We start from the raw sequence: 85036 nt of genomic DNA on the forward strand, positions 1-85036 counted from the left end.
CCACACGGGGCGATCGGGCATAAGGTCCCGATCTCGTTGCTCAATCCCGATGGCGCAGCCAGCCCGCCATCGTGAAAACGTCGGGAAACTCTACCTTCCGGCGGTCCAAAGAATGGTATCGGAGCACATCAACCAAGGACTCTCCCCAAAACCGGAGGGAACTTGGGGCTCAGGTCACAGATTGGTTCGCGAAGGAAGACGTTGAGCGTAATTGTTTCTGGCTCTGCCCCTCGCTTCCGGGAGGCAACCTCGTCTCTGTATCGTTTGACCAATTGGCCTAGAGACATCGCGTCCAGGATTTTGGTGCTGATGGGGAGCTCGTTACGATCTGCCTTCACTTCCCAATGCCTGGCCCATTCACAAGCATCGGATTTGTTCAGGAACGTACGAGAGATAGCAGGAAACCCTTGGCGGCGCATTTGCACCTGCCACTTGGTTCCACGTTTCCGAATTGCAGCCATGGATATCGATCCGCTGTGACGTGAGTGTGACAGCAGCCGATTCAGTCAGTTCTCAACGAAGCGCGTCGATGGATTTTCTTCTGCGATATCAGGGAGTTCGGATGGTGGGCGTGACAGGGATTGAACCTGTGACCCCTGCAATGTCAATGCAGTGCTCTCCCGCTGAGCTACACGCCCATCCGATGGGGGCGGATACACCATTTTTGATCCGGCGCGTCAATAGCGTGTTTGGCGGAAAAATGCGCCGGATCATCAATTCCCTTGGCGGCGCCATGAATTCCCTTGGCGACGCTAGGTAACGCCTATGCGGCGTGGAGCATCTTCTCGACCTCGTTGACGAGATCGCGCAGATGGAAGGGCTTCGACAGCACTTTTGCGTCGCGCGGTGCCTTCGAATCAGGGTTGAGCGCGACTGCCGCAAAGCCGGTGATGAACATCACCTTGAGGTCGGGGTCGATCTCGGTGGCGCGGCGCGCCAGTTCGATGCCATCCATCTCCGGCATGACGATGTCGGTCAGGAGCAGCGAAAAAGGTTCCTCGCGCAGCCGCTCGTAAGCGCTCGCGCCATTGTCGAAGTCGCTGACCTGGTAGCCGGCGCGTTCCAGCGCCTTGACCAGGAAGCGACGCATATCGTCGTCGTCTTCTGCCAGAAGAATGCGTGCCATAAGTATCCCGTCCGAATCAGCGGTCGAAGCCGCCCCCCAGCAGGGGCTTCGTTAACCATCTTGTATATGAGTCCGCGACGGTAAACATCAAGTGAATGCCGTGTCAGCAGAGTGACGCAAAGGTACGATAACGGCAGACTTTCCACCGCCCGCACGGCTGGACAGCGACGGCGGCAGGTGGCACTTTCGATGGATGAGTGAGTGCATTTCGCAGGTCCATCAGCAAAGATGACGCCAGCCGAAGATTTCTCGGAGCTGCCGCCGTTCGAAGTCCGGACGAGTGCCGAGCAGCGTGTGCCGTTCGTATTCAATTCGCCACATAGCGGACGCTGCTATCCCGACCGGTTCCTGGCCATGTCCCGGCTCGATGCCATGGCCATCAGGCGCTCGGAGGACTGCTACGTCGACGAGCTGTTCGGCGCGGCGGTTGCCCTTGGCGCGCCGATGCTGACCGCCCATTTTCCGCGTGCCTATCTCGACGTGAACCGTGAGCCGTGGGAACTCGATCCGCGGATGTTCGCCGAGCCGGTGCCGCCCTTTGCCAATGTCCGCTCGGCGCGTGTCGCCGGAGGGCTTGGCACGGTGCCGAAGCTGGTGGGCGAGGGGCTGGACATCTATCCCGGCCGGCTGCCGCTGGCCGAAGCGGTCGGGCGGATCGAATGTGTCTACAAGCCCTATCACGAGACGCTGAAGCGGCTGGTCACGCGGACTCATGCCCGGTTTGGCTATGCGGTACTGGTCGACTGCCATTCGATGCCGGCATCGGTCCGCCTCGGCGATAACGGCGTGCGGCCCGATTTCATCATTGGCGACCGCTTCGGCACCTCTGCTGCATCTGCTCTGTCGGAGCGGGCGATCGGGCTGCTGGCTGCCATGGGGTATGCTGTGGCGCACAATAAACCCTATGCCGGCGGCTTCATCACCGAGCATTATGGCCGCCCGGCGCGCAAGCTTCATGCGCTGCAGATCGAGATCAATCGCGGGCTCTACATGGACGAACGCACGTTCAAGAAATCGGCGGGCTTTTATGCGCTTGCTGACGATCTGGCCCGGTTTTCCGCGGATCTGATGGCGATTCCGGACTATTGTTTCCTCGACCTGCCGATGGCTGCGGAGTAGGCGTGCGGATGCAGGCGGCTAAAAAAAGACCGCTCCGGAGAGCGGTCGAAGTCTAGGGAGGAAACGCCCAAGGAGGGCATGGACAGGAGAACTGTCCGAGGTCAAGATTATTGTGCGCTGCACAAAAGTCAAGGCGCCTTTGGGCTTTTTAATTCACGGTGATGTGGTTATTGCCGAGCGGGGTGGTGGCGTGTCATCCACGCCACAGTTGGAGATGGGGTTAATGATGGTCGACGCCGATTTCATGCGACGGATAGCCAGTGCCGCGGCCGCCGAGACGCTGCCGAGGTTCCGGCGTCTCGCGGCGGTGGAAAACAAGCTTGCCAGCGGCTTCGATCCGGTAACCGAGGCCGACCAGGAGGCCGAGCGTGCCATCCGCGCGCTGATCAATACCGAATTTCCCGATCACGGCATCCTTGGCGAGGAGCATGGCAGCGAAAACCTCGGCAACAGCCATGTCTGGGTCATCGACCCGATCGATGGAACCCGCGCATTCATTTCCGGCCTGCCGGTCTGGGGCACGCTGGTGGGGCTCACCATCAATGGTGACGCGGTCGCCGGCCTGATGTCGCAGCCCTTCACCGGCGAGCTGTTTTATGCCGACGGCAACGGTTCGCACTATGAAGGTCCCGGCGGACCACGCAAGCTTGCCGTGCGCAAGACGACGGCGCTTGCCAATGCGACGATGTTCACCACCACGCCGAGCCTGTTCAAGGGTGAGATGCGCAAGCGCTACGACCATCTGGAAACCCAGGTCCAGCTCGCGCGCTATGGCACTGACTGTTACGCCTTTGCCATGATTGCGGCGGGCCAGGTCGACATCGTCGTCGATCCCGGGCTCAAGCCCTATGACATCGTTGCGCTGATCCCCATCATCGAGCAGGCCGGCGGCATCGTCACAACCTTCGAAGGCGGTTCTGCGGAAAATGGCGGCGACATCATCGCGGCGGCAACGCCTGAACTGCACGCTGCCGCATTGAAGGTCCTGATGGGCTGAGCCGCGCTATTCGACCGCTGCGGGCGTTCCCGGCACGAAAGCGCTGAAGGCCGCGAGCAACTGCTCGCGGTAGATGTCGACTTCCTGCAGGATCTCGTGGCGGGCGCCGTCAATGGTCAGCTGCGAAGCAACGCGGCAACGGTGGACATATTGCTCGACGTCGCGGGTCGACACCACCTGGTCGGCGCCGGCCGTGACGACCAGCATCGGCACCTTGAGCGATGCCATGAAGGCGGGGTCGCGTATGGCTTCCGATGCTGAGGCCGCTGCCCGCAGCCAGGCGATCGTCGGTCCGCCGACAGACAACTCGGGATAGGTCTCGTAGAGCAGCATGTTGCGGCGATAGCGGCGTTCGTCGCTGGTAAGCTTGTTGACGGCGAAGGGCGTTCCTTCGCGCGGCCTGGGGCCCCAAGCTGCATAGAGGCCGCCGAGGCCGAGCCAGCACATCAGGGTGGTGAGACGCCTGATCGCCGTCATCGACAGCGGGGCGCCGACCACCGACATGAACGGCGCCACCAGCACCATGCGCTGGACTCGATTGATCATGGCGGGGGCGGCAAGCAGCGCGATCAGCGCACCGCTCGAGTGGGCAAGAATGAAGAACGGACCACGGCAGTCGGGCAAAACGATCTGCTCGAAGAAGGCTTCGAGATCCCTGACATAGTGGTCGAAACTCTTGACGTGGCCGCGATGGCGATCGCGCAGCAGCCGCTCGGAAGCGCCCTGGCCGCGCCAGTCGAAGGTCGCAACCGCATGACCGCGCACCGACAGGTCGCGAATGGTCTCGAAATACTTTTCGATGCACTCGTTGCGGCCCGGCAGCAGAATCACCGTGCCCTTGAACGGGTGCGAGGTCGCGGGAAACAGCCCATAGCGCAGCTGCTTGCCGTCATGCGCGGCGAAGTGGCCGGCGCTTGCCCGCTCCGGAACCGGATTGCCGGGGATTTCGTGGAACAGGTCCGTCATCAGGCGCTTCGGCTGGGCACTCTGTGCCGTGGGATCTGGCGATGCCAAGGTGATAGAAAGCCGCATCGAGAAAATCAAAGGAAATTCGTGCGAAGCCCAAACGAATGAGGCCGAAGGCAGCTTGCGGGTTGCCTTCGGCCTCTGTCGTTCCGGGAGGAAGGGACGTTGCAACCCGGTCCGGCTTCGTCGGCGGCATTCTGTGGTGCCGCCTGTTCGTTGACTTGGGTGCACTTTAGGCGGGGCGACCTGAACGGATACCGAAGGGGCGGTTCATCTTCGGTTCATCCTGGCGGCCATCAAAAAAGCTGTGGCGACGATGTCTTGAAATGGCTTTGGGCGGCCCCCAAATGTCTTCTGCGGCGCCCAATATCGGGGCCGCTGACCACCGCCGGGACGCCAGAATGGGTTTCGGCACAGGTCATACGCAAACCTTGTTGCTCACTGGAGAACACCCCAATGCGTCACGTTGATTTTTCCTCGCTCCACCGCTCGACCGTCGGCTTTGACCGGCTGTTCAACATGCTTGATGGCCTTGGCCAGCCTGACGGCACCACCACCTATCCGCCCTACAACATCGAGCGTACCGGCGAAGACGCCTACCGCATCAGCATGGCGGTCGCTGGCTTCTCGGAAACCGAGATTTCGATCGAAGCCCATCGCAATGTACTGACGGTCAAGGGCGAGCGCGCCAACGAGGCCGCCGGCGAAGGTTCGGAACTGCTCTATCGCGGCATCGCCTCGCGTGCCTTCGAGCGCCGTTTCCAGCTCGCCGATCATGTCGAAGTCGTAGGCGCCAATCTCAAGAACGGCCTGCTTCACATCGATCTCAAGCGCAACATTCCCGAAGAGCACAAGCCTCGCAAGATCGAGATTTCTGCTGCTCCGTCGAGTGCCAAGCAGATCGAGGCCAACACGGTCAACTAAGACTGCTCCTCCCAAGCAGCAAAGGCGGCGCCACTGGCGCCGCCTTTTTGTTGTCCGGTGCTATCCGAAGCCAGCTTAACGCAGCAGATCGCTGAACCGGCCGATGTCGTCAGATGTCGTGGCGAAGCTGGTGACGAAGCGATAGAGCGCCTCGTCGTCGCCGATCTGGCCAGCCAGCGATGTCGGGGTCGGCCAGGTGTAGAAGGCGGCGCCGGCGGCTTGCGCCTTTTCGGCGACATCCTTCCTGATGATGGCGAAGACTTCGTTGGCCTCGGGCTGCCAGCCGAGGCGCGCCACGGACGAGCTTTCGATCGCCTGGGCCAGCCTGGCCGACATCGCATTGGCGTGACGTGCCGTCTCCAGCCACAGGCCGCCGTCGAAATAGGCGTCGAATTGCGCCGAGATGAAGCGCGCCTTGGAAAAAAGCTGGGCCGAACGCTTGCGCAGGAAGGCCATTTCCCTGGCGCGGTCGAGGTCGAACATGACGATCGCCTCGGCGCACCAGCAGCCGTTCTTGGTGCCGCCGAAGGAGACGATGTCGACGCCGTGCTTCCAGGTCATCTCGGCCGGCGAGACGTCGAGCGACACGAGCGCATTGGCAAAACGCGCGCCATCCATGTGCAGCGGCAGGCCATGGCGTCTTGCAACCGCCGAAATCGTCGAGATATCGTCGAGGCCATAGATGGTCCCGACCTCGGTCGCCTGGGTGATGGAGATTGCCGCCGGGCGGCCGCCATGCACGTTCTCCGAGGCGTAGCGGCCGATGGCGCGCTCGAGATTGCCGATGTTCATGCGCCCGAGCGGGCCATCGACCGGGGAAAGCCGCGAGCCATGTGAAAAATATTCCGGCGCGCCGCACTCGTCTTCGAGGATGTGCGCCTCGCGGTGCGCGAAGGAAATGCCGCCCGGCTTGCCATAGGCGGCAAGCGACAGCGAGTTCGCCGCCGTGCCGGTGGCGACGAAGAACACGGCCACGTCGCGCTCGAAGATCTCGGAGAATTTTGCATAGACCGCTCTGTCGAGCTCGCCGTCGCCATAGGCGCGGCTGAAGCCCGCAGCGTTGGCGTGCAGACGCTCGGAGACTTTGGGGTGAGCGCCGGCCCAGTTGTCTGATGCGAAGAACATTTCGTCCGTCCGTAATATGGCTGCGGTGACTGTGTGGCAGGGTAGGCGCGAGCTAGAACGGATTTGTCGATCTTCGGCAAGTGCGGGGCCGGGAAATCGATTGAGGCAGCGACAGCGTCGATTTGACCGGTTGTTCAAAAATTGCGTCGGACAGAGGTCCGGCGTAATTTTCGGTCTTTGCAGAGGCGGAAAATTCGTGAATCGGTCTTGTGCGTATTCAAGAATTCTGTCATACAAAATTTAGGACAGCAGTGCTGTCTTATTTATCTGCCCAAAGCGAACCGGATTTGGCGTATGATGACGCCGCGTCCGGCTTCCGCCGCGAGCTAGGGTCAGGGGAGAGGCCGGAGCAATCCGTTCACGTCTGTCCCGACTGCGGTTTAGTGCCGGCGAACGGCACTGCGCCGCTGCATATCGAGCATATCTGAAGGTGAATGGATCGGCATATTGCCGTCCCAAAGCAAATTGCCCGGATCGGGCGGGAATGGAGACAGGACGATGACGGAGTTGACGCCATCTGTGACGACGGATTTTGCACCGGCCGCGCAGACGAAAGCGGCCAACAATAAAACCGATCATCTCCGAACCCCCACCGGCTATGCAGCGCATGGCCTTTACGATCCGCGCAACGAACATGACGCCTGCGGCGTCGGCTTCATCGCCCAGATGAAGGGCATCAAGTCGCACCAGATCGTCAAGGACGGGCTGTTCATGCTCGAAAACCTGACGCATCGCGGTGCCGTCGGTGCTGATCCGCTGATGGGCGACGGCGCGGGCGTTTTGGTGCAGATCCCCGACACATTCTTCCGCGAGGAGATGGCCAGGCAGGACATCGAGCTGCCGCCGGTCGGACAGTACGGCGTCGGCCACTGGTTCATGCCGCAGGATCCGGAGCTGCGCCAGCATGTCGACGACATCATCCGCGAATCGGCGCAGTCCGAGGGCTTGCCGCTGATCGGCTTCCGCGACGTGCCGGTCGACAACGCCTCGCTGTCGAAGGCGCCCGACATTGCCGCCTCCGAGCCGTTCCACCGCCAGGTGTTCGTCGGCCGCCCCGCCGAGATCGACGATGACGAGGAATACGAGGCCCGGCTTTATCTGCTGCGCAAGGTCATCTCCGGCCGCATCTATGCCGAGCACAACAACAAGGACATTGGCGCCTATTGCGTGTCGCTGTCGGCGCGCACCATTGTCTATAAGGGCATGTTCCTGGCCTTCCAGGTCGGCGCCTATTACAAGGACCTTTCCGATCCGCGCTTCGAGACGGCGCTGATCCTGGTCCACCAGCGCTTCTCGACCAACACGTTCCCGTCGTGGAAGCTGGCGCATCCGTATCGCATGGTCGCCCACAACGGCGAGATCAACACGGTGCGCGGCAACAACAACTGGATGGCGGCGCGCCAGGCCTCTGTCGACTCCGAGCTGTTCGGCAACAACATCTCCAAGCTCTGGCCGATCTCTTATGAGGGCCAGTCGGATACGGCGTGCTTCGACAACGCACTCGAGTTCCTGTTCCAGGGTGGCTACACGCTGGCGCATGCCATGATGATGCTGATCCCGGAAGCCTGGGCCGGCAACAAGTCGATGGATGCCGACCGCAAGGCCTTTTACGAATACCACGCAGCGCTGATGGAGCCGTGGGACGGCCCGGCTGCGGTGTGCTTCACCGACGGCCGACAGATCGGCGCCACGCTCGACCGCAACGGCCTGCGTCCCGCCCGCTACATGGTCACCGACGACGACCGGGTCATCCTGGCGTCCGAGGCCGGCGTTTTGCCTGTCGACGAGAAGAGCATCATCAAGAAGTGGCGCCTGCAGCCCGGCAAGATGCTGCTGATCGACCTGGTCAAGGGCCGCATCATCTCGGACGAGGAAATCAAGTCCGAGATCGCGACCAAGCACCCCTACAAGAAGTGGCTGTCCAACACCCAGTTGATCCTCGAGGAGCTGAAGCCGGTCGAGCCGCGCGCGCTGCGCAAGGACGTCTCGCTGCTCGATCGCCAGCAGGCCTTCGGCTACACCCAGGAAGACACCAAGCTCCTGATGTCGCCGATGGCGACGACGGGCCAGGAAGCAGTCGGCTCGATGGGCACGGATACGCCGATCTCGGCGATGTCGGACAAGTCAAAGCTGCTCTACACCTACTTCAAGCAGAACTTCGCCCAGGTCACCAACCCGCCGATCGACCCGATCCGCGAGGAGCTGGTGATGAGCCTGGTGTCGTTCATCGGCCCGCGCCCGAACATCCTCGACCTCGTCGGCACCTCGCGCCGCAAGCGTCTGGAAGTGCGCCAGCCGATCCTCACCAATGCCGACCTGGAGAAGATCCGCTCCATCGGCCACACCGAGGAGAGCTTCGACACCAAGACAATCGACGTCACCTATGCGGCCACTGAAGGTGCAGCTGGCATGCAGGGTGCCATCGAGCGCCTGTGCGAGCGCGCCGAGGCTGCGGTCGCCGGCCGCTACAACATCATCATCCTGTCCGATCGGCAGCTTGGCCCGGACCGCATCGCCATCCCGTCGCTGCTGGCGACGGCCGCCGTGCACCATCACCTTGTCCGCAAGGGCCTGCGCACCTCGGTCGGCCTTGTGGTCGAATCGGGCGAGCCGCGCGAAGTGCACCATTTCTGCTGCCTCGCCGGTTACGGCGCCGAGGCGATCAATCCGTATCTGGCCTTCGACACGCTGACCGACATGCACAAGCGGGGCGAGTTTCCGCCTGAAGTGGACGGCTCGGAAGTCGTCGGCCGCTTCATCAAGTCGATCGGCAAGGGCATCCTCAAGGTCATGTCCAAGATGGGCATCTCGACCTACCAGTCCTATTGCGGCGCCCAGATCTTCGACGCCATCGGCCTGAAGACCGACTTCGTCGAGAAGTACTTCACCGGTACCGCGACCAACATCGAAGGCGTCGGACTGGACGAGGTGGCGAGCGAAACCGTCAGCCGTCACGAATCGGCATTCGGCGAAGACCCGGTGCTGCGCACGGCACTCGAAGTCGGTGGCGAGTACATGTACCGGATGCGCGGCGAAGCCCATATGTGGACGCCGGATGCGGTTGCCTCGCTGCAGCACGCCGTTCGTTCGGGCTCGTGGTCGACCTTCAAGGAGTTCTCGGCCCAGATCGACAGCGAAACGGCGCGTGCCCAGTCCATTCGTGGCCTGTTCCACGTCAAGCTGGCCGGGGAGAACGGCCGCAAGAAGGTCGCGGTCGACGACGTCATGCCCGCCGCCGAGATCGTCAAGCGTTTCTCGACGGGTGCCATGTCGTTCGGCTCGATCAGCCGCGAGGCGCACACCACGCTTGCGGTTGCCATGAACCGGATCGGCGGCAAGTCGAACACCGGCGAGGGCGGCGAGGAGCCGGATCGTTACCTGCCGCTGCCAGGCGGTGGCGCGAACCCCGAGCGTTCGGCGATCAAGCAGGTGGCCTCAGGCCGCTTCGGCGTGACGACGGAGTATCTCGTCAACTCCGACATGATGCAGATCAAGGTCGCCCAGGGTGCCAAGCCCGGCGAGGGCGGCCAGCTGCCCGGCCACAAGGTCGACGCGACGATCGCCAAGACCCGGCATTCGACCCAGGGCGTCGGCCTGATTTCGCCGCCGCCGCACCATGATATCTATTCGATCGAAGATCTGGCGCAGCTGATCTACGACCTGAAGAACGTCAACCCGACGGCCGACGTGTCGGTCAAGCTGGTGTCGGAAGTGGGTGTCGGCACGGTCGCGGCGGGTGTCGCCAAGGCGCGCGCCGACCACATCACGATCTCGGGCTATGACGGCGGCACCGGTGCGTCGCCGCTGACCTCGCTCAAGCATGCCGGCAGCCCGTGGGAAATGGGTCTTGCCGAGACGCACCAGACGCTGGTGCTGAACGGCCTGCGTTCGCGTGTCGCGCTGCAGGTGGACGGCGGTCTCAGGACCGGCCGCGACGTCGTCATCGGCGCGCTTCTGGGCGCCGACGAGTTCGGCTTCTCGACCGCGCCGCTGATCGCGGCGGGCTGCATCATGATGCGCAAGTGCCATCTCAACACCTGCCCGGTTGGCGTCGCCACCCAGGACCCGGTGCTGCGCAAGCGCTTCAAGGGCACGCCCGAGCACGTCATCAACTACTTCTTCTATGTCGCCGAAGAGGTGCGCGAGCTGCTGGCCGAAATGGGCTACACCCATCTCGACCAGATCATCGGCGACGCCGACCTTCTGGAAAAGCGCGAACTGATCAACCACTGGAAGTCGCGCGGTCTCGATTTCTCCAAGGTGTTCTACAAGCCCGATGCACCGCGTGAAGCGATGCACTGGACCGAGCGCCAGAAGCATCCGATCGACGACGTTCTCGACCGCAAGCTGATCGCCGAGGCCAAGGTTGCGCTCGAAACGCGCCAGCCGGTAAAGATCGAGACGACGATCCGCAACGTCGACCGTTCCACCGGTGCGATGCTGTCGGGCGAGGTCGCCAAGCGCTTCAGGCACAAGGGCCTGCGCGAGGACACCATTTCGGTGAAGCTGACCGGTACTGCCGGACAGTCCTTCGGTGCCTTTTTGGCACGCGGCATCTCGTTCGAGCTGGTCGGCGACGGCAACGACTATGTCGGCAAGGGCCTGTCGGGCGGCCGCATCGTCATCCGCCCGTCGGATGACGCCAGGATCGTCGCCGAGGACTCGATCATCGTCGGCAACACCGTGCTCTACGGCGCGACCGAGGGCGAATGCTACTTCCGCGGCGTCGCCGGCGAGCGTTTCGCCGTCCGTAATTCGGGCGCCGTCACTGTCGTTGAAGGGGTGGGCGACCACGGCTGCGAGTACATGACGGGCGGTGTGGTGGTGGTCATCGGCAAAACCGGCCGCAACTTCGCGGCAGGTATGTCGGGCGGCGTCGCCTATGTGCTCGACGAGGAAGGTGATTTCGCCGAGCGCTGCAACATGGCGATGGTCGAGCTCGAGCCGGTCCCCGAAGAAGACGACATGCTGGAGAAGCTGCACCATCACGGTGGCGACATCGCCCACAAGGGCCGCGTCGACGTGTCGGGCGACATGACCCGCCACGACGAGGAGCGCCTGGTTCAGCTGATCTCGAACCACATGCACTACACCGGTTCGACCCGTGCCAAGCAGATTCTGGACGACTGGGCGAGCTACCGACCCAAATTCCGCAAGGTTATGCCGGTGGAGTACCGCCGCGCGTTGATCGAGATGGAGCGCATGAGGATGGGCGTCGCGGCGGAGTAGCCGCGACCGTTCTTCCGGCGGCGCCCGAACCGGGCGCACGCCATCGCATGCTTCATTTGAAGTGGTGGAATTCTACGCCCGCGCCGAGTTGCTGGGCATGACCGACGAGAGTTACGATGGGCAAGGTTACAGGTTTTCTTGAAATCGACAGGCAGGTGCACAAGTACCAGCCAGCTTCCGACCGCATCCGGCATTTCCGCGAATTCACGCTGCCGATGTCGAACAAGGAAGTCGAAAAGCAGGCCGCGCGCTGCATGGATTGCGGCATCCCGTTCTGCCACGGCCCGACCGGCTGTCCGGTGCACAACCAGATTCCGGACTGGAACGATCTCGTCTACAATGGCGATTGGGACAATGCGATCCGCAACCTGCATTCGACCAACAACTTCCCCGAATTCACCGGCCGCATCTGCCCCGCACCATGCGAGGAAGCCTGCACGTTGAATCTCGAGGACATTCCGGTCGCCATCAAGACCGTCGAGCAGGCGATCGCCGACAAGGCCTATGAGACCGGCTTCATCAGGCCGTATCCGCCGGAGAAGAAGACCGGCAAGAAGGTTGCTGTCATCGGCTCCGGCCCTGCCGGCATGGCAGCGGCGCAGCAGCTCGGCCGCGCCGGCCACGACGTGCATGTCTATGAGCGCGAAAGCCGCCCAGGCGGGCTGCTGCGCTTCGGCATCCCCGACTTCAAGATGGAAAAGCACTATATCGACCGCCGCATCGAGCAGATGACGGGCGAGGGCGTGACCTTCCATTGCGGCGTCAATGTCGGCGTCGACAGGCCGGTCACCGAGCTTCTGGCCGAACATGATGCGGTGCTCTATTGCGGCGGCTCCGAGACGCCGCGTCCAGCGGGAATTCCGGGCGACGACCTGGAAGGCGTGCATGACGCGATGCCTTACCTGGTCCAGCAGAACAAGCGTGTCGGCGGCGAGGACATCCAGTCGGTGGCCTGGCAGTCGGAACCGATCGTTGCCGGTGGTCTGCATGTCGTGGTCGTGGGTGGCGGCGACACCGCTTCCGACTGCGTCGGCACCGCTTTCCGCCAGGGAGCCGTGCGCGTCACCCAGCTCGACATCCGGCCGCAGCCGCCGGAGCGGGAAAACAAGCTCGCCGTGTGGCCCTATTGGGCGACCAAGATGCGCACCTCGTCCTCGCAGGCCGAAGGCGCGCAGCGCGAGTTCCAGGTGGCGACGCTGGAGTTCATCGGCGAAGAGGGCCAGCTGACCGGCGTGAAGTGCTGCGAAGTCGATGACAAGCGCAAGCCGATCCCCGGCACCGAGTTCGTCATCCGTGCCGATCTCGCTTTCATTGCCATCGGTTTTGCCGGCCCGCTCGCCGACGGCATGGTCAAGGAACTCGACGGCAAGCTCGAGATCACGACCGACAGCCGCCGTTCGACCAATGTTGCGGCCAACGATCGCGACTACAAGACCACCGTCGACAAGCTCTATGTCGCCGGCGACGTGCGCCGCGGCCAGTCTCTAGTGGTCTGGGCGATCCGCGAAGGCCGCCAGGCCGCGCATTCGATCGACACCGACCTGATGGGGGCGAGCGTCCTGCCGCGTTGAGCGCCGGCTTATCGCCAAAAACGAAAAGGCGCCGCGAGGCGCCTTTTCGTTTTTTGGCCGATGGAGCTAGCGCCTGATGATGGCGGTCGTCGTTTCGGTGGCCTGGGCCGCAGGCACGGGCTTCGGCGGCCAGGAGAAATCGTCGATGCGCCCTGCAGGCGCTTTGGGCGCGATCCCTTGCACGGCAAGCTTTTCGCCGGGTGAACGTGGGTCGGTCTTGGCGGCCGTCTGCCCGCCGAGAAGCTCGGTGCCGCCATCGAGCTCAGGATCCGAGAGCGAAACCGGCACCGTGCGGTCGATGTTCACAGGCACGTTGAGCTCGCCCGGCGTCGCCTGCGGCAAGCTTGCCGGCACAACCGTCTCGGTGCCTTGCGGGGTGATGCCGAGCAGCTTGTTCAGTGGCTTTTCGGCAAAGAAGGCGAGCTTGCGCTTGCCGGCGCGGGTGACGTTGATGCCGTCGTCGGAACGTAGCCGTACCGGCTGGCCGTTGATGTCGGGGCCGCTGGTGACGAAGGCGCCGGCCTCGTCGACAAAGCCGTCCCAGACATCGACGAACTCGCTTCCGGCGGCTTCGGTGGCCGCACGGTAGATGTCGTTGAAGGCGAGCATGTCGGTGTTCATCTTCGACGACTTGAAGGCGGGCATGCCAACCCACAGGAAGGGAACCTTGGTCTCGGCGATGGCCTTGGCCAGCTTCTCCGCGCGCCCCGCATATTCCCTGGTCCAGGCCGTGCTCATCGGCGGCTCGCGGTTGTCGGCGACCCGCATCTGCTGGCGGTCGTTGGAGCCCATCATGATGATGACGGCGGCCGGCTTTTCCTGTTCGATCAGCGCCTTGGCCTTCTCGGGCCAGTTGTAATAGTCCTCGCGGACGAGACCCGACGAGCCGTTGGTCTTGTCGAGGACCCGGATCTTGGCGTTCTCGGCGAAGACCGTGCCGAGGCCTTCGGCAATGCCGCCGCCGAGGAAGTCGCCGATGACCAGGACGACGCGCGCGTCCGGCAGCTTTTCAACCACCGGCACGGCGGGATCGGCTGCCCTGCCGACATTGCCGGCGGAAACCTTGGGCTTGCGCGGCGTCTTGCGGATCTTCTTGCGCGGCTGCGGCTCGTCCAGGATGAAGGGATCGACGCGCGGTTCGCGGCGCGGCATGAACAGGTCGCGCAGCGACCATTTGCGCAAGATGCCTTCCTGCGCCACGGCCGGTGTTGGCATCGCCAACGAAATGGCGGTCACGGCGACCGCCACCACAACCAGTGGCGTCGTCAGCCGCAACAGCGAAAACCGTGGACGACGCGTCAATGCCAATACAGCCTCCGGTTGTTAGTTGCGCCGCAGGAACTTCAGCACTTCCATGCTCGGATGACCGTCCGGCGTCAAGCCCAGCTGTGCCTGGAATGCCTTGATTGCCGAGCGCGAACCCTCGCCGATCTTGCCGTCGTTCTTGCCGTCATAATAGCCATGCGCCGACAGCCGCTTCTGCAACTCCTGCTTTTCCTCGAAGCTGAGCTTGGTGAACGGCCGTTTCCAGTCCTGCACAAGGCCACCGTAGCCGGCGATCTCGTCGGCAAGAAGACCGACGGCAAGCGCGTACTTGTCGGCATTGTTGTAGCGCTTGATGACCGAAAAGTTCTTGGTCATCAGGAAGGCAGGTCCGCCGCGGCCGTCCGGCACCTTGAGCGTGGCGACGTCGGAACCGCGCTTGAAGGCCTTGCCATTGGCGCGTTCGATGCCCAGCGATGCCCATTTGTCGAGCGTCAGCGATCCCGTGGGGAACTTCTGGCCCTGGGGCAACACCACCTCGTAGCCCCAGGTCTTGCCTGCCTGCCAGCCGTTCTTCTTCAAAAGATTGGCAGCGGTGGCGAGCGCGTCGGGTATGGAGTTCCAGATGTCGCGCTTGCCATTGCCGTCGGCGTCGACGGCATAGGCCTGGTAGCTGGTCGGGATGAACTGGGTGTGGCCCATGGCACCGGCCCAGGAGCCGACGAGATGGCTTTCGTCGATGTCGCCACGCTGCAGGATCTTGAGGGCTGCGATCAGCTGGGTACGGGCAAATTTCGCCCGGCGCTGGTCGCCATAGGCGAGCGTTGCCAGCGAGCGCACGACATTGCGCATCACCTTGTCGTTCTTGAGAATCTCGCCGTAGTTCGATTCCATCGACCAGATGGCGAGCAGGATGTAGCGGTCGACGCCGAACTTGGCCTCGATGCGGTCGAGCCAGGGCTTCCACTTGCGCGCCATTTCGCGGCCGACCGTGATCGACTGGTCGTGGACGCGGTTGTCGAAATAATCCCAGACGGGCGCGGTGAATTCGGGCTGGAAGCGGGCCTTTTCAAGCACTTCGGGGTCGGCGGAAGTTACGCCGCGAAAGGCACGGTCGTAGGTCGAACCGGAAATCCCGTTGTCTGCGGCGACCGAGCGGAAGCTCGACACCCAGCGCTGGAAGCCGGCTTCGGCAGCCGCCGGGCCAGCCGGCAGCATCAATACCAGCGACAGGCCGGCGATTGCAGCGGCGCTTGCGAGGCCTTTGGCGGTCTTGCGAAGGGGCATTCTTTCCTCCTTGGAGAGATCAGAAAATCGATTCATCGCCGATGCCGGTTATCAATCAGTTTACCATAGACCCCTTGGGGAACGAAAAGCGGGTTGAAGGATTGTCCACCTAGCTGTTCGGACAATCAAGATCGCGTGATCAATGGTCTTGCCCGCTGTCGCCGAATATGTGAACGCATTCAGTATTCATCAATTCGGGCGTGGCAAAGTCTGCGGCCGATACATCCCTCCATCGGACGACCAGCAATGAAAAGAGTTCGCAAGGCAGTTTTTCCGGTCGCGGGCCTCGGCACGCGTTTTCTGCCTGCCACCAAGTCTATCCCGAAGGAAATGCTGACGGTCGTCGATCGCCCTGTCATCCAGTACGTGGTCGATGAGGCGCGCGAAGCGGGCATCGAGCATTTCATCTTCGTCACCGGTCGCAACAAGGCGGTCATCGAAGACCATTTCGACGTCCAGTTCGAGCTCTATGACACGCTCGCCCAGCGCGGCAAGACCGAGCAGTTGGAGCGCCTGCAGCGGCTGCAGCCGGGACCGGGGCAGACCTCGTTCACGCGCCAGCAGGTGCCGCTCGGGCTTGGCCATGCGGTGTGGTGCGCGCGTGAGCTGGTCGGCGACGAGCCGTTTGCGCTGCTTTTGCCCGACATGATCATGCAGTCGGAAAAGAGCTGCATGCGCGAGATGGTCGAGCTCTATGCCGAGACCGGCAACAACATCATCGCCGTCCAGGAATGCGATCCGGCCGAGGCGCACAAATACGGCATCGTCGGCAAGGGCAAGTCCGTCCACACTGGCTTCGCCATCGAAGGCATGGTGGAAAAGCCGAAGCAGGGCACGGCACCGTCGAACCTGTTCATCAACGGCCGCTATATCCTGCAGCCGGAGATCTTCGATATCCTGGCAAACCAGGAGCGTGGTGCCGGCGACGAAATCCAGCTCACCGACGCGATGCTCAAGCTTGAAAAGATGCAGTCCTTTTACGGTTACCACTATCGCGGCCGTACCTTCGACTGCGGCTCGCCGGAAGGTTTCGTCGAGGCCAATGTCGCCTTTGCCCTATCGCGCTCCGATCTCAGCAAGAGCATGGCCAGCGTCATCGAAGGCCTTCTCGGCGAGATGAAATCGGGCAAGTAGCTCGATGTCGCCCGTGCGTCGGGATTGGACGCACGGTGCGATGGCTTTCGGCTGCCACTGCCGCTAGAAATATCCTGCCAGGTGCCCGCAGCGATGCGGGAGAATCGGGAACACGGTGCAAATCCGTGGCGTGCCCAACGCTGTAAGAGGGACCGTATCGGCAAAAGCCACTGTTCATGTCGAACGGGAAGGCGCCGACGACGGGTTGAACTCGAGCCAGAAGACCGGCCCGGCAGACATCGACCTCCGCATGGTCAGGCGGAGGCAACCGATATGCTCGCCAGGGGACATGCGATGCTTGCTGACCAGATCAATGCCATTTCAGGCTGTTTCGACCTTGCCGCCCAGGATGCCGTCTACCGCGCCATCTTCACGCGCCGCGACGTGCGCAGTCATTTCCTGCCCGATCCGGTCGGCGACGACGTGCTGGCGCGGCTTTTGCTCGCGGCCCATCACGCGCCGTCGGTCGGCTTCATGCAGCCATGGAACTTCATCGTCATCCGAGACCGCGACCGACGAGAGCGGGTCCGCGACCTGTTCTTCGCCGCGCGTGAGCAGGAACTGCCTGAGATCGCCGAGGAGCGGCGGGAGCTTTACCGCAAGCTCAAGCTCGAAGGCATCTGCGAAAGCCCGCTCAATCTGGTTGTCACCTGCGACCGCAGCCGTTCGGAAAGCTCCCCACTCGGGCGATGGCACAATCCTGAGATGGACCTGTTCAGTACCGTCTGCGCGGTGCAGAATTTCTGGCTCGCCGCACGGGCCGAAGGCGTGGGTGTCGGCTGGGTCAGCATCCTCGAGCGCGACGCGCTGAAGCAGTTGCTCGGCATTCCTGATCACGTCGTGCCGGTGGCCTATCTCTGCGTCGGCCATGTCAGCGAGTTCGCGGAAAAGCCGGATCTGGAGCGGCATGGCTGGGCCCGCCGGCTGCCGCTTGCCGATCTGATCATGAGCGAGGTGTATTCGGGGCAGGGGGAGGCGGCCTTGAAGGTGGCCGCATCCGGTATCAGCGGCTTGCCTGCAACAGGTTAGCGCTGGATTTTCAGCCCGACAAACACGCTGTTGGTCTTGGCATCGCGGTTGGACAGGGTGCTGTCGAAGGTCTCGTGGCGCAGCTTGCCGGTGAGGCCGGCATAGCGGTTCAGCCACCAGGTCAGGCCTGCTTCGGCACTCAGCCTGAGTTCGTGGTCGTTGGAACTGGCATAGTCGCGATAGCCGACGCCGCCGGCCAGGAAGGCGGTCAGGTTGGAACGGATCTGCCGCTCGACGCTGAGGCGGCCGTTGTAAAGCACCGAGCCGCTGTCGCCGGCGGTGGTCGATCCTTCGACCAGGGTTTCGCCGGTCAGGCCGACGATCGTGCCGCGCATCGGCGACCATTTGAGGTCGGCGGCAATCGTTGCGGCGGAAACCGTCTTCAGCCGGTCGTCGTCGAAGTCCTCCGAGATCCAGCCGGCCGAGATTTCGCCGCCGAACTTCTCGCCCAAGTCGATCTCGACACCGGCGCGGGCACCGGTGCGCTTGGATGAGCGCTCGAAACCGGCGGTGTCGAAGCGCAGATCATAGACTCTGCGCCCGAATTCGACCTCGCCGAAAGGCGTGAACGCTGGCGAGACCTCGTAACCGACCCTGACCTTGCCGGTATAGAGTCTGGAGTCGCGGTCCTTTTGCGACAGCGTGGTGCCGTCAGTGAGTTCGGCGTCGCTGTAGCTTTCGTCGACCACTTCGCCGGTGATGCCGAAGCGGAGCTTGCCGACATCCTTTTCGACACCGAGCGCGCCGCTGAGTGTATGCAGGGTCGGCCGTTCGGCGGTGCCGGAGATGACCACGGGCGACGACGTCGATTCCGGGCGCATGCTGTAGCCGAGCCGCGCCAGGGCGCGCAGGTCGTCGGCGAAGTCGAGCTGCAAGCGTCCGTCGATGCCGCCGCTGAGATCCTTGACCTCCTGGCCGGAGATGGATTTGCGGTAGTTGCCGTATGCGTCGATCGTTGCCGAATGGTTTTCCCAGTCGGATGCGGCATTCAGCCTGAGTGTCGTCTCGGACAGGACCGCCGATTTTCCGCCGGAGCTCGAATCGGCGTTCGATGTGGCGGTAATGCCTTGTTCGAGGCTCGGCTTGAGCACGAAGGTGCCGAAGCGGATGCCGGTCGGCTCGAACGGGTCTGCGTCCGGCTGCGGGCGGCGGCCTTCGATGGCGCGCTGGCGCTCGGATTCGGGGCCGTTTTCGATCTCCGTCTCGGAATCGACGGTGCCCTGGCGCACGGTGCCGGTGGTCAGCTCTTCGTCGGTCACCGGCGTGGCCGGTGTCTCGGCGGCCGAGGGCGTGGTGGTGCCGGCCTGCCGCGCGCGTAACTCGCGGGCACGCTGGCGCGCGGTGGTCGGCGGACGGGCGGATGACGAGGAGGAGCCTGTCGCGTTTTCGGCGTTGGGCGGCTCGCTGAACAGATCGGTGGCTTCGGCGTCGGCCTGAGTCGGGATCGCGCCGGGGCTGACCGGTTGGTAGGTCGGTGCCTGGGCCTGTTCCGGCTCGGCGGTGGGGCGCCTTTTGTGGAGCAGCAGGGTGTTGTTGAGGTCGTCTTCGCCAACCGGTCCGCGCAATCCGATTTCCTGCGCATGGAGCGGAGCGCACAGCAGCGTCGCCACGCTTGCTGTCGCCAGCAAGACGCGAAGTGCAGTATTCCGTTTCCGATGCTCCGGCCTGATCTGCGCCATCTTTCCCACTGCTTCGCCGACGCAAGGGCGTCGCACTTACCAACTGGTAAATCGCCATGGTTAACGGAGCGTTTCCTGCACGCCCTCAGACGCCCCGTTTTGGGCGGATAATCATGGACAGCCGCACGCCGACGCGCTAACGCATCGCCATGCACGCTGGATCGCTGAAAAAAGAGCCGGACGGGCAGGCGTCGATCGCCTCCGCGCTCCGCACCGTCACCATCGAGCAGGCCGGTATCGCTGCGCTTGTCGCAGCGCTGGAAGGCCCGCTCGCCGAGCCCTTCGCCAAGGCTGTCTCGATCCTGGGCCAACTCAGCGGTCGGGCGATCATCACCGGCGTCGGCAAGAGTGGACATATCGGCTCCAAGCTTGCGGCCACCTTCGCCTCGACCGGAACGCCCGCCTATTTCGTCCACCCCTCGGAAGCCATCCACGGCGACCTCGGCATGATCACCAAGGAAGATGCGATCGTCGCCCTCTCCTGGTCGGGCGAAACAGCCGAGCTCAAGGGCATCGTTGCCTATTCCCGACGCTTTTCGATTCCGCTGATTGCGCTGACCGCCGGCGATTCTTCGGCGCTGGCGCGCCAGGCCGACGTCGTGCTGTCATTGCCGCGCGCGCCCGAAGCCTGTCCGCACGGTCTTGCGCCAACGACCTCGACGCTGCTCCAGCTTGTCGTCGGCGACGCCTTGGCGGTGGCTCTGCTCGAAGCGCGCGGCTTCACCGCCGATCACTTCCGCACCTTCCATCCCGGCGGCCAACTCGGCGCGAGCCTGATGCCGGTCGGCGACCTGATGCACAAGGGCGACGAAATGCCGATCGTTGCAATCGGCACCAAGATGCCGGAAGCGGTGAAGACGCTGTCCAAGAAGCGTTTCGGCTGCGTCGTTGTCGTCGACGAACAGGGCAGGCTTGCAGGCATCGTCACCGACGGCGACCTGGCGCGCAATCTCGACCGCAATCTCGCCGAGACCAATGTCGAGGACATCATGACCAGGCAGCCCAAGACGGTGCCGCCGCAGATGCTGGCGGGCACGGCGACGGCGATGCTCAACGAACACAACATCAGCGCCATCCCGGTGGTCGAAGGCGACAAGCCTGTCGGCATCATCCACTTCCACGACCTGCTCAGGGTCGGCGCTGCCTGACCCGCGCCTGACGGCATCGCCTATTCGTCCGAAGTGCCGCCCGCTTCGTCGCGCCCCAGCGCGAGCGCGGCAATGACTGCGCAGGCCGCAAGCACTGCGGCGCAGGAGATGAGCACGGCCGTTGCGCCAAACAGGTCGAGGGTTGTGCCGACGACAAGGACGGAGACCGGTGCCGCGACCAGGATCAGGCTTATCGACGCGCCGATCACATGGGCGCGCAGGCTTTTTGGCGCGCTGGTCTGCAGCAGTGTGGTGAAAATGGGCGAAAGCGGGCCCGCGGCCACGCCCAGCACCGCACCTGATGCAATGAGCATCGGCATAGAGCGATCGATGGCAAGGATGACGACGCCGACGGCAAGGCCGATGAACGCTGCGACAAAGACGTTGCGCAGGCTGGGGCTGCGGCCGAGTGCTGCCAAGGCAAGATTGATCGTAATCGCACCTGCTGCAGCGGCGGTGAGATAGATCCCAAGTGCTGAAGCCGGTTGGCCCTCGCTGCGCAGGATCGCGGGCAGGGCCACTGCTTCGATCGCCACGAAGGTGCCGGTGCCGACGCTCGCCAGAAGCAGGGCCGTTCGCAACCGGACCGATCCGAAGATGATGCGCAGGGCCGCCCTGAACTCGGCGGTCGCCGCCGATGACGCCTGCCGCAGGCGGAACTGCGGCAGGCTCAGCATCACCAGCATGGCTGCTGCTGCATTGATTGCCGCGATGATCCAGAGCAGCGCCTGCGTGTCGACGACAGCCACCAAAACGGCGGCGATCGCCGGCCCGACGATGGCAGCACCGCTGTCTATGAGATCGTCGATGGCGTTGGCACGCAGCAACGGCATCCGGGCCAGCCGCGCGATTTCGGGAACACGGGCCTCGATCGCCACGCCGCCGGGGCCGTCCAGGATGGCGCCGCACAAGGCGAGCGTCACCAGCAGGCCGATCGTCAGTGTGTCCAGGCTGTGGAGCAGGGCGGCCGCAACGGCGGCGGCAGTACCGAAACAGGCGGCGAGTATGGCCGTCCGGCGTATGCCAAGACGCTCGGCAACAAGCCCGCCAAAGGCGCTGCCGACGATTGCCGGGGTCAGCGTCATGAAGGCGATGACACCCATCCAACTGGCGCTGCCGGTCAGGTCATAGACCAGCCAGGGGTAGACGATCGCGGTGATCGCATTGCCGAGATTGAAGACGATGCTGGCCAGTTGCAGCCCGGCAAAGGGCCCACGCGTTCTGGCAAGGCGCAAGGTTGTCATGAATGCTCAACTGCTGATCGCAGCTTCCTTCGGTTTCGCTTTTCGGGATTGCTGCTTCAGGCTTTGACGGTCTGTTCCCGATCTGCCTTGCCGGACACTTTTGCCCCCGGCCGGAGAAAGCGGGTCAGAAGCAGGTGCAGATTTGTCCGTTGTTCGAGCGGGTGGAAGCCGGGGTCGACAGCGATGCGGCCGAATATGCCGTCAATCAGCGCACCGACCCAGCGGGCGGCTTCGACAGGATCGAGCGTGGCATCGATCTGCCCGCGCGAAGCGGCGTCGCGCAACATCACGCTGAGCGACGCCTGCATTTCGGCATCGTGGGCGGAAACCAGCGCGGCGATCTGCCTGTCGCGCATCGCTTCGGCGGCGATTTCGAGGGCTAGGCTCGAATAGGCGGGATCGGCAGCCAGTTCGAGCACGATGTCCATGAATTTGAGGATCGCGTCGAACAGGTCCTGGCTCTGGTCGATCTGTGCGAAATAGGCGGCCGTCTCCCTGCGGTCCTGCTCGACGATCGCAGCGATAATCGCCTGCTTGGTCGGAAAATAGTGGAACAGGTTGCCGGGGCTCATGCCCGCTTCGGCGCAGATTTCCGCTGTCGAGGTGCCGTGGAAGCCCTTCCTGGTGAAACAGCTGATGGCCGCATCCAGGATCTGCTGCTTGCGCGCCTCGAATTTTTCTGGGTCGACCTTGCGCATCCGCGCTCTCTTTTATTATTAGATTGTTCAGTCTAATAATTGGGCGCAGCTGTCTGGTCAAGTCTGCGGCCTTGCAAGGCAGCCGGGTGCAGGTGGCGGACCAGCCTCAGACCGGCTCGACCACCAGTTCCAAGTCGGTGTCTGCGGCACCAATGACACGCACCTGCGCGCCTGCCGGCAAATCAGGGCCGGAAACCCGCCATGTCGTATCGCCGAGCTTGATGCGGCCACGGCCTTCCTTGATCGGCTCGGACAGCGTCGCCGTGCGCCCGATCATCTGGGCGCCACGACGGTTCAGCAGCGGCTGGTCGGATGCCGTCTCGCGGTCGCGGACGATTTTCTTGCCGACATAGGCTGCGGCGAGCGCCAGCACGAGGAAGACCAGGACCTGCACCTGCCAGGTCCAGAACGCAGCGTCCCAGAGCAGCAGCGACGCCGCGCCGACGATCAGCGCGGCGATGCCGATCCACAGCAGGAAGACGCCTGGCGCGAAGATCTCGAGGCACAACAGGATGAAGCCGAGCAGCATCCAGTTCCAGGGACCGAGTTCGGCAACGATGCGTGCGATCATGTGCGGTTCCTCAATTCACCCCAAGTCCGGATCGAGGAGGTTCAGCCCTGCTCGGGTGGGATCCTTGGCGTGCGCGCGGCCTGGCGCTGCCCGCCTGCGGTGCCGCCGTCGCGGAACACTTCCTTGGCGATCTCGCCGATACCGCCGAGCGTGCCGATCAGCGACGATGCCTCCATCGGCATCAGGACAAGCTTGCTGTTGTTGGCCGTCCCGACCTTGGCAAGCGCTTCGGTGTACTTCAGTGCGACGAAGTAGTTGATCGCCTGGACGTCGCCCTTGGCGATGGCTTCCGACACCACCTGGGTGGCGCGGGCTTCGGCTTCGGCGGAGCGCTCGCGGGCCTCGGCGTCGCGGAAGGCTGCTTCCTTTCGGCCCTCGGCTTCCAGCACCTGCGCCTGCTTCATGCCTTCGGCCTCGAGGATCTGGGCGCGCTTGTTGCGCTCAGCCATCATCTGGCGGCCCATCGACTCGATGAGGTTGGCCGGTGGGTTGATGTCCTTGATCTCGACGCGGGTGATCTTGATGCCCCATGGGTGCGCCGCTTCGTCGACGACACGCAGCAGCCGCTCGTTGATGGCGTCGCGGTTGGACAGCAGCTCGTCGAGATCCATCGAGCCCATGACGGTGCGGATGTTGGTCATGGTCAGATTGAGGATGGCATTCTGCAGGCCTGCGACCTGGTAGGCGGCCTGTGGCGCGTTCAGCACCTGATAGAAGGCGACGCCGTCGACGGCGACCATCGCGTTGTCCTTGGTGATGATCTCTTGCGTCGGCACATCAAGCACCTGCTCCATCATGTTCATCTTGGCGCCGATGCGGTCGATGAAGGGGATGATCAGGTTGAGGCCGGGCGTCAGCGTCCTGGTGTAGCGGCCGAAACGCTCGACAGTGTAGTTGTAGCCTTGCGGGATGGTCTTGATGCCGGCGAACAGCACCAGGAGCACGAGAACGACAAGTACCGGGATGACGATATCGAAGCCGCTGAAGCCCATGCGAAAATCCCCCGCAAGTTGAGTGCGCGATTCACAAGTCGCGCCATATGCGCTGAAGACTTACGGGCGTTTCGGCGGCGACACAACACAGCAACCCAGAAATGTCGTCTGGCTCAACGCTGGACGGCGAACAGCTCGGCGTCGGTATCCTTGCGGCCGGAAATGGTGGCGGCAACGATCTCTGCAGCGATGCGTGAATAGGTGATGCCGTTGCCGCCATAACCCATGGCCGCGTGGATGCGCGGGTGGCCAGGAATGGTACCGACATAGGGCAGGCCGGTCGGCGTCGTGCCGAACGAGCCGGCCCAGGCGAATGCCGGCTTGGTATCGAGCCCAGGCAAAAGCCGCTTCAACTTTTTCGAAATGCGATCCGTCTTCTCTGCGATCAGGGCGTCGCGGCGCGCTTCGTCGGTGAAATTTTCGTCCTCGCCGCCACAGATCACCCGTCCGTCCGCTGTCGCGCGCAGATAGAGATAGGGGTCGGACGCTTCCCAGATCAGATGCCTGCCGGGCCAAAGCGCCTGCTTCTGCGCCCTTGTCGCGATCGCCCAGGTCGAGATGATCTTGTGGTCGGTGGCAGGCAGCAGGTCGGCGACGAGTTCGTAGCCTGTCGCCAGCACGACATGGCTGGCCGTGATGGTCGGGCCTCCAGCCGTCGTCACGACGACCTCATCGCGGCTGGCCTTGACGGAGACGGCCTCGACGGGGGCGTGAAAGCGGCCCTTGCGCTCCAGCACCTTGCGCCACAGCCCGGCGGTCAGCTTTCTCGGGTCGAGTGCGAGGTTGTCGTGGCTGAGAATGGCGCCCCTGCGCCGGATGCCGGACCGCTCGTGCAGCTCAGGCATCGTAAGATAAGTGGCGTGGATGCCGGCAAGGCGCCGCGCTTCGGCCTCATCGCGCAGTGCCTCGGCATCCAGCACATCGCCAGCGAGGTAGAGCGAGGTCCTGGACTCCATGTTGCAGCGGATGCCGAGTTCGTCGATGCGCGCCTTGAGATTCATGACGGCGAGCCGCGAACGTCGCCATGCGCGTTCGGCGCGCTCGCGGCCGATGTGGTGGACAAGCTTCGACAGCGGTTGGTCGATTTCGAACTGGACAAGGGCGGTGGTCGCCGCGGTCGAGCCGAGCAACGGCCCGCGCCGGTCGATGCAGACCACCGACTGACCGGCATCGGTCAATGCTTCGGCGATCATCGCGCCGCTGATGCCCATGCCGATGATGGCGACGTCGGTCTTGATGTCACGGGTGAGTTTGCCCGCCGGGACGGAGGGTGCGCGATAGGCGTACCAGACGGGCCGTCCGGTCCTGAGGTCGAGCTTGCGGGTCATGAAAGGGCGGTCTCCCTGGCCCGCGTTCAACGCCGCGCGCCGATGGAGGTTCCGCCCGCGGCGGCTAGACCCAGCCCATCAGTTCGCGGCGCGTGATGGTCTCGATCACCGCCATGCCCTCCGGACTGTCGTTGAGGCAGGGGATGTGGGAGAAGTTGGTGCCGCCGGCATGGTGGAAGATCTCGGCGTTTTCGCCGGCGATTTCCTCCAGCGTCTCGATGCAGTCGGCGGAAAAGCCTGGATTGACGATGGCGATCGACTTGACGCCCTCCTTGGCCAGCCGTTCCACCGTCTTGTCGGTATAGGGCTGCAGCCATTCCTGCGCGCCGAAGCGCGACTGGAAAGTGCTCATCAGCTTCTTGTCGCTCATCCCAAGCCGCTCGCGCAAAAGCCGCGTCGTCTTCACGCAATGGCAATGATAGGGGTCGCCCTTTTCGAAATAGGGTTTTGGGATGCCGTGATAGGAGGCGAGAATCACCTCGGGCTCGAATTCGAGCTTGGCCAGATGCTGCTCGATCGAGCGCGCCAGCGCCTCGATGTAGACCGGCTCGTCGTAATAGGCGGGTACCGAGCGGATGCTCGGCTGGGCGCGCAGCTTCATCAGCGCGCGGAACAACTGGTCGTTGGCGGTTGCCGTCGTCGTTGCCGAATATTGCGGATAGAGCGGGAACAAAACGATGCGGTCGCAGCCCTGGGCGATCAGCTTCTTGGTCACGCTTTCGGTCGAGGGATTGCCATAACGCATGGCCCAGTCGACGACGACATCGGGCAGGTCGCGCAGCGCTTCGGCGAGCTTTTCACCCTGGGCACGCGTGTAGGTGCGCAGCGGCGACTCATCGCGCTCGGTGTTCCAGATCTTTTTGTAGTTCTCGCCCGACTTCTTCGGCCGCGTGTTGAGCACGATGCCGTAGAGGATCGGATACCACAGCAGCTTCGGCATCTCGATGACGCGCGGGTCGGACAGGAATTCGCGGAGATAGCGCCACATCGACTTCTGGTCGGTGCCGTCGGGCGTGCCGAGATTGACCAGGAGAACGCCGACCTTGCCCTTGCGCACGGCAGGGTGAGGGTTGGGGAATGGGCCGAGCGCCTTGGCCGATTTCTCGTCGATTGTGGTCGTCAGGTTCATTCGGTGTCTCCGTTACGCGGGATACCTAATTGAAAGGCGCCGGTGTTCAATGTCGCGTCTGGCCGCACCCAAAAACAAAACCCGCCCGGTTGGCCGGGCGGGCTTGCTTAGGCCGGAAAGCCCTATCAGTTTGCCGACGGGATCGAAAGCGTTCCGCCGATGGTGAGGTCCTCGGCCTTGGCGTCCGGATTGGCCGCAGCGATGGCCTGCCACTTGGTCGCGTCACCGAGATAGGTCCTGGCGAGATCCCAGAAGGTGTCGCCGCGCGCGATGGTGTGCGACTTGCCGCCGGCGGCCGGCGCAGCCGCCGGTTCAGCTGCCGCAGGTGCTGCCGCTTCGGCTGGCTTGGCCGGCTCGATGGCCGGTGGCGTGTTGGCGATCTCGCCCGAAGCGCTCGGCAGGGCCGGCGTTGCCGGTGCGGCTTCGGCGGTTGCTGCCGGTGCTGCTTCGGCGGGTTTTGCCGGCTCGGCCGGGGCAGGTGCCGCAGCAACCGTCGCGGCGATCTCGGTGATGCGGCCGTCAAGCTTGGGCGTGAACGGACGGTTCTTGGCGAGATAGTCGGCGACCACCTGCTCGAGGCTCGGACCGTAGTCGTAGGCGTTGGTGGCATTCGAAGCGAACAGCTTGTAGCCGTCGCCGCCCTGGCGGACGTAGTTGTTGGTCGCAACCGTGTAGACTTTGGCTTCGTCGATCGGCTTCCAGGCGCCGCCATCCATCACCTCGACCGACTTGACGCGGCCGGCATTGGCCGCGACCGACTTGTCGAACGCGTACTTCAGGCCGGAGACCTGTGGGAACTTGCCTTTGCCTTCCTCGATCTCGCTGACGCCTGCTTCAAGCGAGGCAACGATGTCCTTGCCGGAAAGCTGGAAGGTGGCGAGCGTGTTCTGGAACGGCAGCACGGTGAGCACTTCGCCCATGGTGACCACGCCCTGGTCGATCGAAGCACGAATGCCGCCGCCGTTCTGGAAGACGATGGTGACGCCCTGGTCCTTGACCCGGTCGAGAATGGCGTCGGAGATCAGGTTGCCCATCTCGCATTCACGGGCGCGGCAGCTTTCGCGGCTGCCGTCGATGATCGCTGTGGTCTCGGCGACCTCCTTGTTCTTCAGCTCCTCGATCGGCGCGCCGAGTTCCTTGATGCGGGCGAGCACGGCTTCGTCTGGCTTGACCGAGTTGTCGAGATAGATCGGGTCGCCCTTGGCTTCCTTGACGACGCCGTTGTCGTCGAAGGTGACGGTGAATTCGCCGAGATACTTGGAGTAGGACGCAGCCTGGGTGACCGGGACCTTGTAGCCGTCGGGGTTGTCGATCATCGTCGGGTAGGGCCCTTCGGCCTTGGCGTCGGTGTTCGACAGCAGCGAATGCGAGTGGCCGCCGACGACCACGTCAACGCCGGGGATCTTGGCGATCAGTTCCTTGTCGCGGGGGTAGCCGACATGGGTCAGCGCGATGATCTTGTTGACGCCTTCGGCCTTCAGCTTTTCGACTTCAGCCGTGATCGTCTTGATGTCGTCTTCGATGGCGATGTTGGGGCCGGGCGAGGCGACTTCGGGCGTATCGGTGGTGACGGCGCCAATGATGCCGACCTTCTGGCCGCCGACCTCGAGCACCAGCGACGGCTTGATGCGGTCGCCGACCTTGGACTGGGCATTGGGGTGGACGTTGGCGGAGAGGACCGGGAACTGGATCTTCTCCAGGAAGGGCACCAGTGCTTCTTCGCCGTCATCGAACTCGTGGTTGCCCACGGTCATGGCGTCGAACTTCATCTGGTTGAGGAACTCGGCTTCAACCGCGCCCTTGTAGGTGGTGTAAAACAGCGAACCCTGGAAGTTGTCGCCGCCGTTGAGCAGCAGAACGTTCTGGCCTTCGAGCTTCTTGCGCTGTTCGGCGATGGCAGTGACCAGGCGCGCGGCACCGCCGATGCATTCGCCCTTGCCTTCTTCTTCAGCGGAACAGGTCGATTCAAACTTGTTGTTGCTCTCAATGCGGCTGTGCCAGTCATTGATATGCATGATGGTCAACGTGTAGTCGGCGAATGACGGCACGGCGGAATAGCCGAATGCCGAAGCCGACAAAGCCGCAATGGCAGCCAATCTCTTCATGATGAAATCTCCCGAATGACCCCCGCGAGACGTTTAGCGTCTTCGCTTGACCGGAATGTTACACATTCCTTGGGGCCATGTTCACATTCCGAATTTTCGGATGCAAGGGAGAATCGGCAGTTCGTAGCCGTCTTACCTGTCGGCTGGCAGCGGCTTGGCCGGTACTGAAACCGGCGACCGCACCGGTTAGGTCAGCAAGCCGATGCGCCCGCCGTAGCGGGCGCCGATTTAGCTCAGGCGGTGCGCCTGGTGAGGGTGAATTGCTGGCCAGCGGAGCTGGTGCAGTTCAACTGGTTGGCCGAGATCAGCAGGCAGTTGAAGCTGATCGGCGACTGGCGGATCAGCGAGGTGCCGTTGATCTGCACCGAGTTGGCGCCGGTCAGGATGTAGGTGCCGTCCGACAGCTTCTGGCCGGTGTCGGTTGCAACCGTCTGGAACGAGCCGGCGGCAAAGGTGGAGAGCCCGGTGCCCTTGGCGTCGAGCCATGCACCTTCCACGCCTGACGGTGCAGGCCTCATGCCACCACCGCCCGAAGATCCGCCGCCGCTGGTCGAGCAGCCGGCAATGGCGGCCGCAAGCAAGGCAAGCACTCCGGCCGAAGCAATTTTGCGCGAAGTCGTCATGAAAGAATCCTCTCCTCAGTCCGCAGCCTTCAATCGCCCGATTTTGCTTTCAAGGCAAGGCTTTGCCGGCCGTCATCGTCGGTCAGGCAACTGCGAATTGGCCCCAACTGTGGCCGAATTGCCCGCCCGTTGGACCACCGGGACAGCATGGACAGATTGACAGTTTTTGCAAACGATGCAACTTTCGTATATCGTCAAACACAAATGTTCTAGGCTAGGGATGCGCCTGGAGCAGCTTAGACGCCTTGGGGAGGCAAAATGGATTCGTTTCTGACCGGCCTGAAAGCGGCCGTGGACACGCTTGGAGCAACGGTTCTGTTGCCCATCGTCATCTTCATCATCGCTGTGGTTCTTGGTGCCAAGGTGGGCAAGGCGTTCCGCGCCGCCATCACCATCGGCGTCGCCTTCATCGGCATCAACCTGGTGCTCGGGCTGATGCTCGGATCGATCGGCGACGTCGCCAAGGCGATCGTCACCAACACCGGCATCCAGCGCGACATCGTCGATGTCGGCTGGCCTTCGGCTGCGGCCATCGCCTTCGGTTCGTCCGTCGGCCTGTGGGTCATTCCGATCGGCATCGCCGTCAACATCGCGCTGCTCCTGCTGCGCTGGACGCGCACGCTCAACGTCGACGTCTGGAACTTCTGGCACTTCGCCTTCGTCGGTTCGCTGGCCACCGCTGCCACCGGCAGCCTGGGCTACGGCCTGGCAGTTGCCGCACTGGTCGCAGCCCTGGCGCTGCTGTTCGCCGACTGGTCTGCACGCGCCGTGCAGCAGTTCTACGGTATCCCCGGCGTTTCGGTGCCGCATCTGGCGTCCGCGCAGATCCTGCCGATCGCCATCGTGCTGAACTGGGTCATGGACCGCATTCCCGGCATCAACAAGATCAACATCTCGACCGAAACCATCGAAAAGCGCTTCGGCGTCTTCGGTGAACCTGTGGTGCTTGGCCTGATCATCGGCCTCGTGCTCGGCCTGATCGCCTATTACAACGCCGGCGACTTCGGCACGGTGCTGTCCAAGGTGCTGACCACAGGCATGACCTTGGCCGCCGTGATGCTTTTGCTGCCGCGCATGGTCAAGGTCCTGATGGAAGGCCTGCTGCCGGTCTCTGATGCGGCGCAGGAGTTCGTGCGCAAGCGCACCGGCGACCGTGAACTGCTGGTCGGCCTCGACTCGGCGATCCTGATCGGTCATCCGGCCGCGATCTCGTCGTCGCTGATCCTGGTGCCGATCGCCATCGTGCTGTCGATCATCCTGCCAGGCAACCGCGTCATCCTGTTCGCTGACCTTGCGGTCATTCCGTTCATCGTGGCGATGACGGCACCGCTGCTCAAGGGCAACGTCTTCCGCATGGTCATCGTCGGCACCGTCACGCTGGCGCTCGGCTTCTATGTCGCCAACGCGCTGGCGCCGCTGTTCACCAGCGCTGCCGTCTCGTCCGGCTTCGAGATGCCGGCCAATGCTGTGCAGATCACCTCTGTCGTCGACGGCTTCCTGTGGATCCCTTACGTGATCATCGAAGCGATCCAGGGCCTTGCCATCGCCGGCCTGGTGCTGATCGCTGCGGTGATCGCCCTGCTGTTTGTCCTCTACCGCCGCAACAGCGCGGCCTGGGAGCGTGCTGCAGGTGCCGAGGACGAAGCCGAAGAGGCAGCTCCTGCCATCCGCGCGAAGGCTACGGTCAACGCCTGATATCGACAACCCGAACCGGCGGCGCGTGCCGCCGGTCTCGGATACTGGAGTGTTTGAATGGCGCGAGCCCTGATGAATTTCCTCGACCCCCAAGCCATCGCCCTGGGGGTCGAGGCGCAAGACAACGAAGCTGTCATCCGCCTGCTGGCCGGCAAGCTCGAAACGCTCGGCTATGTCAAGGCAACCTACGCGGACGCTGTGGTGAAGCGCGAAACGACGATGCCGACGGGCCTGCCGCTCGGCTATGCCCTCAACGTTGCCATCCCGCACACCGACCCCGAACATGTGCTGAAGCCGGGCATCGCGCTGGCGGTGCTGCACAAGCCGGTCGACTTCGCCAACATGGAAGACCCCGACGAGGCGGTCCCGGTTGGCTTCGTGTTTCTCCTTGCGATCAATGACAAGGACAAGCAGATAGACATGCTTCAGGAAATCATGGACACGATCCAGAGCGAGGCAGCACTTGTTAGCCTCAGCAACGCCAAGACGTTCGAAGACATCGCCGCGGTGATCGGCTAGCCACAGCAAGGGATATATCAGATGGCCAAACAGAAGACCGTTCTCTTTGCCTGCGGCACCGGCGTCGCCACGTCGACGGCGGTCAACGCCGCCGTCACCGAAGCCATGAAGTCGCGCGGGCTGACCTTCAACGCCATGCAATGCAAGGCAACCGAAGTGCCGAGCCTCGCCGACAATGTCGATCTCATCGTTTCGACGACGCCGATCTCGGCGTCGGTGACGGTTCCAGTGATCAAGGGGCTCGCTTTCCTGACCGGCATCGGCAAGGACAAAGCGCTCGACGATATCGAGGCCGAACTGCGCAAGTAGCCTCAGCTTCCAATCGATCAAACAAAAAGGGCGCCGTTTGGCGCCCTTTTCGTTTTCAAGTCCTGGCGCTCAGCGCACCAGGATGTTGCGGAACTGCCATGGATCTTCCTTGTCGAGATCCTCCTCGAACAGGCCGGGGCGGCCTTCGAGCGGCGTCCAGTCGGTGTAGTAGCCGTTGACCGGCCCGAGATACTGCTTTTGCACTTCAAGGCAGCGCTTGTAGTCGACCTCGTCGGCTTCGACGATGCCGGCCTCAGGATTCTCAAGAGCCCAGACCATGCCGGCGAGCACGGCGGAAGACACCTGCAGGCCGGTGGCGTTCTGGTAAGGCGCAAGCTTGCGCGCCTGTTCGAGTGTCAGCTGCGAGCCAAACCAGTATGCGTTCTTGTCGTGGCCATAGAGCAGCACGCCGAGCTCGTCCGACCCGTCGACGAGTTCGTTCTCGTCAAGCACGTGATGGACGGGCTGTGCCTTGCCGGCGGCGCCGAACATCTCGTGCAGCGACAGCACAGCGTCGTTGCAGGGATGGTAGGCGTAGTGGCAGGTCGGGCGGTAGGTCACCTTGCCCTTCTTCGAGCGTACGGTGAAGAAGTCGGAGATCGAGATCGCCTCGTTGTGGGTGACTAGGAAACCGTATTGCGGGCCAGGTGTCGGGCACCAGCTGCGAACGCGCGTGTTGGCGCCCGGCTGCTCGAGATAGATCGCCGCCTTGTTGCCCTTCTTGAACTTCTTGGCGTTCTTGGGCTTCCAGGTTTCGTGCGTGCCCCAGCCGAGTTCGGCCGGCTGCAGGCCTTCAGAGATGAAGCCCTCGACCGACCAGGTGTTCCAGAACACGTTCATCGGCTTGGGGTTCTTGGTACGCTGGGTGTCGCGCTCGGCGATGTGAATACCCTTGACGCCGGCCTTCTTCATCAGCGCGGCCCAGCCCTCGCGGTCGTTGGTCGCGGGGATCTCGAACTCAAGGCCCAGATCCTTGGACAGGTTGACCAGCGCCTGCTTGACGAACCACGAGACCATGCCCGGATTGGCGCCGCAGGTCGAAACGGCAGTGGTGCCGCCCGGGTGCTTGCGCCGTTCTTCCAGAAGCGTCTCACGCAGCGCGTAGTTGGTGCGCTCGCCATTGTCGGCGCTGTTGTTGAAGTAGAAGCCGAGCCACGGCTCGATGACGGTGTCGACGTAGAGCGTGCCGAGCTTGCGGCACAGATGCATGAGCTCCACGGAACCGGTGTCGACCGAGAGGTTGACGCAGAAGCCCTGGCCGCCGCCGTTGGTCAGCAGGGGCGTCAGAAGCTCCTTGAAATTGTCCTTGGTTACCGCCTCCTGGATGAATTTGATGCCACGCTCATCCGCGAGTTTTCGGTTCTCGTCGCTGGGATCGATAATCACCATGCGCGACTTGTCGAACTTGAAATGGCGTTCAATGAGGGGGAGCGTTCCGCGACCAATCGAGCCGAAGCCGATCATCACAACAGGACCAGTAATCTCACCGTACACAGGCCATTTTTCATTCGCCATTTTTTATGGCACTCCTTCTCACACTAAAAGAGCCGGGCCCCAATTGACCCGGCTTCAACGGCTAAACCATACATGCTTGTCACAATAAAGCGAATCCGGCTTCCCATATGCAGTAGGAAGCGGACGTTATGCCGCTATTGTTAGCCGGCAGAGGCGATGCCGTTGAGGAAACCGACCAGCCTGTCGCGGTCGGCCGTGAGGCCCTTGTAGTCGAGCTGCTCGTGGTCGAGCGCCATCAATTGTTCGGCGAAAGAGGTGGCCAGTTGCGCCCTGTCAGGGGTGCGCGCAAGCACTGCCAGCGGATCGAGATAGATGCGGATCGTAAACAGGATGTCGCCTGAGACGGGCAGCTTTCTCAGCGTCTGACGCTCGACGCGAATGAAGGCGTGGGCCGCAGCATCAGCGCCGGGAAAGGTTGAATCCGTTTCGGGCGAGCGGGCCAGACGCTGGCGATCGGAGAGCGGGTGGTAGAGTGCGCCGTCGGCTTGGATCGACCAGTTGAAACGTTCGACCAGCACCGCGAGCTTGTCGAACATGCGCGCGATCAGCTCGGCCATGCGGGTGCCGGGGCCGAAGCCGGGCACCGGGCCGTGGATGTCGTGGATCGCCTTGCCGAACTTCTCGGTGAGCCGCCATGACGAGGGGAAGCACAGCGAACCGGCAGCCAGCCGCCAGCCATTTTCGCCCTGGCGCATCAGGATAAGGTCTTCCTGGACGAGCTTCGAGGCCGCGATCAAAGGGTTGTTTCCGGTATTGGCGACGTCGATGGAGCGGCCGGAGCTTGCGATGACGCAGCGCCCGCCTTCGAGGCAATAGGTCTCAGGATAGCGCTCGACCAGATGTGCGAGCATAAGGTCGAGCACCTCCTGCTGGGCCGCGCGCGTCTCAGGCTCGGCGACGAAAACCTTGTCGGGAATAGTCGTGTAGAGCTTGTCCTTTTCCGCGAGATAGGCTTCGAGATGCTCGTCGAGCTCGATCCAGTCGCGCGGCTGCGCCTGCTTCAGTCCGATGGCGAAAGGTTTCGAGGTGCCGTCATAGGGCGTATGCGTGGGCAGGCTTGTGTTTACGTTCACGACAGCTCGAGACTGGGGTTCGTGCGCGAGGTGCACTGTTTGAGATGTTGCCCGTTCGGACCGAATCCGTAGCCGAGATGGATGAAGTGCGCTTCGTTGGACTTGTCGACAAAGGCGATCATAGCTTCGGATTCTTCGACTTGGGACAACCGAAAATCCATGTCTCCAAGCTCGCTCAGTCGCGCTCTATTTGCCGAGCTGACAGTCGCGCCTCGGGCAATCATCTCGCTCAGAGGGTTGTTGTAGCCTCCATAGACGCAGGCGGTGGTCCAGTTTCCGTCATTCAACAGGGTTAAGTCGATGATGTTGCGACCGTAGTCGCCATTGGACCATCGCTCGGCGATTTCCTCGATTTGCTGGGTGAGAAATCGGTATTTCGGATTTGAGTCGTCGTAGGGCGGGTTCCATGTCGTTGCATAAATGAGGGCTGCGAATGCCAGTACAATGCCCCATGCCCCAAGAAGCGCGACGACCGCGAATTTGGCGACCTCACCCAAGGCCTTCAGTCCAATGGCGAAAGGTTTCGAGGTGCCGTCATAGGGCGTATGGGTGGGGATCACAGGGTGGTCGGCCACTGCGGCGGGCGGTTGCGCCGCGTATGATAGACGCGAAGCACCTCGATGTTGCCGTCCTTGACGCGGTAGGGAATGAAATAGGGCAGGTCGGGCACAGCACATTCGCGAACCGACTCGCGGCCGGCCGTGGGACGGCCGATGTCAGGCCGTTCCTCGATCAGCCTGAGCGCCTTGATGATGCGTTCGCCGACCTTCTGCGCCATTTCGGGATCATCAGCGGCAATAGTGGTACGGAGCTCGGCGAGATAGCGGACGGCGCGGGGAAGGATGCGTAGCGTCATGTCTCGGCGGCACCTGCTTGGGGAGCTGGCAGTTCACTGTCCGAACCCCATGACGCGAGCCAATCCGCCACGGTTTCGCCCAGCACGAAGGTGCCTTCATCTGCCTCGCGTTCGGCCTCGCGGACGCTGGCGAGATAGGCCTGCTGGTCGCCGACATAGGCGGCCACAGCTTCCTTGATGATGAAGGCGCGCGAGCGTCTCGTCAGCGTCGCATAATCGTCTACTTCGCTGCGCAGATCGTCGGGCAGGCTGATAGAGAATTTGGATTCGCTGGCCATGTTCAGGCTCTACAAATGCACCTGGAGACAATGTAGTCGACTATGGCGGTGAGTCAAACCTAACCTCGCACCAGCTTTGCCGCGATCAACCCGCGTAGCGAATTTCCGACCCACAGTCTTGATGCCCCGTTGAGGTCATCTAAGCTCAAGGTTGTCTCGACCGCGTCGCCTCGCGCAAGCATTTCGCCACGAAAAACCCCGGCAAGCAGCCCGCAGGCAAGTGCAGGCGTCCTGAGCGGCCCACCGTCACCAGGGTCGACAAAGAGGTTCGTTATCGTGCCTTCGCAGACGTTTTTCGCCTGATTAAGCAGGATCACTTCGTCCGCTTTTTCGCGGGAAAACTCGGCGCGGGCGCGGTCATAGGCTTCGCGACGCGTCGTCTTGTGGCGTAGCAGCTCGTTCGAGCTGTCGAGGCGCGTTTCGGCGATGCAAATCGTCCACACGGCATCGGGTCCAAGCGGGGCAAATGGCTGGGTGGTGACGTCGGCGCTGCCATCCGCTGACAGGGCGAGGCGGACTCGTAAGGCCGTGTCGCCAGCAGTTGCACGCTTCAGGCCCAGTTCGACGATTTCGCCGGCGAAGTCGAAGCCCAGCGCCGCCGCGGAAGCTTCGAGCCGGGCGAGGTGGAGATCACCGCGCAAAAAGCCGCCAACCGGCTCCCAGCGCAGCGTCTCGATCAGTTCGAAGCCGGCACCGTGCCCGTGGCGAAGCGTGCTTTCAAAAGACATTCCGCATACTCCGCTTCAGCCGTCGAATCGAACACCACGCCGCCGCCGACATTGTAGACGGCCTCGCCATCGTCATGCAGCGTGATGGTGCGGATCGCCACCGAAAACCGCATCGTGCCGCCGGGCGCGATCCAGCCGATGGCGCCGCAATAGACGTCGCGCGGCGTGCTCTCCAGCTCGCGCAGGATCTCCATCGCCCGGATCTTCGGAGCGCCGGTGATGGAGCCGCAGGGAAACAGGGCTGCGAAGACCTGTTCGATGCTAAGGCCTGGCAGCAGTTTCGCCCGCACAGTGCTGACCATCTGGTGCACCGTCGGATAGCTTTCGATGCGGAACAACTCGGGCACGTCGAGCGTGCCGACTTCGCTGATCAGCGAGATGTCGTTGCGCAGCAGGTCGACGATCATGCGGTTTTCCGCCTGGTTCTTCTCGTCGTTGCGCAGGAACTTCTTGAGGGCGGCATCCTCCTCAGGTGTCTTGCCGCGTGGGGCGGTGCCCTTCATCGGATGAGTCTCGATCCAGCCAGCACTGTCGATCTCGAAAAACAGCTCCGGCGAACGCGACAGCACCACCGGTCCCCCGAGCGAGACCAGCGAGCCGTATTTCACCGGCTGGCGGGCGATCAGCGCGTCGAAGGCGTCGAGTGGGGTGCCCGACCATTGCGCGTGGACCGGAAAAGTCAGGTTCGCCTGGTAGCAGTCGCCCTGGCGCAGGTGCTGGTGCAGACGCTTGAAGCGACGCTCGTAGTCGGCCTCCGACCATGTCGCGCGCGCGTCGAAGATCGGCCCGTTGGTGACGGTCGCGCGCGATGCCGGGCGGTCGTTGTCAGATGGCTGGTCGAACACGCCGAGGCAGACGAGCGGTGTGCGCCGGCCCGCGGGCAAAAGCGGCCGCAGCTTCGGTTCGAGCAGATAGCCTGCCTCGTAGGAGAAGTAGCCGGCGAGCCACTTGCCCTGTTCATGCGCCTTCTGAGCCGCTTGGAGCGCCGGGAAAAAATCCGCCGCGTCATGCGCAATGATGATCTCGCGCGGTGCTTCAAACAGCACCTCGCGCCCGGCGGGGTCGTCCCTGAACAGGACGAAAGGGGATTGGGGACCGGTCATGACTTCAGTTGCCTGGGAAAGGGCTGGAACTCAGTCCAGCGCTTCCAGTTCGTCGATGAGGCTGCTGATCACGGCGAGCCCCTTCTGCCAGAAGGCGGGATCGGTGGCGTCGAGCCCGAACGGCTTCAGCAGCTCCGAATGATGCTTGGTGCCGCCGGCGCGCAGCATCTCGAAATACTTGTCCTGAAAGCCGCGCTCGGCGTTCTGGTAGACCGCGTAGAGCGAGTTCACCAGGCAGTCGCCGAAGGCGTAGGCATAGACGTAGAAGGGCGAGTGGATGAAGTGCGGGATATAGGACCAGAACACTTCGTAGCCTTCGCGCAGCTTGATCGCGGGCCCCAGGCTCTCTGCCTGCACCTCGAGCCAGAACTGGCCGAGCTGGTCTGAGGTCAGTTCGCCGTTCTTGCGCTCGGAATGGACCTTGCGCTCGAACTCGTAGAAGGCGATCTGGCGCACGACCGTGTTGATCATGTCCTCGACCTTTTGCGCCAGCATCGCCTTGCGCTCGCGCTTGTCGGTGGTGCGGTCGAGCAGCGAGCGGAAGGTCAGCATTTCGCCGAACACGCTTGCCGTCTCGGCCAGCGTCAGCGGCGTCGATGCCATCAGCGCGCCCTGGCCGGCGGCCAGTACCTGGTGCACGCCGTGGCCGAGTTCGTGGGCCAGGGTCATGACGTCGCGCGGTTTGCCCATGTAGTTGAGCAGCACGTAAGGATGGGCAGATGGCACCGTCGGGTGGGCGAAGGCGCCGGGTGCCTTGCCCGGGCGCACCGGCGCGTCGATCCAGCGGCGGTCGAAGAAATCGCGCGCGATCTCGGCCATCTCCGGCGAGAAGCGCTGGTAGGCGGTCAGCACCGTATCCTTGGCCTCGTCCCAGCCGATCATCGCCTGCGGCGTCTCGGGCAGCGGCGCGTTGCGGTCCCAATGGTTCATCACCTCCATGCCGAGCCACTTGGCCTTCATCTTGTAGTAGCGATGCGACAGGCGCGGATAGGCCTCGCGCACGGCGGCGGCGAGCGCGTCGACGACCTCGCGCTCGACACGGTTGGCGAGGTGGCGCGAGTCGGCGATGTCTTCGAAGCCGCGCCAGCGGTCTGAGATTTCCTTGTCCTTGGACAAGGTGTTGGTGATCAGCGTGAAGACGCGCTGGTTCTTGCGGAAGGTCACTGCGAGCGCGTCGGACGCTGCCTTGCGGACCTCGCCGTTGGGGTCCTGCAGCATGTTCAGCGCCGGCTCCAGCGCCAGTTCCTCGCCGCCGATGTCGAAGCGCAGGTCGGTCATGGTCTCGTCGAACAGCCGGTTCCAGGCGCCGCGCCCGGTGATCGACTTTTCGTGGAATAGCTGCTCGACCCGGTCCTCGAGCTGGTAGGGCTTGTCCTTCCTGAGATCGAGGACCCAGGGGCGGTAATGGCCGAAGGCAGGGTCCGCGTCGAGCGCACCGAGGATCAGCGCGTCATCAACGAGGTTCAGTTCGAGCGCGAAGAACAGCAGATGCGCGCTGGCATCGGTCATCTTTTCCTGCACGTCGCCGTAAAGCTTCGAGCGCTTGGGATCGGAGGTGTCACCGGCGTAGACGAGCCCGGCGTAGGAAACGACGCGGCCGACCAACTCCTCAAGCGCTTCATAGGTACGCATGGCCTCGCCGAGCTTGCCGGCGGAACCGCGCCCGGCCTCGATGGCGAGCGTGCCTTTCCAGCGTGCCTCAAAGGCAACCGCATCGGCGGACGCCTTTTCCAGGTCGCGGACAAGCTCCGGCGCGTCCATGCCGGAATAAAGGTCGGCAAGGTTCCATTCGGGCAGTTCGCCCAGCCCTGCCGCGCTCCCGGTGGAGGCGGTGGCCGACATCTGTTGCCCGGAATTCCAACGCATTGCGTCTTCCTTTTCACTCTCATTCGCCGGTTAGATTCAATCCTAAGGGATTCGTTCACCGGCTTTCTTGAAACCTTATTTAGAACCCTGTGCCAGGATGATCCACATCCAATCAGCAGCTGCGGGCATATTGCGGACATTCATGGCAGGTTCGATTCTCATAGTCGATGACGATCCCGTGCAACGTCGCCTCGTCGACGCCGCGGTGACGAAATTTGGCCACACCGCCATAGCCGTCGATGGCGGCGAAGCAGCGCTTCGCATGCTCGACGGGCCGCGCGCCGGCGAGATCGGCGTCATCATTCTCGACCTGTCGATGCCCGGGCTCGACGGCATCGGCGTGCTCAAGGCAATGCGCGAACGCGGTATTGCACTTCCCGTCATCGTCCAGACCGCGCAAGGCGGCATCGAGACGGTCGTGTCGGCGATGCGCAACGGCGCCTTCGACTTCGTCGTCAAGCCGGCGTCGCCGGATCGGCTGGCGACCGCGATCGACAATGCGCTGAAGGTCGAGGCCGTCGAGGATCAGGTGCGGCGCACCGCGCGCCGCGGCAGCGGCTTGCTCACCTTCCGCGACATGGTCACCCGCAGTCCCGCCATGGACCGCGTCATCAGGCTCGGCCAGAAGGCAGCGGCATCGAACATTCCGATCCTGATCGAAGGCGAATCGGGCGTCGGCAAGGAACTCGTCGCCCGTGCCATCCAGGGGTCGGGCGACCGCCGTTCAAAACCGTTCGTCACCGTCAATTGCGGCGCCATTCCCGACAATCTTGTCGAGAGCATCCTGTTCGGCCACGAGAAGGGCTCTTTCACCGGCGCCACCGACAAGCACCCGGGCAAGTTCGTCGAGGCCAACCACGGCACGCTGTTCCTCGACGAGATCGGCGACCTGCCGCTCGACGTACAGGTCAAGCTGTTGCGCGCGGTACAGGAAGGCGAGGTCGACCCTGTCGGCGGTCGCTCGACGGTCAAGGTTGACATCAGGCTGATCTCGGCGACGCATCGCAACCTTCTGCAGCAGGTCAAGGACAGCAAGTTCCGAGAGGACCTGTTTTACCGGCTCAACGTCTATCCGATCTTCGTGCCGCCGCTGCGCGACCGTCGCGACGACATTCCGCTTTTGGTCAGCCACTTCATCTCCCGTGTCGCACCTGCCAGCCCGCATGGTCGCATTCCGATGATCTCGGAAAACGCGTTGGCGCTGCTTCAGGCCTATGACTGGCCGGGCAACATCCGGCAGCTCGAAAACGCGGTGTTTCGCGCCTGCGTGCTGTCCGAGGGCGATGTGCTCAGCGAAGACGAGTTCCCGCAGATCCGCGCCCAGGTCGAAGGCGTCGTCGATCTCGGCGGCGATGCTACGCCTGTGGTTGCAAACAGCGGTGCCGACAGGTTCGTGCCAACGCCGGTGCTGTCGCCGGCGCCGGAGCGCGCTCGGCCAGGAACGCTGCGCGCGCTCGACGAGCGCGGCAATGTCCGCCCCCTTGCCGATGTCGAGTTCGAGATGATCCGGCTCGCCATCGATCATTACAACGGCCAGATGAGCGAGGTCGCCCGGCGGCTGGGAATCGGCCGCTCGACGCTGTATCGTAAGCTCAAGGAATACGGCATCGATCCGGAGACCGGTCGCAGCGAGCGACTCGCCTCTTGATATTTTGTTGCCGCTGATTTTGATTTAAAGCTTGCGTGTCGCTTGCGGGACGCAGCGCTGTGCAGTTTCTTGCGTATTTGTTCAGTGGTGTTTTTGTGGTTTAAACCAGTGGTTTACCATGAAAAGGCGCGATTCCTTTTTGCTGGGATATCGCCATGGTGTTACCGCATTTCGCCTTCAATAAGCAGTGATTAACCATTAGGATCGATATTCGGACGCGAATCCGTAAGCGTGTCCGGGCTTCAAATCCGGGGACAGATGGCAGCCTAACAGGGCCTTTTGATTTGAATAGGATCGAGAACACCGAAGGGCGTCGTTCGAAATCGAATGGTTGGCAAAAGTGGCTTACAGCCGCGATGCTAACGTTTGGTTTCCTGACAGCCTCGCAGGCGACAGCCTCCGCAGAAACGCGGACGCTCAAGCTGTATTACACCCACACGGGTGAGCGGGCTGAGATCACGTTCAAGCGCAACGGCAGATACGACGCTGCCGGCCTCAAGAAACTCAATCAGTTCCTGCGCGACTGGCGCCGCAACGAGCCGACCAAGATGGACCCGCGTCTGTTCGACGTGGTCTGGGAGGCCTATCGCTCTGCTGGCGCTCGCGACTACATTCATGTTGTTTCGGCCTATCGCTCGCCGGCCACCAATTCGCTGCTGCGCAGCCGCTCCAGCGGCGTTGCGGAAAAAAGCCAGCACATGCTCGGCAAGGCGATGGACTTCTTCGTCCCCGGCGTGCCGTTGAAGAAGCTGCGCGACGCGGGTCTGCGCGTGCAGGCCGGCGGCGTCGGCTATTATCCGCGCTCCGGCTCGCCGTTCATCCATATGGACGTCGGCAATGTGCGCCATTGGCCGCGCATGAGCCGCAAGGAACTCGTTGCCGTGTTCCCGTCGGGCAAGACCCTGCATGTGCCAAGCGACGGCAAGCCGCTGCCCGGTTTCGAGCAGGCATTGGCATCCTATCAGTCGCGCAAGGCGAGCGGTGACTTCGTGCTCGCCAGTGCAGCACCCGCCAAGCGCAGCGGCGGGCTGTTTGCCGCGCTGTTCGGCGGCGGTGCCGACGAGGAAGAAGACACCGGCGAAATCGCCGTGGCAGCCGCTGCGCCCAAGCGCGCTCCGACCAAGGCCATCGCCGAGGCGCCGGCTGCCAAGTCGCTGCCGGGCATCCAGATCGTGGCGCCTGAGAATGCGCAGCGCGCCGAGCTGCCACAGGTCGCCGACGAGGCACCCGACCAGCAGGCGCCCGAAACCATCATTGCAGCCTTGCCGGCGCGCAGCGTGCCGCTGCCTGGCGTAGCGCCGCGGCCGCAGGCCGAGGTTGGCATGGCGACCGCCGAGAACGTGCCGTTTGGTGCTGCGTCGGTGCCGCTGGCCGAAGGCGAGCAGCCCACCGCAGTCGAGCAGCAGATCGCAGCCAACGTGCCGCTGCCGACCTGGCGCCCGAACCACACCCCGCCTGCCGAGCTCAAGCCGGAAAGCCAGAACGTGCTGATGGCGCTGGCCTCGACGGACGACGCGACTGCGAGCGACCTCACCGCTCCGCTGCCGTCGGCCCGTCCGCAGGACATGACCGTCGAAGCAGCGCTGGCTGCGGCGAACGATATTCCCGCCGAAGATGAGTCCGGCCAGGACGAGCTCGAAATCGCCTCGCTTGCGCCTCAGCCGGAGCAGCGTTCGGTTTTCGACCAGCCTGAGACGGTTGCATCTGCCACGCCCAAGAACGCGATCGCCACGGCCTCGGCCGGCACCGATCCGGCCGCGGCCGTCGGTGGCAGTGTCAAGACGACGCGCAAGTCGGCCCGGCCGATGGCACAGGAAGCCAAGCCCGAGCCCAAGCCGGTGGTTGTCGCCGCAGCGCCCGATTCCGCGCGCTGGGCACTGCGCAGCGGCACGCAGGTCACGACTGTCACGACCAACACCAAGGCGCCGGGCTTTGCCTACAACATGGTCCGCACCGCACCGACCGAGGTTTATACGTCGGGCTTCCAGCAGGGCGATCAGGCGGCGAATGCCCATAAGTTCTCCGGCAGTGCCGTGAAGTTCCTCTCGGTGGCGCGGTTCTCGACGAACTGATCGACTTCAAGACAATGAAAAAAGCCGCGCTGGGCAACCCGCGCGGCTTTTTGCTTTTGGAATGACCTTCCCACAAGGTGGAGAAGGTAAAATCGTGCCTCAGCTCTTGCGCAGCTTGTTTGCCTCGGCGGCGAGTGCCTCGATGCCGGCCCAGTCGCCTGCCTTGACCATGTCGTCGGGCGCGACCCATGAGCCACCGACGCAGACGACGTTCGGCAGGCTGAGATAATCCATCGCTTTCTTTGCCGAGACGCCGCCGGTCGGGCAGAACTTCACACCGGCGATGGGCGAAGCCAGCGCCTTGAGGAAGGGCGCGCCGCCGGCCTGTTCGGCCGGGAAGAACTTCAGGAAGTCGAGGCCGGCTTCAAGCGCCGCCATGATCTCGCCCGGCGTGATGGTGCCCGGCAGCAGCGGCACGTCGCTTTTGGCAGCGTGGGCGGCCAGCTCGCGCGTCAGGCCGGGGCTGACGATGAATTTCGAACCGGCGGCGACGGCCTCGTCGAACTGGCGCGCATTCAAGATGGTGCCGGCGCCGACGATGCAATCCTCGACTTCGGCGGCGACGCGGCGGATGCATTCCAGCGCTTCGTCGGTCCTGAGCGTGATCTCGATCGCCCGGAGGCCGCCACGGGCCAGCGCGCGGGCCAAAGGCACGGCGTCGGTTGCGCGCTCGATCTTCAGCACCGGAATGACTGGCTGGCCATCGAGCAGCGCAAGCAGTTTCTGGGTTTTGCTGGTCATGGCAATTCGCTCCGCTGTCATTTTTCAACCGATTTAACAGACCCGCTATTGCGAGTCCACGAAGCCTGTAGCGACACGGTGTTGCGCCCGCATGGCCGACAGGTCGGGGCCTGTGCCTTCCGCCTGCTTCGCGGCTTTTGCGGCAGTCTACGCCTTGCCGAAAATCCCGGCGAGCCAACCTTTGAGTTTCGACCACACGTCACTGCCGCCAAGAGGCAGGGCCTTGGCGATGGCTGCATGGGTGCGCTCGCCGGCGATGCCGTCGGCGGCAAGGCCATGATCGGCCTGGAACCTCTTGACCATGGCTGCCGTGCCTTGGCCGTAGATGCCGTCCGTATCGACGGGATATCCCAGGGCGACCAGCGCTTCCTGCAACTCGGTGACAAGTTCACCGCGCGAGCCGACCGTCATCGTGCTGTCACCGGGGGCGGGGCCGTCGATCTGTCTGGTGTAGGCCTCGGCCAGCTTGAGGTGGTAGCTGTTCTTACGGAAGCCGGGCCCGTTGTAGCCGTGGCCGACCGCTTCCCAGTCGTGCCCGTTCAACGCACTGGTGAGCCCTGCCTTGTCGAGATAGCGCGCCATCAGCCGCGCCTGTCCAGCAGCGCCGGAACGCGCCTCGGTCACAAGAGCATCGACATTGTCGAAGCCCAGCCATTGCCAGTGCGCGCCCATCACCTGGCCGAGACCCCAGGACGTCGATTCATAAGCGGCCTGGTGATCGATATCAGCTGCCTTTTCGAGCATCTGCCAGCGCGCCGCCTGAGCGCGCGGGTTGGCAACAGTGCCTGGGGTCGGCGCAGCGAGGCCTTCAGCGCGGGCGCGGTCCTGCGCGGCACCGGAAAGCCTGCGATCGAAATAATGGCCTTCGAAGCGGATCAGCGGCTCGTTGCGGCCGTCGACCTTGGCGAAGACCTGGCCGGCGCTCTCGATCTCGGCAATGGCGAGCAGTGCTGCCGGTTCGAGCCCGAATTCCCTGGCCGCCTTTTCGATTTCCGTTGCCGTTAGCCTGCTGAACATGCGCGACATTCTCCATATCGCGGCTGCCTTTGTCGCCTGGTTTCGGCAGGCGTGAAAAAGCGGACGGCGAAACAATCCGGTACGAGATAGCAGCCGAATCACGAACAGCCTGTAATCATTCTACTTTCAGCTGCACGTTGAAAAAAACGAGCCAAGGCGCTAGTGGCTCACGCCATGAAACTGTCGACACCCCAGCCACTTTTCCGCGTTGCCGCCCTCTACCGCTTCTGCCGTCTCGACGGTTACGAGGCGCTGCGTGCGCCGCTCGCCGCCTTCTGCTGCGGCCGCGGCATCAAGGGAACGCTGCTTTTGGCCCGCGAAGGTATCAACGGCACGGTGGCCGGCACCGGGGAAGCGATCGCCGAACTGATCGCCCATCTCGAAGCCATGCCGGAATTGTCAGGGCTTGAGGTCAAGTACAGCACCGCCCAGGAGATGCCGTTCCACCGCATGAAGGTGCGGCTCAAGGCAGAAATCGTCACCATGGGCGTCGAGGGCATCGATCCGCTCGCCAGCGTCGGCGCCTATGTCGAGGCCAATGACTGGAACGCGCTGATCTCCGATCCCGACACCATCGTCGTCGACACCCGCAACGATTACGAAGTGTCGATCGGCACGTTTTCGGGCGCTGTCGACCCGCATACCAAGAGCTTTCGCGAGTTCCCGGCCTGGGTCGAAAACCACCGCGGCGAGCTCGAAGGCAAGAAGGTGGCGATGTTCTGCACCGGTGGCATTCGCTGCGAGAAAGCCACGGCCTATGTGAAGTCGATCGGCATCGACGAAGTCTTCCACCTCAAGGGCGGCATCCTCAAATATCTCGAAGAGGTGCCCGCGGAGCAGAGCCTGTGGCAAGGCGAGTGCTTCGTCTTCGACGAGCGCGTGTCGGTGTCGCACGGACTTGCCGTGGGCGAGGCCGAGTTGTGCCGTGCCTGCCGGCACCCGCTGATGCCCGAAGAGCTTTTGTCGCCGAAGTTCGAGGCCGGCGTATCCTGCCCGCATTGCCATGACGCCCGCAGCGAACAGGACCGCGCCCGTTATGCCGAGCGCCACCGCCAAGTAGAGCTGGCAGAACAACGCGGCGACGCCCCGCATATCGGCAGTTGAACGGCTGTATCCGGATTGCCTCGCCAAATTGGCCGGCGTCATTGTAATGTCTTGATCGTCCGCCTACCTCTCGGCGACCGACATTTCCAACCGGAGGCATCCATGTTCGACCCCAAGAAGCTGCTCGACGATCTCCTCGGCTCCAAGATCCCGGGTACCGGCTCCACCGTGCGCGACAAGGCCGGGCAGGCGACCCAGCTTGCCAAGGACAATCCGCTTGCCGCTGGCGCTCTGGTTGCCGTGCTGCTCGGCACCGGTGCCGGCCGTCAGGTCACGGGCACGGCGCTGAAGGTCGGCGGCCTCGCAGCGATTGGCGGCCTCGCCTACAAAGCCTACCAGAACTACAAGGCCGGCAATGCGCCGGAGCAGACAACCGCTGCGCCCAATGCCGAGCCGCAGCTCCTGCCGCCGCCGGCCGACAATTCCTTCCACCCCTCGCAGGCCCCCCAGGGCGAGACCGAATTCGTGCTGACGCTGATCCGCGCCATGATCTCCGCCGCCAAGGCCGATGGCCATATCGACGAAGACGAGCGCAAGAAGATTGGTGACAAGCTCAGCCTGTCGGGCATCGGCTCGGATGCCGAGCAGTTCCTGATGGAGGAACTCAATTCGCCGCTGGATCTCGACTCCATCGTCGCCGCCGCCCAGACCGAAGCGCAGAAGGTCGAGCTCTATACCGCCTCGCGCCTGGCGATCGATCCCGACACCCGCGCCGAACGCGGCTATCTCGACCTGCTCGCGGGCCGGCTGCAACTGCCGGACGCGCTTGTCGACCATATCGAGGCGACGGTCTCGAGCGTCAAGGTGCCGGCTCAACCGACCTCCGTGCCGTCGGTCAATCCGCGCTGGTAAAAGCTTGCGGGGAGGTGGGCTGGAAGCCCCTAAAAGGCGACTTTTCGCGTTAAGGATTTGTTAACCGCCCAGGCGCATCATTTTCTTACTCGGATCGGCTCTCCTCCTCCCAAGCACGGTTCGATCAAAGACTGGGCGGTCGCCAATGACCGCCCTTTTTGTGTGACCGCACCCTCTTCATTGTCAGAGACTGGCGGCGAAGGCGCTCGGCCGCGAGCCAGTAAGGCGCCGTCCTATTTCGATTTTTGGGACCGTGCACTAGACTGCTCAAGCTACCGATGATCTGCCGCCGGCGATCGGTCACGCGCAGGGAGGAGGAGCTTCATCATGGCAAGCAACAGGGTCGCGGTGGTCACCGGTGCTGGCAAGGGCATCGGCAAGGCAGTGGCGACAGCTCTGCTCAAGGACGGTTGGAACACCGTCTTTTGCGGTCGCAGCAAAAATGCGCTCGATGAAGCCATTCGCGATGCCGGCAAGACCGATGCCAGCGCGCTGGCCATCGTCTGCGACGTGACCAAGCCCGACCAAGTCGACGACATGTTCGAGACCATCACCGAGGCGTTCGGCCGGGTCGACCTGCTCTTCAACAATGCCGGCATGGGCTACAAGGCCTCGACAATCGACGAGATCCCCGTCGAGGCCTGGAACGCCGTCGTCTCCGTCAATCTCACCGGCACGTTCCTGTGCTCGCGCGCGGCCTTCGCCGCGATGCGCAGGCAGGAACCGATGGGTGGCCGCATCATCAACAACGGCTCGGTCTCGGCGCACGCGCCGCGTCCCGGTTCGGTACCCTATACCGCGACCAAGCACGCCATCACCGGCCTCACCAAGACGCTGGCGCTCGATGGCCGCCCGTTCGACATCGCCTGCGGCCAGATCGACATTGGCAATGCGCTGACCGAGATGGCGGTGCCGATGACCGTCGGCGTCCAGCAGGCCGACGGCTCGATCGCTGCGGAAGCGGTGATGGACGTCGCCCGCGTCGCCGAGGCGGTGGTCTACATGGCCGGCCTGCCGCTCGACGCCAACGTGCTGTTCATGACCGTGATGGCAACCAAGATGCCTTACGTCGGGCGCGGTTGAGGCGGCCGGCAAGATCCGGCAAATCTCACTATCCGTGGCAAACAGCCGTTAACCCAGAAGTAGTACACAACGTGCTTACGCGTCGAAGTGGCTTCTGGGAGGCGGGTTTTGGCATGCAACTGAGCGATCTGGTGGATCTGAAGGCGCTCCTGATCGTCGCGCTCATCTTCATCCCCCTCGAGCAACTGATCCCGCATCACCATGAGCAGAAGACGCTGCGCCGCCATTGGCTCAACGACGTCTTCTACCTCCTGTTCAACGGCATCGTCATCAAGATCGGGTTGCTGGCCGTGGTTGCCGTGATGATGGTCGGCCTTGGCATGGTCGTGCCACAGAGCGTTGGCGCTGCCGTCCGCAGCCAGCCGATCTGGCTCCAGACGATCGAGGTGATCGTGCTGGCGGATATCGGCTTCTATCTCGCCCACCGCACCTTTCACGCTGTGCCGTTCCTGTGGCGGTTCCATGCGGTCCATCACAGTATCGAGGAAATGGACTGGCTCGCCGGGCACCGGGTCCATCCCGTCGACCAGATCCTGACCAAGTCGGCGTCCTATCTGCCGCTGTTCGCGCTCGGTTTCTCGCCTGCGGCCATCGTCATCTATGCCCTGATCTACCAGTGGCAGTCGGTGCTGGTGCATTCCAACACCCGTATCGGCTTCGGCCCGCTGAAGTGGATTCTCGCGTCACCCAAGTTCCACCATTGGCACCATGCCAACGAGCGCCAAGCTTACGACAAGAACTTTGCCGGCCAGTTGCCGTTCCTCGATGTGATCGGCGGTACGCTCTACATGCCGGACCGCATGCCATCGAAATACGGCACCGATGATCCAGTACCTCATCTCTATCACGAGCAACTGGCCTACCCGTTCACGGCGGCCAAGTCGCTCGACGACGTCAATCTGCCTTCCGTAATCGGAGAGACCCAGAAATGAACAGCCGCCTGGAAGATGTGGCCGGCAAGGGCCTGATGATCTCGATCTTTCTGTACCTGGCCATCATGCAGGCGGTGTCCATCATCGTGACCGTCCAGATGCGGGAGCAGATCGACCTGTGGGGCTTCGTGCTCGCGTCGCGTGTCGCTGGCCTGATCTTCCTTGCCCTGGTCGTGCTCCTCACCGTCATCCGGCATGCGCCGAAGAACGTGTCATCAGGCATCGAGCCGCGGCTGACGGCAATCGCCGGCACGTTCTGCCTGATGTTCCTCGTCGTCCTGCCGACGGGAAGCCCAGGGCTGGGCCTGCGCATCCTTGCTTCCTGCCTGATGGTTGTCGGCACGGTGCTGTCGATCTGGTGCGTGATCTATCTCGGCCGTTCGTTCTCGATCATGGCTGCTGCCCGCCGGTTGGTCGTCCAGGGGCCGTATGCGATCGTCAGACACCCGCTTTACGCTGCCGAAGCCGTCACCACGCTTGGAGCGGTGATTGCCGGCTGGTCGATCTGGTCTGCCCTGCTCTTCGTCCTGTGGTGGGCATTGCAGTACCGTCGCATGCTCAATGAGGAGCAAGTCCTTCGCGCGACATTCCCCGAATACGAAGACTATGCCAGCCACGTCCCGATGGTCATCCCGACACTTACGCCATACCGGCCCGGGATTGCGGCAGCGACTGGTACGCTGCCGGCCGAGTAGAGATCTTGGATCGCAGGCGTCCGGCTATTTCGCCAGGAACGCCTGGATCCTTTCCAGCGCACGCAGGATGTTTTCTTCCGAGTTGGCGTAAGACAGCCTGATGTAGCCTTCGCCCAATATGCCGAAGTCCGGCCCGCCGATCAGGGCGACGCCGGCGTCCTCGAGCAGGGCCGAGGCCAGCTTCTTGGCCTTCCAGCCGGTCTGGCTGATGTTGGGGAATGCGTAGAAGGCGCCTTTTGGCGTGACGCAGGAAATGCCAGGGATGGCGTTCAGCCCCTCGACGACGATCCTGCGCCTGTTGTCGAAGGCGCGCATCATGCGCTCGATGTCGTCCTGTGGGCCGTCGATGGCGGCGATGCCGGCAAACTGGCTGGGCGCGTTGACGCAGGACCAGCAATTGACCGCGAGCTTGCGCACCTTGTCGTAGAGGCGGCCGCCTTCGGGTGCATTTGGCCAGATCGACCAGCCCATGCGCCAGCCGGTCATCGCCCAGGTCTTGGACCAGCCGTTCAGCACAATCAGCCGGTCGCGGATCTCCGGGAAGGTCAGCAGCGAGACGTGGCTTTCGCCGTCATAGGTCATGACGTCGTAGATCTCGTCCGACATGATGGCGACATGGGGATGGGCCTCGAGCCCCTTGACCAGCTTGATGATCTCGACGCGCGGGGTCACGCCACCGGTCGGGTTGGCCGGCGAATTGAGGATCAAAAGCCGCGTCTTCGGCGTGATCAGCGCAAGCGTCTCCTCGGCCGAGAAGGCAAAGCCGTTGGCCTCGCGCATCGGCACCGGCACCGGTGTCGCACCGGTGAATTCGATCATCGAGCGATAGATCGGAAAACCCGGGTCGGGATAGAGGATCTCGGCACCCGGTTCGCCGAACATCAGGATCGCGGCGAACATCGTCGGCTTGCCGCCGGGCATGATCATCACGTTCTCCGGCGACACCTCGACGCCTGTCGCGGCAAGCGTGCGCCGCACCACCGCTTCGCGCGTCGCCAACAAGCCATTGGCCGGGGTGTAGCCGTGATGGCCGTCGCGCAGCGCCTTGATGGCGGCGTCGACGATATGCTCGGGCGTGCGGAAGTCGGGCTGGCCGATGCCCAGATTGACGATATCGCGGCCCTCATGGAGCAGGGCGGTGGCGCGGGCCAATACGGCGAAGGCATTTTCTTCGCCGAGGCGGTCGAAGGCGGCAATCGTGTGGAGCATTCCGGCTATCCGTCTGGTTCTGTTGGGGGCATCCAATTTTTGCGAGAGTTGGGGTGACCATGTCAAACGAATTGGAGACGTCCTTGTCCGAGAACCTGCAGGACTGGAAGCCGCGGCCGCGGCCCGAGCGCATCGACCTCGAGGGGCGCTATGTCCGCCTGGAGCCCCTCGATACGGAAAAACACGGCGAACGCCTGTACGAGATGGCAACCGCCGAAGACGCCGAAGGCCGGTTCCGCTGGCTCTTCGACACCAAGCCGCAGACCCGCGCCGACTTCCAGCCCTGGCTCGAAAAATCGGCGGCGAGCGAGGATCCGCTGTTTTTCGTCGTCATCGACAAGGCGAGCGGCAAGATGGCCGGGCGCCAGACGCTGATGCGCATCGACCCGAATTTCGGCGTCATCGAGATCGGGAACATCTACTGGAGCGACATCGTTTCGCGCAAACCAGCGGCGACCGAGGCGCAGTTCCTGTTTGCGCGCTACATCTTCGAGCTCGGCTACCGCCGCTACGAGTGGAAATGCAACAACCGCAACGAGCCGTCGAAGCGGGCGGCCGAACGGTTCGGCTTCAAGTTCGAGGGCATCTTCCGCCAGCACATGGTGACCAAGGGCGAAAACCGCGACACCGCGTGGTACTCGATCATCGACAAGGAGTGGCCGGCCTTGCTCAAGGCCTACGACGCCTGGCTCGATCCGGCCAATTTCGATGCGGCCGGCCAGCAAAAGCGCAAGCTTGAGGATTTCCGATCTGAATTTGGCGCTTAGGGCAACGGCTGGTGGCTGCTGGCACCGGTTGGGTCGCGCATGCGACAAAGGAACCGGCGCTGGCGCGTTGGCTGAAACGCCAACGGGCGCTATGTAGCTGAACCTTTGCCGGGCGCGGTCCGGACGCAACGAGATGTTAGGGCCACGCCGATGGACACCAAGACACGCCACGCCGCCGTCGCCGCCGCATGGATCATGATCCTCTTCGGCGTCGCGGCGTTCTTCCTGCCCAAGGTGATGCTGGCCGTCGGCAACTATTCGACCGTCGCCGCCGGCGTCATCGCGGTGTTCTTCGTGCTTGCCTTCTTCGGCGTGTTCTGGCTGCGCGGACGTAGCCAGCGTAAGAATGGCAACTGAAACAAGCTGATCTTATCCGGCCGCTGGCGCCTTGGCCGTGTCGGCCAGCGGGATCTTAAGTTCGGCGCGCAAGCCCCCGCCGCCGCGGTTCCTGAGCGTCACGTCGCCGCCAAAGCGGCGGGCAATGTTGCGGGGCAGCCGCAGCTCCAGGGCGCATTTCTCGTGTGCGCGGACTATACGGCAGAGGGTAAGGACTCTTCGGCGACTGCAAACCTTTGGTGACGTGTGCCGTCACCAAAAGTCCTTGTGGTCTCTTACGATCTGTTCTTCGAGTTCGGGGTACGGGCCACGGACCGCTACAGGGCGCCGTCCGGCGGCAAACACCTGGTGACAGCTCAGGTCGAGGGTCAGGTTCTCCGGATTGTCTCCGGTCAGCTCGGCCAGCCGCTTTTCGCTGAGACCGTAGACCACAGTGCCAATGCCGGCCCAATAACTGGCCCCGGCGCACATGCAGCATGGCTCGACCGAGGTCACCAGCGTGCATCGCTCGAGAAAAGTCGGGTCGTATTGCCGTGCTGCCGCGCGGGCGACGTTTGCCTCCGCGTGGCCAACGCCGCGATCCAGCGCGTAGGTATTGCCCGACGACAGGAGCACGTCGCCCTCCGGCCCGACCAGCAGCGCCCCGAAGGGATGATTGCCGCTGGCCCGGCTCTCGGTGGCAAGCTGCACGGCGAGACGTAGATAGTCGGTATCGTTCCGCATGGCCGCCTCCTTGGGATGCCCATTCGCAACTATACCCGTAAAGGCCCTGGATTCCATGTTTCTGGATTGCACGACAAGATCATCGCGCTGCAAGCCGGGCGGTAACAGGTGTCGGTTGCAATCCGCTAGGCGTTCAGGCTTGCCGCAAGCAACACCAGGCCCAGCAGCATGACGAGCGCCGCGCCGCCGATCTCGATGACATTGTGGACGCGGTTGCCGGCGCGGCCGTCTCCGGCTATGGCCACGGCCCAGTTCTTGGCCGTGACGGCAAGTACCGCGAGCGCCGACACAGTGATGGCGGTTCCCAGCGCCATGGCGAAGACCGACAGGATGCCGCCGGCCCACAGGCCGTTGAGGAAGGCGAAGCTGAGCACGATCAGCGCGCCCGAGCAGGGGCGGATGCCGACGGCGGCAACCGCCGACCAGGCGGTGCGCCAGTCGAAGTGCTTGCCTTCAAGCATTTTGGGGTCGGGCGCATGCGAGTGGCCGCAGGTCGAGCAGACTTCGCCCGCAGCGTGAGCGTGGTGGGCGTGACCATGATCGTGAGCGTGGGGATCGTGATGCGTGTGGTTGTGAGCTTGATGCGCATGGCCGTGGTCGTGCGCATGGTAGTGGTGATCGTGCGAGTGGTCATGGCCGCAGGTGGCGTGGTCATGGTCGTGGCTGTGCGTATGCACGCGCGCGGCCGACAGGCTGTGCACCGGGGCGGCACCGGCCAGGCCGAACGCCATCGGCTTGAGCTTTTTCCACAGCAGCCAGGCACCGAAGGCGGCGATCAGCGCGTAGCTCACCGTCTCCAGGAACCACGTCGCATTGGTCATCGACACCGAGGTGCCGCGCAGCACCAGAAACACCAGTGTCATCAGCACGACCGCCGTCGCGCCCTGGAGGAAGGCCGAGACGAAGGACAGCATCACGCCGCGGCGCAACGCCACCTCGTTGGCGAGCATGTAGGACGAGATCACCGCCTTGCCGTGACCGGGGCCGGCGGCGTGGAAGATGCCATAGGCAAAGGACAGACCGACGAGCAGCCAGATACCGCCGCTTTCACCGTCGCGCATCGCCTTCAGCGAACCGGTCAGCGAGCGGTAGAACTGCTGCTGGTGGACGTTGATCCAGTTGAGCAGTTCGGAGAACAGCCCGGTCGATGGAACCATCGCTTCGTTGGTGCCGATGCCGAGCGAACTCTGGGCGTGCGCCCGGACCGCGAAATGGCTGAGCACGTAGCTGAGCGCAAGGAGCGCGAAGATCACGCGGATGGTCGTCTTCTTCACTGCATCACCCCTTGGCTTGGCAGTTCAATTCCAGGCGCGTGGCAAAGATCTTGCTCATGTCCGTGCCCGACGGATCGTTGAAGAACGCGTCGGTCAGCTTCGACTGGTTCTGCGCGATCGCCTCGTCCGGATCTGGACGGATGACGCTCTGTTTGCAGCTCGAAGGCAGGCCGGCGACGTTCAGGTTGGAGTCCTCGGTGAAGTCGATCGCGGTATAGAAGGTCGGGTCGTAGACGCCGAAATCGATCTTGCCGGCAAGCTTCAGCGGTTCCTTCGGCTCGGTCTCAAACAGGATGATGAGCTGCTGGTCCTCGAAATTGGCAACCAGGCTCGCCGGCGGCTTCATGGCGATGTCCTTGCCGTCCAAGGTCACGACCTGGAAATAATTGTACTCGCCGATCGACTCGAAAACGGTCTTGGAGACCTCGGCCAGCTCGCTGTCGTCGAGCTTGAGGTCGGAGTTCTTGTCGAACTCCATCAGCACCGTGCTGGAAAACAGGTCGTCGAACCGCCACAGGTGCCTGAGCGATTTCACCGTCTTGTCGGGATTGAGCATGACGTCGAGCCGCGCTTCGGCGAAGACGTGCGGGTGGACGCTCGCCTGTACCGTCATGGCCAGCAAGGCTACTGCCGCCGTGGCCAGCATCGTCGTGGGTGTTTTCAGAATCATAGCTCCGGCAGGCCGACCTGTTGGGTGATGCCGACAATTATCAGAAACCGGGCGAAAGTGGGACAGCCGCCGTTCAACTAAACGGCATGGTCGCAAGGATTGGTCTTGAACCACTGTACCAGGAAGTCGACGAAGACCCGGATCTTCGCTGGCAGATAGCGCCGGTGCGGGTAGACCGCGAAGATGCCGCCGCCGCCGAGGCGACGGTCGTCGAGCACCGGCACCAGCTTGCCTGAATCGAGATCGGGGGCGGCAATGAAATCGGGCAGGATGGCAAATCCGAGACCGGCAACTGCCGCGGCACGTGCTGCCATCGGGCTGTTGACCTCCATCGGGCCTGATACCGACACGGTCATGATGTCGCCGGTCTCGCCCGAAAATGGCCAGTTCGACATGTAGCGGCCGTTGGTGTCGATGATGCAGGGAACATTGGCGAGATCGGCCGGCTTTTTCGGCATGCCAAATTTTTCGATCAGCTCGGGTGAGGCGCAGACCCGGATGCCGAACGGCGCCAGGCGGCGGGCGATCAGCGACGAGTTCTCGAGCCGGGAGATACGAATGGCGAGGTCGAAACCTTCCTCGACGAGATCGACGAAGCGATCGTCGAGATGGATTTCGAGCACGATGTCGGGGTGTGCCTTGGCGAAGTCGATGAGCGAGCGGCCGATCGGCGCATCGGCAAAGGTACGCGGCGCCGACAGCTTGACCCGGCCGCGCACGTCGCCGGAGGATTCGCGCACCGCATCCGCCAGGCTGTCGACCTCGCGGATGATCTCCGAGGCGCGGCGATAATAGGTATGGCCGGCTTCGGTCAGCGAAAACTGCCTCGTCGTGCGGTTGAGCAGCAGTGCGCCGAGCTCGTCCTCGAGCTCGCGCACATATTTGGACAGCAGAGCCTTGGAGCGGCCGATCTTGCGCGCGGCGGCCGAAAAGCCTTCGGCCTCGACCACGTCGATGAAGGCGCGCATGCGGGTGAGTGTGTCCATGCGATCAATCCTTTGTGTGGGCGGCGTCAAGCACGCGGCGTCCCAACTGGATCAGCGCCAGGTCGCTGCCGGCGGGCCCGAGCAGCGAGAGCCCGAATGGCGCGCTGCCGGCTGTGCCGATGGGCAGCGTGATCTGGGGGAAACCCGACAGGCCGGACAGGCACAGCAGCATCAGCGCGCGCTCGCGATAGGCGAGAAGCTCGTCATGCGTTCCATTGGCCAGGGGTGCTGCTCCCGGCACTGTCGGCAGGACCAGAATGCCGTCCGCCCCGAGCAGTGCGCCAAGCTCCTGGCGAAACGCGTCACGCTTGTCGATCTCTGCGGCGTAGTCCGTCGCCGAAATGGCGGCGCCGAATTCGAAGCGTTCCTTGACGCCCGGCCCGAGGCCGCGATCTCCCGAGGAGATCCAGGCGCCATGTTCTTGCCAGGCTTCGAACGCCTGGACCTTGCGGAAGCACCAGTAGAGTTCATCGGGCGAAAAGGCGAGGGGGCGAGCTGTGGCGACCGGACCAAGCGCCGCCTCGGCATGCCGGCGCATGCGCTGGTATTCGGCGATCTCATCCGGACCGGTCGACAGCCCGTCGAGCCAGTCGAGCGCCACGGGCCTTGTCAGTTGGCCGCGATGGGCGTCCTCGCCGATCAAAAGCTTCGCCACATTCTCATAAGCGTCGATGTCGCGCGCGAACCAGCCAAAGGTGTCGAGGCTCGGCGCCAGCTTCATCGCGCCGTCGAGCGAAATCAGTCCATGGGTGGTGCGCAGGCCGACAAGCCCGCAGAAGCTCGCCGGTGCCCGGATCGAGCCGCCGGTGTCGGAGCCTATGGCGATGTCGGCAAGTTGGCCGGCGACCGCCGCGGCCGAGCCAGACGACGAACCGCCGGTGACGCGGTTCGGTGCTGCCGGGTTGATCGGGTGCGGGAAATGCGCGTTCTGGCCCATCAGCGAAAAGGCGAGTTCGTCGGTCTGGGTCTTGCCGGCGAATCGCGCGCCGGCATCGAGCAGGATTTGTACCGCAGGAGCGGTTCTGGTGGCCGGAATGGCGCTGGCAGCCTTATCGGGGTTGCCGCAGCCGGTTGTGTAGCCGGCGACATCGTAGATGTCCTTTACGGCCAGTCGCAGTCCTGCCAAGGGGCCGGTTTCCGCATTGAAAACAGGCGTTTGCGGCAGATCTAGAAACGCGTTGAAGGATCCGGGTGCAGCAGTCATCGTTCGAAACCTGTTTACGACATTGCCAGCATTGTTCAACGTTTGAATTTTTTCAACCCGGCATGAGATTTTAATTGATTGTGACGGTCGCGAGCCATATATCCGCGCTTGCCCAAAGTCGCACGTGCCTGTGGGTGTCCGCCGATCCCTCGAATGGCGAGGAAATCGGTAAGGTAACTGGAGCTAACCCCTCCAGTCGATTTAGCGGCCAACCGCAAAATCGAGGACACCTTGAAGCAACGACGGTGCGGGCCTTTCTGGTTCTCTTCCGGCTGTCCAAAAGCCGGGGTTACTGAAGAGGCACACCTTCATTGCCGGCAGTGCGGAACGGGTCTTCCCATTTCCAAGCCAAGGCAGACAAAGCGAACCGAAGCCGGGCTGGCTTAGGTTCACCGCCGCGTGAAGCGCATTTATGGTTCCAGGGTCTCCACAGGCTGGATCCATCAAATAGCGGTCATGTCTTTGTCCACCGCGGGATTCCGTGGCCGGGAACGGCCGTCCCGCAGCTTGTTGATTTTTTGCGCGGCAGGACCGCGCGATGGAGAGACCTATGGCCACTCAGCGCATCCTCGACTTCCTCGCCACCCGACGCCCGTCCGGCCCGTGCCTGGTCGTCGACCTCGATGTCGTGCGCGACAATTTCCGCGCCTTCGAGAAGGCCATGCCGGAGTCCAAGGTCTACTACGCCGTGAAGGCAAATCCGGCACCTGAGATCCTGCGCCTGCTCGCCGGCATGGGCTCGTCCTTCGACACCGCTTCGGTTGCCGAAATCGAGATGGCCATGGATGCCGGCGCTCCAGCCGAGCGCATCTCCTTCGGCAACACCATCAAGAAAGAGCGCGACATCGCGCGCGCCTTCGAACTCGGCATCCGCCTGTTCGCCGTCGACAGCGTCGAAGAGGTCGAGAAGGTCGCGCGCGCCGCTCCCGGCTCGCGTGTGTTCTGCCGCGTGCTGACCGATGGCGAAGGCGCTGAGTGGCCGCTGTCGCGCAAGTTCGGCTGCGTGCCTGACATGGCCGTCGACGTGCTGCGCGTTGCCAAGGCGCTTGGCCTCGACTCCTATGGCGTGTCGTTCCATGTCGGCTCGCAGCAGACCGACCTGACCGCCTGGGATCGTGCGCTGGCCGACGCCAAGAAGGTGTTCGCCAAGCTTGCCGAAGAAGGCATCATGCTCGGCATGGTCAACATGGGCGGCGGCTTCCCGACGCGTTACCTGCGTGACGTGCCGGCGGCCCAGGCCTATGGCCAGGCCATCTTCGAGGCGCTGTCCAAGCACTTTGGCAACAGCATCCCGGAGACCATCATCGAGCCGGGTCGCGGCATGGTCGGCAATGCCGGCGTCATCAAGTCGGAAGTCGTGCTGATCTCCAAGAAGGCCGACAACGACAATGTGCGCTGGGTGTTCCTCGACATCGGCAAGTTCGGCGGTCTCGCCGAGACGATGGACGAGGCGATCCGCTATCCGATCGTGACCGCGCGTGACGCAGACGAGAAGTCGCCTTGCGTGCTCGCCGGCCCGACCTGTGACTCGGCCGACGTCATGTATGAAAAGACGCCGTACCCGTTGCCCCTGTCACTGACCATCGGCGACGAGGTGCTGATCGAGGGCACGGGCGCCTACACGACGACCTATTCGTCGGTCGCCTTCAACGGCTTCGAGCCTCTCCGATCCTACGTGATCTGACGGCGCTCACTTCGGCGCATTTTCGAACGGCGAACCGCTTCCACTTCGCCTGAAAATGCGCTGAGAGCCGATCAGATCACCCCGGCGCGGGCGCAATCGGCGCCCGCACGGGTTCGCTTGTGGACCTGTTCTCCGCTCGTGAAGGATCACGGACATGCATACCGAAAAAGAAGCCATCGAGACCTCGCCCGACATCGTGATCGTGGCTGAAAACCTTGCCGACGTCGCTGCGCGCGAAGCGCTGCTCGACCGGGCCATGGGCCCGAAGCGGCGCAAGAAGTCGTCGGAGAAGCTGCGGCGTGGCCGCCGCCCATCCGAGGGCCTGGCGCTGATCGCGCGCAATGCCGAGGGGTCGGCCATCGGCACCGTGCGACTGTGGGACGTGCGCCTGGGCGAGGGCGGCCCGGCAGCGCTGCTGCTCGGCCCACTCGCTGTCGATCCGTCGACCAAGGGTGCCGGCATCGGCTCGGCGCTGATGCGCCAGGCGATCGCCGAGGCTGCACGGCTTGGCCACCGCGCCATCCTGCTGGTCGGCGACGCGCCTTATTACGCGCGCTTCGGTTTCACCACTGAGAAGACCGGGCAGCTCTCGATGCCCGGACCCTACGAACGCGACCGCTTCCTGGCGCTGGAACTCGTGCCCGGTACGCTGGACGGCGCCAGGGGCGTGCTCAAGGCGGCCGGTCGCAAGCTCGGCGCTTCGGTTCGCAAGTCGCCTGCGGCATTTGCCAAGAGCGACGTGTCGTCTGACAGCCCGAGCGGGTCCTTTACGCGTCCCGCAGGACGCTTGGCGCGCTGAGCGGAGCGTGCCGTCCAGTGGCCTGAAGCAATCTGGGCAAAGTCAGCTCCAAGCCGCCATGCGGCTTGGAGCTGCCGGAAAACAGGTCGGCGACGGCGTCCTGTCCTTGACGCAGGCGATCGATGGTTGTGGCGACAGCGGCAACCTTGAAGGCCGCTCCGCCTGCACGGCGTGCCCGTCGTCCAGGCCGATCGCCGAGCCAAGGTATCCGCAGCCCGACAGCGGCATCGCGCAAGCCACTACCACTGCCATTGCTGCAAGGCGGTTTCGTCTCACCTTCGGCTCCACGTCGGTTCCACGATTGCTTTGGAGACGCGGTGCCCCGGATGGGCACCGCGCCATCGGTCACTGTTCGTAGGTGTAGTAGCGGTCGCCGCCATGGCGTGGCCGCCGCCTGCCATCGCAACCCGGATGCCGTGGCCGGCCATAGTCCTGGGTGCAGAAGACCGGTTCCGAAAATGGCGGGCGTGGTGCACGAGGCGGGCGCGGTGGCATTGGCGGCACCGGCGGACGCGGATGATAGCGCGGGTGGTCCCCATGGCGCGGTGGGTAGCGCGTGTCGTCCCAGCGCGGCGGGCCGTAGCGATCATCCACGCAGCCTGCAAGGGTTGCTGCACATAGGGTCGCAGCCAGGGCAATCAGTCGATTTCGATTCACATAACACTCCGGGTGAACTTGACCGGGGCGATGTGGGCTCCAATTGTTGTGGGGACATTACCGGTCGGACTGGCCATGCCATTGTCCTTCACGAGACGAAAAAGGCCGGGTGAACCCGGCCTTTGTTGTCAGTCGTTGGAAAAGCGGCGTGGTCTCGGACGGTCGATGCAATCGGGCGACGGCGTCGTTGCCGGTCCGCCTCGGCAGTCGAGCGGTTCGCCGCGCGGACGCGGCGGCGGGCCATGACGGGGGTATTCGCGCGGGCCATCCCAGTTGCGAGGCCTGCGTGGACCGTCCCAATTGCCGGGGCCGCTTCTGGGGCCATCCCAGCTGCGCGGACCATGCCTGGGGCCATCCCATTCGCGAGGTCCGTATCGGTCATCCACGCAGCCGGCGAGGACTGCGACGCACAGGGTCGCGGCCAAAGCGGCCAATCGGTTTCGGTTCATATGAATCTCCACATCGCGAAACGTCCCTGCGAGGGGATGTGGACCCTGACCATTGCCGCTGCATTGCGCCTTCAACCAAGGCGAGCATAAATCGCATGCAAAAAGGCCCGGTTGTGACGCCGGGCCTTTCTTTTGGATGATTCCGCGTCGTGGGCTTAGAGCAGCTGGCTCAGGCTCATCGCCACCGACATGTCGCCCTCGACCTTGATCTTGCCGGTCATGAACGCCATCGTCGGGTTGAGGTCGCCAGCGATCAGCGACTCGAGATCGTCGAGCGACAGCTTGATGGTGCAGTCGGCCGGCCCGTCGGTCGTTGTAAGGGTGTTGCCGTCGATGACGATGACACCATCGCCGCCGGTGTCGAACTTGATCGAGCGGTCAAATCCGGCGCTCTCCACCTTCGCCTTGATCTTGTCTGCGACTGCCTGAATGCTCATGGCTCTCTCCTGGTCTTTTCCTGAAAGGCGCTTTGCGCCCGGCCTCCCCGGACCAATCCGGACGAGCCGGCCATGTCACAGGACTGGATTGCCTATAGCTGGCATCTTACGTTTACGTCAACGTAGAATTGGCTGGCGATGGTCATGTGAACCGAGGACATGAGGCAGCCATGCTGGCTGCCTGCCTGTATCAATGCGCCTTGGCCGGGGTCGCTTCCGCAGGCTTTGCGGCTTCGACCGCTGCGGCGGCAGCCGATTCACGCTGGCGCACCGCGTTGTCACGGACGTCGTCAGGGGTGAGGAAGTCGATCTGCTCGACCATCACCTCGTGGATCAGCTTCGAGCCGACACGCGTGTTGATGGCGTCGCGGATGCCGTTGCGAAAGCCATCGAGATCGAGCTTTTCGTATTCGGTGAAGTCGATCTGCGGATTGCCGTAGAGATACGAATAGACCTGGTCGATGAGCAGGGAGTCCATCGGCACCGACATCTTTGATACTTCCTTGGGCTCGACCGTATAGACGAGGCGCGTGAGGAAATAGCCATGCACGCGCTCGTCTTTGAGCAGCGGCACGGAGATGACGTCGGTCTTGACGTAATCGAGACCACCGAGCAGCGGCTTCTGCTCCTCGGTCGCCGGCAGGTTGGCTGCGGCCTGGAACGAATAGAAGACCGCGCCGAGGGTCACGGCGACAATCCACAGCGCCGCCGCGATGAACTTGATCACCGCGCCCACCCGAATTCGTTGGCCGAATAGGTGCCGTCCGCTTCGGAGCGCTGGATCGCGTCCCTGAGCAGCGAGGCGACTTCGCTGACGGCGCTGAGATGGGCAAGGATCGCGCGCTCATTGGCAACGAGCTTGTCGCGCAGGCGTTCGACACCGACCTTGAGCTCGTTCGGGAAATCGCCTTCGACTAGGCCCTTGGTGGCGCGGGTCAGTTCGTAGAGATAACGGCTCTTGCGCGCGTTCGACGCCTTGATGTCGAAATGGATGTCGGTGCGGATGGCGGCGGTCTCTTCTTCGACCGCATCTTCGATGCGGCTGATGATGGCCGCGACGTTGCCCGGACGGGCGACGTCGATGAGATCGGCCGTCGCCGGGAGGTTCGTCCTGTATTCGGAGAGATCCGACATATCCTATCCTCTACGATTTGGTGTCAGTGACGGAGGCGGCATCGTCGCTTCCCAGCGAGCGCACCATCTTCCGCTGCAATTCCTGGATGAGCGCAGTGGCCTGGCTCATTTGTTCGTCGAGCGCAGCCTTTTCGGGGCCGCCGGAGACGCCGCTTACCGGCACCGCCTTTTCGTCCTTGATATAGTGGTCGCGCATCACCGTCCTGGCGATGCCGATGCCACCGGCTTCGGCGGTCTGCTTGGCGAGATGCTCGGCCATCATGGACTTCCACATGTCGCCGGCCATGCCCTTGCCGTACACGCTTTCGGTGTTCTTCGGCATCATGTTGCCGATGAAGGTCTGCAGCACCATCGCCTCGAACTTCTTCATCGAGGCGTCGGCCGAGGTCTTGTCTGGCTGGCGCCCGACGCCGCCGGTAACTTCCGCCTCGGTGAGCGAGAAGGCGCCTGACGTGCCTGCGTTAGCCGTCCGGTTGGCGAGTGCCGCGCGCGCAGCCTGGATGCCGGCCGGCTCGACGGCCTTGGCAACGTCCAGAATGATGTCGCTGGGTGGGGAGATGGCCAAATCTGGCTCGCCTTTCCGGGTTTGCGTTACTGCTGATTGTGGAGGGTCAAGCTTGCGGCAACCTTACTTGTCTTCAGCCGACTTTCTTTCAATGATTTCGAGACGTTCGCGGTCGGCACTGTCACGCTCGTCCTGGCGGCGGACGTCGCGGTAGGCACGCTCGACCATATTGGTGCGGGCGGTGGCTGTGGCGATCTTGCCGACCTCGACATTGGCGAGGCCGAGATTGAGCTGCTTCTTGTCGATCGCCTCCTTGATGCGGCGATGGTAAAGCTCGGGGAACAGCTGCGAGATGCCGTCGGCGCTGTCGAAGCTGTCCGACAGCGATTGCGCCTCGGCTTCAGCGGCAATGGCATTGGCGACAAAGCCGGCATGGCGGGTCTCGTGCAGCGCCTTGAGCTGCTCCTGCACGACGATCAGCTTCTTCAGACGATCCCGGCGTGACATTGCCATGCCTATCTCCCCACGGTGATGTCGACGAAGCCGTCGGCGAACAGGCTGAGCATGGTGGCGATGCCGAAATACACCAGCATCAGGCCACCGGCGACGACGAAGGGCAGCGAGATGAAGTAGACCGGGATCTGCGGCGTCAGCTTGTTGACGAAGCCGATCGTCAGGTTGATCAGGATGGCATAGGCGACGAACGGGCTGCCGAGCCTGAGCACCACCATGAAGCTCTCCGACAGCGTGTCGGTGACGTCGACCAGGGCGGCCTGCGGATTGAAGAACATGTTGACCGGCGCGACCTGATAGGAGGCGACGAGCGCGCGGATGATCTCGTGATGGAAATTGAAGGTGAACAGCAAGATCAGCGCTGCGATCGAGATGATCGAGGCAAGGGCTGCCTGCGGTTCGTTTTCTTCGATGGCATGGCCGCCGACGCCGCCGAAGCCGATCAGCATGGCGATTGCCGAGCCCATGAACATCAGCGCCAGAATGTAGAGCCTGGCCATCAGTCCAATCAGGCCGCCGATCAGAAGTTCAGACGCGATCATCGGCATCAGCACGCCGGGGCGGGCATCGACGAAGGGAAAGATCTGGTCCCAGAGGTGGATCAGAAGCCCGCCGGTGGCGGCAACCGCGACGAACAGCCTGACATGCATGGGCACACGCACGCTCGATATTCCGGGCATCAGCATGAAGCAGCCGCCAATGCGACAGAAGGCGAGAAACGCCGCAAGGACCATGCCTTGCGCGGCGGCATTCATGAGACGGTACCGAGCACGCGCAGTTCGACGCCCTTGGCGATCTCGACATGGCTGAGCACCGGCAGGGTCGGAAACAGCCGTTCGATGATCATGCGAACGTAAGGACGCGCGTCTGGTGCGGTGACGATGACGAAGCGCTCGCCGGTTTCGAGATGGGTCCGGATTGCCTTGGAGGCATCCTGGCCGAACTCCTCGAGCTGGCGCGGGTCGATGTCGAACTCGCGCACTTCGCCCTTGGCGTCGCGCTTGAGGCTCTGGTGGAAGGCGAGGTCCCAGCGGTTGCCGAGACGCAGCACCTTGAGCACGCCGCCTTCGCTCAAATCGCCGCAGATCTGCTGCGCCATGCGGATGCGGACATGCTCGACGATCTGCTCGGTGCGGCGCACATGCGGTGAGATCTCGGCGATGGCCTCGATGATGAGGTGGAGATTGCGGATCGACACGCGCTCGGCGAGCAACAGCTTGAGCACCGCCTGCAGGCCCGGATAGGTGATGTGCGAGGTGCAGATTTCGTCGGCAAGCTTGCGGTATTCGGGATCCTGGCGCTCCAGCAACGCCTTCATGTCCTTGTAGGACAGAAGCTGCGGCAGGTTGTTTCTGATCACCTCGGAGAGATGGGTGAGCAGCACCGACATGTTGTCGGCGAAGGTGAACTGCTCGCGTTTCAGATCCTCAGCGAAGGAATCGAGCACCGAAAAGGCGCGCATGCCGAAGGCCGGCTCGCGCACTTCCTCGCCCGGAATGTCGGGCAGCTCGCGCGAACCGAGCAGCACCATGATTTCGCCGACGCGCATCTGGTATTCGGCGACGACGGTACCGTGGACCTTGATCTGGTAGCTCTTGGGCGGGATCGAGAAGTCGTCGGTCATGCGCACTTCCGGCACGACGAAGCCGTACTGGGTAGCGAACTTCTTGCGCATCTTCGACATGCGGAAGGCGAGTTCCTGATGCGTGGCGAGCAGGCGCGTGGACAGCTGCTTGCCGATCAGCAGTTCGATCTCGGCGGTGGCGAGCGATGCCTTGACCGAGTTCTTCTCTTCTTCGACCTTGTCGGCTTCAGCCTGTTCCTTTTCGGCGTCGGCCTCGGCCACACGGCGCTGGTGCTGCATCGGAATGACGTAGCCAAGTGCTGCCATGGCCACGGCGAGCGAGAGGAACGGCAACATCGGCAGGCCCGGCAGCAGCGCGAGCAGCAAAAGCAGGCCAGCGGCGACGTAGAGTGCGCGCGGATAAGCACCGAGCTGGCCAAACACCGCCTGGTTGGCCGAGCCGCGGGTGCCGCCCTTGGAGACCAGCAGGCCGGCGGCGAGCGAGACGATCAGTGCCGGAATCTGGGTGACGAGGCCGTCGCCGACCGACAGCTTGATGAACACGTCGGCGGCTTCGCCCATGCCCATGTCGTGGCGGAAATAGCCGATGGCGATGCCGCCGATGATGTTGATGGCGGTGATGATGAGGCCGGCGATGGCGTCGCCGCGGACAAATTTCGAGGCACCGTCCATCGAACCGAAGAACGAGCTTTCCTCTTCCAGTTCACGGCGGCGCAACTGGGCGGTCTTGTCGTCGATCATGCCGGCAGAGAGATCAGCGTCGATCGACATCTGCTTGCCGGGAATGGCGTCGAGGGCAAAACGTGCGCCGACTTCGGCGATACGCGTCGCACCCTTGGTGATGACGATGAAGTTCACCACGATCAGGATCAAAAACACGATCAGGCCGATGACGAAGTCGCCGGACATGACGAGATTCGAGAAGCCGGAAATAACGTAGCCGGCGGCATGGGTGCCTTCGTTGCCGTGCGACAGGATCATGCGCGTGGTGGCGATGTTGAGCGACAGGCGCAGCATGGTGGCGATCAGAAGGATCGTCGGGAATGACGAAAAGTCGAGCGGGCGCTGGATCCACAGTGCGACCATCAGGATCAGCACCGAAATGGCGATCGAAAAGGCGAGGCCGACGTCGATCAGAAAGGCCGGGATCGGCAGGAACAGCACGGCCAGGATGATGACGATGCCGACGGCGAAGAAGACGTCGCGCCCACTCTTGTTCGCTGTGCCTTCGCCCGAAATGGTTTCGCTGACCGCCATTGATACTTCCGATCGAATCCCGCCGCGAGCCAATGTCACGGCTGCTTGACCCTATTGCGCCAAGCTTGCGCGAGGGTGGGAGGGATTACCCTCGTCCGTTTACCAGGAGAGTTGCGGGATGCTGACAGGGGTGACAGAGGAGCTCTGTCCGACGGATGTCGGCGCAGCGGCCCCATGCTCAATGCAGCTCGATATGCCCCTTGTGGCTGCCGAGGGCGGCGGCGAGGCTGGTGGGGCGTTCGATAAGGCGGTGGACGCGGGGTGGTTGGGCGCCGCTATGCAGGGCGCGCAGCTTGTCGCCGATGACGGCGTCGGCGTGGGTGGCGCGCTGGTTGTGGCGGATGTATTCGAGCCAGGTCGGGGTGTGGTAGGTCTCGACCCATATCTCCGGGTTTTCGAGGTCGCGCGCCAGTACCCAGTTGCGAGCACCGTCGCGGCGGCGGACGCGGCGGCGTTCGGTCATGGCATCGAGGAATGCCGGTACGTCCTCCTCGCGGATGATGAACTCGATCGAAATGACGATGGGTCCCGAGCGCGGCCGGACGTCGAGCGCCAGATGCGGTTCGCGAAAACGGTTGAGCGGGTCGAGGTTGAGCGCCGTGTGCTCGGGCAGCGGCAACAGGAAGCCGATGGCAGCGCCGACCAGCATGACCACGCCGGCGGCGATCAGGGCGGTTGCTGGGCCGTTGCTTTCGGCGACGAGACCCCAGACCCAGCTGCCGAGCGCCATGCCGCCGAAGGTCGCCATCTGGTAGATCGACAGCGCCCTGCCGACGACCCAGCGCGGGGTCGACATCTGCACCGTGATGTTGAAGTGCGACAGCGCCAGCACCCAGCAGGCACCGCCGATGAGCAGGCCTGCGCTGGTGAGCCAGGCGTTGGAGCTGAAGGCGGCTATCCAGCTGCACAAAGCGAAGCCAAGAAAGGCCGAGCGCACGATGGATTCGCTCGACATGCTGCTGCGGATGCGGCCGCTGATCAGCGCACCGCCGACGGCGCCGACGCCGAAGGCGCCGAGCATGATGCCGTAGGTGAGCGGGCCGCCGGCGACGAGGTCGCGGGCAACCAGCGGCAAAAGCGCCTGGATGACGACGGCGGTGAAGCCGAAGGCGAAACTGCGCAGCAGCACCTTGCCGATGTTGGGCGACATGGCGACATAGCGCAGGCCCGCACCCATGGCCTGGCCGAGCGTTTCGCGCGGCAGCGGGTTTGCCGGATATTCAGGGCGCCAGCGGAACAGGACGAAAATGATCGCGAAGTAGCTCAGCGTGTTGACGGCGAAGGCGGCCGCGGCTCCGGCTGCGGCGACGATGATGCCGCCGATCGCCGGGCCGACGCTGCGCGTCATGTTGAAGCCCATCGAGTTGAGGGCGACAGCCGCCGGCATCACGGTGCGCGGCACCATGTCGCCGACCGACGCCTGCCAGGATGGGTTGTTGAGGGCGGTGCCGCAGCCGATGAGGAAGGTGAAGGCGAGCAGCAGCCAGGGCGTGATCAGGCCGAGATAGGCAAACAGCGTCAGGGCTGCCGAGACGGCGAACATGAAGCACTGGGCGGTCAGCATGACGCGGCGGCGGTCGTAGCTGTCGGCCAGCGCGCCGGAGGCGAGCGAAAACAGCATGATCGGCAGTGAGATGGAGGCCTGGACCAGCGCCACCATGTCCGACGAGGTGGCGATCGAGGTCATCAGCCAGGCCGCGCCGACAGACTGGATCAGGCTGCCGAAATTCGAGGCCAGACTGGCGAACCAGACCGAACGGAAGATGCCGTGCTTGAAGGGCGCGAGTGCCGAACCTTGCTCGTACTGGTGGTCGTCGTCCATGCGCCAAGCCGGCCGAGCCGGGTGCCCTCGTGTGATTTGCCGCTACAGCGCCACGCATCCCTTGGGAGGCGCAAAGGACACCGTGGCCCTCCTGTCGATGCACGATCTTTTCCGGGAATCGATTTCGATCATGCGCAAACGACTAGACCATGATCGGCGGGCGGGGTGAACCCATTTGTATGAAGCCGGGATGGGCCAGCGGCGGCGCGGCTACGGGCCACAGAGGACGCGTCGGACTTATGTAGACGGACCAGGCCGCCAGGCAACGTCAGAAGCCGTTTTCGATGCGCTGGAAGATGACGTTGGTGAAGCTGGAAATCTGGGCGCCGATGAACGGGGCGGTCAGAGCCACCACCAGGAAGATGGCGACGATCTTGGGAACGAAGGTAAGCGTGATTTCCTGGATCTGGGTCAGGGCCTGGATCAGGGCGATAACGACGCCTACCAGCATGGCCGCCGCGACCGCGGGTGCGGAGGCGGTCAGCACTGTCCAGATGGCGTACTGGACAAGGTCCAGGGCATCGGCTTCGTTCACGCAGCAGCCTTGACCTTGACGCCTGCAACGACCGCGACCGTCTTGCCGTCGGCCAGCACGGCGGTGACGCCGTCCTTGGCGAGGCGGACCTCGGTAACGGTGCCCGAGGTCTTTCCGTCGGCCGAGGTGATGTTGCGGCCGATCAGCGCGTCGGCCTGGGCGAGCGCCGAGGACTGCAGGATCTGGTCGAGGCGCGCGTTCATCTGCACCGACTGCTCGACCTGCGAGAAGGTGGCGAGCTGCGCCACATACTCGGTCGATTCCATCGGCTTTGTCGGGTCCTGGTTCTTCATCTGCGCCATGAGCAGCTTGAGGAAGGACTGGTAGTCGACCTGGGTCTTGGAGCCGGTCTTGTTGGCATTGGCGTTGGTGTTGGCGTTGACCGGTGCGGTGAAATCAATGGCCATCAGTATTTTCCTCCGGCTGCGATGGCGCGTTCGACGGGCTGGGAATCGTTGCCGGCGATGATGCGCTGCTCGAGTGGGTAAAGAGAACGGATCGTCTTCAATGCTTCGTAGACATGGTCTTCGGCAACGAGCCGGTCGACATGCTTGAGGCTCGACAGGATCTCGGCATTGTCGAACGTAGCGAGCAGCAGCGGCAGCGAGCGGCGGAACATGTCGCGCGCCTGGACCGCGCCTATCGGGTCGACCAGCATCACCTGCAGGATAAAGTAGAGCTGGCGCAGCGGCGTCGAGGCCTGTTCGGGCTGCAGCACGTGGCTCTCGAGCAGGAACTGCACATCGTTGAGCAGTTCGAGCGAGACCTTGCGATCGGCACGCACCACGGCTCCGTTGATGTAGATCTTCTCGTTGGCCTTCAGCGAGATCTTCAGGGTGTTTTTCATTGGATGCCGTCGCGGATGATCTGCGAGACCTCGATCAGGCCTTCGAAGCTGTCGGCGCGCCCCTGGCGCAGGTCCTCGCCCTCGCGCAGGATCCACAAGCCGATCGAGATGAGGTTGGCGCGCAGTTCCTTGGGAAGCGCGTTCTCAGGATTGCCGAGGTCGTCGAGCAGCGAGGTCCAGACCCGGTTGGTGAAGTTCAGTGCCGCGATTGCTTCAGTGGAATTGGTTCCGGCTTCGCCGGCCTTGATCAGCATGTCGATCGAGCGGCTGAGAAGCTGACGTTCGCGATCCCGCGCATCGGCGACGGAGTCGGTCTGAATGTCGGCATAGGAAAATTGATACATATGCGTCCCGTTTGTTGCCGTTCACGTCAGAGGTAGTTCATCAGGCTGAGCTTCTGGATGCGTGCCGTCAGTGCGTATGACTTCTCGATCAGGGAAATGAGATCGGTGACGCGCGTCGCCGCCTTCTCTGGGTTGACGCCCTCGGTGTTGATGATGTGGCGCTCGAACAGGTCCATCTGCATCTTGATGCGGTCGGTGGCGTTTGTAACGCGCTGCTCGATGATGCCGGTCTGTGCTTCCAATTGACCGATGTCGCTGATCGCGGCGCCGATCACTGAAACCGCGCGGGTGACCAGTGCGCCGCGAGCCGCCTGGCCGACATTCGAGTCGAGCAGGTCGCTGATCATGGCGGCAGCCATCGCAACCTTGCGGATGCCGATATTGTTGGCGCTGACCGAGGACTCGGTCGTCTCGTTGAGCGTGATCCGGCTGGTGATGCCCTTGTCGGTGGCGTTGGAGAAATTGGCCTGCCAGCCGGCGCCGAGGAACATCGGCTCGACGACGGTGGTCATGAAGCCGTCCATCTGGGCGGCGGTGATGGTCTGCGCGCCCGGATCGTTTTGGGTGAAGCCGAAATGCGCCTGGAAAGCCGCGTCGAACGCCGCCTTGGCGGGCGAGCCGGGCTTGAAGTCATTGATCGGCTTGACGTCGGTGTTGGTGCCGGCGAACAGATACTCGCCGTTGAGGCTGGTGTTGATCACAGAGGTCAACGTGTCGAGCGTGCCGCGTGCGCTTTTTTGCGTGAGTGCGTAGCCGGCGTCTCCGGAGGCACTGCTTGTCAGGCTGGCCAGGAAGCTCTGTGCCGCCTTGCCAATTTCGTTGAGCGACTTCTGCGTCGCTGCCAGACGTGAAGATACCAAGCCGTTGGAATCGACGATGCCGTCGAGACGATCGTAGTCCCGGTGGAGTGTGACCGATTGCGCGGTACGAGCGCCAAGTGCCAGGCCAGTGTCGGCGACGAAGCCCGAGGTGGCTTCCTTCTGTGCCTTGATGAGCTCCGATTGCTGGCGTAGCATCGAGTAGCGCAGAGCGTTGGTAACCGCGGAGGAGGAGACGAATGTTGCCTTCATCGTGCTATCTCACGGCTGCCAAAAGTGCGGCCAGCATGTCGTCGACGGCCTTCATCAGCCGCGCCGAGGCTTGGTAGGCGTGCTCGAGATCGAGCATCAGCGACATCTCGACATCGACATTGACTGCCGTTTCGTTGGACAGCGCTTCGGCGGTCCGGACGGCCAGCGCTTCCTTTGTCTCGGCTGCGGCGGAGGCCTGCTTGCGCATGCCCTCGAACCAGCCGATCGAGTTGGTGCTGAAGGTGCTGAGGCTCGAATTGGTGGCAATGCCGGCAGCCGGATCGAAGGTCATCGTCTGGTCGATGCGGTTGCCATAGGAGATCAACAGGTCGGCATAGGAGGCGTTGCCGGCGGGGTTCTTGACGTAGGCGACACCATTGATGCCACCGTCGCGCAGCAGCTTGGGATTGCCGCCGACATCGGGGTCGACCGCGGGATTGATCTTGATCGAGCGGGCCAGACCGTCGACCAGTACGCCGGCCGGCGGGACCGTCAAACCACCTGACCAGGTGAACAGTCCTGCCTGGTCGGCGAGTGCGGGTGCCGTTTCGGAGAAGGCGGTGATCAGGCCGCGTGCCATCTCGTCGAGCTGCGCCTGCATCGTGGTGGTGACGCTGTCGCGGACCTGGATCATGGCAGCGAGCTTGCCGCCGGCGTCGGTGTTGGCGCCGATGCCGGGCTGGAGCGGCACGCCATCGATGAGGACCTTGTTGCCGGTGACGCCGGCGGAGTAGCCGGCCAGGGGTGTGAAGCTGACGGTGCGCGGGATGGTCTCGAACAAGGTCGTGCCACTACCCGTGGTAATGACCATGTCGTTGTCGCCGCGCTTGAAGGTCGAGATCGGCACGATCTCGGAGATCTTCTTCAGGATGGCATCGCGCTGGTCGAGGGAGTCGTTGACGTCGCGCCCGGCGCGGGTGCCCTGGATGATCAGCTTGTTGGCCTGCTCGAAATCGGCGAGCAGCCTGTTGAGGTCGTCGACGGTCGTGGCGATCTCGCCATCGGTTTCGGTGCGGATACGCTGGATGGCATCGCTGCCGTCGTTGAGCGAGCGCACCACCTGGCGGGCGGCGTCGATCGCTGCCGTGCCGAGGTTCTGGTTGGAAGGGGCTGCCGCATAAAGCTGCAGCGCCTGCTGGAACTTGCCGAGCACGGTCGCGACCGAGCCCTTGTTTTCCGAACCGTTGACGTCGAGCGACAGCTTCTGCAGGCCCTCAAGGAGGGTGTTCTGGCCGGTGAAATCGGCCAGAGCGGAGAGGTTCTGGCGAAACAGCAGTTCGTTGGTTGCACGCTGGATTTCGACCACGCGCGCCCCGGGGCCGGTGCTGGCAAGCACCGCCGTGCGGCGCACGTAGTCAGGGTTTGATGCATCCGCGACGTTGCGGGAAACAGTGCTTGTCTGGCGCGACGTGTTGCGAAGCGCAGATTGGGCTATGCTGATGGCAGACGACAGCGACATGCTATGTTTTTCCAGCGGGCGATAAGCCCGTCAGTCCTATCTCTTCAGGTTGACGAGGATATCCATCAGGTCCGCTCCGGTTTGGAAGACCTTGGAATTGGCAGTGTAGTTACGCTGGGACTCGATCATCGCGGTGAGTTCTTCGGCGATGTCGACGTTGGAGTTTTCGAGCGCGCCCGAGATCATCTTGCCGAGGCCGCCCGAGTCGGCGAAGCCGATCTGGACCGGGCCGGAGTCAGCACTTTCACGGAACACGTTGCCCGAAAGGCTGTTCAGGCGATCGGGGCTTGCCACGTCGGCCAGCGGAATCTTGAACAGCGGCTTCATCGAGCCGTCCGCGTACTGGGCGTACATGGTGCCGTCGGTGTCGATCTCGACACGCTCGATGGTGCTCGGCCCGTTGCCGTCGGCGACAGCCTTGGTCACGGTGTAGGGCGAGGCGAGCTGCGTCATCTTGGAGATGTCGAGGGTCACCGGCGCACCGTTCGGCACGGTGAAGCTGAGGCTGCCCGCGCTGGTCAGCTTGCCGGTGGTGCCGTCGAAGGTCATCGTGCTGCTGGTGAGGAGACCGCCAGCGGCATAGGGGAACGATGTTCCGGCCGTCGCCTTGGACTGGTCGTACACGGCGACGTCCCAGGTGTTGGCGCCGGTCTTGGTGTAATAGATGTCGACGATCTTCTTGGCGCCGAGGTTGTCATACATGACCATCGACGATTTCGACGTATAGGTCGCGCCGGCGGCGTTCGTGCTCGGGAGCGGGCCGGTCGATATGGCAGCGTCGCTCTGCAGGTTGGCCGTGAAGGTGGCGTTCTTGGTCGGCAGCGCGGTGAGCTCGGAGCTCGAGATCTGCACCGGCACCAGGCCGTCGAAGCCGTTGGCGGTGGCGGCGGGCACGCCGTTGGCGTAGCTGTAGCCCATCAGCTGGTAGCCGGCGGCATTGATGAGGCGACCCTGGCCGTCGGGCACGAACGAGCCGGCGCGGGTGAGGTAGGGCGAGCCGGAAGCATCCTGGACGACGAAGAAGCCGTTGCCCTGGACCGCGAGATCGGTGCCCGATGTCGTGTACTGCAGCGTGCCGTCCTTGGCGATGGCGTTCAGCACCTTGGTGGTGACGCCGCCGGAATTGTAGGCGCCGGGCGTGCTGGGCAGGACCAGCGACGAGAATTCGGTATAGGCGCGCTTGTAGCCGGTCGTGCTCGAGTTAGCGATGTTGTCGGCGACCGTCGACAGCCGGTTCGCCTGGGCGTTCATGCCCGAAACGCCGGTTCGCATCATTCCGTAAAGGCTCATCGGTGGTCTCCTCAAATCTCATGCCACGCTAGTGAAGTTACGTGGCATGTCTTGCGCGAGGCTGGTCAGACGATCAGCCGGTAGCCGAGGAAACGCTTCGAATCGATCGGGTCGTGGCCAAGACGCTCGCGCAGCTTCTTGCGCAGCTTTGAGATGTGGCTTTCCACGACATTTTCTTCGACTTCTTCATCGAAGACACCGTAGATCGCGTTGAAGACCTGCGTCTTGGTAACCCGGCGGCCGCTGTTGCTTGCCAAATACTCGAGGATTCGGCGTTCGCGCCGTGGCAGCGGCATCGGCTGGCCGTCAATTTCGGGATCGCGGCCATCCATGAAGATGCGCATGGCGCCGATCTGGGTGAAGCCGGTGTCTTCCTGGGCGCGGCGGCGGATCGCCGAGATGCGGGCGAGGATTTCGCGGATATGCACGGGCTTGCGGATGACGTCGTCGACGCCCGACTCGAAAAGCTTGAGCGTGTTTTCGAGGTTGTTCTGTTCGCTGAGTGCGATGACAGGTGCCTTGGAGCGGTCACGCAGCTGACGCGGCGAGATCGAACCCTCGTTGCAGTCACCGATGAGGAAAGCGCGAACCGAGCGCAGATCCTCGTCGGGAGCGCTGGTGACCCATTCGCCGAATTCGGTCGAACGGAAGCCTGCGCACGCCACACCTTCCCTGTCAAAGAGTGAATTATATCCGTTGGTGACGAGCTCTCGCTCGTCCACGATTACAATCATGATTCCGCCCCCGAATCAGTAAAAATGCCCTGTTAACCAATCGGTAATGGGTCGGGACCAAGGCGACCAATCGTGAATTCTTGCCGCTATTTTTTAGGGAGTCTGGAATCGCATGGGTTGAGCAGGTTGCACGATATACGTGCACCCTTGCCCAAGCCTGTCGTGAGGGGCGGGATAGCGGCCCGTGTCCGATTCGTTTCGGCGCAAGACGCCTATGGGTTGCAGAAGGTCCGGGCGTTTTCGGTCCAGCGGCCGAAGCCGGTGGCGACCATGTTGGCGATGACGCGACAGACGTAGCGCTTCTGGGCGGGGTCATTGTTGGGGCCGGCATGGTAGCGGGCAACCGCCATCGACCAGGACTCGTGGCGCGCGTGCAGGCTGACGAGGAAGCGCGCGGCATAGTCGACATTGAGGCGGGGGTTGAGCATGTCGCGGACGGAACGGAACTCGGCAGCGTGATAGCGGTGATTGATCTGCATGCAGCCGAGATCGATCAGCGTCTTACCTTCGCCGCGGGCTGCCTCGAAGGCCGCGACGGCTTCCGTCTCGCTTCGAGCGAAGACAGCTTTTCCTTCTATATTCAATGCGTTAGGCTGCAAGCTGCCCTTCTTCCCGGTTTCCGTCAGGCCGACGGCATAGAGAATGCCGACCGGCACGCCATAGCGGTCGGCGGCGCGCAGGATCTCCGGTTCGCACGGATTGGCCGCAGCCGCTGCCATGCCAGTGGCGATACTAGATGTAGCGGCTGCTGCCAGGGCGATCAGCGCCAGACGACGAGATGTTGCGCGAACTGCCTTCGTCATTTGCCGCTCTCCCACTCTGACGTCCATTGCCCGAATTTGCCCCTTCACCACCCGCTCCGCCCGACTGGGCCGACGCCTGGTCTCGGTTTGCGAAGCCCGAGGATGTGCCGCCGTCAGCGCGTGCGTTCGTTGACTGGGGCTGCAGGATGGTGACCCGATCGACATCGAAGCCAAGACCGCGCAGGGCGCTGTTGATTGCCTCCCGGTCAGATGAAAGCCTGTTATAGGCCTCGGCGTTCTCAACTTCGATTTCAACCGAAAGTTGCTCTCCGGCGAGATGAAGATTGGCCGTAACCATGCCAAGCTCGACGGGGCGCAGCTGGATCTTGAGAACCTGTGCGCCAGGCGTGTTTGAGGCGCTGTTCTGGAGCTGTTGGACGGACGTTGCGGCAGCGACGTGGCGTGGCGCGGCGGAGGCGATGTCCAAAGCGAGCGCGCCCGCGGTGCTGTTTGCGCCATTGCTCGCCGGGGCCGGGATCGACTGCTCCGACATGACGGTGACCGGGTTGCCGGTGGAGGGTTGTTCGGCCTGTCTGGCAAGCGTCGGCCGGGCCGGCTTGTCGGTGCCCGCGGCGATGTCGTTGGCAGCGTCCGATTCCGGCACTCCAGGCTGTGACGCTTGCTGTGCCTCGGGCGCCGAGGCCGTCGCTGGCGTGGTGACAGCTGCCGCAGCTTGTGGTGCCGAGCCAGTGGCTGCCGAGCGCGCGGACTTGCCGTTGGTGACGAGGGCTGCGAGATCGGTCTCGGACACCTCGCCCGACGCGTCTGGCTGTGGGCCTGCATCGGTGGTGTCGGCGTTGGTTGCGTCGGTGGAGCCGGGTTTCGTCGGCTGAGCGCCCGCCTTGCGCAGTTCGCTCAGGGTCAGCACCAGCGGCAATGCAGGCTCGTCGGTCCTCTCCGCCTTGACTTCCTTCGCCGTTGCATCGGGTTGCTCCGGCTCGGATGCTTCAAGCGTCTCGCCCTCGACGGCTTCCCCGGCCTTGGGCATCTCGCCGTCGGCTTCGGCGAGCGCGTTGCGCGCGGCAAGCCGCTCGGCGAGCTTGTTCAGGCCCTTGGGACGCGTGGCATCATGATCGGCGGCATGTCCCTTCGATTTCGGCTCGTCCTTTTGGGGCGAAGCCAATGCCTGGCCAAAATCAGGCTGGTCGTCGTTGCCGACAAGGGCGCTGCGTTCCGAAGCGGATGGGTGGCGGGCGAGTGGGCTCACCAGCGCCGAAAGGGCGTTGGTCATTTGGGGGAGCCTCCTAGAAGTTCGTCAATGGATTCAAGCGTGCGGCGCGCTTCGGTGATCTTGGGGTCTTCCGGTTCCGCCGGCTCGGGCTGCTGCTGGGTCAGCGGCACGACGCGCGGTGCAGCGGCGACCGCCGGTTGCTCAGGCGCAGCCGCTACGGGCGCCGTTGGCTGGGCCTCAGGGGACGAAGCAGGGCTCGGCGCCTCGGCGGCGTCAGGGATCATCGGGTCTGCTGGCGGCGGCGCGATGTCTATCGGCGCCGGCGGAAGGGCCTCGATGTCGAGCGGCTTCGGCGTGCTTGCGGGAGCTGCCGGGACGGCCGAGGTGAGTTCGGAGGCGACCGCCTCGACGGCGTCCAGCAAGGCACGGTCGCCTTTGGACAGCTTGTCGCGATCGATGCCGCCAAGCTTGCCAAGCATGTCGGCGGCGGTGCCGGAGGTGACCGACGACAGGCCGGAATAGAGCTGGGCGCGCGGGTCGGCGTTGCCAGATGATCCATCGCGGCCGTTCTCGGCTTTGGCGGAGGCAAAGGCGGAGAGCTCGCTCAGGCCGTCGATGGCCGCGCGGCGGGCAATACGCAGGTAGACGACCTTTTCCTGCTCGGCATCCATCATCGCGGTTATGTCGGCGAGCGTGTCGAGATTGATCGAGCTGTGCAGGGCAACGACACCGGCAACGAAGGCGTCGGCGAACTGGCTGGCATAAGGCGAACGCAGGTAGTTGCGGACATATTGCGTCGAGTTGCGCAGGAAACGACCGCCGTCCTCGACCCTGCTGGCAAGCGCCACCGAGCGGCGCAGGGCGGCTTCCTCGACGAGGGTGCCGGGGCTGAGCAGCCGGGCCTGATCGAACAGCTTCATCGCCTGCTCGGGCTGATCGGCGATGCTGACCGAACCCTTGACCAAGGCCAGGAAGGCGCCCAGCTCCGAGATCTGCGCCAGCGGCTCGATCGAGGCGAGCGCCTCGACGGTGCCCTTGGGCTTGCCCCTGAGATAATCGATGATGCCTTGCGCCAGCTTCTGGTCGGCCTCTTCAAGCTCAAGCCGCGAGACCACCTGCTCGATGGTCAAGGGGTTGCCGCCGCTCATCGCGTAGATCAGCAGGGCGCGAAAATTCTTGGGTTCCTTGAATGTGGCAGGATCGGCGGTGCGCATGCGCTCGTCGGTCATTTCAAGCAGGCGGCGCTGCAACGGCAGCGAAGCCTGGTCGCCGGAGGCGATGCGGTCCTGCAGCAACTGGAGGCAGCGCACCAGTTGGTAGGGCTCGAGCGCGGGTGCTTCGCTGGCCGCGGCACGGCCGGGCACGCCCGCAACCAGCAAGGCGATGAGCGCGGCACCAGACAGGGTCGCTGCGAGCCTCATTCAGAGCGCTCCAACAGGATTTCGATGCGCCGGTTGGTGGCCGAGAAGGGCTCCGCCTTGTCCCTCAGCTTGCGGTCGGCAAAACCGGCGACCTCGACGATGCGCTTTTCGTCGAGCCCGGCGCGAGCCAGCATGTAATAGGCGGAATGGGCGCGCGCGGTCGATAGGCGCCAGTTGTCGTAGCCACCACTACGGAACGGACGCGCGTCGGTGTGGCCGTTGATCGAGACGTTGCCCTCGTGGGCGGCGATGGTCTTGGCGATCTTTTCCATGGCGAGCACGAGCTGCTTGCGCGGCACGGCAGAGCCGATCTCGAACATGCCGAAATCGAACTGCTCGGTGACGGAGATGACAACGCCCTTGTCGGTGGCGACGACCGACAGACCGTCGGGCAGGGCGCCGCCCGACTTGATCGCCTCGGCGAGCTCGCGCCGGATGGCGTCGGCGTCGTTGATGGTTTCGCGGGTTGGCGCCTCGTCCCTGGGCTTTGGCGTTTCGGCCGTCGCCTCGGCTTCCGCGGCATCGCTCTTGGGCGCGTCGCCCGGCTTGGCGGCGGTTTCGCGCGCCGACGGGGCGGGCTTGGGCTGAGCCGGAGGGGTCCGCTCGGCGAGTCTTGCCTGGGGTTCCGGGGCCTGCTGTTCCTGCGCCTTGACCGGGTCGGACTTGGCGGAGCGCTCGGTCTTGTCGCCGGGCTTTGCCGGTTCGCCTTCGATCGCGGCGCGCTCGGCAGAGGCCTCGGCGGCGGGCGTTGCGACCTGTTCGGTCCAGAAATCGGGCGCGAACGGATCGCGGTAGGCTTCGCCGCCGGAGGCGCCATTGGCCGGGCCGGCGTTCTGCGCGCCGCCTTCGCCACGTTCCGAGACGTTGGCCTTAGCGCCGGTGTCCTGGGCGATTTCGGCGAGCACGGCATAGGGGTCGGCAAACAGGTGCGCGTCGGAGCGGTTGACAGCTTCGGCCGCCTCGGCGGAATTCTTCTCAGTCGCCGGGCCGGCATTGCCGCGGCCGTCGGAGCCTGCCTTGGCGCTGGCTTCCTGTGGGTTCTCGGCGGTCAAGCCGACTGAATTGGGACCGTCGCCGAGCTCTTCGAGGCCCTTGCGGCTGGCGTTGCGGTCGACCAGCTTGACCGGGTTGAAATAGCTAGCGACAGCCGCCTTGGTCTGTTCGTTGGCGGCACTGATCAGCCACATGACCAGGAAGAAGCACATCATCGCCGTCATGAAGTCGGCGAAGGCGATCTTCCAGGCGCCGCCATGGTGGCCGTCGTCATGGTCGGAATGGGCCCGCCTGACAATGACGATCTCGCGGTGCGGCTCGGCGCCATCAGGACCGTTCATGGCAATGTCTCGGAAAGTGCCGAAGACCATTCGCCGAGGCGGGTCTCGAACAGGTTGTCGTCGATCGAGACGCTGAGATCGAAGCCGACAGCTTCGACAAAGTCGACATTGTCGATGCGCGTGCCGATGGCGGCTGCCAGCGCGTCGAACAGGAACTGCGGGCCGCTGACCTTGATGCGCACCGCTTCGCGATCGGCGCAAGCTGCGAGGATCGCCGTCGACAGCGCATCGATGGAGCGCTGGCGGATGTCGTCGCTGACGAGTGTCGCGACGACACGGGCGGCGGCGTCAGTGGTTAGGTGGACGAGGCGGGTCTCCATCTCGGCAATGCGCGTGGCGATGACCTCGCCGGCCTCAGTGCCGAAGCGGGCACCAAGGGCGGCGACTTCTTCGGCGTGGCGCTGGCGCTCGGCCTCGAGCACCAGCTCGTACTCCTGGCTGAGGCGCGTGGTCAGGTCTGCTTCAGCCCTGGCGACGGCTTCAGCGACGATCGCCGGGACATCCAGGTCCGGAACGGCCTTGGGATATTCCGCGACCGGGGTTCCGGGCTCGGCACTATGAGGGGCGAGCGGCGCGAAGTCGGTCAGCCGTTCGAAAAGCGCTGCGATCGACATCAGGCGGCGACCTCGTTGCCGGCCCATTTGCGCAGGATCAGCGCGGTGCGCTCTTCATTGATGTCGACCATGCGGGCGAGGCGGTCCTGCGGGGCAGGGCGCAGCTTGTTGCGCAGATCGTCCATGGCATGCGGCCTATGGTCGGAAAGGGCGGCAGGCTCCTCCTCGAAGGAGGCCATGCCGTCAGCGTTAGGCAAGGCGCGCTGCATCTCTTCGAAGCTCGGGCCGGCGAAAGTGGGAAGGGCTGGTGCCGCAGATGAACCCGAAAGCGCTGCCGCCATCGGCCTCAGGCCGAAGAAGGCGACAAGGAAGACAACGACGATGAAGGCGGCGGCGTTGATCAGCGTGCCGGCGTGCTGGCCGACCGAGGCGAGCATGCCGGGGCTCTCGATGATTTCGCCGTCGAGGCCGTCGATGAACTCGACCGCCGAGACGTTGATCAGGTCGCCACGCTTTTCATCGAAGCCGGTGGCCGAGGTCACCATCTTCTGGATATCGGCGACGCGGGCGGTGATGGCCTCGGGCGTTGCGTCCTTGCCCAGGATGGCGGCAAGGCGCTGCTGGTTGACGACGACGGCGATCGACATCTTGGTCACCGAATAGCCATTCGAGACGGTGGCGATGCGCTTGGAGTTCATCTCGTAGTTGGTGATCTCTTCCTTGCGGTCGCTTTCCGAGGTCGACTGCGGGCCGTCAGTGGCGCCACCGGCTTCGGCGTCGGGCAGGTTCTGCTCGACGGTAGCAGGTGTGGACGACTGCTTCTGGTTGGAATTCTCGTTGGCGCGCACGACCTGTACGGAACGTTCGACGCGCGATTCCGGATCGAAGATGGTCTCTTCGGTCTGGCGCGAGTCGGTGTTGACGTCGGCCTTGACGCTGGCACGGAAGTTGTCCGGGCCGAGATAGGCGGACAGTGCGCGGCGGATGTTGTCTTCGATCTGGGTTTCGACAGTGCGCTCGACACCGATGGAGCGGGCGGCGCTCGAATTGCTGGGGTCGTCGCCCGATGCGAGCAGGTTGCCGCTCGAATCAAGCACGGTCACGCGCTCGGCATCGAGGCCGGGCACGGCGGCGGCGACCAGATGGCGGATCGACATGGCGCTCTTGTCGGCATCCATGCTGGCGGCGCGGATGACCACCGAGGCCGAAGGCTTCTGCTCGTCGCGGCGGAAGTTGGCGCGCTCGGACATGACGATGTGGACGCGTGCGGCCTTGATGCCTGTTATAGACTGGATGGTGCGGGCGATCTCGCCTTCCAATGCGCGGACGCGGGTGACCTGCTGCATGAAGGAGGTGAGGCCGAGCGAACCGACATTGTCGAACAGCTCGTAGCCGGCGTTCGCACTGGTGGGCAGGCCCTTTTCGGCGAGCAGCATGCGGGCTTGCGCCGTGCTGCCCGCCGGGACCAGCACGGTGGTGCCGTCGGAGGCGACGTCGAAGCCGATGCCGGCTTCGCCGAGCACCATGCCGATCTGGTTCACGTCCGAGCGTTCGAGGCCGACATATAGCGTCTCGTAGGCTGGACGGTTCAGATAGACGGAGGCCACGCCGACGATGGCGATCACCAGCGCTGCGATACCGCCCAGCATGGCGAGACGGCGTGGGCCGAAACTCCTGAGATTGGCGACGATGCTCTGTAGCTGTTCGGGCACGTGCGTAAGTTCCCCGCAATACTTTCCGGGGAGACCCTAGCCCGCGAAGCTTGTGCGAAAATGTTATGGGCCGCGCAAGATGCGCGGCCCATGGCATTTCGTCGGAATTGTTGCTGGTGAAGTGCCGCCTGGCGTCAGGCGGCGTGGCTTGCGCAAGTCGAAACCGGCTTTCAGGGCCGAAGCGTCAGCTCTTGAACAGTGCCAGGATCGACTGCGAATTCGAGTTGGCGATCGACAGTGCCTGGATGCCGAGCTGCTGCTGGACCTGAAGGGCCTGCAGACGCGTCGATTCCTTGTTCATGTCGGCATCGACGAGCTGGCCGACGCCGCGGTCGATGGAGTCCATGAGCTTCGAGACGAAGTCTTTCTGCAGGTCGATGTGCGACTTGGCAGCGCCGAGTTCGGAAGCAGCCAGCGTGAAGCCGGTCAGTGCCGCTTCGATGTCGGTCAGGAAGCCATCGATATCGGCGTCGGTTCCATTGGTCTCGACATTGATCGCCATGATATCGGCGGTGATCGGCTTGGCAGTGCCGTTGGCGGCAAACAAGGTGACGTTAGCCAGGTCGATCGAGATCTTGCCCAGGGTCACGGTGCCGTTGGCGGCGCGATTGTAGGAGGAAACGATCTCGACTGGGCCCGGGTCGTCGGTGGCCAGCATGTTGGAACCGGCATAGCTGGCGCCAATGGCAGCGCTTCTGAGGTGGACCTGCAAAGTGGCAATTTCACCCTGGATCTGCTTGCGGGTGTCGAGGCCCTGACCGCGTGCGGTGATCAGCTTCTGCTTGATGTCGTCGACGACGCCGATGACGTCCTTGAGAGCCGTGTAGGCGGTGTCGACCTTGCCGGCGCCAAGGCCAAGCGCATCCTGCACCGAGGAGTTCGCGCCATTGTCGGAACGCATGGTCGTCGCGATCGACCAGTAGGCGGCATTGTCCGAGGCTTCAGCGACACGGTAGCCGGTCGAGATTCGCCCCTGTGCTACCTGGAGTGCCTTGTTTGTAGCGCTCAGGCTCTGCAGCGCCGTCAAAGCCGCGGCGTTGGTCATGATGCTGGACATCGGATAAGCCCCCTACTGTAATTCGCGTGACCCTGCATCGCGCGTGAACTGCGTCAGTCGCTGGTTAACCACTGCTAAACAAGTATGGTTAATGGCAGATTAACATTGCCCGGACGGGATGAGCGGGCAGGGTCAGCAACGCCACAGCATGATCTGTGGCCAAGCTTGTGCGAGGCTATCCACCTAACCGCCGCGGAGCCGCCTGGTGCCGGAATAATGCCAAATTATTCAGCCGATTAGGTAGTTCGACCCGCCTGGGTAGAAGGTCGAGACCATACCATCTTGCGCTTGCATTAGACGAAACGAAACTGGGCCGTACCTTGCGGTACGGCCCAGTCTGCAATCTTGGTGCCTGAGACGGCTCGGATCGGTGCTAGTTGCGGAACAACGTCAAGAGCGACTGCGAGCTCGAGTTGGCGATCGAAAGCGCCTGGATGCCGAGCTGTTGCTGGGTCTGCAGGGCGGCGAGACGAGCCGACTCCTTGTTCATGTCGGCGTCGACCAGCTGGCCGATACCGCGGTCGATCGAATCGATCAGCTTGGAGGTGAACGCCTTTTGCGAGTCGACGCGAGTCTTGGCCGCACCGATGGTGGCTGCATTGGACTTCATCGCAGTGAGAGCGGTGTTGATCGTGATGGTGTCGGTTGCAGCGCCCAGGGCAGCTTCGAGGTCGTAAGCGGCAACCGTCATCGTCGTCGGAGCGGCGCCCGGCTGGTAGCCGGTCACGATGTTGGCGGCCGTACCGCCGGTCTTGAGCATGTTGACGCCCTGGAAGTCGGCGTTCTGGGCGATCGACACGACCTGTGCCTTCAGCTGGGTGATTTCAGCGTCGATGGCGGCGGTGTCGGTGCCGGGCGTTGCACGGGCAACGTACTTCTTGACGATTTCTTCGGTCTTCTTGATTGCCTCTTCCAGCGCCGAAGACGCGGTGTCGAGAATGGCGGCGCCAAGGCCGAGAGCGTCCTGAACAGCACTGAGGGCGCCCGTCTGGGTGCGCATCGAGGTGGCGATCGACCAGTAAGCAGCGTTGTCCGAGGCGGTCGAAACGCGCTCGCCGGTGGCGATGCGGTTCTGCGTGACAGCCAGATTCTTGTTGGTGCTCGACAGCGTCTGCAGAGCGGTCATTGCGGACGCGTTGGTGAGAAGGCTGGTCATAAGCCCTGTTCCTTGTATTCGAATTTTTTGAGGAACATGCCGGCGAAAGGCCGACGCAGGCGAAGCGGCATCATGCCTATGGCCGACTGTTCCGGGCCAACTCGCGCTGTATTGCGATCTAACCGTGTAGCCCCTGCGAAATGGCTAATTTTCATGGTTAATGAAATATAAATGTGTAAAATTTTATAAATTTTACTTGGTGTGTATTGGTATTTTCTGATTTTGACCGCGAGTCAGTTGTATATCTCGATTTGAAACGCGGCCCTTGAAGTGTTCAAAACGAAACCGGGCCGTACCTTGCGGTACGACCCGGCTTTCGATCCTCGTGCCTGAGACGGCTCGGATCGGGATAGCCGACGCGGCGAACCGCGCCAGCCGATATTAGCCGCGGAACAGCGACAGGAGCGACTGCGAGCTCGAGTTGGCGATCGACAGCGCCTGGATGCCGAGCTGCTGCTGGGTCTGCAGGGCGGCCAGACGAGCCGACTCCTTGTTCATGTCGGCGTCGACCAGCTGGCCGATACCGCGGTCGATCGAGTCGATCAGCTTGGAGGTGAACGCCTTTTGCGAGTCGACGCGGGTCTTGGCAGCACCGATGGTGGCAGCTGCCGTCTGCATCGCCTTGAGCGCGGTGTCCACGGCAACAGTCGTGGTAGCGCCAGTCAGGGCAGCTTCCAGGTCATAAGCGGCGACCGTCATCGTCGTCGGAGCAGCGCCCGGCTGGTAGCCGGTCACGATGTTGGCCGCCGAACCACCCGTGCTCTTGAGCATGTTGACGCCCTGGAAGTCGGCGTTCTGGGCGATCGACACGACCTGTGCCTTCAGCTGGGTGATTTCAGCGTCGATGGCGGCGGTATCGGTGCCGGGCGTTGCACGGGCAACGTACTTGTTGACGATTTCCTTGGTCTTGTTGATGGCCTCTTCCAGCGCCGAAGACGCGGTGTCGAGGATGGCGGCGCCGAGACCGAGAGCATCCTGAACTGCACCGAGGGCGCCCGTCTGGGTGCGCATCGAGGTCGCGATCGACCAGTAAGCGGCGTTGTCGGAAGCCGTCGAGACGCGCTCGCCGGTGGCGATGCGGTTCTGCGTGACGCCGAGGTTCTTGTTGGTGCTCGACAGGGTCTGCAGAGCGGTCATTGCGGACGCGTTGGTGAGAAGGCTGGTCATAAGCCCTGTTCCTTATATTCGAATTTTTTGAGGAACATGCCGGCGAAACATTCCGGCTCAGGCGAAGCGGCATCATGCCTATGGCCAACTGTTCCGGGCCAACTCGCGCTGTATCGCGATCTAACCGGGAACACCCTGCCAAACGGCTAAGTAACGTGGTTAAGTATTTCTAAATAGCTGATTTTTATACGAATTTCACTATCGACTGTGCCGCTAGGGCTGGCTGCCAAGAGGTGCTTGGTTCAGGTGTAGCAGCAACCTTCAAAAACGAAACCGGGCCGTACCTTGCGGTACGACCCGGCTTTCGATCCTCGTGCCTGAGACGGCTCGGATCGGGATAGCCAACGCGGCGAACCGCGCCAGCCGATATTAGCCGCGGAACAGCGACAGGAGCGACTGCGAGCTCGAGTTGGCGATCGACAGCGCCTGGATGCCGAGCTGCTGCTGGGTCTGCAGGGCGGCCAGACGAGCCGACTCCTTGTTCATGTCGGCGTCGACCAGCTGGCCGATACCGCGGTCGATCGAGTCGATCAGCTTGGAGGTGAACGCCTTCTGCGAGTCGACGCGGGTCTTGGCAGCACCGATGGTGGCAGCTGCCGTCTGCATCGCCTTGAGCGCGGTGTCGACCGCCGTTGCGTCGGTTGCAGCTCCGAGTGCAGCCTCGAGATCGTAGGCTGCGACCGACATCGTCGTCGGAGCAGCGCCCGGCTGGTAGCCGGTCACGATGGCGGCGGCCGTACCGCCGGTCTTGAGCATGTTGACGCCCTGGAAGTCGGCGTTCGTTGCGATCGACACGACCTGTGCCTTCAGCTGGGTGATTTCAGCGTCGATGGCGGCGGTATCGGTGCCGGGCGTTGCACGGGCAACGTATTTGTTGACGATTTCCTTGGTCTTGTTGATGGCCTCTTCCAGCGCCGAAGACGCGGTGTCGAGGATGGCGGCGCCGAGACCGAGAGCATCCTGAACTGCACCGAGGGCGCCCGTCTGGGTGCGCATCG

Annotated in this window: 78 protein-coding genes, 1 tRNA gene and 1 riboswitch; of the genes, 22 read left to right on the plus strand and 57 right to left on the minus strand. The window is 63.3% G+C overall.

Annotated features, from left to right (window positions below; all coding sequences use genetic code 11):
* Positions 1-563: 563 nt before the first annotated feature.
* Positions 564-638: transfer RNA gene (locus tag IHE39_RS27300), tRNA-Val, on the minus strand.
* A 125-nt stretch (positions 639-763) separates the two neighbouring features.
* On the minus strand, positions 764-1126 hold the full coding sequence (gene cpdR / locus IHE39_RS27305; protein WP_018429348.1) for a cell cycle two-component system response regulator CpdR: 363 nt from the start codon (positions 1124-1126) through the stop codon (positions 764-766).
* Positions 1127-1354: 228 nt separating this feature from the next.
* Here cpdR and IHE39_RS27310 point away from each other — a divergent pair, with 228 nt between their 5' ends.
* Complete coding sequence (locus tag IHE39_RS27310; protein ID WP_184769609.1) at positions 1355-2245, plus strand: N-formylglutamate amidohydrolase; 891 nt, start codon at positions 1355-1357, stop codon at positions 2243-2245.
* A gap of 223 nt (positions 2246-2468) precedes the next feature.
* Positions 2469-3242: a histidinol-phosphatase gene (gene hisN / locus IHE39_RS27315; protein WP_192568706.1), complete on the plus strand. Its 774-nt coding sequence runs from the start codon at positions 2469-2471 to the stop codon at positions 3240-3242.
* A 6-nt stretch (positions 3243-3248) separates the two neighbouring features.
* Here hisN and IHE39_RS27320 read toward each other — a convergent pair whose 3' ends face one another.
* The gene (locus IHE39_RS27320; protein WP_192568707.1) at positions 3249-4208 is read right to left on the minus strand and encodes an alpha/beta fold hydrolase; all 960 of its coding nucleotides are present in this window, start codon (positions 4206-4208) and stop codon (positions 3249-3251) included.
* Positions 4209-4664: 456 nt separating this feature from the next.
* Between IHE39_RS27320 and IHE39_RS27325 the strand changes: the two genes are divergently transcribed.
* Positions 4665-5132, plus strand: coding sequence for an Hsp20 family protein (locus IHE39_RS27325; RefSeq protein ID WP_192568708.1), 468 nt, complete (start codon positions 4665-4667; stop codon positions 5130-5132).
* Positions 5133-5207: 75 nt separating this feature from the next.
* Here IHE39_RS27325 and IHE39_RS27330 read toward each other — a convergent pair whose 3' ends face one another.
* Positions 5208-6257 (minus strand): threonine aldolase family protein, encoded by a 1050-nt coding sequence (locus IHE39_RS27330; RefSeq protein ID WP_192568709.1) that lies wholly within the window; start codon positions 6255-6257, stop codon positions 5208-5210.
* A gap of 498 nt (positions 6258-6755) precedes the next feature.
* Here IHE39_RS27330 and gltB point away from each other — a divergent pair, with 498 nt between their 5' ends.
* Together gltB and IHE39_RS27340 are read left to right on the plus strand one after the other, a co-directional pair.
* On the plus strand, positions 6756-11486 hold the full coding sequence (gene gltB / locus IHE39_RS27335; protein ID WP_192568710.1) for a glutamate synthase large subunit: 4731 nt from the start codon (positions 6756-6758) through the stop codon (positions 11484-11486).
* Positions 11487-11602: 116 nt separating this feature from the next.
* Positions 11603-13057, plus strand: coding sequence for a glutamate synthase subunit beta (locus IHE39_RS27340; protein WP_192568711.1), 1455 nt, complete (start codon positions 11603-11605; stop codon positions 13055-13057).
* Positions 13058-13123: 66 nt separating this feature from the next.
* Here IHE39_RS27340 and IHE39_RS27345 read toward each other — a convergent pair whose 3' ends face one another.
* Both IHE39_RS27345 and IHE39_RS27350 read right to left on the minus strand, forming a co-directional pair.
* Positions 13124-14365 (minus strand): SGNH/GDSL hydrolase family protein, encoded by a 1242-nt coding sequence (locus tag IHE39_RS27345; RefSeq protein ID WP_246485656.1) that lies wholly within the window; start codon positions 14363-14365, stop codon positions 13124-13126.
* A gap of 15 nt (positions 14366-14380) precedes the next feature.
* A complete protein-coding gene (locus IHE39_RS27350; RefSeq protein ID WP_192568712.1) occupies positions 14381-15607 on the minus strand; it encodes a lytic murein transglycosylase in 1227 nt (408 codons plus the stop codon).
* 246 nt (positions 15608-15853) lie between these two features.
* On the opposite strand from IHE39_RS27350, the gene galU reads away from it, so the two are divergent.
* Both galU and bluB read left to right on the plus strand, forming a co-directional pair.
* Positions 15854-16741, plus strand: coding sequence for a UTP--glucose-1-phosphate uridylyltransferase GalU (gene galU, locus IHE39_RS27355; RefSeq protein WP_184769617.1), 888 nt, complete (start codon positions 15854-15856; stop codon positions 16739-16741).
* A 62-nt stretch (positions 16742-16803) separates the two neighbouring features.
* Positions 16804-16988: riboswitch (cobalamin riboswitch) on the plus strand.
* A 47-nt stretch (positions 16989-17035) separates the two neighbouring features.
* Entirely contained in the window at positions 17036-17770 is a 735-nt protein-coding gene (gene bluB, locus IHE39_RS27360) for a 5,6-dimethylbenzimidazole synthase (protein WP_192568713.1), read from the plus strand.
* On the opposite strand, the gene IHE39_RS27365 is transcribed toward bluB, so the two are convergent.
* The gene (locus tag IHE39_RS27365; RefSeq protein ID WP_343070136.1) at positions 17767-19335 is read right to left on the minus strand and encodes an outer membrane beta-barrel protein; all 1569 of its coding nucleotides are present in this window, start codon (positions 19333-19335) and stop codon (positions 17767-17769) included. The two genes, bluB and IHE39_RS27365, sit on opposite strands and share 4 nt — an antisense overlap.
* A gap of 263 nt (positions 19336-19598) precedes the next feature.
* Here IHE39_RS27365 and IHE39_RS27370 point away from each other — a divergent pair, with 263 nt between their 5' ends.
* A complete protein-coding gene (locus IHE39_RS27370) occupies positions 19599-20597 on the plus strand; it encodes a KpsF/GutQ family sugar-phosphate isomerase (protein WP_192568715.1) in 999 nt (332 codons plus the stop codon).
* 20 nt (positions 20598-20617) lie between these two features.
* Here the strand turns inward: IHE39_RS27370 and IHE39_RS27375 are convergent, their stop codons facing one another.
* The 8 genes from IHE39_RS27375 to omp10 form a co-directional block, all read right to left on the minus strand.
* Positions 20618-21841, minus strand: a complete 1224-nt coding sequence (locus IHE39_RS27375) for an MFS transporter (RefSeq protein ID WP_192568716.1) — start codon at positions 21839-21841, stop codon at positions 20618-20620.
* Between the two features lie 56 nt (positions 21842-21897).
* Positions 21898-22539, minus strand: coding sequence for a TetR/AcrR family transcriptional regulator (locus IHE39_RS27380; protein WP_192568717.1), 642 nt, complete (start codon positions 22537-22539; stop codon positions 21898-21900).
* A 106-nt stretch (positions 22540-22645) separates the two neighbouring features.
* The gene (locus tag IHE39_RS27385) at positions 22646-23110 is read right to left on the minus strand and encodes an NfeD family protein (RefSeq protein WP_192568718.1); all 465 of its coding nucleotides are present in this window, start codon (positions 23108-23110) and stop codon (positions 22646-22648) included.
* Between the two features lie 41 nt (positions 23111-23151).
* Entirely contained in the window at positions 23152-24102 is a 951-nt protein-coding gene (locus IHE39_RS27390; RefSeq protein ID WP_184769624.1) for an SPFH domain-containing protein, read from the minus strand.
* Between the two features lie 113 nt (positions 24103-24215).
* A complete protein-coding gene (locus IHE39_RS27395; protein ID WP_192568719.1) occupies positions 24216-25430 on the minus strand; it encodes an NAD(P)/FAD-dependent oxidoreductase in 1215 nt (404 codons plus the stop codon).
* Positions 25431-25494: 64 nt separating this feature from the next.
* Entirely contained in the window at positions 25495-26559 is a 1065-nt protein-coding gene (hemH, locus tag IHE39_RS27400) for a ferrochelatase (protein ID WP_192568720.1), read from the minus strand.
* Between the two features lie 125 nt (positions 26560-26684).
* Positions 26685-28664, minus strand: coding sequence for a 5'-nucleotidase C-terminal domain-containing protein (locus tag IHE39_RS27405; RefSeq protein ID WP_192568721.1), 1980 nt, complete (start codon positions 28662-28664; stop codon positions 26685-26687).
* Positions 28665-28897: 233 nt separating this feature from the next.
* Complete coding sequence (omp10, locus tag IHE39_RS27410; RefSeq protein WP_184769628.1) at positions 28898-29287, minus strand: outer membrane lipoprotein Omp10; 390 nt, start codon at positions 29285-29287, stop codon at positions 28898-28900.
* A 258-nt stretch (positions 29288-29545) separates the two neighbouring features.
* On the opposite strand from omp10, the gene IHE39_RS27415 reads away from it, so the two are divergent.
* The 3 genes from IHE39_RS27415 to IHE39_RS27425 are packed head-to-tail and all read left to right on the plus strand — an operon-like array spanning position 29546 to position 31810.
* Positions 29546-30982: a PTS galactitol transporter subunit IIC gene (locus IHE39_RS27415; protein ID WP_192568722.1), complete on the plus strand. Its 1437-nt coding sequence runs from the start codon at positions 29546-29548 to the stop codon at positions 30980-30982.
* Positions 30983-31039: 57 nt separating this feature from the next.
* Positions 31040-31501 (plus strand): PTS sugar transporter subunit IIA, encoded by a 462-nt coding sequence (locus IHE39_RS27420; protein ID WP_192568723.1) that lies wholly within the window; start codon positions 31040-31042, stop codon positions 31499-31501.
* Positions 31502-31522: 21 nt separating this feature from the next.
* Entirely contained in the window at positions 31523-31810 is a 288-nt protein-coding gene (locus tag IHE39_RS27425; RefSeq protein ID WP_115730919.1) for a PTS sugar transporter subunit IIB, read from the plus strand.
* Between the two features lie 69 nt (positions 31811-31879).
* On the opposite strand, the gene IHE39_RS27430 is transcribed toward IHE39_RS27425, so the two are convergent.
* The 8 genes from IHE39_RS27430 to IHE39_RS27465 all read right to left on the minus strand — a co-directional run bounded on the left by IHE39_RS27430 (position 31880) and on the right by IHE39_RS27465 (position 39229).
* Positions 31880-33325 carry a homospermidine synthase gene (locus IHE39_RS27430; protein WP_184769631.1) on the minus strand — a complete coding sequence of 482 codons (1446 nt, stop codon included), beginning with the start codon at positions 33323-33325 and terminating at the stop codon, positions 31880-31882.
* Positions 33326-33465: 140 nt separating this feature from the next.
* Complete coding sequence (locus IHE39_RS27435) at positions 33466-34398, minus strand: heme-dependent oxidative N-demethylase subunit alpha family protein (protein WP_192568724.1); 933 nt, start codon at positions 34396-34398, stop codon at positions 33466-33468.
* The gene (locus IHE39_RS27440; protein WP_192568725.1) at positions 34395-34973 is read right to left on the minus strand and encodes a hypothetical protein; all 579 of its coding nucleotides are present in this window, start codon (positions 34971-34973) and stop codon (positions 34395-34397) included. Before IHE39_RS27440 ends, IHE39_RS27435 begins: the two co-directional genes overlap by 4 nt.
* Positions 34955-35254, minus strand: a complete 300-nt coding sequence (locus tag IHE39_RS27445) for a type II toxin-antitoxin system RelE/ParE family toxin (protein WP_067958394.1) — start codon at positions 35252-35254, stop codon at positions 34955-34957. Before IHE39_RS27445 ends, IHE39_RS27440 begins: the two co-directional genes overlap by 19 nt.
* Entirely contained in the window at positions 35251-35532 is a 282-nt protein-coding gene (locus IHE39_RS27450) for a CopG family ribbon-helix-helix protein (protein WP_192568726.1), read from the minus strand. The genes IHE39_RS27445 and IHE39_RS27450 overlap by 4 nt, the downstream gene beginning before the upstream one ends.
* 59 nt (positions 35533-35591) lie before the next feature.
* Positions 35592-36260, minus strand: coding sequence for an aminotransferase class IV family protein (locus tag IHE39_RS27455; RefSeq protein ID WP_192568727.1), 669 nt, complete (start codon positions 36258-36260; stop codon positions 35592-35594).
* A complete protein-coding gene (locus tag IHE39_RS27460) occupies positions 36209-37363 on the minus strand; it encodes an aminodeoxychorismate synthase component I (protein ID WP_192568728.1) in 1155 nt (384 codons plus the stop codon). Before IHE39_RS27460 ends, IHE39_RS27455 begins: the two co-directional genes overlap by 52 nt.
* Before the next feature lie 30 nt (positions 37364-37393).
* The gene (locus tag IHE39_RS27465; RefSeq protein ID WP_192568729.1) at positions 37394-39229 is read right to left on the minus strand and encodes a M3 family oligoendopeptidase; all 1836 of its coding nucleotides are present in this window, start codon (positions 39227-39229) and stop codon (positions 37394-37396) included.
* 142 nt (positions 39230-39371) lie between these two features.
* Between IHE39_RS27465 and IHE39_RS27470 the strand changes: the two genes are divergently transcribed.
* On the plus strand, positions 39372-40877 hold the full coding sequence (locus tag IHE39_RS27470) for a sigma-54-dependent transcriptional regulator (RefSeq protein WP_192568730.1): 1506 nt from the start codon (positions 39372-39374) through the stop codon (positions 40875-40877).
* Positions 40878-41233: 356 nt separating this feature from the next.
* Positions 41234-42949 carry a peptidoglycan L,D-endopeptidase MepK gene (locus IHE39_RS27475; protein WP_184769639.1) on the plus strand — a complete coding sequence of 572 codons (1716 nt, stop codon included), beginning with the start codon at positions 41234-41236 and terminating at the stop codon, positions 42947-42949.
* 99 nt (positions 42950-43048) lie between these two features.
* Here the strand turns inward: IHE39_RS27475 and IHE39_RS27480 are convergent, their stop codons facing one another.
* A complete protein-coding gene (locus IHE39_RS27480) occupies positions 43049-43690 on the minus strand; it encodes a 2-dehydro-3-deoxy-phosphogluconate aldolase (RefSeq protein ID WP_192568731.1) in 642 nt (213 codons plus the stop codon).
* A 147-nt stretch (positions 43691-43837) separates the two neighbouring features.
* Positions 43838-44707 (minus strand): N-acetylmuramidase domain-containing protein, encoded by an 870-nt coding sequence (locus IHE39_RS27485; RefSeq protein WP_192568732.1) that lies wholly within the window; start codon positions 44705-44707, stop codon positions 43838-43840.
* A 174-nt stretch (positions 44708-44881) separates the two neighbouring features.
* Here IHE39_RS27485 and trhO point away from each other — a divergent pair, with 174 nt between their 5' ends.
* From trhO to IHE39_RS27510, 5 genes are all read left to right on the plus strand, one after another.
* Positions 44882-45811 (plus strand): oxygen-dependent tRNA uridine(34) hydroxylase TrhO, encoded by a 930-nt coding sequence (gene trhO / locus IHE39_RS27490; protein ID WP_192568733.1) that lies wholly within the window; start codon positions 44882-44884, stop codon positions 45809-45811.
* A 102-nt stretch (positions 45812-45913) separates the two neighbouring features.
* A complete protein-coding gene (locus IHE39_RS27495; RefSeq protein ID WP_184769643.1) occupies positions 45914-46663 on the plus strand; it encodes a tellurite resistance TerB family protein in 750 nt (249 codons plus the stop codon).
* Between the two features lie 327 nt (positions 46664-46990).
* Positions 46991-47746: an SDR family oxidoreductase gene (locus IHE39_RS27500; protein WP_192568734.1), complete on the plus strand. Its 756-nt coding sequence runs from the start codon at positions 46991-46993 to the stop codon at positions 47744-47746.
* Positions 47747-47859: 113 nt separating this feature from the next.
* Entirely contained in the window at positions 47860-48678 is an 819-nt protein-coding gene (locus IHE39_RS27505; protein ID WP_246485657.1) for a sterol desaturase family protein, read from the plus strand.
* Entirely contained in the window at positions 48675-49373 is a 699-nt protein-coding gene (locus IHE39_RS27510) for a methyltransferase family protein (protein ID WP_192568735.1), read from the plus strand. The genes IHE39_RS27505 and IHE39_RS27510 overlap by 4 nt, the downstream gene beginning before the upstream one ends.
* A gap of 24 nt (positions 49374-49397) precedes the next feature.
* Here the strand turns inward: IHE39_RS27510 and IHE39_RS27515 are convergent, their stop codons facing one another.
* Entirely contained in the window at positions 49398-50582 is a 1185-nt protein-coding gene (locus IHE39_RS27515; protein ID WP_192568736.1) for a pyridoxal phosphate-dependent aminotransferase, read from the minus strand.
* Between the two features lie 83 nt (positions 50583-50665).
* On the opposite strand from IHE39_RS27515, the gene IHE39_RS27520 reads away from it, so the two are divergent.
* Positions 50666-51349, plus strand: coding sequence for a GNAT family N-acetyltransferase (locus IHE39_RS27520; protein ID WP_192568737.1), 684 nt, complete (start codon positions 50666-50668; stop codon positions 51347-51349).
* Between the two features lie 150 nt (positions 51350-51499).
* Complete coding sequence (locus tag IHE39_RS27525; RefSeq protein WP_184769646.1) at positions 51500-51706, plus strand: hypothetical protein; 207 nt, start codon at positions 51500-51502, stop codon at positions 51704-51706.
* A gap of 231 nt (positions 51707-51937) precedes the next feature.
* On the opposite strand, the gene IHE39_RS27530 is transcribed toward IHE39_RS27525, so the two are convergent.
* The 5 genes from IHE39_RS27530 to IHE39_RS27550 all read right to left on the minus strand — a co-directional run bounded on the left by IHE39_RS27530 (position 51938) and on the right by IHE39_RS27550 (position 56542).
* Complete coding sequence (locus tag IHE39_RS27530) at positions 51938-52408, minus strand: nucleoside deaminase (RefSeq protein ID WP_184769647.1); 471 nt, start codon at positions 52406-52408, stop codon at positions 51938-51940.
* Between the two features lie 125 nt (positions 52409-52533).
* Complete coding sequence (locus IHE39_RS27535) at positions 52534-53682, minus strand: HoxN/HupN/NixA family nickel/cobalt transporter (RefSeq protein WP_192568738.1); 1149 nt, start codon at positions 53680-53682, stop codon at positions 52534-52536.
* Positions 53683-53686: 4 nt separating this feature from the next.
* Entirely contained in the window at positions 53687-54352 is a 666-nt protein-coding gene (locus IHE39_RS27540) for a DUF1007 family protein (RefSeq protein ID WP_192568739.1), read from the minus strand.
* A gap of 77 nt (positions 54353-54429) precedes the next feature.
* The gene (locus IHE39_RS27545; protein WP_184769650.1) at positions 54430-55338 is read right to left on the minus strand and encodes a LysR family transcriptional regulator; all 909 of its coding nucleotides are present in this window, start codon (positions 55336-55338) and stop codon (positions 54430-54432) included.
* A gap of 4 nt (positions 55339-55342) precedes the next feature.
* The gene (locus IHE39_RS27550; RefSeq protein ID WP_192568740.1) at positions 55343-56542 is read right to left on the minus strand and encodes an amidase; all 1200 of its coding nucleotides are present in this window, start codon (positions 56540-56542) and stop codon (positions 55343-55345) included.
* Positions 56543-57092: 550 nt separating this feature from the next.
* Here IHE39_RS27550 and odc2 point away from each other — a divergent pair.
* On the plus strand, positions 57093-58226 hold the full coding sequence (gene odc2 / locus IHE39_RS27555) for an ornithine/lysine decarboxylase (protein ID WP_184769652.1): 1134 nt from the start codon (positions 57093-57095) through the stop codon (positions 58224-58226).
* 154 nt (positions 58227-58380) lie between these two features.
* A complete protein-coding gene (locus tag IHE39_RS27560) occupies positions 58381-59025 on the plus strand; it encodes a GNAT family N-acetyltransferase (protein ID WP_192568741.1) in 645 nt (214 codons plus the stop codon).
* A gap of 1261 nt (positions 59026-60286) precedes the next feature.
* Here IHE39_RS27560 and IHE39_RS27565 read toward each other — a convergent pair.
* The 26 genes from IHE39_RS27565 to IHE39_RS27690 all read right to left on the minus strand — a co-directional run.
* Entirely contained in the window at positions 60287-60625 is a 339-nt protein-coding gene (locus IHE39_RS27565) for an SCP2 sterol-binding domain-containing protein (RefSeq protein WP_312880831.1), read from the minus strand.
* Positions 60626-60758: 133 nt separating this feature from the next.
* Positions 60759-61295, minus strand: coding sequence for a hypothetical protein (locus IHE39_RS27570; protein ID WP_192568742.1), 537 nt, complete (start codon positions 61293-61295; stop codon positions 60759-60761).
* A complete protein-coding gene (locus IHE39_RS27575) occupies positions 61292-61702 on the minus strand; it encodes a hypothetical protein (protein WP_184769656.1) in 411 nt (136 codons plus the stop codon). The genes IHE39_RS27570 and IHE39_RS27575 overlap by 4 nt, the downstream gene beginning before the upstream one ends.
* A 10-nt stretch (positions 61703-61712) precedes the next feature.
* The gene (locus tag IHE39_RS27580; protein WP_192568743.1) at positions 61713-62267 is read right to left on the minus strand and encodes a rod-binding protein; all 555 of its coding nucleotides are present in this window, start codon (positions 62265-62267) and stop codon (positions 61713-61715) included.
* A gap of 63 nt (positions 62268-62330) precedes the next feature.
* The gene (locus IHE39_RS27585) at positions 62331-62720 is read right to left on the minus strand and encodes a hypothetical protein (protein WP_246485658.1); all 390 of its coding nucleotides are present in this window, start codon (positions 62718-62720) and stop codon (positions 62331-62333) included.
* 2 nt (positions 62721-62722) lie between these two features.
* Positions 62723-63475, minus strand: coding sequence for a flagellar biosynthetic protein FliR (gene fliR / locus IHE39_RS27590; RefSeq protein ID WP_192568744.1), 753 nt, complete (start codon positions 63473-63475; stop codon positions 62723-62725).
* Positions 63472-65562 (minus strand): flagellar biosynthesis protein FlhA, encoded by a 2091-nt coding sequence (gene flhA, locus IHE39_RS27595; RefSeq protein WP_184769659.1) that lies wholly within the window; start codon positions 65560-65562, stop codon positions 63472-63474. Before flhA ends, fliR begins: the two co-directional genes overlap by 4 nt.
* 178 nt (positions 65563-65740) lie before the next feature.
* On the minus strand, positions 65741-67384 hold the full coding sequence (locus IHE39_RS27600) for an MFS transporter (protein WP_192568745.1): 1644 nt from the start codon (positions 67382-67384) through the stop codon (positions 65741-65743).
* Between the two features lie 268 nt (positions 67385-67652).
* Positions 67653-67919 (minus strand): flagellar biosynthesis protein FliQ, encoded by a 267-nt coding sequence (gene fliQ / locus IHE39_RS27605; protein WP_184769661.1) that lies wholly within the window; start codon positions 67917-67919, stop codon positions 67653-67655.
* Positions 67916-68326, minus strand: a complete 411-nt coding sequence (gene flgD, locus IHE39_RS27610; protein ID WP_192568746.1) for a flagellar hook assembly protein FlgD — start codon at positions 68324-68326, stop codon at positions 67916-67918. The genes fliQ and flgD overlap by 4 nt, the downstream gene beginning before the upstream one ends.
* Positions 68326-68766: a flagellar biosynthesis repressor FlbT gene (gene flbT / locus IHE39_RS27615; RefSeq protein WP_184769663.1), complete on the minus strand. Its 441-nt coding sequence runs from the start codon at positions 68764-68766 to the stop codon at positions 68326-68328. Before flbT ends, flgD begins: the two co-directional genes overlap by 1 nt.
* Positions 68763-69110 carry a flagellar biosynthesis regulator FlaF gene (gene flaF, locus IHE39_RS27620; protein WP_184769664.1) on the minus strand — a complete coding sequence of 116 codons (348 nt, stop codon included), beginning with the start codon at positions 69108-69110 and terminating at the stop codon, positions 68763-68765. The genes flbT and flaF overlap by 4 nt, the downstream gene beginning before the upstream one ends.
* Before the next feature lie 26 nt (positions 69111-69136).
* On the minus strand, positions 69137-70180 hold the full coding sequence (locus IHE39_RS27625) for a flagellar hook-associated family protein (RefSeq protein ID WP_192568747.1): 1044 nt from the start codon (positions 70178-70180) through the stop codon (positions 69137-69139).
* A gap of 4 nt (positions 70181-70184) precedes the next feature.
* Positions 70185-71639 (minus strand): flagellar hook-associated protein FlgK, encoded by a 1455-nt coding sequence (gene flgK / locus IHE39_RS27630; RefSeq protein ID WP_192568748.1) that lies wholly within the window; start codon positions 71637-71639, stop codon positions 70185-70187.
* Positions 71640-71675: 36 nt separating this feature from the next.
* Positions 71676-72929: a flagellar hook protein FlgE gene (locus IHE39_RS27635; RefSeq protein WP_184769667.1), complete on the minus strand. Its 1254-nt coding sequence runs from the start codon at positions 72927-72929 to the stop codon at positions 71676-71678.
* 65 nt (positions 72930-72994) lie between these two features.
* Positions 72995-73663, minus strand: a complete 669-nt coding sequence (locus IHE39_RS27640) for a response regulator transcription factor (RefSeq protein ID WP_115730958.1) — start codon at positions 73661-73663, stop codon at positions 72995-72997.
* Positions 73664-73875: 212 nt separating this feature from the next.
* Positions 73876-74466: a transglycosylase SLT domain-containing protein gene (locus IHE39_RS27645; RefSeq protein ID WP_192568749.1), complete on the minus strand. Its 591-nt coding sequence runs from the start codon at positions 74464-74466 to the stop codon at positions 73876-73878.
* Positions 74396-75697 carry a flagellar hook-length control protein FliK gene (fliK, locus tag IHE39_RS27650; protein WP_192568750.1) on the minus strand — a complete coding sequence of 434 codons (1302 nt, stop codon included), beginning with the start codon at positions 75695-75697 and terminating at the stop codon, positions 74396-74398. Before fliK ends, IHE39_RS27645 begins: the two co-directional genes overlap by 71 nt.
* On the minus strand, positions 75694-77058 hold the full coding sequence (locus IHE39_RS27655) for a chemotaxis protein MotC (protein WP_192568751.1): 1365 nt from the start codon (positions 77056-77058) through the stop codon (positions 75694-75696). Before IHE39_RS27655 ends, fliK begins: the two co-directional genes overlap by 4 nt.
* Entirely contained in the window at positions 77055-78392 is a 1338-nt protein-coding gene (locus IHE39_RS27660; RefSeq protein WP_246485659.1) for a MotB family protein, read from the minus strand. Before IHE39_RS27660 ends, IHE39_RS27655 begins: the two co-directional genes overlap by 4 nt.
* Complete coding sequence (locus tag IHE39_RS27665; protein WP_192568753.1) at positions 78389-79006, minus strand: FliH/SctL family protein; 618 nt, start codon at positions 79004-79006, stop codon at positions 78389-78391. The genes IHE39_RS27660 and IHE39_RS27665 overlap by 4 nt, the downstream gene beginning before the upstream one ends.
* Complete coding sequence (fliF, locus tag IHE39_RS27670; RefSeq protein WP_192568754.1) at positions 79006-80658, minus strand: flagellar basal-body MS-ring/collar protein FliF; 1653 nt, start codon at positions 80656-80658, stop codon at positions 79006-79008. The genes IHE39_RS27665 and fliF overlap by 1 nt, the downstream gene beginning before the upstream one ends.
* Before the next feature lie 184 nt (positions 80659-80842).
* On the minus strand, positions 80843-81715 hold the full coding sequence (locus IHE39_RS27675; protein WP_184769674.1) for a flagellin N-terminal helical domain-containing protein: 873 nt from the start codon (positions 81713-81715) through the stop codon (positions 80843-80845).
* Between the two features lie 373 nt (positions 81716-82088).
* On the minus strand, positions 82089-82871 hold the full coding sequence (locus tag IHE39_RS27680; RefSeq protein ID WP_184769675.1) for a flagellin N-terminal helical domain-containing protein: 783 nt from the start codon (positions 82869-82871) through the stop codon (positions 82089-82091).
* A 381-nt stretch (positions 82872-83252) separates the two neighbouring features.
* The gene (locus IHE39_RS27685; protein WP_192568755.1) at positions 83253-84038 is read right to left on the minus strand and encodes a flagellin N-terminal helical domain-containing protein; all 786 of its coding nucleotides are present in this window, start codon (positions 84036-84038) and stop codon (positions 83253-83255) included.
* Between the two features lie 369 nt (positions 84039-84407).
* Positions 84408-85036: flagellin (locus IHE39_RS27690; RefSeq protein WP_192568756.1), on the minus strand; the 629-nt coding region annotated here is incomplete at its 5' end.

This window comes from Aminobacter carboxidus, from assembly GCF_014863355.1.
Lineage (GTDB): Bacteria > Pseudomonadota > Alphaproteobacteria > Rhizobiales > Rhizobiaceae > Aminobacter > Aminobacter carboxidus.

Coding starts and splice junctions, on each gene's coding strand:
- IHE39_RS27665 (WP_192568753.1), bottom strand. CDS start 79,006: ATGTCGATCGCAGCGCTTTTCGAACGGCTGACCGACTTCGCGCCGCTC.
- IHE39_RS27415 (WP_192568722.1), top strand. CDS start 29,546: ATGGATTCGTTTCTGACCGGCCTGAAAGCGGCCGTGGACACGCTTGGA.
- IHE39_RS27350 (WP_192568712.1), bottom strand. CDS start 15,607: ATGCCCCTTCGCAAGACCGCCAAAGGCCTCGCAAGCGCCGCTGCAATC.
- IHE39_RS27680 (WP_184769675.1), bottom strand. CDS start 82,871: ATGACCAGCCTTCTCACCAACGCGTCCGCAATGACCGCTCTGCAGACG.
- flgK (WP_192568748.1), bottom strand. CDS start 71,639: ATGTCGCTGTCGTCTGCCATCAGCATAGCCCAATCTGCGCTTCGCAAC.
- flaF (WP_184769664.1), bottom strand. CDS start 69,110: ATGTATCAATTTTCCTATGCCGACATTCAGACCGACTCCGTCGCCGAT.
- IHE39_RS27635 (WP_184769667.1), bottom strand. CDS start 72,929: ATGAGCCTTTACGGAATGATGCGAACCGGCGTTTCGGGCATGAACGCC.
- IHE39_RS27495 (WP_184769643.1), top strand. CDS start 45,914: ATGTTCGACCCCAAGAAGCTGCTCGACGATCTCCTCGGCTCCAAGATC.
- IHE39_RS27370 (WP_192568715.1), top strand. CDS start 19,599: ATGCACGCTGGATCGCTGAAAAAAGAGCCGGACGGGCAGGCGTCGATC.
- IHE39_RS27380 (WP_192568717.1), bottom strand. CDS start 22,539: ATGCGCAAGGTCGACCCAGAAAAATTCGAGGCGCGCAAGCAGCAGATC.
- IHE39_RS27545 (WP_184769650.1), bottom strand. CDS start 55,338: ATGGACACACTCACCCGCATGCGCGCCTTCATCGACGTGGTCGAGGCC.
- IHE39_RS27675 (WP_184769674.1), bottom strand. CDS start 81,715: ATGTCCAGCATCATGACCAACGCCGCGGCTTTGACGGCGCTGCAGAGC.
- IHE39_RS27325 (WP_192568708.1), top strand. CDS start 4,665: ATGCGTCACGTTGATTTTTCCTCGCTCCACCGCTCGACCGTCGGCTTT.
- IHE39_RS27560 (WP_192568741.1), top strand. CDS start 58,381: ATGCATACCGAAAAAGAAGCCATCGAGACCTCGCCCGACATCGTGATC.
- IHE39_RS27685 (WP_192568755.1), bottom strand. CDS start 84,038: ATGACCAGCCTTCTCACCAACGCGTCCGCAATGACCGCTCTGCAGACC.
- IHE39_RS27540 (WP_192568739.1), bottom strand. CDS start 54,352: ATGATTCTGAAAACACCCACGACGATGCTGGCCACGGCGGCAGTAGCC.
- IHE39_RS27640 (WP_115730958.1), bottom strand. CDS start 73,663: ATGATTGTAATCGTGGACGAGCGAGAGCTCGTCACCAACGGATATAAT.
- fliK (WP_192568750.1), bottom strand. CDS start 75,697: ATGACCAACGCCCTTTCGGCGCTGGTGAGCCCACTCGCCCGCCACCCA.
- IHE39_RS27395 (WP_192568719.1), bottom strand. CDS start 25,430: ATGACCCGCAAGCTCGACCTCAGGACCGGACGGCCCGTCTGGTACGCC.
- IHE39_RS27320 (WP_192568707.1), bottom strand. CDS start 4,208: ATGACGGACCTGTTCCACGAAATCCCCGGCAATCCGGTTCCGGAGCGG.
- gltB (WP_192568710.1), top strand. CDS start 6,756: ATGACGGAGTTGACGCCATCTGTGACGACGGATTTTGCACCGGCCGCG.
- IHE39_RS27425 (WP_115730919.1), top strand. CDS start 31,523: ATGGCCAAACAGAAGACCGTTCTCTTTGCCTGCGGCACCGGCGTCGCC.
- IHE39_RS27420 (WP_192568723.1), top strand. CDS start 31,040: ATGGCGCGAGCCCTGATGAATTTCCTCGACCCCCAAGCCATCGCCCTG.
- IHE39_RS27445 (WP_067958394.1), bottom strand. CDS start 35,254: ATGACGCTACGCATCCTTCCCCGCGCCGTCCGCTATCTCGCCGAGCTC.
- IHE39_RS27480 (WP_192568731.1), bottom strand. CDS start 43,690: ATGACCAGCAAAACCCAGAAACTGCTTGCGCTGCTCGATGGCCAGCCA.
- IHE39_RS27405 (WP_192568721.1), bottom strand. CDS start 28,664: ATGAAGAGATTGGCTGCCATTGCGGCTTTGTCGGCTTCGGCATTCGGC.
- fliR (WP_192568744.1), bottom strand. CDS start 63,475: ATGAATGCCGCCGCGCAAGGCATGGTCCTTGCGGCGTTTCTCGCCTTC.
- IHE39_RS27475 (WP_184769639.1), top strand. CDS start 41,234: ATGCTAACGTTTGGTTTCCTGACAGCCTCGCAGGCGACAGCCTCCGCA.
- hisN (WP_192568706.1), top strand. CDS start 2,469: ATGATGGTCGACGCCGATTTCATGCGACGGATAGCCAGTGCCGCGGCC.
- IHE39_RS27485 (WP_192568732.1), bottom strand. CDS start 44,707: ATGTTCAGCAGGCTAACGGCAACGGAAATCGAAAAGGCGGCCAGGGAA.
- IHE39_RS27515 (WP_192568736.1), bottom strand. CDS start 50,582: ATGCTCCACACGATTGCCGCCTTCGACCGCCTCGGCGAAGAAAATGCC.
- IHE39_RS27330 (WP_192568709.1), bottom strand. CDS start 6,257: ATGTTCTTCGCATCAGACAACTGGGCCGGCGCTCACCCCAAAGTCTCC.
- IHE39_RS27505 (WP_246485657.1), top strand. CDS start 47,860: ATGCAACTGAGCGATCTGGTGGATCTGAAGGCGCTCCTGATCGTCGCG.
- flhA (WP_184769659.1), bottom strand. CDS start 65,562: ATGGCGGTCAGCGAAACCATTTCGGGCGAAGGCACAGCGAACAAGAGT.
- IHE39_RS27340 (WP_192568711.1), top strand. CDS start 11,603: ATGGGCAAGGTTACAGGTTTTCTTGAAATCGACAGGCAGGTGCACAAG.
- flbT (WP_184769663.1), bottom strand. CDS start 68,766: ATGAAAAACACCCTGAAGATCTCGCTGAAGGCCAACGAGAAGATCTAC.
- IHE39_RS27600 (WP_192568745.1), bottom strand. CDS start 67,384: ATGGACGACGACCACCAGTACGAGCAAGGTTCGGCACTCGCGCCCTTC.
- IHE39_RS27530 (WP_184769647.1), bottom strand. CDS start 52,408: ATGCGGAACGATACCGACTATCTACGTCTCGCCGTGCAGCTTGCCACC.
- trhO (WP_192568733.1), top strand. CDS start 44,882: ATGAAACTGTCGACACCCCAGCCACTTTTCCGCGTTGCCGCCCTCTAC.
- bluB (WP_192568713.1), top strand. CDS start 17,036: ATGCTTGCTGACCAGATCAATGCCATTTCAGGCTGTTTCGACCTTGCC.
- IHE39_RS27465 (WP_192568729.1), bottom strand. CDS start 39,229: ATGCGTTGGAATTCCGGGCAACAGATGTCGGCCACCGCCTCCACCGGG.
- odc2 (WP_184769652.1), top strand. CDS start 57,093: ATGGCCACTCAGCGCATCCTCGACTTCCTCGCCACCCGACGCCCGTCC.
- hemH (WP_192568720.1), bottom strand. CDS start 26,559: ATGAACCTGACGACCACAATCGACGAGAAATCGGCCAAGGCGCTCGGC.
- IHE39_RS27655 (WP_192568751.1), bottom strand. CDS start 77,058: ATGAGGCTCGCAGCGACCCTGTCTGGTGCCGCGCTCATCGCCTTGCTG.
- IHE39_RS27310 (WP_184769609.1), top strand. CDS start 1,355: ATGACGCCAGCCGAAGATTTCTCGGAGCTGCCGCCGTTCGAAGTCCGG.
- IHE39_RS27430 (WP_184769631.1), bottom strand. CDS start 33,325: ATGGCGAATGAAAAATGGCCTGTGTACGGTGAGATTACTGGTCCTGTT.
- IHE39_RS27385 (WP_192568718.1), bottom strand. CDS start 23,110: ATGATCGCACGCATCGTTGCCGAACTCGGTCCCTGGAACTGGATGCTG.
- IHE39_RS27575 (WP_184769656.1), bottom strand. CDS start 61,702: ATGTCGGATCTCTCCGAATACAGGACGAACCTCCCGGCGACGGCCGAT.
- galU (WP_184769617.1), top strand. CDS start 15,854: ATGAAAAGAGTTCGCAAGGCAGTTTTTCCGGTCGCGGGCCTCGGCACG.
- IHE39_RS27660 (WP_246485659.1), bottom strand. CDS start 78,392: ATGAACGGTCCTGATGGCGCCGAGCCGCACCGCGAGATCGTCATTGTC.
- IHE39_RS27460 (WP_192568728.1), bottom strand. CDS start 37,363: ATGACCGGTCCCCAATCCCCTTTCGTCCTGTTCAGGGACGACCCCGCC.
- IHE39_RS27500 (WP_192568734.1), top strand. CDS start 46,991: ATGGCAAGCAACAGGGTCGCGGTGGTCACCGGTGCTGGCAAGGGCATC.
- IHE39_RS27525 (WP_184769646.1), top strand. CDS start 51,500: ATGGACACCAAGACACGCCACGCCGCCGTCGCCGCCGCATGGATCATG.
- flgD (WP_192568746.1), bottom strand. CDS start 68,326: ATGGCCATTGATTTCACCGCACCGGTCAACGCCAACACCAACGCCAAT.
- cpdR (WP_018429348.1), bottom strand. CDS start 1,126: ATGGCACGCATTCTTCTGGCAGAAGACGACGACGATATGCGTCGCTTC.
- IHE39_RS27550 (WP_192568740.1), bottom strand. CDS start 56,542: ATGACTGCTGCACCCGGATCCTTCAACGCGTTTCTAGATCTGCCGCAA.
- IHE39_RS27585 (WP_246485658.1), bottom strand. CDS start 62,720: ATGGCAATGTCACGCCGGGATCGTCTGAAGAAGCTGATCGTCGTGCAG.
- IHE39_RS27455 (WP_192568727.1), bottom strand. CDS start 36,260: ATGTCTTTTGAAAGCACGCTTCGCCACGGGCACGGTGCCGGCTTCGAA.
- IHE39_RS27510 (WP_192568735.1), top strand. CDS start 48,675: ATGAACAGCCGCCTGGAAGATGTGGCCGGCAAGGGCCTGATGATCTCG.
- IHE39_RS27450 (WP_192568726.1), bottom strand. CDS start 35,532: ATGGCCAGCGAATCCAAATTCTCTATCAGCCTGCCCGACGATCTGCGC.
- IHE39_RS27375 (WP_192568716.1), bottom strand. CDS start 21,841: ATGACAACCTTGCGCCTTGCCAGAACGCGTGGGCCCTTTGCCGGGCTG.
- IHE39_RS27390 (WP_184769624.1), bottom strand. CDS start 24,102: ATGGGCTTCAGCGGCTTCGATATCGTCATCCCGGTACTTGTCGTTCTC.
- IHE39_RS27470 (WP_192568730.1), top strand. CDS start 39,372: ATGGCAGGTTCGATTCTCATAGTCGATGACGATCCCGTGCAACGTCGC.
- omp10 (WP_184769628.1), bottom strand. CDS start 29,287: ATGACGACTTCGCGCAAAATTGCTTCGGCCGGAGTGCTTGCCTTGCTT.
- IHE39_RS27645 (WP_192568749.1), bottom strand. CDS start 74,466: ATGACGAAGGCAGTTCGCGCAACATCTCGTCGTCTGGCGCTGATCGCC.
- IHE39_RS27625 (WP_192568747.1), bottom strand. CDS start 70,180: ATGAAGGCAACATTCGTCTCCTCCTCCGCGGTTACCAACGCTCTGCGC.